70 protein-coding genes and 8 pseudogenes are annotated in these 82,725 nt (G+C 65.5%); 35 read left to right on the top strand and 43 right to left on the bottom strand.

Features of this window, described 5'->3' with window-relative positions; all coding sequences use genetic code 11:
- Positions 1–56 precede the first annotated feature (56 nt).
- The 5 genes and pseudogenes from AWC07_RS08475 to AWC07_RS08445 form a co-directional block, all read right to left on the bottom strand.
- A pseudogene (locus AWC07_RS08475) lies at positions 57–5,282 on the bottom strand (SDR family NAD(P)-dependent oxidoreductase); the annotation flags it as partial.
- Positions 5,275–5,613, bottom strand: a complete 339-nt coding sequence (locus tag AWC07_RS08470; RefSeq protein ID WP_036414605.1) for an SCP2 sterol-binding domain-containing protein — start codon at positions 5,611–5,613, stop codon at positions 5,275–5,277. The pseudogene AWC07_RS08475 and the gene AWC07_RS08470, both read right to left, overlap by 8 nt.
- Entirely contained in the window at positions 5,610–6,776 is a 1,167-nt protein-coding gene (locus AWC07_RS08465) for a Rieske 2Fe-2S domain-containing protein (protein WP_051508043.1), read from the bottom strand. The genes AWC07_RS08470 and AWC07_RS08465 overlap by 4 nt, the downstream gene beginning before the upstream one ends.
- Positions 6,773–11,629, bottom strand: a complete 4,857-nt coding sequence (locus AWC07_RS28560) for a non-ribosomal peptide synthetase (RefSeq protein WP_051508042.1) — start codon at positions 11,627–11,629, stop codon at positions 6,773–6,775. The genes AWC07_RS08465 and AWC07_RS28560 overlap by 4 nt, the downstream gene beginning before the upstream one ends.
- A gap of 18 nt (positions 11,630–11,647) precedes the next feature.
- Positions 11,648–14,325 (bottom strand): annotated as a pseudogene (locus AWC07_RS08445) (type I polyketide synthase); the annotation flags it as partial.
- 877 nt (positions 14,326–15,202) lie between these two features.
- Here AWC07_RS08445 and AWC07_RS08440 point away from each other — a divergent pair.
- The 4 genes and pseudogenes from AWC07_RS08440 to AWC07_RS08430 all read left to right on the top strand — a co-directional run bounded on the left by AWC07_RS08440 (position 15,203) and on the right by AWC07_RS08430 (position 17,693).
- Positions 15,203–15,496: a hypothetical protein gene (locus AWC07_RS08440; RefSeq protein ID WP_036414602.1), complete on the top strand. Its 294-nt coding sequence runs from the start codon at positions 15,203–15,205 to the stop codon at positions 15,494–15,496.
- Between the two features lie 108 nt (positions 15,497–15,604).
- Positions 15,605–15,941 (top strand): annotated as a pseudogene (locus AWC07_RS29730) (hypothetical protein); the annotation flags it as partial.
- A 158-nt stretch (positions 15,942–16,099) separates the two neighbouring features.
- Entirely contained in the window at positions 16,100–16,732 is a 633-nt protein-coding gene (locus AWC07_RS29725; protein WP_425271232.1) for a Tox-REase-5 domain-containing protein, read from the top strand.
- A 16-nt stretch (positions 16,733–16,748) separates the two neighbouring features.
- The gene (locus AWC07_RS08430) at positions 16,749–17,693 is read left to right on the top strand and encodes an Imm52 family immunity protein (RefSeq protein WP_341865244.1); all 945 of its coding nucleotides are present in this window, start codon (positions 16,749–16,751) and stop codon (positions 17,691–17,693) included.
- Between the two features lie 287 nt (positions 17,694–17,980).
- Here AWC07_RS08430 and AWC07_RS08425 read toward each other — a convergent pair whose 3' ends face one another.
- Together AWC07_RS08425 and AWC07_RS08420 are read right to left on the bottom strand one after the other, a co-directional pair.
- On the bottom strand, positions 17,981–20,125 hold the full coding sequence (locus AWC07_RS08425) for a 3-hydroxyacyl-CoA dehydrogenase NAD-binding domain-containing protein (protein WP_036414596.1): 2,145 nt from the start codon (positions 20,123–20,125) through the stop codon (positions 17,981–17,983).
- 5 nt (positions 20,126–20,130) lie between these two features.
- Positions 20,131–21,342: an acetyl-CoA C-acetyltransferase gene (locus AWC07_RS08420; protein ID WP_036414594.1), complete on the bottom strand. Its 1,212-nt coding sequence runs from the start codon at positions 21,340–21,342 to the stop codon at positions 20,131–20,133.
- A 269-nt stretch (positions 21,343–21,611) separates the two neighbouring features.
- On the opposite strand from AWC07_RS08420, the gene AWC07_RS08415 reads away from it, so the two are divergent.
- The gene (locus AWC07_RS08415) at positions 21,612–22,802 is read left to right on the top strand and encodes a pyridoxal phosphate-dependent aminotransferase (RefSeq protein ID WP_085105025.1); all 1,191 of its coding nucleotides are present in this window, start codon (positions 21,612–21,614) and stop codon (positions 22,800–22,802) included.
- Here the strand turns inward: AWC07_RS08415 and AWC07_RS08410 are convergent.
- From AWC07_RS08410 to AWC07_RS08395, 4 genes are all read right to left on the bottom strand, one after another.
- The gene (locus AWC07_RS08410; RefSeq protein ID WP_036412249.1) at positions 22,783–23,223 is read right to left on the bottom strand and encodes an SRPBCC family protein; all 441 of its coding nucleotides are present in this window, start codon (positions 23,221–23,223) and stop codon (positions 22,783–22,785) included. The genes AWC07_RS08415 and AWC07_RS08410 overlap by 20 nt on opposite strands.
- 51 nt (positions 23,224–23,274) lie before the next feature.
- Entirely contained in the window at positions 23,275–23,730 is a 456-nt protein-coding gene (locus AWC07_RS08405; protein ID WP_084293469.1) for an SRPBCC family protein, read from the bottom strand.
- A gap of 66 nt (positions 23,731–23,796) precedes the next feature.
- Positions 23,797–24,876, bottom strand: a complete 1,080-nt coding sequence (locus tag AWC07_RS08400; RefSeq protein ID WP_036412231.1) for a CaiB/BaiF CoA transferase family protein — start codon at positions 24,874–24,876, stop codon at positions 23,797–23,799.
- 5 nt (positions 24,877–24,881) lie between these two features.
- Entirely contained in the window at positions 24,882–25,325 is a 444-nt protein-coding gene (locus AWC07_RS08395; RefSeq protein WP_036412233.1) for an SRPBCC family protein, read from the bottom strand.
- Between the two features lie 35 nt (positions 25,326–25,360).
- Here AWC07_RS08395 and AWC07_RS08390 point away from each other — a divergent pair, with 35 nt between their 5' ends.
- Positions 25,361–27,085, top strand: coding sequence for an alpha-keto acid decarboxylase family protein (locus AWC07_RS08390; protein ID WP_051507927.1), 1,725 nt, complete (start codon positions 25,361–25,363; stop codon positions 27,083–27,085).
- Between the two features lies 1 nt (position 27,086).
- On the opposite strand, the gene AWC07_RS08385 is transcribed toward AWC07_RS08390, so the two are convergent.
- The 7 genes from AWC07_RS08385 to AWC07_RS08355 all read right to left on the bottom strand — a co-directional run bounded on the left by AWC07_RS08385 (position 27,087) and on the right by AWC07_RS08355 (position 32,914).
- Positions 27,087–27,272 (bottom strand): (2Fe-2S)-binding protein, encoded by a 186-nt coding sequence (locus AWC07_RS08385; protein WP_036412236.1) that lies wholly within the window; start codon positions 27,270–27,272, stop codon positions 27,087–27,089.
- A gap of 12 nt (positions 27,273–27,284) precedes the next feature.
- Positions 27,285–27,917 (bottom strand): hypothetical protein, encoded by a 633-nt coding sequence (locus AWC07_RS08380; RefSeq protein ID WP_036412238.1) that lies wholly within the window; start codon positions 27,915–27,917, stop codon positions 27,285–27,287.
- Positions 27,918–27,958: 41 nt separating this feature from the next.
- Positions 27,959–28,558, bottom strand: a complete 600-nt coding sequence (locus AWC07_RS08375; RefSeq protein ID WP_036412240.1) for a hypothetical protein — start codon at positions 28,556–28,558, stop codon at positions 27,959–27,961.
- The gene (locus AWC07_RS08370) at positions 28,555–29,439 is read right to left on the bottom strand and encodes a hypothetical protein (RefSeq protein ID WP_036412243.1); all 885 of its coding nucleotides are present in this window, start codon (positions 29,437–29,439) and stop codon (positions 28,555–28,557) included. Before AWC07_RS08370 ends, AWC07_RS08375 begins: the two co-directional genes overlap by 4 nt.
- A 346-nt stretch (positions 29,440–29,785) precedes the next feature.
- Entirely contained in the window at positions 29,786–31,246 is a 1,461-nt protein-coding gene (locus AWC07_RS08365) for a FadD3 family acyl-CoA ligase (protein WP_036417733.1), read from the bottom strand.
- Positions 31,243–32,424, bottom strand: coding sequence for an amidohydrolase family protein (locus AWC07_RS08360; RefSeq protein WP_036417735.1), 1,182 nt, complete (start codon positions 32,422–32,424; stop codon positions 31,243–31,245). Before AWC07_RS08360 ends, AWC07_RS08365 begins: the two co-directional genes overlap by 4 nt.
- A gap of 82 nt (positions 32,425–32,506) precedes the next feature.
- Positions 32,507–32,914, bottom strand: coding sequence for a lipoprotein LpqH (locus AWC07_RS08355; RefSeq protein WP_244187523.1), 408 nt, complete (start codon positions 32,912–32,914; stop codon positions 32,507–32,509).
- A gap of 128 nt (positions 32,915–33,042) precedes the next feature.
- Between AWC07_RS08355 and AWC07_RS08350 the strand changes: the two genes are divergently transcribed.
- Together AWC07_RS08350 and AWC07_RS08345 are read left to right on the top strand one after the other, a co-directional pair.
- Entirely contained in the window at positions 33,043–33,807 is a 765-nt protein-coding gene (locus AWC07_RS08350) for an enoyl-CoA hydratase/isomerase family protein (protein WP_085105024.1), read from the top strand.
- Between the two features lie 59 nt (positions 33,808–33,866).
- Entirely contained in the window at positions 33,867–34,229 is a 363-nt protein-coding gene (locus AWC07_RS08345; protein ID WP_425271231.1) for a hypothetical protein, read from the top strand.
- Here AWC07_RS08345 and AWC07_RS08340 read toward each other — a convergent pair.
- Positions 34,145–34,844: pseudogene (locus AWC07_RS08340) on the bottom strand (TetR/AcrR family transcriptional regulator). The gene AWC07_RS08345 and the pseudogene AWC07_RS08340 sit on opposite strands and share 85 nt — an antisense overlap.
- 201 nt (positions 34,845–35,045) lie before the next feature.
- On the opposite strand from AWC07_RS08340, the gene AWC07_RS08335 reads away from it, so the two are divergent.
- A complete protein-coding gene (locus AWC07_RS08335; protein ID WP_036414737.1) occupies positions 35,046–36,323 on the top strand; it encodes a cytochrome P450 in 1,278 nt (425 codons plus the stop codon).
- A gap of 126 nt (positions 36,324–36,449) precedes the next feature.
- Here the strand turns inward: AWC07_RS08335 and AWC07_RS08330 are convergent, their stop codons facing one another.
- From AWC07_RS08330 to AWC07_RS08310, 5 genes are all read right to left on the bottom strand, one after another.
- A complete protein-coding gene (locus AWC07_RS08330; RefSeq protein ID WP_036414736.1) occupies positions 36,450–38,879 on the bottom strand; it encodes a PE domain-containing protein in 2,430 nt (809 codons plus the stop codon).
- Positions 38,880–39,921: 1,042 nt separating this feature from the next.
- Positions 39,922–40,203, bottom strand: coding sequence for a cytochrome C oxidase subunit IV family protein (locus tag AWC07_RS08325; RefSeq protein WP_036414733.1), 282 nt, complete (start codon positions 40,201–40,203; stop codon positions 39,922–39,924).
- A 6-nt stretch (positions 40,204–40,209) separates the two neighbouring features.
- Positions 40,210–40,800 carry a cytochrome c oxidase subunit 3 gene (locus AWC07_RS08320; RefSeq protein ID WP_036414731.1) on the bottom strand — a complete coding sequence of 197 codons (591 nt, stop codon included), beginning with the start codon at positions 40,798–40,800 and terminating at the stop codon, positions 40,210–40,212.
- A complete protein-coding gene (locus AWC07_RS08315; protein WP_036414728.1) occupies positions 40,797–41,543 on the bottom strand; it encodes a hypothetical protein in 747 nt (248 codons plus the stop codon). The genes AWC07_RS08320 and AWC07_RS08315 overlap by 4 nt, the downstream gene beginning before the upstream one ends.
- A complete protein-coding gene (locus AWC07_RS08310; RefSeq protein ID WP_036414725.1) occupies positions 41,540–42,289 on the bottom strand; it encodes a hypothetical protein in 750 nt (249 codons plus the stop codon). The genes AWC07_RS08315 and AWC07_RS08310 overlap by 4 nt, the downstream gene beginning before the upstream one ends.
- A 177-nt stretch (positions 42,290–42,466) precedes the next feature.
- Between AWC07_RS08310 and AWC07_RS08305 the strand changes: the two genes are divergently transcribed.
- Positions 42,467–42,979 (top strand): TetR/AcrR family transcriptional regulator, encoded by a 513-nt coding sequence (locus tag AWC07_RS08305; RefSeq protein WP_244187526.1) that lies wholly within the window; start codon positions 42,467–42,469, stop codon positions 42,977–42,979.
- 6 nt (positions 42,980–42,985) lie between these two features.
- On the opposite strand, the gene AWC07_RS08300 is transcribed toward AWC07_RS08305, so the two are convergent.
- Entirely contained in the window at positions 42,986–43,378 is a 393-nt protein-coding gene (locus AWC07_RS08300) for a hypothetical protein (protein WP_099319103.1), read from the bottom strand.
- A 151-nt stretch (positions 43,379–43,529) separates the two neighbouring features.
- On the opposite strand from AWC07_RS08300, the gene AWC07_RS08295 reads away from it, so the two are divergent.
- The 3 genes from AWC07_RS08295 to AWC07_RS08285 all read left to right on the top strand — a co-directional run bounded on the left by AWC07_RS08295 (position 43,530) and on the right by AWC07_RS08285 (position 45,450).
- On the top strand, positions 43,530–44,291 hold the full coding sequence (locus tag AWC07_RS08295; protein ID WP_036414720.1) for a hypothetical protein: 762 nt from the start codon (positions 43,530–43,532) through the stop codon (positions 44,289–44,291).
- 68 nt (positions 44,292–44,359) lie between these two features.
- Positions 44,360–44,839: a twin-arginine translocation pathway signal gene (locus AWC07_RS08290; RefSeq protein WP_084293573.1), complete on the top strand. Its 480-nt coding sequence runs from the start codon at positions 44,360–44,362 to the stop codon at positions 44,837–44,839.
- Between the two features lie 95 nt (positions 44,840–44,934).
- Positions 44,935–45,450 (top strand): Rv2253/PknI dimerization domain-containing protein, encoded by a 516-nt coding sequence (locus AWC07_RS08285; protein ID WP_036414715.1) that lies wholly within the window; start codon positions 44,935–44,937, stop codon positions 45,448–45,450.
- Between the two features lie 14 nt (positions 45,451–45,464).
- On the opposite strand, the gene AWC07_RS08280 is transcribed toward AWC07_RS08285, so the two are convergent.
- The 10 genes from AWC07_RS08280 to AWC07_RS08235 all read right to left on the bottom strand — a co-directional run bounded on the left by AWC07_RS08280 (position 45,465) and on the right by AWC07_RS08235 (position 58,117).
- Complete coding sequence (locus tag AWC07_RS08280) at positions 45,465–47,168, bottom strand: MCE family protein (protein ID WP_036414713.1); 1,704 nt, start codon at positions 47,166–47,168, stop codon at positions 45,465–45,467.
- Positions 47,169–48,533, bottom strand: a complete 1,365-nt coding sequence (locus AWC07_RS08275; RefSeq protein WP_036414711.1) for an MCE family protein — start codon at positions 48,531–48,533, stop codon at positions 47,169–47,171.
- Positions 48,530–49,927: an MCE family protein gene (locus tag AWC07_RS08270; protein WP_084293572.1), complete on the bottom strand. Its 1,398-nt coding sequence runs from the start codon at positions 49,925–49,927 to the stop codon at positions 48,530–48,532. The genes AWC07_RS08275 and AWC07_RS08270 overlap by 4 nt, the downstream gene beginning before the upstream one ends.
- A complete protein-coding gene (locus AWC07_RS08265) occupies positions 49,927–51,048 on the bottom strand; it encodes an MCE family protein (protein ID WP_036414708.1) in 1,122 nt (373 codons plus the stop codon). The genes AWC07_RS08270 and AWC07_RS08265 overlap by 1 nt, the downstream gene beginning before the upstream one ends.
- Complete coding sequence (locus tag AWC07_RS08260; RefSeq protein WP_036414706.1) at positions 51,045–52,085, bottom strand: MCE family protein; 1,041 nt, start codon at positions 52,083–52,085, stop codon at positions 51,045–51,047. Before AWC07_RS08260 ends, AWC07_RS08265 begins: the two co-directional genes overlap by 4 nt.
- On the bottom strand, positions 52,082–53,359 hold the full coding sequence (locus AWC07_RS08255; RefSeq protein WP_084293571.1) for an MCE family protein: 1,278 nt from the start codon (positions 53,357–53,359) through the stop codon (positions 52,082–52,084). The genes AWC07_RS08260 and AWC07_RS08255 overlap by 4 nt, the downstream gene beginning before the upstream one ends.
- A gap of 11 nt (positions 53,360–53,370) precedes the next feature.
- Positions 53,371–54,216: an ABC transporter permease gene (locus tag AWC07_RS08250; protein ID WP_036414703.1), complete on the bottom strand. Its 846-nt coding sequence runs from the start codon at positions 54,214–54,216 to the stop codon at positions 53,371–53,373.
- Between the two features lie 25 nt (positions 54,217–54,241).
- The gene (locus tag AWC07_RS08245) at positions 54,242–55,048 is read right to left on the bottom strand and encodes an MlaE family ABC transporter permease (protein ID WP_036414701.1); all 807 of its coding nucleotides are present in this window, start codon (positions 55,046–55,048) and stop codon (positions 54,242–54,244) included.
- A 325-nt stretch (positions 55,049–55,373) separates the two neighbouring features.
- Positions 55,374–56,579, bottom strand: coding sequence for a CaiB/BaiF CoA transferase family protein (locus tag AWC07_RS08240; RefSeq protein WP_036414699.1), 1,206 nt, complete (start codon positions 56,577–56,579; stop codon positions 55,374–55,376).
- Positions 56,576–58,117: an aldehyde dehydrogenase family protein gene (locus tag AWC07_RS08235; RefSeq protein ID WP_036414697.1), complete on the bottom strand. Its 1,542-nt coding sequence runs from the start codon at positions 58,115–58,117 to the stop codon at positions 56,576–56,578. The genes AWC07_RS08240 and AWC07_RS08235 overlap by 4 nt, the downstream gene beginning before the upstream one ends.
- Before the next feature lie 262 nt (positions 58,118–58,379).
- Between AWC07_RS08235 and AWC07_RS08230 the strand changes: the two genes are divergently transcribed.
- The 3 genes from AWC07_RS08230 to AWC07_RS08220 all read left to right on the top strand — a co-directional run bounded on the left by AWC07_RS08230 (position 58,380) and on the right by AWC07_RS08220 (position 60,655).
- Positions 58,380–59,081, top strand: a complete 702-nt coding sequence (locus tag AWC07_RS08230; RefSeq protein WP_036414695.1) for an SDR family NAD(P)-dependent oxidoreductase — start codon at positions 58,380–58,382, stop codon at positions 59,079–59,081.
- Positions 59,082–59,099: 18 nt separating this feature from the next.
- Positions 59,100–59,297: a ferredoxin gene (locus tag AWC07_RS08225; protein WP_036414692.1), complete on the top strand. Its 198-nt coding sequence runs from the start codon at positions 59,100–59,102 to the stop codon at positions 59,295–59,297.
- Between the two features lie 104 nt (positions 59,298–59,401).
- Positions 59,402–60,655, top strand: a complete 1,254-nt coding sequence (locus AWC07_RS08220; protein ID WP_425271230.1) for a cytochrome P450 — start codon at positions 59,402–59,404, stop codon at positions 60,653–60,655.
- Here the strand turns inward: AWC07_RS08220 and AWC07_RS08215 are convergent.
- Together AWC07_RS08215 and AWC07_RS08210 are read right to left on the bottom strand one after the other, a co-directional pair.
- Entirely contained in the window at positions 60,652–61,827 is a 1,176-nt protein-coding gene (locus AWC07_RS08215) for an acyl-CoA dehydrogenase family protein (RefSeq protein ID WP_036414686.1), read from the bottom strand. The genes AWC07_RS08220 and AWC07_RS08215 overlap by 4 nt on opposite strands.
- Positions 61,811–62,809, bottom strand: coding sequence for an acyl-CoA dehydrogenase family protein (locus AWC07_RS08210; RefSeq protein WP_036414683.1), 999 nt, complete (start codon positions 62,807–62,809; stop codon positions 61,811–61,813). The genes AWC07_RS08215 and AWC07_RS08210 overlap by 17 nt, the downstream gene beginning before the upstream one ends.
- Before the next feature lie 99 nt (positions 62,810–62,908).
- Between AWC07_RS08210 and AWC07_RS08205 the strand changes: the two genes are divergently transcribed.
- The 3 genes from AWC07_RS08205 (at position 62,909) to AWC07_RS08195 (ending at position 66,195) form a co-directional block, all read left to right on the top strand.
- Positions 62,909–63,409, top strand: coding sequence for a nuclear transport factor 2 family protein (locus AWC07_RS08205; RefSeq protein ID WP_036414677.1), 501 nt, complete (start codon positions 62,909–62,911; stop codon positions 63,407–63,409).
- 81 nt (positions 63,410–63,490) lie between these two features.
- The gene (locus AWC07_RS08200) at positions 63,491–64,492 is read left to right on the top strand and encodes an NAD-dependent epimerase/dehydratase family protein (RefSeq protein WP_036414674.1); all 1,002 of its coding nucleotides are present in this window, start codon (positions 63,491–63,493) and stop codon (positions 64,490–64,492) included.
- 149 nt (positions 64,493–64,641) lie between these two features.
- On the top strand, positions 64,642–66,195 hold the full coding sequence (locus AWC07_RS08195) for a phospholipase C (protein WP_036414671.1): 1,554 nt from the start codon (positions 64,642–64,644) through the stop codon (positions 66,193–66,195).
- A 555-nt stretch (positions 66,196–66,750) separates the two neighbouring features.
- On the opposite strand, the gene AWC07_RS28020 is transcribed toward AWC07_RS08195, so the two are convergent.
- The gene (locus AWC07_RS28020) at positions 66,751–67,128 is read right to left on the bottom strand and encodes a hypothetical protein (protein WP_051508047.1); all 378 of its coding nucleotides are present in this window, start codon (positions 67,126–67,128) and stop codon (positions 66,751–66,753) included.
- 968 nt (positions 67,129–68,096) lie between these two features.
- On the opposite strand from AWC07_RS28020, the gene AWC07_RS08185 reads away from it, so the two are divergent.
- From AWC07_RS08185 to AWC07_RS08170, 4 genes are read left to right on the top strand one after another with little or no spacing between them, the layout of a single operon-like run.
- Positions 68,097–69,188, top strand: coding sequence for an amidohydrolase family protein (locus tag AWC07_RS08185; protein ID WP_036417632.1), 1,092 nt, complete (start codon positions 68,097–68,099; stop codon positions 69,186–69,188).
- 33 nt (positions 69,189–69,221) lie between these two features.
- Positions 69,222–70,367, top strand: coding sequence for an amidohydrolase family protein (locus AWC07_RS08180; protein ID WP_036417627.1), 1,146 nt, complete (start codon positions 69,222–69,224; stop codon positions 70,365–70,367).
- A gap of 1 nt (position 70,368) precedes the next feature.
- Entirely contained in the window at positions 70,369–70,779 is a 411-nt protein-coding gene (locus AWC07_RS08175; protein ID WP_036417628.1) for a Rieske (2Fe-2S) protein, read from the top strand.
- Positions 70,776–71,645 carry an alpha/beta fold hydrolase gene (locus AWC07_RS08170; RefSeq protein WP_036417630.1) on the top strand — a complete coding sequence of 290 codons (870 nt, stop codon included), beginning with the start codon at positions 70,776–70,778 and terminating at the stop codon, positions 71,643–71,645. The genes AWC07_RS08175 and AWC07_RS08170 overlap by 4 nt, the downstream gene beginning before the upstream one ends.
- Positions 71,646–71,650: 5 nt before the next feature.
- Here AWC07_RS08170 and AWC07_RS08165 read toward each other — a convergent pair whose 3' ends face one another.
- A complete protein-coding gene (locus AWC07_RS08165; protein ID WP_036417634.1) occupies positions 71,651–72,124 on the bottom strand; it encodes a hypothetical protein in 474 nt (157 codons plus the stop codon).
- A 37-nt stretch (positions 72,125–72,161) separates the two neighbouring features.
- Here AWC07_RS08165 and AWC07_RS08160 point away from each other — a divergent pair, with 37 nt between their 5' ends.
- From AWC07_RS08160 to AWC07_RS08130, 8 genes are all read left to right on the top strand, one after another.
- Positions 72,162–73,460, top strand: a complete 1,299-nt coding sequence (locus AWC07_RS08160) for an NADH-ubiquinone oxidoreductase-F iron-sulfur binding region domain-containing protein (RefSeq protein ID WP_036414203.1) — start codon at positions 72,162–72,164, stop codon at positions 73,458–73,460.
- On the top strand, positions 73,457–73,753 hold the full coding sequence (locus AWC07_RS08155; protein ID WP_036414200.1) for a ferredoxin: 297 nt from the start codon (positions 73,457–73,459) through the stop codon (positions 73,751–73,753). The genes AWC07_RS08160 and AWC07_RS08155 overlap by 4 nt, the downstream gene beginning before the upstream one ends.
- A gap of 172 nt (positions 73,754–73,925) precedes the next feature.
- Positions 73,926–75,581 (top strand): thiolase C-terminal domain-containing protein, encoded by a 1,656-nt coding sequence (locus AWC07_RS08150; RefSeq protein ID WP_036414198.1) that lies wholly within the window; start codon positions 73,926–73,928, stop codon positions 75,579–75,581.
- Positions 75,578–76,480 (top strand): alpha/beta fold hydrolase, encoded by a 903-nt coding sequence (locus AWC07_RS08145; RefSeq protein WP_051508019.1) that lies wholly within the window; start codon positions 75,578–75,580, stop codon positions 76,478–76,480. The genes AWC07_RS08150 and AWC07_RS08145 overlap by 4 nt, the downstream gene beginning before the upstream one ends.
- A 97-nt stretch (positions 76,481–76,577) precedes the next feature.
- On the top strand, positions 76,578–77,783 hold the full coding sequence (locus tag AWC07_RS08140) for a cytochrome P450 (RefSeq protein WP_036414210.1): 1,206 nt from the start codon (positions 76,578–76,580) through the stop codon (positions 77,781–77,783).
- A 10-nt stretch (positions 77,784–77,793) separates the two neighbouring features.
- On the top strand, positions 77,794–77,985 hold the full coding sequence (locus AWC07_RS08135) for a ferredoxin (protein WP_036414195.1): 192 nt from the start codon (positions 77,794–77,796) through the stop codon (positions 77,983–77,985).
- A 75-nt stretch (positions 77,986–78,060) separates the two neighbouring features.
- Positions 78,061–78,282, top strand: coding sequence for a PE family protein (locus tag AWC07_RS29720; protein WP_139829603.1), 222 nt, complete (start codon positions 78,061–78,063; stop codon positions 78,280–78,282).
- The gene (locus AWC07_RS08130; protein ID WP_482805310.1) at positions 78,176–79,771 is read left to right on the top strand and encodes a PE family protein; all 1,596 of its coding nucleotides are present in this window, start codon (positions 78,176–78,178) and stop codon (positions 79,769–79,771) included. Before AWC07_RS29720 ends, AWC07_RS08130 begins: the two co-directional genes overlap by 107 nt.
- A gap of 4 nt (positions 79,772–79,775) precedes the next feature.
- On the opposite strand, the gene AWC07_RS08125 is transcribed toward AWC07_RS08130, so the two are convergent.
- Together AWC07_RS08125 and AWC07_RS08120 are read right to left on the bottom strand one after the other, a co-directional pair.
- The gene (locus AWC07_RS08125) at positions 79,776–79,964 is read right to left on the bottom strand and encodes a ferredoxin (RefSeq protein ID WP_036414193.1); all 189 of its coding nucleotides are present in this window, start codon (positions 79,962–79,964) and stop codon (positions 79,776–79,778) included.
- A pseudogene (locus AWC07_RS08120) lies at positions 79,961–80,260 on the bottom strand (cytochrome P450); the annotation flags it as partial. The pseudogene AWC07_RS08120 and the gene AWC07_RS08125, both read right to left, overlap by 4 nt.
- Here AWC07_RS08120 and AWC07_RS08115 point away from each other — a divergent pair.
- A pseudogene (locus AWC07_RS08115) lies at positions 80,173–80,727 on the top strand (cytochrome P450); the annotation flags it as partial. The pseudogenes AWC07_RS08120 and AWC07_RS08115 sit on opposite strands and share 88 nt — an antisense overlap.
- Positions 80,728–80,774: 47 nt before the next feature.
- Positions 80,775–80,918, top strand: coding sequence for a ferredoxin (locus AWC07_RS08110; protein ID WP_051508018.1), 144 nt, complete (start codon positions 80,775–80,777; stop codon positions 80,916–80,918).
- A gap of 206 nt (positions 80,919–81,124) precedes the next feature.
- On the opposite strand, the pseudogene AWC07_RS08105 reads toward AWC07_RS08110, so the two are convergent.
- Both AWC07_RS08105 and AWC07_RS28555 read right to left on the bottom strand, forming a co-directional pair.
- Positions 81,125–81,289: pseudogene (locus tag AWC07_RS08105) on the bottom strand (ferredoxin); the annotation flags it as partial.
- Positions 81,286–81,504, bottom strand: a pseudogene (locus AWC07_RS28555) (cytochrome P450); the annotation flags it as partial. The pseudogenes AWC07_RS28555 and AWC07_RS08105, both read right to left, overlap by 4 nt.
- 18 nt (positions 81,505–81,522) lie before the next feature.
- Here AWC07_RS28555 and AWC07_RS28550 point away from each other — a divergent pair.
- Positions 81,523–81,720 carry a ferredoxin gene (locus tag AWC07_RS28550; protein ID WP_425271229.1) on the top strand — a complete coding sequence of 66 codons (198 nt, stop codon included), beginning with the start codon at positions 81,523–81,525 and terminating at the stop codon, positions 81,718–81,720.
- A gap of 497 nt (positions 81,721–82,217) precedes the next feature.
- A partial coding sequence (locus tag AWC07_RS08090; RefSeq protein ID WP_085105023.1) for a PE family protein occupies positions 82,218–82,725 on the top strand: 508 nt, incomplete at its 3' end.

Genomic DNA, 82,725 nt, shown 5'->3' with positions numbered 1-82,725 from the left:
ACCCACCAACCCAAAAAACCACCACTGACCAGCACAAACAACGCTGATCAGGCATCAAGGGCGGAAACTCCCGCTAGATCGCAGTCGCCGGTGTGCAGCGCCTGGCACGCCTGATGGATGGCCACCAGCGAGGAGCTACAGGCCGTATCGAGGGATATTGCCGGGCCTTCCAGGCCGAGCGCGAACGCAACCCGGCCCGCGATAACGCTGGTGGCGTTCCCGGTGCCGAACTGAGCTTCGATGTTCTCGAAAGCGCTGGTGGACAACACATGCGCATACTCGTTGGCCCCTACCCCCACATACACCCCGGTCTTGCTGCCGCGCAGCTCCGCAGGCGAATACCCGGCCCGTTCCAGCCCTTCCCACGCGGCTTCGAGCATCAGCCGTTGCTGCGGGTCGATCCGCATCGCCTCGCGCGGGGAAATGCCGAAGAATTCCGCGTCGAATCCCGCGATCTCGTCGAGGAGCCCGCCGCAGCGGGTGTACATCTTGCCCGCCGCATCGGGATCCGGGTCGTAGTATTCGTTGATATCGAACCGGTCGCCCGAGATCTCCCGGATCATGTCCGCGCCGGCGGCAAGCACGTCCCAGAATGCCTCGGGGTCACCCGCACCCGGGAAGCGGCATGCCATACCGACGATCGCGATCGGCTCGTCTATCTCCACCATCGTCACCGGATTCGGCATAGCCCCGGTATCGGCGGATACCTGCGCGCTCAGGCCGAGCACGTCGGCGAGCAAATACTCAGCGGCGTCGGTCAGCCGCGGATGGTCCATTGCGAGGGTCACCGGCAGTTGTCTGCCCACCGCCCGCTCAAGCCGGCGGTGTAGCTCGACAGCCATCAGCGAGTCCATGCCGAGGTCGTAAAACCCTTTGTCGTAGCGTATCTCCGACGCAGCGATCCGCGTCACCTCCGCAACGCTGTTGCGTAGGTACTCCAGGACGAGCGCCTTGCGTTGCCGCACGGGTGCGGCCTTAAGCTCGTCGATCAACGGTGTGGTCCCGGAGGACGTCGATGGCCGAGCGGTTTCGGGTATTCCACGTTCGATTTGCGCCAGCATGGGCCGCTTACGTTGCAGCTGTAGGAACGGCAGGAAGCGTGGCCAGTCGATCCGGGCCAGCATGCCGTGCGGTACTGACGCGGCGATGAGCTCGGCCACCCCCTCCAGCGCCTCGGCAGCCGACATAGTCCGGACCCCAAGCACCTCCAATGTCTCTCGGGATCCCCGGTCACCCATTCCTTCCGACCAGAGGCCGAAGTTGACGCAGGTGGCGGGCACCCCGCGGGCGCGCAACCACCAGGCCAACCCGTCGAGGAACGCGTTTGCCGTCGCGTAGACGATCTGGCCCCTGCTCCCCCACACCGCCGCGAGCGATGAGGTGAGAAGGACGAAGTCCAACTGCATGTCTGCCGCGGCTTGGCTCAAATGCCATCCACCCCAGACCTTTCCCGCGAACGCACGGTCTACGTCGGCCTCATTCATCGTGGACAGCGAGGCGGACGCCCACTCACCCGCGGCGTGCACGATGCCCGCCAACGGGGGCATGCCGGCATCAACGGTGGACAAGACACGCGCAACGTCGTCGGGCTCCGCAACGTTCGCCGCGAGCACCCGAACCTGGCAGCCGTACTCTTCGCGCACCCCGTCGATGCGCTGCCGCGCGGCAGCATTCGGCGCCCGACGCCCGATCAGGGCGAAGTGCCGCGCGCCGCGGGCGGCCAGGTACTCCATGATGTTCAGGCCAACCGAACCCAGTCCTCCGGTCAGCAGATAGGTTGCCCCACCGCGTACTTCGAGCTGCCCGCTGTCCCGCTCTCCTCGCCGAAACAGCCGAGCGCAATAGACGGCGTCTTCCCGGACCGCGATCTGGTCTTCGCCCGCCGGCCCCGCCACCAGCTGCCATATCAAACCCAGCCACTCGTCGGCGTCTCCCCTGGAGAGGTCGGCCAGCCCACCCCAAAGTTCGGGCAGCTCAAAGGACACGGTGCGGCCGAAGCCCCACAGGCACGACTGCGCGGGCGATACCACATCCTGCGCCGTAACACGTTGTGCGCCAACGGTTACCATCCAGATAGGCGCCTTGAGTCCCGCGGCGACTGCGGCCCGCATGATCCGCTGTGCGCTCCACAGGGTTCGCTGCTGTATCCGCTCGAGCGATCGCGTCGACATTGCGGCGTCGCTTTCGAGGGCCGCGAGGTGCAGTATGCGTAAGGCGGGTTCCTGCGCGTCGGTGGTACGCAGGATGGCCTCGAGCTCTTCTTCGTCGGTGCCGGACAGCGGTGGCCGCAATATCCGGTACCGGATACCATGCGCCGTCAGCACATCGACCAGCGGTGCAACGATGCCGTTGTCGTCGGCGATCAGCAGCCAGGTGAATTCCTTGCCGGCGCCGAGATCCGAGGCCACGCGGGCGGTTTTCTCCCACCGTATCTCGTAGCGGCAATCCGCGATCGCCTGCCCGATACGTTCCTGATTGTGTCGAGCGGCGAGGTTCTTCAGTACCGCGACGGCGTTGCCGCCGGGATCACCGACGAGCGCGGCAAGTTCGGAGAACCGGCCCCCCTCGAGGAGCCGCACTGTCTCGCTGCGCACGGCTTCGGTGGGGCCGGCTCGGGCATTGCTTTTCTCGTACCAGTAATCGCGGTGCTGGAACGGGTACGTGGGCAGGTCGATCTTGCGGCCGCTGCCCTGCTCGTATTTCGTGTGGCCGGGACGGTGGCCGGCGACGAATAGCGCGGCGACGGCCTCGCTGATCTGGCGGTGATCGGTGCCGCCGTTGCGGCGCACAGAGGCAATGGCTTGGGGTCTGGTCTCAGGGTCGGGCCAGGCGCGCAGGGCGGCGGCGGTCAGCACCGGTTGCGGGCCGACCTCGAGTAACAGCGCGCAGCCCAGTTCGGACAGCGTGCGCACACTCGTGGCGAAGTCGACGGGCTGGCGGGCGTGGCGGCGCCAGTACTGGCCGTCCAGGCACACGTTCCTGCCCACGGCCGCGCCGGTGCGGTTACACACCAATGTCCGCTGCGGCGAACCGAACTCGAAACGGCTCAGCAACGCCTCGAACTCATCGAGGACGGGATCGAGCAGTACGGAATGAAAGGCATGGCTGGTGTCCAGCCAGTCACACCGGACATCCTCGGCCACAAATCCGGCGACGGCGCGCTGTAGATCCTCGACCGGTCCGGACAGCACCGTATTGGCACCGTTATAGGCTGCCACTGACACCCGCGGGAACTCGTCGGTGCAGCTTTCGACCCGTTCGGCGGCGGCCCGCACGGCGACCATCCGGCCGCCGGCGGGCAGGCTGCCGAACAGCCGGCCGCGCTCAGCCATCAACAACGCTCCGTCTTCAAGACTGAACACATTTGCGACACAGGCCGCCGAATATTGACCGACGCTGTGGCCCAGCACCACATCCGGTTCGAGGCCCCACGACTGCCAGAGTCGGGCCAGTCCGAGTTCCACCGCGAAGAGAGCCGGTTGGGCATACGAGGTGTTTCGCAAGATGTCCTGATCGGTACCGAAAATTACGTCGAGCATCGGCTTTTCGAGAACTTCAGCGACGACGTTCGCACACCGGGTCAGCGTTTCGGCGAAGACGGGTTCGGCGTCGAATAGGCCCTTGGCCATGCCGGCATATTGGCTGCCCTGGCCCGGAAACAGCCACGCTGTCTTCGGCGGGTCACCGCATCCCCCTCGTATCAGACCTGGCGCCGGGCGGTCGTCGGCGAGCGCACCGAGTAACTCACTCGCCGATGCCACCGAATTGACCACCAATGCGGCACGCTGCTCGAAATGGGATCGCCCCGACCCGGCGGTCAGGCACACGTCCGCCAGCGCGGCTTCGGGATGTGCGGCTAACCAAGCTCGGTAGCGCTGAGCCACCTGCATCAACGCGCCCGGCGTGCGCGCCGACAGGGGCAATACGCTGAAGCGCCCGGCTATTGGTGTCGCTGTATCCCGTTTCGCGGGCGGCGGTGCTTCCTCGACGACGACGTGCGCGTTGGTCCCGGTGAACCCGAACGAACTGATGCCCGCGACACGCGGCCGGTCGGTGCGCGCCCATGGGACAGCCTCCGCGACAACCCGCACCGGAAGCCGTTCCCAGGGAATGTGCGGCGACGGGTTCGCGAAATTCAGGTGCTTCGGTAGTTCCTGATGTTCGAGCGACAGGATGACCTTGATCAAGCCGGCGATCCCGGCTCCTGCTTCCAGGTGCCCGATATTCGTCTTGACCGACCCGATCAACAACGGCCGCGTGGGGTCGCGGCCAGCGCCGAAGGCAGCACCAGCGGCTTGGATTTCGATCGGATCGCCCAGCGATGTCCCGGTCCCGTGCGCCTCCAGGTAATCGACGTCAGCGGGTGCGACACCCGCGCGCCGTAGCGCGTCGGCAATGACCCGCTGCTGGGCGATGCCGTTGGGCACCGTCAAGCCACCGGAGGCGCCGTCCTGATTCACCGCGCTGCCCCGTATCACGGCGCGGATCTGATCTCCGTCGCGGATGGCGTCGTCCAGCCGCTTTACCACGACGACACCGCAACCCTCCCCGCGCACATACCCATCCGCGGCCGCGTCGAAAGTCTTGCACCGACCATCCGGCGAAAGCATCCGCGCCCGTGAGAAATTGATCATCGTTGCCGGGCTGATCAGTAGGTTCACGCCGCCGGCTAGCGCGAGGTCGCATTCGGAGAATCGCAGTGCCTGGCACGCCTGGTGGACGGCCACCAGAGACGAGCTGCACGCGGTGTCGACCGAGACGGCGGGACCCACCAACCCCAATCGGTAGCTGATCCGTCCCGCCGCCGCGGCGGGCGACGTACCAATCGCGAGATAGGCTTCGATTTCTTCGAAGGTCATGGCGTTTGTCAGCAGAGTCAGGTAGTCCTGCGTGGAAATGCCCATGAACACGCCGGTCATGCTGCCCGCCAGGCCCATCGGCGCGATGCCGGAATGCTCTACCGCCCGCCATGCCGTCTCCAGCAGCAGGCGATGCTGCGGATCCATGAATATGGCCTCACGCGTCGATATCCCAAAGAAGGGTGCGTCGAAACCCTTGATGTCCTCGATAAGCCCGGCGCGGCGCGTTACGAATCTGCCCGGCGCGTCCGGATCGGGGTCATAGTACTCATCGAGATCCCACCGATCACGGGGTATTTCCGAAACCGTTTCCCGTCCTTGCCGCAGGACATTCCAGAATTCGCCGGCATCGACCGCTCCCGGAAATCGCAAAGCGTAGCCGACGATCGCGAATCCCCCACCCGCCGCCTGGTTGTCAGTCATGTCCGCCGCCCATGACCTTGTTGAGCTTTCGCATTCTCATGGCAAGCCGCCAATCACCGCTGATGCTCAGCCTCCCCTTGAAGAAGAGCGAGCGTGGGCCGGCGCGCCCCTCCACCACATCGATGAAATCGCTTGCCGTCATGCTGATCGTGCATTGCGCCTTGCCATCACCGTCGGTCACCCGGGGGTCATCGGTGAAGTCGACGATGAATGTTCGTCCACCCTCGCCATCCAACGCGAATTTGTAGATGCCACCGAACTTGCGTGCCTGCTCGGGATCCTCCGCAATCATCTTCGCTGCCCGCCGCATCAGATCATCGATGGTGGTCATTGGATAGGCCTTTCTGAAGCTTCGGGGTTTCGGCCATCGAGTCGCGCGAGGGCGGCCGCGTCGGGCGTGGGGAACTTGGTGAGCGGGCGATCGGCCTCGACCGCCGCGAGTTCACGGGCATAGAGTTTGCGCAGCAACACGATTGCCGCGTCCGAGCTGCCGAGCTGATTCAGCGACCGATCCGGCAGCACGCCCTGGCCGAGCAGTACGATGCCGTCCTCGATCAGCACCTGATCCGGCCGGTCTTCGATATCGTCGAAGCGTTGCGTGCCGCTGAGCACCGCGCGCACGATTTCGTCGACGGGCCGCAGCTCGCCCAGATACTTGCGGGCGTCACGCACGCCCGCGGCCACCCGGGCTCCGACATCCGGAGGCAGCTGCGCGGCGATGAAAAGGAAGAACATCATGTGGCTTTCGTCGTCCACCGGTACGTTCCACAAGAAGCTCTTGAACCCGCGCAGCACCCCGGCTCCCGAGTTGAAATAGAGGGTGTTCGGCATCAGTAGCGCCAAGCGCCTGACGAACCCGTTCGTGAATCGACTCGTCTGAGTAAGCCCGAATTCGGCTGGCTCGGCGGTGATTTCGGGGAACTCACCGGCCATGCCGTCGTCCTGATAAATGCCGGTCTTGTGTACCCAGTACTGGTGGACGTCGTCGACGGTGTTCTCAAGATCGTGGAAATAGTTCCACTTCCTCAGTTCGATGACGTGAAATCGGCCGTATGGTTCCAGTTCGGGCCAACGTGGTAGCTCGGGAACGGGCGCCTCACCGAGGTACACCCAGATGAAGCCGAAGTATTCCTCGACGGGGTAGCTCGCGATCCGGACCTTGTCCGCAAAGCTCTTCGGCTCGGCCGGCTGATCCACGCATTGCCCAGTCTCGTCGTATTGCCAGCCGTGGTAGCGGCACCGCACGCAATCGCCCTGCACGATCCCGATCGACAGCAGCACGCCGCGATGGGCACAGCGGCCGGCGACGATGTGCGCGGCACCGTCTTCGCCGCGGTAGAGGGTGAGCTCCTCGTGCAGCACCTTCAGTGGCACCGCGCGGCCAGCGTCGAGCTCCTCGGCGGCGTACACGGGTTGCCAGCGTTGTCGCAGCAGGTAGCCGGCCGGCCGGCCCGGCCCGGTGTGTTCGAAGTCCGCATCCGTGATGCTGCTCACCTGCTTCTCCTCAACTCAGACGCAATTGCCATTCGCCTGGTATTCGACGGGGATAGCACCGCGACGAAGCTGGTGACGATTCGTTCGATTGACCGTGATTCGAAGAGCGCACCGTCATAGGTCACCGTTCCGCTGATCCCGCCGCCCTGGGTGCTCATCGCGACTGTCAGCTCGCGCCGCACGGAAAGCCGTTGCGGCGGAACGTGGCTGAAAGCGAATCCACCCACGGAGAATTCTGCCGGCACCGGCTCGTCCATCAGGAACGCCACCTCACCGATTCCGCGGGCGATCTCCCCGTGCTGGGCCGTGAGCGCCGCAATGACGTAGTGCCATGGGGCATCCTGATTCGACAAGGCGCCCAGCACTTTTGCCTTCACTTCGCGGATCACCGCCGGCAGCTCCGGGTCGGCGTCGAGGTCGACACGCAGAGGCACCGTATTCATGAACGGTCCGATGATCAGCTGCGTGGCTGGATCGCTGCGCCGGGTCACCGGAGCGCCGATCACCAACGCGCGCCGGTCCGCGTAACGGCCGAGGGCCACCGCGAATGCCGCTAGCAGCACCATGTACAGCGACGCCTGCTCGCGAATCGCAAGCGTCCGTGCCGCCTCCGCGATCTCCGGCGAGAACTCGAATGCATACCGCCGGCCTTGCCGAGCCCGGCGGTCGCAACGAGGGTAGTCGGTGGGTAGGCCGGGGGGCAGCTCGCCGAGGGCAAACTGCTCGCGGAAGTAGTCGACCCGTCGTGCCAGCGCTGCACCGGTCAGCCACTGCCGCTCCCAATACGCATAGTCGGCGTACTGCAACTCGCGGCCGGGTAAGGAAACTCCGGAAACCTTGTCGGTGCCCAGCCTATTCGCGATCGCCGCGCCGATTTCGCCCAACAGCACTCGCATCGAATGTCCGTCGACCAGTATGCGATGCGCGCGCAGTCGCAGGATGTGGTTGTCGTCGGCAACCCGGAGCACCTCGGCGCGCAGTGGCGGGCGGATGTCCAGATCGCGCCATTCCCCGTTATGTTCCGCGGTCGTGGTCGGCTGGGCGTCGACAACCGGTACGTCGGGAACGTGCGCATCCAGAATCACCTGTGCCAACGTGGTGGCGGTGGGCCGGAATACGGTGCGCAACAGGTCATGTCGCTGCACGACGTCTTGCACGGCGCGTACCAGCAGCGCGGCCTCGAGTGGTCCGATGATGCGGATCGACACATCGATCCAGTGCGCGGCGGCGCCGGGGTCGTCGCGTTCGGCTTGCCAGATCTGTTCCTGGGCGTAGGAGGCAGGCACCGTACCGCCGCGAGGTGCCGGCCGCAGCTCCGGCGCCTCTCCCGCACTGGTGCCGGACTCCTCGATTCGACGGGCCAGTTCGGCCAGTGTCTGGTGTTCGAATAGCACCTCCAGCGGCAGGTGGACCCCGAGCAGTTGATGGATCCGGGAACGCAACTGGGCAGCCAGTAGCGAATGACCGCCGAGCGCGAAGAAATTGTCGCCGGCCCCGATCTGCTCGACCGGCAAGATGCTGCGCCAGATGCTCGCGAGCGACTCTTCGAGACCGGCGCGCGGCGGGATGTATTCGACCTCGGGGTCGCGGCGGATCGTGACCTCCGGCAGCGCCGCGCGGTCGAGCTTGCCGTTGGGCGTCAGCGGCAGCCGCTCTAGCAGGACGAATGCCGCGGGGACCATGTGCTCGGGCAGTCGGCGCCGCGTGTGGTCGCGCAACTCGCCCACCGAGACCGGTCCCGAAACGTGCTCCGACTCAGCAACGACATAAGCGACAAGCACGCCGGGCTCACCGTCGATGTTCTGCACGATCGTGACGGCGTCACGAACGCCGGGATGGTCGAGCAGCGCTTGGTCGATCTCGCCGGGTTCCACCCGCAGGCCGCGGATCTTGACTTGACCGTCGGTGCGGTTGCGGAACTCGATCGTGCCGTCCCAACCGAGCCGCACCACGTCGCCACTGGCGTACAAGCGTTCACCGGGATCCCACGGTGCGGGCAGGAACTTGCGCGCGGTCAGCGCCGGGTCGCCCACATACTCTCGCGCCAATGCTGTACCGGCGATGAACAATTGGCCGGAGACCCCCGGTGGAACCAGCCGCATTCGTTGGTCAAGGACGTACATGCCAACGTTGCCGCGGGGACGCCCGATCGGCACGATGCTCTGGTCTGAGCCGCGCACCTGCCCGACGCGGTACAGGCTGACGATGCCGGTGGTCTCGGTCTGGCCATACATGTTGATCCATGTGATATTGCCGCCGATCCGATCGCGCCACGCCCGCACGATGCCGGCCCGCAGCGGCTCACTCGCGGTGAGCAACAACCTCAATCGGCTCGGCAAGGGTACGGCCGGCTGCGTTTCGCGGATGCAGCGGACCATGCCGGCGACCATTGTGGGGACGAGATCGGCGACGGTGACTTGGGATTCGTCGATGCGGCGCAGCAGCGCGGCCGGGTCGTGACGTTCCTCGTTCGTCACGATCACCACCTGCGCCCCGATGGCAAGCGGAGCCATCAGCTGGCGAATCGATGAGGAGAACGAGATGGACGCGGTTTCCAGGTAGACATCGTCGGCGGCGAGAGCCAGGTCGCGGCCGAGGGTCTGGACGTACTCGACGACGCCGCGGTGGGTGACTGCCACCCCTTTCGGCCGGCCCGTCGAACCGGACGTGTACATCACATAAGCGAGATCGTCCGGCGCAACGGCAGACGGCAGTCGCTCAGCGGATTCCTGCTGAACGGACGGACTCTCGATCTCGTTCTCGTCAAGCAGCAGCTGCACTCCCGCGTCGTCGAGCATGATCCGGGCGCGGTCCTTCGGATACGACGGATCGACCGGCACGTATACGCCGCCCGCCTTGAGGATTGCGAGCATGCCGACGGCCATTCCGACGGCCCGGCGAGGACTGAAACCCACCACGGTGCCAGCTTTCACGCCAAGACTCCGTAGCCGCCAAGCCAACCTGTTGGCCGCGGCGTCGAGCTCGCGGTAGGTCAGTGAGTGGCCATCCGCTGTCACCGCCACGGCATCCGGGACGTGATCGGCGGTCATCTCGAAGAGCTCCTGAATCGAGCCGGCCGGTGTCTGTGGTGTCTGAAGCCGTGACCGTTCCGTCCGGTAGTGCGCGCGCTCGGATTCGGTCAGCATGGGAAGTCCGGATAATCGCCGGCCGAGGTCGGACACCATCGCGTCAAGGACCTCGCGGAGGTGAGCGATGAGTAGCTCGATGCGGGTGGCGTCGAACAACTCGGTGGCGTACTCCACATGCCCGGTGATCGCGTCGTCGTCGACGAAGGTGAAGGTGAGATCGCGTTTTGCCGTGTGCGTTTCGATCTCGGCGACCTCGAAGCCGAGGCCGCTGCGCTCGGTTGCGCGGGCCGCGGGCTGTAGGACGAATTGCACCCCGAACAGCGGATTGCGGCTGGCGTCTCGGTCTGGAGCGGTCGCGTTGACGATCAGATCGAACGGGAGGCCTTGGTGCGCCAGGACGTCGACCAAACATTGCCGGACTCGAGTGAGTAACTCGGTGACGCCGGGATCGCCGTCGAGACGGATCCGGACCGGGAGCGCGTTGACGAACAGCCCAATCAGGTCTTCGGTCTCCAGCCTCGCCCGGTTGCCGCTCAGGGTGCCGATCACGATGTCGTCCTGACCCGAAAACTGGTGCAGCACCACACTCAATGCCGCGAGGAGCGGCACGGAGGTAGTGACGTTCCGCGCGCGGCACAGCTCGCGCAGTGCGGCGGTGAGCTCCCGCCCGAGGTCGAAATGCATCCGCGCACCCCGAAAGGTTCCGAATGTGGGTCGAGGACGATCGGTGTCGAGCTCCAGCGGCGGCGCGCCAGCGAGATAGTCCTTCCAGAACCCGACTAGTGCGTCGAAGCGCTCGCCGCGCAACCGCTCTCGTTCCCACTGTGCGTAATCCCGATACTGGATCGGCAATTCGCCGAGCGGGCTGGGTTCGCCGCGTTCGAGCGCTTGATAGATTCGAGCCAGATCACGCAGCAGCACCCGGAACGACCAGCCGTCGCTGATGATGTGATGCATCGTCAGCACCAACACGTGCCGCCCGTCGCCGAGTCCGAACAACCGGGCCCGCAGTAACGGGCCGACGCCGATGTCGAACGGAATCGCCGCTTCCGCGGCCGCGGCCGCGGTGATCTCCGCCTCGGTACTCATCTGCTCGAACCGCAGCCCAACCGGCTGGGGCGCGCCGACCACCGCCTGTGGGACACCGCGGGCGCTCCGGAATGTTGTATGGAGCACCTCATGGTGGGCTATCACTGCGTCCAGACTGCGTCGCAGCACGTCGCGATTCACCGGCCCGGGGATGTTCACTCGGGCCGCCACGTTGTACGCACTCGATGACGGCAACAGCTGGTTCAGGAACCACAACTGTTCCTCCGCGTGCGACAGCGGAAGTTCGCCGTCCCGGGGCACCCGGCTGATGGCGATCTGTTCCGGATCCGCGGATCGGTGCTCCCACATCGCCAGCAGCGCTCGGGCCAGCGCGGCCGGTGTCGGGTGGGCGAAGAACAACGACGCGGGAATGTCGGTGCCCAGCATCGCCTGCAGTCGACGGTACAAGTCCATGGCGGTCAGCGAATCCATGCCCAGCGCAACGAATTCTGAGTTCGCTTCAATGTCGGTGTCGGACGTGTGTAGGACTTCCGCGAGCGCGGTGCGGACGAGTTCGGCGATGTGGTCCAGGCGCTGATCCGGTGCCAGGGCGCTGAGGCCGCTCAGCTGGTCGCCGGTCGGAAAATCCTGCGGCTCAGGCCCATCGGTTGACCCAGCCACGCCGGCGCGAGCCTGCCCCGACCATGACGCCCCGGCCCGGGCCCGTTCTGCCATATCGGGGGCGGTGAAGGCCGAGAACCAGTAGGTCCGGTGCTGAAACGGGTAGGTGGGCAGGTCGAGGGGCCGGTGCGGCCAAGACCGCTGTCCCGCGAAGTTCAGCTGGTGCCCGGCGGTGTAGGCCGCGGCCAGCGCCTCGGCCAGGCAGCGCCGGTCGTCGGCGTCGCGCCGCAGTGTCGCGATGGCCCGCGGGGTAGCGACGGTGTCAGGCCAGACGCGGAGAGCCGCCGCGGTGAGGATCGGTTGCGGGCTTACTGTAGCTCCATCAGCACCGTGCAACCGATCTGGGCGAGCGTGCCCACGCTGTCAGCGAATCGGACCGGCTGCCGAGCGTGGCGTCGCCAGTACTGCGCATCCAGGCGGGCCTGCCGGCCCAGCCCCTCGCCGGTACGGTTGCAGACGAGCACCAGCCGCGGTGACGAGTATTCGAAATTGTCTGCAAATCTTTCGAACTCGTCGAGCGCCGGGTCGATCAGCGCGGAATGGAACGCGTGGCTGGTGTCCAACCACTCACAACGGACTGCCGCCTCCAGAGAAGAGGGGGCCGAGGCCACCGACGCGCACCAGGTGACTACCTGTTGCAGTTCATCGGCGGGTCCGGACAGCACGGTGCTGGCGCCGTTGTAGGCGGCCACCGACAAGCCGGGGAACCCGGCGGCGTATTCCTCGACCCGGTCCGCATCGGCGAAGACCGCGAGCATGCGTCCACCGGCGGGCAATTGGCCGAAGAGGCGCCCGCGCTCGGCGATCAACCGGGCACCGTCATCGATGCCGAGTACTCCGGCGACACACGCCGCCGCGTACTGGCCCACACTGTGTCCTAGCACCGCATCCGGCTCGATCCCCCATGACTGCCACAATCGCGCTAGCCCCATCGCCACCGCGAACAGCGCGGGCTGGGCAAAGGCCGTGTCGTTCAACGCCTTTTCGCTACCCGGTCTGGCGTCAAAGAGCACATCGAGCAGCGGCCGCGTCAGCACCCGGTCGAGGACGCCGGCGCATCGGGCAACGGTCTCGCGGAAGACCGGTTCGGTGTCGAACAACGCCTTGGCCATGCCCGGGAACTGGCAGCCCTGTCCACCGAACAGCCATGCGGTCTTTGGCCGGTCGCCGCAGACGCCGCGCACCAGACCGGGTGCGGGACGGTCCTCGCGAAGTGCCCGCAGCAGCCGTCTGGCGCGGCCGCGCGAATCCACCACCAGCGCCGCGCGGTGCTCGAAGTGCGAGCGCGCGGACCCGGCCGTGCCGCAGACGTCGGCGAGCGCGGCGTCGGGATGGGCCTCCAGCCAGTCCCGGTATCGAGACGCTAGTTGCGCCAAGGATTCCGGTGTACGTGCCGACAGTGGCAGTATCCAATGGCCGCCCCCTGCCGGAATTGCGGCCGCGCTGTCGGTGACGGGCGGTTCCTCGAGGATCACATGCGCGTTGGTTCCCGAGAATCCGAATGCGCTCACGCCCGCAACCCGCGGCCGTGCAGTGCGCGCCCACGGCGTCGCCCGATCCAGAACTCGAACCGGTAGCCTGTCCCACGGGATGTGCGGCGAAGGACGCGAAAAGTGTAGGTGCTGGGGCAGCACTTCGTGTTCAAGCGCGAGCGCAACCTTGATCACCCCGGCGATGCCGGCGGCCGCCTCCAGATGTCCGATGTTGGTCTTTACCGAGCCGATCAGCAACGGCCGGTTGTGATCTCGACCATCACCGAATACCGCACCGACAGCGCGTACCTCGATGGGGTCGCCCAGGGAGGTCCCGGTGCCGTGCGCCTCCAGGTAATCGACCTCGCCGGGGGCGACTCCGGCACGGCGCAGCGCCTCGGTGATAACCCGCTGTTGCGCAACACCGTTCGGCACCGTCAAGCCGCCCGACGCACCATCGGAGTTCACGGCGCTGCCCCGGATGATCGCACGGATCCGATCGCCATCGCGCATCGCATCGTCGATGCGTTTGAGCACCACGACCCCGCAGCCTTCGCCACGCACATACCCGTCCGCGGCCGCATCGAATGTCTTGCATCGCCCGTCCGGAGCCAGCATTCGGGCCCGCGAGAAGTTGACCATGGGGATCGGGGTGAGGATCACGTTGACTCCGCCGACCAGCGCCAGGTCGCAATCCCCGGCGTTGAGCGCTTGGCAGGCCTGGTGTATCGCGACCAATGACGAACTGCACGCGGTGTCCACCACTAAGGCCGGTCCCTGCAAGCCCAGCCGGTAACTGATTCTTCCCGCGCCGGCCGCGCCGGAGATACCTGTGCCGGAATAGAAGTCGATGTCCTCCAAGCTGCACAGCCGAATGAGCATGCCCCCGAATTCGTGGGTGGACAGTCCCATGAACACGCCGGTTTGCGTCCCCGCCAACGCCGACGGCGCGATCCCGGCATGCTCCACCGCCGACCAGGTTGTCTCGAGCATCAGCCGATGCTGCGGATCCATGAATTCGGCTTCCCGCGTCGACACGCCGAAGAACGATGCATCGAAGCCCGCGACATCGTCGATGAAGCCCGCCCGGCGGGCCACCATTTTTCCGGGGGCATCGGGATCGGGATCAAAGAACTCGTCGGCATCCCACCGGTCGGCTGGCACTTCCGACACCGCGTCCCGGCCGTCGCGGAGGAGCCTCCAGAACTCGTCAACGTCGGCCGCACCCGGGAAGCGCACCGCGTAACCCAACAACGCATAGCCGGCCGGTGGCCTCACGTCGAACCGCCCAGGTGCGGCAGGAAGACGGGAGACGAACGGTCGCCTACCGCGTGGTCGACGCCATCGGGTGTCCGCAGTCGACGCAGTCGATCGAGGCTTAACGAATCGGCGCGCAGCATCGCAAGGCCCCGCGCTGGCATTCGTGGATCGAACGCCGCCACATTCTGCACGCTACCGTGGTTTGCTAGTGAGCGGTCAGAATTAACCTATGAGCCTTTGCTGGCAGTAGGCGAACCGAGCGCGACGCCCGGCGCTGACTTGACATAGCGGCGATTGCTCGCCGACGATCTGCTCGTGGCAGGTGATGCCGCCGGTGTAGTGGACGACTTGCCGCGAGACGTCCAGCGCTCCATGACCTTATCGACCTTGATGCTCCACACGGTCGGTTTGGCCATGTACGGGAACGACGCCATCACATTGCTGGGCGAGTTGGCGCGGCATGAATTTACTACGCCGGGAAATTGGTGGGCGCGCTTGGCTCTGCGTCAACTCCCGGGAATTGACGACCGGCGGTCGTCACCCTGCCCGAATGGGAGTTTGGTCATACCCAGCGTGTCGACCCGCCACCCGAACATTGGGCGGTCGCACGAGTCGACTCGGCCTCGGCGTTGACGGCGCGAAGTCACGCTACAGCCAGGCATACCTCGCGTCGTGCTCCCAGTCGGGACACACGTTGCAGGAAGGGCGGCAGGACGAAGATTGCTGGGCGGTGGACACGACTGTAGACCAGCGGTGGGGAGCCACGGTGAAAGTCTGCCGAGTAGGCGTGGCGACGCTGCCGGAGCAGAGCTGCGCGCCTCTTAAACAACCTATGACCTGGTGAAGGCGGGAACCGCCCTGCGGGAGCCGTTGACAGCCATTACACTTCCTCAGGATGGAGCCGGGTCTGCTGCGGGTCGATGTCCAACAGCTGCACGGCACGGCCATTCAGTGGACGCAGCGGGGCGCTGAACTTGCCGCCCGGACACCACCCTCACCAGGTGAGCCGTTTCAGCCCACCACGGCGGCGGTGGGCGGTGCCCACGGAGCGGTTGATCTGGCCGCTGCGGCATTGACCGCCCGCACCCAAGCGACGGCGAGCGCGGTGCAGGCCGGTGCTGCGGGGTATGTCAGCAACGAAGCGACCGCGGCAGCCGAGATGGCGGCCGTGGAAGCCAGATTGGTGTAGAGGGTGGCGACCCTTTCCCAGGTCCGGGCGTGGAGCACCGAGCATTTGATCGAGGCGGCCACCTACTGGACTGCGACCGCCGATCAGTGGGAAGACGTGTTTTTGCAGATGCGCAACCAATCCCACACCCTGGTGTGGGACGGTGCTGGCGGTGATGCGCTGCGGGAGCGAACCGGTGCCGACTTCGCGATCGTGAGCGCCAAAGCCGACCAATTACGCCAGGCCAGCAGGATCGCCCGTGACGGCGCGGGAACCATCGGCGCCGCCCAGCGCCGGGTCCTCTATGCTGTCGAGGACGCCCAGAACGCGGGTTTTGCTGTCGGAGAAGACTTCTCGGTTACCGATACCCGAACCAGCCGCACTCCTGCCGAACAAGCGGCTCGTCAGGCCCAAGCCCAAACGTTTGCCGCCGACATCGGCCACCGCGTCACCCAACTGCTCGGGGTCGAACATGACGTGGCCGCCAAAATCAGCGCCGCGACAGCCGGACTGACCCCCACCTTTCCCGACACACCCCACGGCCGCAAACCCCATATCCAGGCCGTCGACAACCACACCTTCAAAGACAGCCCACAGCAACCGCAGCCCGATGATCCGACGCGGATGACAACTGAACAGGCGCGGGCAGCCTATGACCAACTCAAAGGGGAGATCCGCGAGCATAACTCGTGGCGGCCTCCACTCAACGATGTGGGCGCAGTCAACGCCTACGATCGAGAAGCTGAGGCGCTTAACACCAGAAAGGCCGCCCTCGAGGCGAAATTGGGCATCTCAGAGACCGCGCCGGCGCAGCTATCGCGGCTGGTGCCCGACTGGGCACATCCATGGCAACCGCCGCCACACCCACCCACACCCGTCCCGCATGGCCCCGGCACCTGGCAACCCATCACCGAATCGATGTCTGACCGCGCCGCCCAATACCAAATGCAGATCACCGGCCACCCCATCACCGAGGGATACATCATCGACGGTGTGAAATTCGATGGATTCACAAACGGCACGCTAATTGAGGTTAAAAGCTACTACTCGCAGTTCATCGAAAACGGACAGTGGAAGCCGTTCTTTACCGGACAACAGAGTCTCATCGACCAAGCAGTGAATCAAGTACGCGCTGCGCACGGAGCTCCGATAGAATGGGTATTCGCGGAACCCGAAACTAAGGCTGTAGTCGAGAAGATGTTTAGTCGTATTCCTGAACTGAACGGTATGATTAGATATGCGGTCATACCGCCGTAAATATAAGGATGGTTAAATGCCGAAATCATACGTAAGTACGGGGTGGGGACCTCGCGTCGAGTCGGTGGATGAGTCCGCTGACCAAGTGGCGCGATTCTTGTCAGAGTTGGCTGCGCTCGACCCAGCCTTGTCGGGCTGGCGCGACCTTGGCCGGTCCAAACGGGAGGCAATCGCCAAACCCATGGTCACCACCAACCACGCCGACTTGGTACAGCGACTACTGGACGGGCGGCACCGCACCGACATCGGCCGACAAATCATGGAAGACATGGGCTACTCGGTCTACTGGTGGAACGGCGCCGAGGACAACCAGGCGGCGGCTAACTTGAATATCCATATCGCTGCTAGTGCACTGGGAAACCATGTGGTGCTCGATCTTCCCGAATCCAACGCGGTCCCGAGCCTCTACACGCGGGACATCGCGCAAAAAATTCTGCATATTTTCGTGGATATTTTCGAGCCCGATTCAGCGCTTTGGTCTAACGACGAACTTCTCGCTAAGCAAAAAGAGCCAGACCGCCCCACCGAAGACGGCCGCGGATACGTTAGCGGTCAATTGATTGGCCAGCCAGCCGGGTGGGCTATTTATCTTAACGATTCGAATCCGGTGAAATTCGATACCGGGCTGTTACCAAGCGGCGCAACAGTGGAACTCCTCGGTAATGGAATGCTCGTCACACTTGGCAGCGATCCGGCCAATCCGCCGATTTCCGATGTCCTTCAGGTGCGCAGGGCGATGGGTTACCCGGTGCCTACCCGGCAAGCAGAACCGTCTGAAGACGCGGGCTCTGCCTCGGCTGGCCCGACAACAACCGCTGTCGCGCCGGGAGGCTTTGTGAAACCTGCGGGGGGGCAAAGCGATCCTGGACGCGACACCCAAACACGCGGTGTTCGCTACCCGGCAAACAGCGCGGACACGCAGAGCCGCGATGCCCAACAAGGCACCCCGCACAACAAATGATTCTTCGTTAAGAGTTCACGACCGAAACTCATGTCGTGGGGTCAGGATGGGTCGTTGGTTTCCCTCCGAGGGTACACAGACCATGCACACCGTGGCTCCCGCCCGGCCCGCCTGACGGCGATCGGTGGAACCATGAAACGGCACAACCCTCCGAACACGAAAGCGGTACGTCCCGGCGGACTACCTGGGTGCGCGGCACTGAACAGACACAAAATCGCCCATTTGCCAGGCAAAAGGGCGATTTTGTTGGGGGTACCTGCCGCTTGCGGGGGACTGCTCGGCGGTGCCTAGGTGAGCGAGTCCGGCGGCAGGAAACGGTCGCCGTACTTGGCGGCCAACTCCTTGGCCCGGGCCACAAAGGCTTCCTTGCCGATACCGGCCGGCCCCTGGTAGCCGACGATGAACTGCGCGCTACCACCGGTCCACGGCGGGTAGCCGATACCCATGATCGACCCGATGTTGGCGTCAGCCGTCGAGGTCAACACGCTCTCGTCGAGGCACTTCTGGGTCTCCAGCGCCTCGGCGAACAGCATCCGGTCGATCATGTCCTGCAGCGGCGGGTTCGACGAGCCGGACTTGAACGTCTCCCGCAGGCCCGGCCACAAGCCGGACCGCTTACCGTCGGCGTACTCGTAGAAGCCCGCCCCCTTGAGCCGGCCGGATCGCCCGAGTTCGATCATTTTCTCAACGACCGCTTCGGCCGGGTGCGGCTCATACGTGCCACCAGCATCCTCGACACCCTTACGAGTAGCTACCGCAATCTTGTGCATCAGCTCCAGGTTCAGCTCGTCGGACAGCTGCAGTGGCGGGGCCGGGTAGCCGGCCTGTGAGCCGGCCTGCTCGATGCTGGACGGCTCCACGCCCTCGCCCAGCATCGCCAGCGCCTCGTTGACGAAGGTGCCGATGACTCGTGAGGTGAAGAAGCCGCGACTGTCGTTAACGACAATCGGGGTTTTGCCGATAGCCAGCGTGTAGTCGAACACCCGGGCCAGGGTCTCCTCAGAAGTCTTCTCGCCCTTGATAATTTCGACCAGCGGCATCTTGTCGACGGGTGAGAAGAAGTGGATTCCGATGAAGTCTTCCTGCCGCTTGACGCCGGTCGCCAGACCGGTGATCGGCAGCGTCGAGGTGTTAGACCCCAGCACAGCGTTCGGCTCGACGATGTCCTCGATCTCCTGGAACACCTTGTGTTTGAGTTCCTGGTTCTCGAAGACGGCTTCGATGACGAAGTCCACACCGGCAAAGTCGGACGCGTCGCCCGTCGGGGTGATGCGCGCCAGCAGAGCGTCGCTGCGCTCCTGCGTGGTGCGGCCCCGTTCCAACGCCTTGGCTTCCAGTTTCTCGGAGTAGCCTTTGCCCTTTTGCGCCGCCTCTAGGCTGACATCTTTGATGACCACGTCGAAGCCGGCCTTGGCCGAAACGTAGGCGATGCCGGCGCCCATCATGCCCGCACCCAGCACACCGATCTTCTTGATCGGGGTCTTGCCGATACCGTCGGGTCGCGACTTACCGGCATTGATGGCCTGCAGGTCGAAGAAGAACGCCTGGATCATGTTCTTGGCGACCTGGCCGGTGACCAACGAGGCGAAGTACCGGCTCTCGATGCGGCTGGCCGTGTCGAAGTCGACCTGGGCACCTTCCACCGCGGCGGCCAGGATGGCCTTGGGTGCTGGCATCGGCGCACCCTTGAGCTGCTTGCGCAGCAACGCGGGGAATGATGGCAGGATCGACGCCAACCCGGGGGACGACGGGGTGCCGCCGGGCATCTTGTAGCCCTTCTTGTCCCACGGCTGCTCATGGCTGTCGGGGTTGGCCTTGATCCAAGCCTTGGCGGCGGGCACCAATTCCTCGACGGTGGGCAGCAATTCGTCGACCAGTCCGATTTCCTTGGCCTTGGCCGGCTTGAACCGGGTGCCTTGGGACAGGATGTTGACGAACGCGTTCTGGATCCCGAACATCCGCACCGTGCGCGTCACGCCGCCGCCGCCGGGCAGCAGGCCCAGCGTCACCTCGGGCAAGCCGAGCTGGCTGCCCTTGACGTCCGCCGCGATGCGGTGGTGGCAGGCCAGCGCGATCTCGAGTCCGCCGCCAAGCGCGGCGCCGTTGATCGCGGCGACCACGGGCTTGCCCAGCGTCTCCAGGGTGCGCAGTTGTTTCTTGACCGTCTCGACAGTGTCGAACGATTGTCCGGCGTCCTCGGGCCCGGCCTTGATCATGGACGTGAGATCACCGCCGGCGAAAAAAGTCTTCTTCGCGCTGGTGATCACCACGCCAGTGATCGAATCCTTTTCGGCGACAAGGCGATCCACGGCCTTGCCCATCGACTCGATGTAGGCCTCGTTCATCACGTTGGCCGACCCCGACGGGTCGTCCATGGTCAGCGTGACAATGCCGTCGGCGTCCTTGTCCCACTGGATTGTATTGTCGGGCATGACTTTTAAACCCTCTCGATAACCGTCGCGACGCCCATGCCGCCGCCGATACATAGCGTGACGAGCGCCCGTCGGGCATTGCGGCGCTCCAATTCGTCGACCATAGTGCCCAGGATCATCGCGCCGGTAGCGCCCAGCGGGTGGCCCATCGCGATGGCGCCGCCGTTGACGTTGAGCTTCTCGTCGGGGATGTTCAGATCCTTCTGGAATTTCAGCACCACCGCGGCAAACGCCTCATTGAGCTCGAATAGGTCGATGTCGTCGACGGTCAGCCCGGCCCGGTCAAGCACCTTGAGGGTGGCCGGGGTGGGGCCAGTCAGCATGATCACCGGGTCGGCGCCGCTGGTGGCGGTGGCCACGATGCGGGCCCGCGGGGTCAAATTGGCGGCCTCCCCCGCCTTTTCTGAGCCGATCATCACCAGGGCGGCACCGTCAACGATCCCGGAGCTGTTCCCGCCGGTGTGGACGTGGTTGATCTTCTCCACCCAGTGGTACTTCTGCAGCGCGACGTCGTCGAAGCCGCCCATCGCCGCCAGGCCCTCGAAGGCGGGCTTCAGCTTGGCCAGACCTTCCATGGTGGTGTCGGGCCGCATGTGCTCGTCGTGGTCGAGAATCAGCAGGCCGTTCTGGTCGCGGACCGGAACCACCGACTTGGCGAAGTAGCCGCCCGACCATGCGGCGGCGGCCTTCTCCTGGCTGCGCAACGCGTAGCGGTCGACGTCTTCGCGGGAGAAGCCCTCGATGGTGGCGATCAGGTCGGCGCCGATGCCCTGCGGAACGAACATGACGTCGTAGTTGGTCTCCGGGTCGAGGCCCATGGCGCCACCGTCGGAACCCATCGGCACCCGGCTCATGGACTCGACGCCGCCGGCCAGCACCAGGTCGTCCCACCCGGAGCGCACCTTCTGCGCGGCGGTGTTGACGGCCTCGAGGCCCGAAGCGCAGAACCGGTTGAGCTGCACACCGCCGGAGGTGACCGGCATGCCCGACGCCAGCACCGCGGCCCGGGCAATGTCACCACCCTGGTCACCGACGGGTGAGACGCAGCCCAGGATGACGTCGCTGATCAGGTTCTCGTCCAGGTCGGGGTTGCGCTTGCGCAGCTCCTCGATCAGGCCGACGACCAGGCTCAAGGGCTTGACCTCGTGCAACGATCCGTTCTTCTGCTTGCCACGCGGGGTGCGGATGGCCTCGTAGATAAAGGCTTCTTCGGGCATGTCGATTTCCTGTTCGGGGGAAAGGGGGGCTAGATCCGTCTTCAAGACTAGGTCCAGTAGGGGAACACTAACAGGGTCCTCGGCCAACCTGTTGGTTGGCCAAGAGTTTGCAGGTCGGCGCAGTTGTGGAAATTGTGCACCGCAGATGTCGCACCGGCCACATAGGGGTCAATGGGTCCAACAGTGCCTAGGTGGCAGGTGCGATAGAGGCTGCCCGTCAGCGGTCGCACCGCCGTTCGGCATCATCGTCGCGCCTAAGCTCGTCTGCCATGACGGTGTCGCGGCTGCAGCCCTACGCGGCGACGGTGTTCGCCGAGATGTCGGCGCTGGCCGCACGCGTCGGCGCGGTGAATCTCGGGCAGGGGTTTCCCGACGAGAACGGGCCGCCGGCGATGCTCAAGGCCGCCCAAGAGGCCGTCGCCGCCGGCGTCAACCAGTATCCGCCGGGGATAGGCGTCGCGGCCCTGCGGCAGGCTATCGCCGCCCAGCGCCGCCGGCACTTCGGCATCGAGTACAACCCGGACACCGAGGTGCTGGTCACGGTCGGGGCCACCGAAGCCATTGCCGCGTCCGTGCTGGGCCTCGTCGAGCCCGGCTCGGAGGTACTGCTGATCGAGCCGTTCTACGACTCCTACTCGCCGGTCGTGGCGATGGCCGGCGCACATCGAGTTTCCGTACCGCTGGTGGCCGACGGCCGCGGCTTTGCTCTGGACGCCGACGCGCTGCGCCGCGCAGTGACGCCCCGCACCAGGGCGTTGATCATCAACTCCCCGCACAATCCGACCGGCGCGGTGCTGGGCCGGGCCGAGCTGGCGGCCATAGCCGAGATCGCAGTGGCCGCAGATCTATTGGTGATCACCGACGAGGTTTACGAGCACTTGGTGTTTGACGGCCATGATCACTTGCCGCTGGCCGGCTTCGACGGCATGGCCGAGCGGACGGTCACGATCTCGAGTGCGGCCAAGATGTTCAACTGCACCGGCTGGAAGATCGGATGGGCCTGTGGCCCTGCGCAACTCATCGCCGGGGTACGCACGGCCAAACAGTATTTGACCTATGTGGGCGGAGCGCCGTTTCAGCCGGCGGTGGCTCTTGCGCTGGACACCGAGGACGACTGGGTGGCCGCCCTGCGCAGTTCGTTGCAGACCAGACGCGATCGGCTGGCCTCGGGATTGACCGAGATCGGTTTCGAGGTGCACGACAGCTACGGCACCTACTTCTTGTGCGCCGACCCGCGGCCGCTGGGCTATCACGACAGCACGGCATTCTGCGCGACCCTGCCCGAAAAGGCGGGGGTGGCCGCCATCCCGATGTCGGCGTTCTGCGATCCGGCGGCACAGCACGCCGACCTGTGGAATCACTTGGTGCGCTTCACCTTCTGCAAACGCGACGACACCCTGGACGAGGCGATCAGGCGACTGGCCGCACTGCGTGGCGGGACTACTCAGCCTTTCCCATAACGTGATTGCGCAGTCCCTCCAGGGCGGCGTACAGGATTTTCTTGCGCGCCCGCTTAATCCAGAACTCGGGCAGCGGCGCCGACGGCTCCACCGTGAGGGTGAACCGCACCCGGGTCTTGTCTTCCCCCTCGCGGCGCAGGTTGTACTCGCCGTGCTGCCCGTGTTGCTGAGCGGTCTTGTTTGCGTCCCAGACCATCCAGTCCGGCCCCCAGTGGTATTCGAGCAGTTGGGTGTCCACGATGCCGGTCACTTTGACGGTGACCTTCACGTGGTGCGGTCGACCGTCGGGATGGGTGTCGACGACCTCGACCCGCTTGTGCACCGACGACCACGACGGCACCGCGTCCATGTCGGCCAGCGCCTCCATGATCACCTCAGGGGGCGCATCAATGACGATTTCGCTCGACGCTTGGACAGCCACTGCCACCAAGTTAGCAACCATCGGCCGGCATGCGGCGCGGCGGAAACGGAACTATGTCGGATGATCCCGGTCGCTGCGGCCGCTGATCAGTTCGGTCAGTCCCTTCGCCGCGGCATCCAGCACGTGTTCGCTGGCCCGCTTGACGATGAAACCGGGAATCGGGCCGGCCGGTTCGACGGTGATGTCGAACCGCACCCGTGACATGTCGACTCCTTCGGGCTTGACGGTGGTCTCGATGTGCTGCCCATGCTGCTGGAAAGTCTGGTCGGCATCCCAGCACATCCAGTCCGGGCCCCAGTGGTATTCCAGGATCTCCTTGTCGACCAGCCCCAGAATTTTGACCACGGCTTTCACATGATGGGGGCGCCCGTCCGGGTAATAGTCGATCACTTCCACCTGTTTGTGCAGCGGTGACCAGGATGTCAGCACGCTCACATCTGCCAGCGCCTCCATGACCACTTCCGGAGGCGCATCGATGATGATTTCCCGCGATGCTTTGACGGCCACCAAGCTCAAGCTAGCAACGCCGCCATACTCGCGGACGGGTTCGGGACAATTCGAAAGAATAGGTGACTACCAATTTATTTCGTCGATCGGCGTGGTTGCCGCCGGGGGCGGCGCGACCGGTCCGGCCGGTGTTCGCGAGAAGCGCGGCGCGGGCGCGGCCTGGTCGACACCGTGGACGTTGATCACCGTCGACCGGGCTCTCAAGTGGGCGTTGCCGGCCGCTTCGCTCCAAGTCAGCACCGGGGTCACACACGCGTCGGTGCCGGCGAAGACCTCGGTCCACTCGTCGCGGGTTCGGCCGGCGAACCGCTCGGCGAAGATCTCGCGCATCCGCGGGTACGAGCCGACGTCGAGCTGGTTGGGCACGTCGTCGGCCCTCAAGCCGAGCCCCGCCAGCAGCGCCGCGAAGAACTGCGGCTCGATGGCGCCCACCGCCAGGTATTTGCCGTCGGCGGTTTCATAGCAACCGTAGAACGGGGCGCCGCCGTCGAGCAGGAACGCTTCACGTTCGTCGCGCAAACTCCCGACTGCCTTCATGGTCCACATCATCTGGGCCAGCACGCTGACCCCGTCGACCATCGCGGCGTCGATCACCTGCCCCTTGCCCGACCGCTCCCGCTCATACAGCGCGGCCGCGATGCCCAGCAGCACCAGCATGGAGCCGCCGCCGAAGTCGGCGACCAGGTTCAGCGGCGGCAGCGGCGGCCGGTCGCGGTAGCCGATCGCCGAGAGCGCACCGGTCTGCGACAGATAGTTGATGTCATGGCCGGCCGTCGATGCCAGCGGCCCGTCCTGTCCCCAGCCGGTGATGCGCGCGAAGATCAGTCGCGGATTGACCACCGCGCAGTCGTCGGGACCGATGCCTAGCCGCTCGCAGGTGCCGGGCCGAAAGCAGTCCAGCAGCACATCGGCCTTGGCGGCCAGCGCCAGCAACGCACCCGGCTGGGCCTTGACATCCAGGTCCACGATCCGCTTTCCGCGATGCAGCAGATCCCGGTCCTCGGACGGCATGGTCAGCCCGCCGGGGCGGCGCACCCGCACCACGTCGGCACCGAGGTCGGCCAGCACCATACCGGCATGCGGGCCGGGTCCGATACCGCCGAGTTCGATGACCTTCACCCCGGCCAAGGGCCCCCCGCCGGTCACGGTGACTAGCCGCCCTTCTTGACCTTGAGCACCCGCTTGCGCAGCCCCTCGGTATTCAGCTCCATGACCCCTTTCATGACCCGTTTGACCATGAAGCCGGGCAGCGGCACGAGCGGGTCCAGCCCCAGGTCGAACTTCGTCCGGGTCTTCTCGCCCTCCGTGGTCAGCGTGTAGCTCCCTTCCTGGTTGCGCGACGCCTTCCCGCTTTCCTGCGTCCAGGTGACGCCGTCGTCGCGCCAGGTGTAAGCCAGCACGATCTCGTCGGTGACCCCCGCGGTCTTGACTTTCATCCGAGCGCGCCGCGGTCGGCCGTCCTCGTCGCGGTCGAGTACTTCTGCGCTCTGATGAATGTCGGACCACTCGGGCATTGCCTCGACGTCGGCGACCACGTCGAGGATCTCCTTGGGACTTGCTTCGATGACTACTTCGCGGGATTCCTTGACTGCCATGGCGCCGACGATAGCGCGACCGCGTCTTTGCCGGAATGGTTTCGACCGGGCGTACCGTCGTCTTCGTGACCGATCGTGCGGCTGGCCCCAACGAACCCGTGTACACCGTCGGCGACTATCTGCTGGACCGCCTCGCCGAACTCGGCGTCTCCGAAATCTTCGGCGTGCCCGGGGACTACAACCTGGAGTTCCTCGACCATATCGTGGCCCATCCGGCCATCCGCTGGGTGGGCAACGCCAACGAGCTCAACGCCGGCTATGCCGCCGACGGCTACGGGCGCTTGCGCGGAATGTCAGCTGTGGTAACGACATTCGGTGTCGGGGAACTGTCGGCGGCCAATGCCATCGCGGGCAGCTACGCCGAGCATGTGCCGGTGGTCCACATCGTCGGCGGCCCCTCCAAGGACGCCCAGGGCACCCGGCGGGCGCTGCACCATTCGCTCGGCGACGGGGACTTCGAGCACTTCCTTCGAATCAGCCGCGAAATCACCTGCGCCCAAGCAAATCTCATGCCGGCAACGGCATGCCGGGAGATCGACCGGGTACTGTGTGAGGTGCGGGAACAGAAGCGGCCCGGATACCTACTGCTGTCCACCGACGTAGCCCGCTTCCCCACCGAAGCGCCCCGCGCCCCGCTACCCCGCTACGGCGGCGGCACCAGCCCCCGCGCGCTCTCGCTGTTCACCGAAGCCGCCGCCGCACTGATCGGCGAGCACCAACTCACCGTGCTCGCCGACCTGCTGGTCCATCGGTTGCGGGCCGTCGGCGAGCTGGAGGCGTTGCTGGCCGCCGACGTGGTGCCCCATGCCACGCTGATGTGGGGCAAGAGCCTGCTCGACGAGAGCTCTCCCAACTTTCTGGGCATCTATGCCGGAGCCGCCAGCGCGAAGCGGGTACGCGCGGCGATCGAGCAGGCGCCGGTACTGGTGACGGCCGGGGTGGTGTTCACCGACATGGTCAGCGGGTTCTTCAGCCAGCGGATCGACCCGGCGCGCACCATCGACATCGGCCAATACCAAAGCACCGTCGCCGGCCGGGTGTTCGCGCCGCTCGAGATGAGCGCCGCCCTGCGCGCACTGGCCGAGATCCTGACCGGGCGCGGGATAAGCTCACCCCCCGTGCCGGCTCCGGATGACCACCGGCCGGCGCCGACGCCGAGGCGCGACGACCCGCTGACCCAACCGATGCTGTGGGACCGGGTCAACGACGCGCTCACCCCCGGCAACGTGGTGCTGGCCGAGCAGGGCACCTCGTTCTACGGCATGGCAGACCACCGGTTGCCGCACGGCGTCACCTTCATCGGTCAACCCCTTTGGGGCTCAATCGGTTACACGCTACCGGCGGCGCTCGGGGCCGCGGTGGCCCATCGTGACCGCAGGACGGTGCTGTTGATCGGCGACGGGGCCGCCCAACTGACCGTCCAGGAGATCGGCAACTTCTCCCGCGAGGGCCTGTCCCCGGTCATCGTGGTGGTCAACAACGACGGGTACACCATCGAACGGGCGATACACGGCGAGACGGCCCCCTACAACGACATCGTCAACTGGAGTTGGACCGCCATCCCCAGCGCGCTGGGAGTGGCCGATCACCTGGCGTTCCGGGCGCAGACGTATGGCGAACTCGATGACGCGCTCACCGCGGCCGCGGCGCACCGGGACCGCTTGGTGCTCGTCGAGGCGGTGCTGCCGCGGCTCGAAATACCGCACCTACTCAGCGATCTCGTCGCGCCCACGTCGTCGGACGGCACCGCGCGCCGCTGACTCAGGACCGGTGCGGTGACCGCTGCGCAGCCATGGAATCAAGGATGGCGCGAATGGTGCACCGGCAACGTCCGCAATCGGCGCCCGCTCCACAGGCCTGGGCGACATCCTTGGTCGTCGAGGCGCCGGCAGCAACGGCCTCGGCCACCATCTGGCTGGTGACGCCGTTACACAGGCAGACATACATCGAGCGATCCGCTCAATCCGTCTCGATCCGCGTCATCTCCGAAAGCCGGCCGACGAACAGCGGTGGGTAGGCACCGACTCCGGCGCGGCTCATCCATTGGGCCGCGGCATCGGGATGGTCGATCCACTCCAGGGCGCGCTCTTCGTCCGGGAATTCCTGCAGAATCAGGACCTCGTGATCGTCGTCGAAAGCCTGGAAGACCCATGTCTTTCGGATGCCGGCGGCGGTGAACCGCGCCATCGCCAGGCCGACCTCGGCGGTCAGCGTCGACACGTCGTCCACCGACGCGATCCCGGCTACCACGACCCCCGGGGCCCGGCCGGCGGCCCCCGCAGCCGGAGCTTCGGCAATGAACCTGTCCACGATCTCGCCGGCGAAAACCGCCGGGATGTCCTCGACGCCCGCCGCGTCGAACCATTCGAAGAAGACCCGGGAGCGCAACAGCTCCACGATCGGTTCGCGGCTGTGCACTCCGATCATCACCAGGACGCGGCCGTAGTCGTAGGTCGAGGTATAGACCAGCACATGGTGGGCTCCGATAGCGGCCAGCGCCGACTTCTTGCGCTGCAGCAGCGGCCACACCCGGCTCGGATCCGGGACCCGGTAGTCGGAGGCGATCACCATCGAATGGATGTCGTTGGTCATGGTCGTAGTCCCGTCACCCGCAGACCCCCGATCTACCGGACCTACACCGGATCGAACGATGAGATGAGCCAGTTCCCGTCGGCTTTGGTCAGCTTGACCATGACGCTGCTGGACGTCAACGTCGGCTCCGGCCGGTCGGCACTCCGGGTGCTTTGGTTGACGAACACCAGCACGACGGCCGAATCCGGATGCAATTCGGATACGGCGGCGCGAAGCACCACCGCGCTCGTCTTGACCGACTTCTGCTTGGCCGCCGGTGCGACGATCTGTTGGGTGAACTGGTCGTAATACGACAAGAAGTCGCCGGTCAGATGTGACCTCGCAGAAGAGAAATCGCGGTCCAGAGTATCCGGAGAATACGACAGGATGGCGATGGTGCCGTCGGTAGCCGCCGCGACCGCCGACTTGGCGGCCTGGTCATCGACTTCGCGGTCGGGTCGGTAGGAGAAGAAATACAGTCCTGCCAGCAGCGCCACCGAGGCCACCACCAGCAACGCCATCAGGGCAGCGATCACCTTGCCCGACGACAGCTTGCTCAGCCAGCCGGCGCGGCGCTTCGGCCGTGCTGGCCGGTCGTCGTCGCTGGGTAAGGCCGAGTCGGCCTCCGCAGTCTCCTCGACCGACGTTTCCTCTGCGGTCATGGCACGAACTCGACTTTCGACATCTTGAGCTGGCCACCGTCGCGGGTGATGGTCACGATCAGCCGGAACTTGCGAGGATCCTGCTTGGCCCCGGCGGCATTGGTGACTTCGGACGTCGAGGCGACCAGCACCACCGCCGAGTCGTCGGTCATGGTGCCCACGTCGACGGCGACGGCCTGCACGGTGCCCTGCTCGACCACCTTCGACTGTTCGACCACCTTGATGAAATCGTCTGCCACCTTTGCCATATCGTCGCGGAACGTCCCGGTGGAGTTGTCCAGGATGCGCTGCACACCCTGCTTGGCGTTGGTGAAGTCCAGCGATGTCAACGTCACGACGCCCTGTCGCGCCGCTGCGGCGAACTCCGCCACTCGGTCCCGGTGGCGGGTGGCATCGCGATGCTGCACAACCATATACAGACTGCCCGCCACCGCGGCCAGAATGACGACGATGGCTAGCGCAGCGGCAACGGCAGACCGGGTGAGACGCAGCCGGCGCCCTGCCGGCGTCTCGTCGGCATCGGCGGACACATCGACATCGCCGTCCTCAACCTCGACCCCGACGTCCGAATCACGGTCGGCCTCGACGGTTTCGGATACCACGGTGGGCTCGGAATCGTCTGGCTCGCCTTCGGACACCTCCGCGTCGACTTCTTCGGTGACCGGTCCTTCTTCCGCGGCTTCGGCGTCTTCGGCCCGGCGGCGCAACTGAATTGCCCGGGCCCGGGCGCGGGCGGCGGCGGCCAGGGCTTCGGCTTCGGCGGCCTCAGCCTCGGCCTGTTCGGCCAATGCCCGCAATTTCGCTGCGGTGCTTGCGGTTTCGTTGTCGCTCACCAGAACCGATCTCGCGTCAGCGGCGTTTTGGTTGCTGGCGGCGCTCATGATTCACCGGCCCGACGGGACGACTGCTCGGGTAACTCAACGCGGATCTCCTCTACCCCTGGTCCGCCAGTGGCCAGACCTCGCTGTTGCGCAACACTACTAGGCAATGCCGACATCACGCGAGCACCCGGGCCGACGTTGCGGTCACCGATCGGGTGCGGGCGCCGGCTCCTCGGCATCGCCGGGTCTTGGAGAACCAAGTCATCACCTTCCACCCCGAGGTCACGGCGCAGCCACGGCCAAACAATCTTACATTCAGCGGAAATAGCATTCTCAAACTGCGCACATCGCGCCTGCTTGCAGCCCGGTCGAGACCCGCCGACACGTCTCGCCGCCGACACCGGGCTCAACGCAGCCGGTCTTTGACCACCTTGCCGGTGGCATTGAGCGGAAGCGCGTCGACAAACTGCACCCAGCGCGGCACCTTGAACCCCGCCATTCGCTCCCGGCACCAGCTGATCAATTCGTCAGCGCTGACAACACCTTTGCGGACCACGAACGCCTTGCCCACCTGCCCGAGCCGGTCGTCGGATACACCGACCACGGCGGCCTCAGCGACCGCCTCGTGCTCGAGCAGGAAGCCTTCGATCTCAGCGGGATAGGCGTTGAAGCCGCCCACGATGAACATGTCCTTCTTGCGGCCGACGACGCGCAGCCGACCCGCCTCGTCCAGGTTGCCCAGATCCCCGGTGTGCAGCCAGCCCTGGTCGTCGATGGCCTCGGTGGTGGCGACCGGGTCGTCGAGATAGCCCTTCATCACGTTGTACCCGCGCACCAGGATCTCGCCGTCGTCGCCGATGCCGACCTCGATCCCGTCGCACGGAACGCCGGCGGTGGTCGCGATGTCCTCGAACGAATCCTCGGGCCGCGACAGCGTCACCGTGCCCGCCTCGGTCAGGCCGTAACCGGTCATGAGGGTCTGGAAGGGCAGCTCGGTGCGCACCCGCCGGATCAGCTCCACCGCAATGTCGGCAGCGCCGGTCACCCCCGCGCGCAACGACGACAAATCTCGCTCGCCTTGGTGGCCCAACAGCGAGTGGTACAGGGTCGGCGGTCCGGGGAGCATCGTAATCCGTTCCCGTTCAATCAATTCCAGCACCCGGTCAATGTCGAAAACAGGTACCGGAACAATCGTGGCGCCCCGGATCAGCGACGCGATGCAGCCCGCCTTGTACCCGAAGATATGAAAGAACGGGTTGACGATGAGATAGCGGTCGCCGCAGCGCAAGTCGGCACGATCGCACCACTCCGCGTAGTGCCGCAACGTTTGAGCGTGGTCCATCATCACGCCCTTGGGCCGCCCGGTGGTTCCCGAGGTGTAGACGATGTCGGCGACGTCTGAGCCACTGACCGCGCGCTCGAACGGCTTGCCGCTGTCGAGGAATCCGGACTTCACGTCGATCACCGGGATGGCGTTCGGGACAGCGAAATCCAGCCCCAGAAAACCCTGCTCGACGAGCACGGCCTTGGCGCCGCTGCGTCCGATGATGTCGGCCGCCTCGGCTGCCTTGAATCGGGTGTTGACCGGAACCAGCACGCCGCCGGCGGTCAGCAGCCCGAACGCGGCGATGATCCATTCCGCCGAGTTGGGTGCCCAGATCGCAACCCGATCACCTTTGTCGATTCCGGTCGCGGCGAAGGCACCTGCGGCCCGGCGCACCCGATCGGCCAACTCGGTGAATGTGAGCCGCAGCGGCCCGTCGACGACGGCTTCGGCGTCGCCGAACCGGTCCGCTGCGCTGCCGACCATCTCGGGGATGGTTTCCCATGCTGGTTCGTCCCGGCGCCGCCGCGCCGACTGCGTCATACCGACACGAGCCGAGACAGGTTGCCGCCCATGATCTTTGCCTGGTCGTCGACGCTGAGGTACTGCAGCGCATCGGCGTAATGCCGGGGTGCGGCGAGCCCTTCCGGATGCGGGTAGTCCGAGCCGTAGAGGACATGGTCCACACCGATCAGGTCGACGAGGTCCCGGATCCCGTCCTCGTAGAACGGACTGATGTGGATGCGGTTCTTGATCTCGTCGACCGGGTCGCCGCCGGGGAAGCTTTCCGGTGTTTTCTTGTAGACGTCGGCCAGCTGTTCCAGCAGCGGGAACAACCACTTCGACCCGGCTTCGATGATCGCGACCTTGAGTTGCGGCAAGCGGTACAACGCACCGTGAATCACCCAGGACGCCACCGCATCCTGCACCGGACGCCACTCGTTGAGCATGGCGAACGCGTTGGTCTGGAAGGGCAGCATCTCTTTGTCGCCGCCGTCCCACTCCGCGGTATAGCGGGCGTAGCCGCTGTCCGAGGAGTGCATGGCCACCAGCACGTCGTGCTCGACGCAACGCCGCCAGAACGGGTCGAACTCCGGCAGCGCGAACGACCTGGGGCCGCGGTACCCCGGAACCGGGGCCGGCCGCACCAAAACCGCCCGGGCGCCGCGTCGCACCACCCAGTCCAGCTCTTCGATCGCCTTCTCCACGATCGGCAGGCTGATCACCGGCACCGTGAAAATGCGGTTTTGGTAGTTGAAGCCCCACACTTCGTCCAGCCACTGGTTCAGCGCGTGGACGACCACATGGATGAGCAGCGGGTCGTCGCGCATGCGTTCTTCGATGAGGCTGGCCAATGTCGGGAACATCAAACTGCGGTCGACGCCCAATTCGTTCATCAGCTCCAGCCGCGGGCCGGGTTCGCGAAAAGCCGGGATCGACCGCATCGGTTCGCCGAAGATCTCCCGGCGGCTCTTGCCCTCCGGGTTTCCCACCCTGAAGTACTCCTCCATCGCCCCCGGCCTGGCGACCACCTCGAAGGTGGGATTGGGGATGTAGTCGCTGATATGGCCGCGTATCGCGATCTTGGTGCGCCCCTTGACTTGGACGTACTGGATCACGTTTTGGTACTGCTTGGGCAGGTACTTGGTCAGCGATTCCTCGGTCTCGTAGAGATGATTGTCGGCATCGAACAACGGATACGACAGCGCGCCCGACGACATGAAATCCTCCTTCGCGATTTACGAGAATAGTATTCTCTTCATCGGGTTCGCCGCAACGGGCAGCGGGTTTCAGCCGTGGGCGTCAGCAGCGCGCGGCGATCCGGAACTCGGCGGTAGCCGGTTGGTTGGTGGCGGTGTCGAAGCCGTCGGCGGTGCCGCTGACGGTGAACGTGTTGTCGCCGAAACTGGTGTGGGCGTCGCCGCCGTCGCCTTCGGAGAACCCGCCGGTGAAACCGGCGAGATTGCGGATGCGGACCGCCTTGGCGGTAATCGATTCGGCCCATTGATCGATGACCACCGTCGCCCCGGATTCGCCATCGCCGACCTCGATCGTCCGGTACCACTCCAACTGGACGCACCTGACCAGGTGGGGCCGCACCTCGTTGCCGTTGACGCGCACGGTTGCCGTGCTGGAGATACGAGCGGCCGACGGCGCGCCGCAGGCCCCGAGAACGGCTACCGACAGTGCCGCTACGGCCGCTGTGCTCACTGCCCCGATTCGGTGCTGCACTTGGCCACCCCGGATGCTGTGCGATGGAAGTCCCGAGCCCTAGCGATGATGCTATTCTCCAAGCAAGAGAATGCCAATATCGCCGCTCGTCCCGGAAGCACTGACGCATGGTGGACCTCGAGTTCGACAAGTCGGGTAACGGGTTGGCGGTACTCACCATCGACCGCCCGCACGCGCGCAATGCCATCGCGCCGGACACCATGGACCAGCTGGAGGCGGCACTCGAGGCGGCGGCGGGCGCGCGAGCGCTGGTGATCAGGGGCGCCGGGGAGCGGGCCTTCGTGTCCGGCGGTGACCTCAAGGAGCTGAGCTCGCTGCGAACCGAGGAGGACGCCGCGGCGATGGCGAAGCGGATGCGCTCCATCTGCGACCAGCTCGCGGCTTTTCCGGCTCCGGTGATCGCCGTGCTGAACGGCCACGCCTTCGGCGGTGGCGCCGAGGTGGCCGTCGCCGCAGACATCCGGATTGCCGCCGACGACATCAAGATCGCGTTCAATCAGGTGGAGCTGGAGATCATGCCGGCCTGGGGCGGCGCCGAGCGACTGGCCGCGCTGGTCGGAAAGAGCAAGGCGCTGCTGCTGGCGGGCACCGGAACGGCGCTCGACGCCGTCGAGGCCGAACGCATCGGCCTGGTGGATCTGGTGCTGCCCCGCGCCTCGTTCGACACACCGGATCGTGGGTGGCGATCGGTTGCCGCAGCCCTGGCCCGCCACCCGGCCACCGAGATCAAGCGGGTAATCGGCGGCGTTTCGGCTGATGAGGCGATAGCATCCTTTGCACGACTGTGGGTGGCGGAGGCTCATTGGCAGGCCGCGGCTCGGGTGATGAACCGCACGTCGGGTCCCCGCCGGCCAGCTGGAGGCGGGACATGACCACGACAAGACGGCAGCTGGGTTTCGGCTTGGCGGTTTTGGTGGCGGGCACGGGTCTGATGGCAAGCACCGGCCGGTCATACGCCGACGACACACCCATGCACCAGGTCCGGTACACCATCTCGGCGAAGAGCCCGATCTACGCCGACATCTATTACCAGGACCAGGATCCTGCCGTCTTTTCCGACTACAGCCACAACCCCTATCAGTTCACGCCGAACATCCAGGCCGATATCGCTCCGGGCAGGCCGTGGACCATGCAGGTCATGCTGGCCAACCCCGACCAGTGGGCAATGGTCACCGCCAGCACCGGCCCGGAACCGGGCACACCGATGTTTCATTGCGATCTGGCTGTGGACGGCGTCGTCGTCGTCGCCAAGGACGGCCCCCGTGGCGTGCTCTGTTCGCTGCGCAACTGGTGACTCGGCGCAACTGCGTCACCCCTCGACTGGTGGTGGCTCACCCTCCAGACGGCGCAGGTAGCGCTCGACCACTTCCACCGTTTCGGCATGTCCGCCCGACATGCCGAGCCCCTGCTCGATCACCAGAAATCGCGAAATACTGGTCATCAGGACCGTCCACACCACCGGCGGCACGTCCCGGGTGTCGACATGGTAGCGCTGCAGCGCGGCCGTCAACGCCACCCGCTGCCGTTCGCGGAAACGTTCGGCGTAGTAAGCGATTTCCGATCGCATCGCCTTACGATGGTTCGCCAGCGCCATGAATTCCATTGTCATCTTTGCGAATCCGGGCTCGGTGCCGAACCGCCACAGCGCCCACAGCGGCTGCGGCGACTCGAGCGCTCGGTCCTGAACCCGCAGACCGGCTTCGGCGCGGCGGCGAAACACTTCCAGGAACAAGTCATCCATGGTGCGGAAGTAGTAGTGCACCAATTGCGGCTTCAACCCGGCCTTACCCGCCAGACGGCGCGAAGTCACTGCCGCATAGCCCTCTTCGAGCATCAATTGCTCGGCCGCGTCAAGCAGCAGGCCGCGATTCTTCGCGTCCGGCGCTCCGATCCGGCGAGCCGATGTCATGCCCTCACTCCGTATTTTCGATACCTCGACGTCAACCACGCAGATCGTAGCGGCGTCGGCGTAGCGACGGGCGGGCCGCCTTGACCACGACATTACCGCCATGCTAAGCAGGTGCTCAGCACATCGTCGGATTCGGGCGGCCGAAGCTATCGCCGCCGACGGCCCATACGGCAAACGCCAGCTGCGGGAGGCACGCGCGACATGAGCGACTACGATTCGATCGACTTTTTCACCGACCCGTCGCTGGTCCCCGACCCCTACCCGTACTTCGACTACTTGCGCAGTGAAAACCCGGTTCTGCGGCTACCGCACTACGGCGTCGTCGCGGTCACCGGGTACGACGAGGCCACCGCGGTCTACAAGGACACCGACTCCTTCTCCAATTGCGTCGCACTGGGCGGACCTTTCCCGCCGCTGCCGTTTGTTCCCGACGGCGACGACATCAACGCCCAGATCGACCAGAACCGCGAGAAGTTCCCGATGTACGAGCACATGGTCACCATGGATCCGCCGCAGCACACTCGCGCCCGGTCGTTGCTGAGCCGGCTGCTGACGCCGAGCCGCCTGAAGCAGAACGAGGAGTTCATGTGGCGCCTCGCCGACCGTCAGCTCGACGAGTTCCTCAGCAACGGTCACTGTGAGTTCATCACCGAATACTCCAAACCCTTTGCCACCCTGGTGATTGCCGACCTGCTCGGTGTTCCGGAGGACGACCACAAGGAGTTTCGCGTCATGTTGGGTGCCGAGCGTCCCGGCGCGCGGGTGGGCGGGCTCGACCACGAGTCGGTGGGCACCAACCCGCTGCAGTGGCTCGACGAGAAGTTCAGCAACTACATCGAAGACCGGCGCCGCGAACCGCGTGAAGACGTGCTGACCGCGCTTGCGACGGCGAAGTATCCGGACGGACCCACACCCGATGTCATTGACGTAGTCCGTTCGGCCACATTCCTTTTCGCGGCCGGGCAGGAAACGACGGCCAAACTGCTCAGCGCCGCGCTGCAGGTGCTCGTCGACCGGCCCGGCATACAGCAGCGGCTGCGCGAGGACCGCAGCTTGATTCCGGCGTTCATCGAGGAATCACTGCGGCTGGAGAGCCCGGTCAAGAGCGACTCGCGGCTCGCCCGCCGGGCCACCACCGTCGCCGGGGTCCACATCCCGGCCGGCACGGTGGTGATGGTGTTGCCCGGTGCCGTCAACCGCGACCCGCGCAGGTTCGACAATCCGCACGAGTTCCGCCTCGACCGAAAGAATGTCCGCGAACACATGGCTTTTGCCCGCGGAGTTCACTCCTGCCCCGGCGCACCCCTTGCCCGGGTGGAGGGCCGCGTCTCGATCGAGCGCATCCTGGACCGGATGGCCGACATTGCCGCCGACGAGTCCGTGCACGGGCCGGCGGACAATCGCCACTACCGATACGAACCGACCTACATCCTGCGCGGACTCACCGAACTACATCTCACGTTCACCCCGACGGGGTAAGCACTTCGATGTGACGGACGCTGACGCTGCTGTCGGACGAGTCCCGAAGAACCTGCGGCACAACGACTCACGGAGTTTCGCACGTCTTGGGGGCCGCCCGCTCAGCCACCGGCGTCAAAGTGTGGATCAAAGTGTGGAGCTGGCCTCGATCTGCTCGAAGATCTTGGAGAACTCGAACGGGGTTTGCGCCACTCCGCTGCCGTCGACGGCGTCTACTGCGCCCAATGTGCCGGTGGTGTCGCGCGGGAGCTCCCACATGGACAATTCGCCGATATGGTTTTGCACCGCGAACGTGGTCAGCTGTTGCGCGTTGGCAAGGGTGAAGATCTCGCTCGGGTCGTCGTTGATTCCTATCAGGGGCGTCACGCCGACCATCGACCATGCCTGCTCGCTGGACAGCGATGGATACAGCGTCATCAACTGACTGTGGGTTGCCGTCGCCGCGTCGATCGCATACGTGCCCATGCCCGGGTTCCCGGGCTGATCGAAACTAGGACCGTAATCCATGGCCATGATATTCACCCGTGAGACGTTGACACCGTTAGCCGTAGCGATTTGGAGTACGTTCAGCCCACCGCCCTGACCCGTCACCAGCCCGGTCGGCAGCACCGGAAGGGTGTAGGAGACGGTCACTGGCGTGCCGTTCGCCGCCTCCTGCTGCTGCAGCAGGGCAATGGCTTTCGCTTGTGTCGTCAGTGCCTGAGTGTTGCCTTGCAACGCGCCTTCGACGTCGAAGTCGAGTTGATAAATCTTGTAGGTATTCACCACCGACAGGTACTGCTGCTGCAGCGCGGTCGGGGTCTGACCGCTGACGGCGGCAAGATCGGTGCCGGCCGCGCCGCCGAAGGAGATGGTCCCATTGATGCCCGCGCTGCGCATGTTGGCGATCTGGTTATCGATGAATGAGCTCTGCGAGCCGCCGGTGACGTCCAGCGCCGAATATCCACCCCAGGCCGCCTGACCATTCGGGTCGGCGGTGATGAAGGCCAACGTGGCGTTCTTGACTCCCGCCTGGGCGGCGGAGGAAAAATCGTATCCGTTAGGCCCGGGATACAGCGTGATGTCGACGTAGGGCGAGTACTGCCCCGACGTCGAACCCCCGGTGCCGGTGCCGGTGCCGGTGCCGCCGGTGCCAGTGCCGGTCCCACCCGTTCCGGTGCCGCCGGTGCCGGTGCCCGTGCCGGTACCGCCGGTGCCGGTGCCCGTGCCGGTACCGCCGGTGCCGGTGCCGGTCCCGGTGCTGGTGCCGGTCCCACCCGTTCCGGTGCTGCCGGTACCAGTGCCCGTGCCGCCGGTGATTGGTTGCCCGTTGACCAGCAAGTTCGTCGGCGGCGAGTAAGCGCCGGTCTGGGCGGCTTGAAAGCCGACTGTGACCGAACCGCCCGGTGCAATCGTTTGGTTCCACGACGCCGGCGTAATGACGTACTGCGTACCGGACTGGGCAACCTGTCCGTTCCACGCACCGGTAACGGATTCGTTTGCCGGTAAATCGAATTGGACCTGCCAGTTGGTCAGCGATGTCGCGCTCGAATTGGTGATCGTGTAGCTGGCGGTGAAGCCGTTATCCCATTGCGACCCAACGTTGTATGTCGCCTCTATGCCGGTGCCTGTGCCGGTGCCCGTGCCGGTGCCCGTGCCCGTGCCGGTGCCCGTGCCCGTGCCCGTGCCGGTGCCCGTGCCGGTGCCCGTGCCCGTGCCCGTGCCCGTGCCGGTGCCGGTGCCTGTGCCTGTGCCTGTGCCTGTGCCTGTGCCTGTGCCTGTGCCTGTGCCGGTGCCTGTGCCTGTGCCGGTCCCGGTGGTACCACCGCCGGTACCGCTACCGGTGCTCGTGCCGTCGATTCCGTTGGCGCCCGGATAGCCCGACAATGGCCAAGCTTGGCCGCCGGCCCCGCCCGCGCCGCCGATGATGCCGTTACCGCCGTTACCGCCATTGCCACCATTGCCGTACAAGAAGCCGCCGTGGCCGCCTGCGCCGCCGGCCCCGCCGTTGCCGGCCGGCACCCCCGAAGCATCGACCGCGGCGTTCCCGCCGGCGCCGCCCTGACCACCGTTGCCAAACAGCCCGGCGTCCCCGCCCCGGCCGCCCGGTTGTCCGGGAGCGCCGGACCCGCCGTTGCCGCCGTTGCCGAATAACAGCCCACCAGGCCCGCCGTTTTGCCCGGTGCCCGGCGCCCCGTCGGTGCCGTTGCCGATCAGCGGGCGATTCAGCAATGCGAGGGCCGGCGCGTTGATGAGACCCAGCAGGTCCTGCTCAATGGTCTGCACTATCGAGGCATTGACCGCCTCAGCGACCCCATACGAATTCCCAACGCCGCTCAACGCCTGCACAAACTTCTGGTGGAACGTCGCCGCTTGAGCGCTGAGCGACTGATAGTCGCGGGCGTAGCCGGCGAACAGCGACGCGATCGCCGCCGACACCTCGTCACCACCAGCGGCCATCACCGTGGTGGTCGGAACCGCCGCCGCCGTATTGGCTGCGCTCAATGCCGAATCCAAGCCAGCCAGATCCGAGACCGCTGAGGAAATGATCTCTGGTACTGCAAACACGAATGTCACTGGGCCACCTGCTTTTCATAGGTTCTCGGCTATCAGCAGACCTGTCAGATGCTCTCCGCGTGGAGGCAACACCTCCTGGCGGCGCGACGCGAAAGAGATCTGGCCGTTATTAAACTGTGATCTTCGTAGGATCATCATGCACTTCCACGCCCAGCGGGTCAACATCGGTACACCACTCGTGTCTACGTGTTGGCCCGGGACGGCATTTGACGAATTTGCCTTTTTAGAAACACATTCCGATTTGCATGAAGTGACGAGGCGGGGCCGGTCATCCGCACGCCACCGGAGTCGGACAGACCAATGAGGTTGAGCCATCGCCGTCCCGGTGCTGCGAAAACCCAGGCCCGTCGGCGCAAGCGTGCATACCTCCCCGCGCCAGACCCAGGATGGCGCTCGGGTAGTGCCCGAGTTGTAGGACGCAACTGCGACTTTCCCATCAGCCACATCGGTCTCCACGGGTTTGGGGTGTCTCGTTCGCTCGCCTATCCGCGACACATTCGTAGCGCACCTTGGCTTGTCGCTAAAGGCGGTCATGGGGCCGCGCCCCGGTGTGGGGAGATGGAAATCGCGTGCCGGTGCGGTTGGGTCGGCGGCTGACGGCGCCGAGTGTGCGCTGACGGCGCCGACTGTGCGCTGACGGCGCCGAGTGTGCGCTGACGGCGCCGACTGTGCCATCAGGGCGGCCGATCGTGGATGTTCCCGCCCCACAGACACACTCAAAGCCGTCACCGCACACTCGATCCGGCGGCATGACAGCCGATTCGGTGAGCACGTGAGACATCCCCCGAACGCCCTCCATCACAGGGGTTTTGAGCGACGGTGCGGTATCGCCGTGCCGAAAACAAAGCCAAGGTGTGCCGAAAACAGGGCCAGGCAACCAAGGCTGCGCAACAGGACATCGTTGACCAGCAGCATTCGTGGTCACCCTGAATTTCCGAGTGAAGCGGGCAAATACGCATCGGCCCGGACAGAGACCAATGTGAAAGATGTGATTGCCGGGCTCAGGACTCCGCTGAGCGAGCTGACGAGGCCACCAACCGTCCTAGTGGAGCGTAATGCCGACCAGATAGCTGCCGAGCAACGTAGCGCCGACAACCAGCACGCATGCGTCCGTCAGGCGGCGCAGCACGGCGGGAGACTGCCTGACTTCCATGAACTCGCGAAAAATGATGCGCACCTTGATGAGTGCGATCACGATCACGCTAGACGTGACGACGGCGCTGGCCTTCGGAGATCCGTCGACAGAGTAATCAAGCCAGAGGTACGACAGCGTCAATGACGCCAGCGCCACCCAGACGACCAAAAGCCGCTTGTTGAGTCTGATTTCGGATCACCTCACCACGTACAGCAGTGCGAAGATCAGCACCCAGAGGAAGTCAACGGTGTGCCAGTAGGTAGCGCAGGTCTCGACCAGCTGCTGAGATCCCCGAGACCCCTGACATGTTCGTGCCGGACCCCACAGCTGATACACGACGACTCCGATGACGACGAATCCGATCAACAGGTGCACGAAGTGGATACCGGTGAGAAAGAAGTAATAAGTGAAGAAGTCGTTAGCGGCAAAGGAATTGCCCATCCGGATCTGCTTGGCCCACTCCAATACCTTGGCGACAAGGAACAGCAGACCAAAGAACGCGGCGAGAAAGGCGTCGCTGAGCGCTGCCCGGTGTGCGTGGGCGCGGGCCGACTGGACACATCGTGCCATCGACCAGGAACTCAGCAGCAGAACAAGCGTGTTGAACACCCCGATACGCAGATCCAGCTGCGCCTGGGCCCGCAGGAAGAGCTCGGGGCTCTGCGTTCGGTAGAACAGGTAGAAGCTGAAATATGCAGCGAAAACCAGCGTTTCGAACAGCACGAAGGCCCACATGTCCGGTTGGCCGGGGACGAACCTGGGCGGCTTGTTCGCATCGGCGGTCATAGCGCGGCCACCTTCCCGGGCGCAAGCTCGGGCAGCGGGCCGGCACCGAAGTCCTCACGCTGGATCATCCGCCGCAGCAAGACGATGAAAACCCCTGTGTAGATGCCGAATACGACCATGTCGAGCCACCAGGCGATCTGCCCGTTCCAGGCCAAGACACCGCGACGGAAGATCCAGGCCGGTGAGACCACGATCTCGGTGAGCGCGTTGCAGAGGTTGAGGTAGCCGAACCACTTTGGGAAAACCTGGTTCCTGTCGATCAGGATGGCGAGCATCCATACCAGCGAGCCGATCAGGAACACCCCCATGGTCCCGATGAACGACAGGAAGCCGAAGTCGTAGAGCCAACCGAGCAGCTCGGGATCGCGGTCGGGACGCATCGCCCCGGCGGTGAGCACGATGCACATCAGCAACATCCCCGGAATCGCGCTGAGCGAGTACAACACCAGGTACGAATACGCGAATGCGGGGCTGACCGTCATGCGGCGCATGGAATAGGCGATGAGCGCGTTGCTCATCGTCGTCATGCCGGTGATGACGAACATGATGGCAAAGCCGATGAGTATCCCAAAGTGGTTGTCCTGGAACCACCGAACGATTCTCGGTGTGTCCCACGAGGGGTCTGGCGGGGGCTGGGTGCGGGTCAGCACGAAGAACACCAGCGCGAACAAGTTGTAGAAGGCGACGAGCGTCCACCAGGCCAGCCACAACTCGCGCTTGGGGTTTGTCACCACTGCGCTCATGCGCCGGCCGATTCGTCGGCGCGCTCTCGGTAAACCGCCCGGCCGAGGACGACGGCCGACACCACGATCCACACCGCGATGGCGATGTTCTTGAGCCAGAACGACAACGCTCCGTCCCACGCCAGGGGGCCGGACAGGGTCAGGCCGGCGAACGCCGCCGGCGCCAGCACCGCGGCGATGAGCAGATTGAAATGGGCCACCCACCGGCTGAACACCGGATGCGACGGATCGTCGAAGTAGATCGCCAGGGCCAGAATCACGCTCTGCCCGATGAGGAAGGGCACCTGAGTGGTGAAGGTGAGCCAGGCCAGATCGTTGAACATCTGCGTCAGCTCCGGGTTGCGTTCCGGGCGGAAGGCGGCCAGCAGCCAGCAGACGTTGGCGATGAGAAAAAGGGTGGGACCGCCGGCCACGCACCCGAGCATGCAGTAGGAAAAGATCGGTGTGCGGTGAGCCATCCGGCGAATCTGCATCACCAGCAGGATCAGGACCGGGATCAGGCCCACGCAGAACCAGTTGAACAGGATCATGCTGTAGCGGACTCCGGACTGGTTTTCCCGATAGAAGGCGGCCACCCGCTCGGCCGGCATTCTGGGCGACATCGGTGGCGTAAAGCCGGGAAACAACAGGAACGCCGAGACCCAGATGATCGCCACGACGGGCAACGTCCACAACAGGATCAGCTCGCCATCGGTGCGCCGTGACACCGATGGCGGGGGCGTTCGGTGCTCGCCGATGCCGGACATCGGTGACTCCTTCCGGTCCGCGGGTCGTTGGGCGATCGCGGGGTGCGGCTTCTCAGCGAAGCTAGCCGATCGGCTAGCTGTCGTCAATAGTCGGTCGGCTAGGCTCTCGATGTGGTGTCCACGCCGCCGCCCGGCCAGTTCCGCTTCATCACTCGCAGCTCAGCGCAGACCCGCATTCTGGATGCGGCACTGCAGCTGATCGCCGAGCACGGCGTCGGCGGCACGTCGCTGCAGATGATCGCCGACGCCATCGGCGTTACCAAGGCAGCGGTGTACCACCAGTTCAAAACCAAAGAGCAGATCGTCATCGCCCTCACCGAACGTGAGCTCGGCGGTCTGGAAGAGGCACTGGAGGCCGCCGAAACCCAGGCTCACCAGCCGCGAGCGCGTGAGCTGCTGCTGGATCGGGTGATCGACGTGGCGGTCGAACGCCGGGGCGCGGCCAGCACGCTGCAGTTCGATCCGGTCATCGTCCGGCTGCTGGCCGAACACCAACCGTTTCAGCAATTCATTGCGCGGCTCTACGGAGTGCTGGTCGACGACGCCGCCGAGGACGCGCGCGTGTCGGCGGCGATGCTGTCGGGCGCGATAGCCGTCGGCGTGATGCACCCCTTGGTCGCGGATATCGACGACGAGTCACTGCGTTCGCAATTGCGCCGCATCACAAGTCGGCTCATCGGCGCCGAATAACTCTGGCTAGGTGTCGCCCCGCACCCATCTGGCGTGACCGTTCTGCGCCACGCACACCAGGAACAGGCCGTCGGGCGCCTGCGCGACGTAGTACTCCGGATATCGGGTGCAGTCGGAGTTCTCGTCCTTGATCCCGGCCATCGGGGGTGATCGGAACCATCTGGGTTCATATCTGCGCGGCGAACCGCAGAACATCAGCCGTCCCGGCTCGGTGGCGAACGAGACGTAGTAGTCGGCGGTTCCGAAGACGTAGTAGGTGGTGTTGTCGCAAGGTGCCCCGAGGACGACATTCGGGGTGATTCCGGGCGTGCAGGCCGGATAGTCGCAAACCGTCGGACCCGCGTCGGCGGGTGGTGCCGTCCATACCGTCATGCCGAGCAACGCGGCAATCGCTGCCACGAGTAAGCGCACGCTATTACTCTTGCACAATTGAGAAGAAAACTCTCCTGCTCGGAGAAGACAGAAATCAACCCATTCGGGGCGGGGCCAGGACCTTGTGATCGGTGATAGATAATGTTGCTCTCCCTCAGCACGTGGTCAGGAGGTGACGATGCCGTCGCGTGACCGGCTACCTGAGGCCCTCGAAACCGACGGTCGCGACGGCGAATCGCCAACCCAGCCAGCAGAAGCCGTGGCCCTGGCCGAAGCGAGGGCCCTCGCGGCCCGGGAACGCGCGACACGCCTGAGCGAAAAGGCCGACGCGATAGCCGGCGACCGGCAGCCAACGGCTGGCACCGAGGCTGGGGACGCAACCGTCGACGACGCAGTCGCTAAGGCACGGCGCCGATTCCGCGTGCGGCCGCGGCGGCTTCGGCGTCCGGCACGCAAGGGCCTGGCCGCAATAGCCGCGGCGGTCATCAGCTGCGGGTCACTGGGCGCGAGCGGCTATCTGCTATGGCACCACCGCAATGTCGTGCACCAACAGCAGCGTGCCGCCGAGTTCGCGGCCGCGGCGCGGCAGGGCGCCATCATCCTGATGTCGATCGACGCCACCAAGGCCAGACAGGATGTACAACGCATCATTGACAGCACCACCGGCGCGTTCAAAGGCGGGATGCTGATCGCTGCCGACGACCTGGTCCAGTCGGTCGAGCAATCCAGGGTCAGCACCAAGGTGACCGTCCAAGGCGTCGCCGTCCAGTCGATGACCGACGATTCCGCGGTAGTCCTGGTGGCGGCCAAAGCCGAGGTCGCCAATCCCGAGGCCAATCCCGACCAGACCAAACTGCCGCCGCGGTCCTGGCGCATCGTCATGACGGTGCAACGAGACGGCGGACAGCTCAAAGTGGCGAAGGTCGAGGCGCTGCCGTGACCCTCGACGAGGGTCGACCGCCGCGCCGCCGATTCAGGGTGGCAGGCCGCCGGATCCGCCGATTCCTAATGTGGTGGCGTCCAATTCTGTTAGGGCTGTTGGTCATTGCCACGACGGGCTTCGCCGCCGGATTCTTCTACTTCGGCTACCGCCCGGATCAGCAGACCGACGACGCGGCGGCACGCGACGCGATCAGAGCGGCTTCCGAGGGCACGGTGGCACTCCTGTCATACTCGCCCGACAGCCTGAGCCGGGATTTCGACAACGCGAGATCGCGGCTCACCGGCGACTATCAGACCTACTACGAACGCTTCACCGAGCAGATCGTGGCGCCGGCGGCCCAGCGGGGCCAAATCACCACCAACGCCCGCGTCATTCGAGCCGCCGCGGCGGAGTTGCATCCGGATTCAGCTGTCGTACTTGTGTTTATCAGTCTGAAGACCACCAGCAGGGACAAACCCGACCCGGTGAAAACCACCAGTAGCGTTCGGGTAGCGCTGACGAAGGTCAACGGATCCTGGCTCATCGCCAAGCTCGACTCGCTGTGAAGGCCGAGCGCTTCGCGGTAAAGCCCTCGCCCACTCGGCGGCGCCGGTGTTACTGTCTCAAGGGGAAGTGGCGCTAGCGCGTCGAGGAGCACGTGATGCGGTCAATGGGCACTGTCGCAAGCGCAATACTGGTGGCTGCCACGGTGATTGGCGGCTCGAGCACAGCACCGCCGGCCCGGGCCTCCACCGACGGTCTCGCCATCAACGGAACCTACCGCGCCACATCCGTCGGTGAATGGGCCAAGACGAATCAATCTTTTCATGACGAACCCACCATCAGTAGCACGTGGACTGTGTCGTCCAGCTGTACCACCGCCCAGGACTGCACCGGCCACGTCACCAGCGACCAGGGTTGGAGCGCACCGCTTTACCTGCACGACGGGGTGATGTGGACCGTCAAGCACGAGGTGCCGAACTGGGAAACGTGCCCCGACGGCACCTCGTTCACCGGGGTACAAACGTTCACCTTCTATCCGGCAGGGCCGGACGGCACCGTCCAGTCCGGCTCGTCGACATATGCCGGCAAGGACCAGACCGTCGGGCCCAGCGGCGCATGCGGAACCAACAAGTGGCTCGTCGTGCTGATGCCGTTCCGGCTCGACAAGATCTGACCGGGACGCCCGAATCACGCCGCCAAGAGCATGTCCTTCCAGGTTTTGGGTGCGTTGACCAGATCTGAGTGCCGATACAACTGACCATCGGGCCCGACGTAGCGACCGGTGCGGGGGTCGTACTGCGCCACGGCCAAACCCGGGCTCACTCGAGAACCGCTGCGGCCGAAGGCACTTGGTGCGGCTTGCGGCCCGCCGACCGGGGCCGGGGGCCCGCCGTCCGGAACGTCCATCGGTGCGACGGGCGTAAGGTCCACCGGCACCGGCGGTTGCAAGCTGGCCGGCGGCGGTACCGACGATCCCGGCGGTATCGGCGGTTGCCCGAGCGGCACCGGCGAGTTCGGCGGTCCCGGCGGCGTTCCCCGCGGCCCGGGCGATCCCGGTGGCAGCGGGGTGCCCTCCACCGGTCCGAAGATCCGGTCCCGGTAGAAGTTGACCCGGTCATCGGGCGGGATGCCCTGCGCGAGCAGGTTCGGATCCAGCGGGTAGGTGCCGAAGACGTGCTGGCGCATCGCCAGTGGCTCGAAAGGCCGGTCGCTGTCACAGATTTCGACCGTCGGCGCGCGCTTGCCCGGGTGCTCGATGCACGGGTAGTTTCGGGCACCGCGAACCGAGATCGGCGAGTCCTGCGGCAGCTTGCAGTACAGCCCGTTCGGCGTATCGATGGTCGTGGTGTCGGCCGGCGAGCGCCATTGGCTCGGCGGTAGGAACCCGACCGTGCAGCCTGGCGGATCGTCGACCAGAGCCGCGAAGTCGCCCTGGGCGTAGCCCGTCGGGTTCTTGGTGCCGACGAACGATTGAATCGCGGCAACGAACGGCGGCAGCAACACCAGTACCTGCTCGAGTGACGCGTGGTAGGTCACCGCGATCTGGCCGACCGTCGTCAGGTTGGCCAGTAGCACCGGCAGCGTCGGCTTTATCTGCTCGAGCAGTCGAGACGCCTCGTCAAGTGCGCCGGGTCCTTGCTCCAGCAGGGTGCGGACCTGCGGGTCGTTGGTCACCAGTTGACCGGAGACGCCGGCAAGGCTGCGCGCCCACAACCGGATCGCGTCGGTGGTTTGCGCTTGCGAGTCCAGAACCGGCCCGGTGTCCTCGGTGAGGGTCCGGGTCCGGTCGGCGACCCCGTTGAGGTCACCGGAAACCTTTGCCGCCGAGTCGAACAACGATCCGAAATCGTAGCCCGCCCCGTTGAATCCCTTGAATGCCTCGTCAAGCAACGCGACGAGCTTGCCCTTGGGGATGCTGTCGATCAACGCACTGGTCTGATCGAGCACGGGCCCGATCGGCTGCGGAATGGTGGCCTGGCTCATCGGGATCACCGATCCGTTGTGCAGATAGGGCGGCGAGCTGGTGCGCGGCCGCAGATCCACGTACTGTTCGCCGACCGCCGAGATGCTGCGCACATCGGCTTCCAGGTCGGCCGGGATCTTCGGTGAAGAACCAAGCGACAGCGTCGCATTCGTGCACGGACTGCGTTTGGGGTCGCTGCAGTGCGACGTCAGCCCCACCGCGGTCACCTTGCCGACCTGCACCCCGCGGTAGGTCACGTTGCTGAAGCGGTAGAGGCCACCGGCCGCCGGCACTTCGAGGGTGACCGTTATCCGCCCGATGCCGAGCAGCGTCGGCGCCTGGATGTACATCAAGACCATCACGAAAACACCGACGATGCCCACGATCGTGAAAATCGCCAGCTGGATACGGACGAAGCGGGTCAGCATCTACGCGCCCCCATCCGGTGGCTGGGTCGCGGTCGGCGGCGTGCCCGGCACCTGCGGACCGAACTCGGGTGTCGCGGGTCCGAGCTGCGGGCGCGGTGGCGGCAGCACCGGCGGCGGCGCGCCCGGCGGCGGCAGCGGCAGCGGTACGAAGGTTGCGGGCCCCGGCGCCGCCGTCGGCGTCAACGGCGCACCGACCGGCGGCGCCACCGGTCCCGGAGCCGACGGATTCCGCGGGTCGGGCGTGTACTGGTACTGCAGGTACTCGGGGTCTCCCGGCGCCGGTACCAGCTCCGCGCCCAACCGTCCCCAGTGGGTGCCCAGCAACAGCCCCTTGCGCAGCCGGGCGTTGGTCAGGTCGAGGACGAAAAACCCGTTGACGAAGTCACCCCGGATGGCTCGGTCGATGAGGTTCTGGGTGAACGGGTACGTCGGCGCGTAGGCGAGGGCGGCGTCGAGTTCCGGCCCGATATCGGCGAGCGCACTGATGGTCGGCTCAAGGTTTTTCAGGTTGGTGACCAGATCGCTGCCGGCATCGTTGACCAGCCTGGTGGCGGTGTCGCTGAACACCCGAAGCTTGTCCAGTGCGGCCGTGATCCGCGGCCGCTCGCGGATCAGCACGTCCAGCGCGGGCGGCACCTTGTAGAGCGCCTGGGTGATGATGTCGCGCTGGCTGGCGAACGTCCCGGCAAGCCGATTGAGTGCCTGGATCGACGCGACGATGTTGCCACGCTGTTGGTCGAGCGTTCCCACGAACCTGTCGAGGCGATCGATCAGGTCGCGAACATCGGCTGCCCGGCCGGACAAGGCCGCGTTGAAGTTGTGCACGATATCGCCGATTTGGGTGAAGCCGCCCGAGTTGATGACGACCGACAGCGACGACAACGTCTGTTCCGTCGACGGGTACGTCGACGACTTGTCCAGCGGGACGGTGGCGCAGGGCGGCTGGGCGAGGTGCAGCCGGACGCATTCGGCCGCCGGTAGTAACTTGCCTTCGCCCTGCTGTCCTTGCGGCGGATTGAGCTCCAGGTGCATGGATCCCAGCAGACTCGTCTGACCGACGCGGGCAATCACGTTGGCGGGTATCACCACACCGTGCTTCACCGAGATCTCGACGTCGGCGTGCCAGCCGGTCACCCTCATCCTGCCGATGCTGCCGACGACGACGTCGTTGACCATCACCGGCGAATTCGACTCCATGGTGCCGACATTGGCGATCTCGACGTGGTAGATGTCGGCACCCGAGCCACGTCCGACCGCACCGGGCAGCGGCAGCGAGTTGAGGCCGTTGAATGCGCATCCGGTCACACTCAGCATGACGGCCGCGCCCAGGACCAGCAGGCGGCGGGCCAACACCCGGGCGGTCACGGCTGCGTTCCTTCGGCTGGCAGCAGGCCGGGTATCGGCGGCGGTGACTCGCCCGGGCGGGTGGGCGCCGGCGGCTCCGGCATTGCCGCACCCGGTATCCGCGCCGGCGGCCCCGGCGGCGGCGGATAGTCCGGCGTATCGCCGGGCAGTCCGGTATAGGCCGACACCGCCGGCGGCAGCTCGGGCGGTCCGGGCTTGGGGCCCTCACCGCCGGGCGCCAGCCGCGGCTCGGTGTAGACGATGTTCTGCGGGTCCGCCGACGACGCCAGGATCGGGTTGATCGGAATAGGGAGATAGTTCCAGTTGAACAGCAACAGCGGGTTGAACACTCGCAGTGCCGGGCTGAGGTACAGCCCGCACAGCTTGCCGGATTCGACGGAGGTGACGTTCTCGATGGCCCCGAGCTGCGAGCAGTACAGGTTCACCGAATTGGCCGTGTTGTTGACCGTGAACGCCCCGCGGATTGCCCCCATGTCGGGTTCATAGTCGTTGTAGGCGTTGGCGAGTGCGTTCGGGGTTACATGCAGGATGTTCTTCAGAGCCATCTTGTTGTCGACCAGGATCTGGGTCAGGTCGGCCAGTCGCACGATCTGCTCGGAGGTCGGATCACGGGTTTGCGCGATAAACCGTTCCACCTCACCGACGGCGCCCGCCAAATCGGTGAGCGCGGCGTCCAAATCGGATTTGTTGTCGTCAAGCACACTGGTCAGCGTGGCCAGCTGGTTGTTGAACACCACCAGTTGTTGGTTGCTGTCACGAAGCACCTTGATGAAGGTCTGCAGATTCTTGATGATGTCAACGATGTTGCCGCTGCCGTCGGCCAAAATCCGCCCCACCCCGGACAGTTCGGCCAGGGTCTGCCGAAGCTTGTCGCCATTGCCGCCCAGCGCGTTGGCGGCGCTATCGATGAAACGCGCCACCGAGGGTGTCGAGACCTTGCTGTTGGGGCCCAATTCCGTTGCCAGCCGCATTAATTGGTCTTTGACCTCGTCCCACTCGACGGGTATCGCGGTCCGCTCGCGCGGTATCACCGCACCGTCGGGCATGGTGGGACCGCTGGACCGGTATGCCGGGGTGAGTTGGACATAGCGGGCCGCGACCAGATTCTGGGCGACGATCACCGCCTTGGCATCCGCCGGAATGGGGACGTCGTGGTCGACGTGCATGACCATCTTGGCGGTGAGCCCCTCCGGATGGATGGCGGTGATGGTGCCGACCTTGATACCCGAGACCCGCACGTCGTCGCCCGGGTAGATCGCGGTGGTCTTGGTGAAGTAGGCGGTGATCGTCTTCGGGCGGAAGAACGTATTGCGAACGGCCACAGCGGTGCCGACGACGACCAGCGCTACCAGCATGATCGCCAGCCCGGCCCGAAGCATGGTGCGGGTGATCATCACGACCCTCCGGGGAAAGGCGGAAGTCCGGGCACCCGGCAGTCGGGGCACGGTGGAATGGCGTTGGAGGGGAAGGGGATCAGTGCTCGCGGACCGGCGGTGTCCGGCGGCTGGCCGGGCGCTCCGTAGGCTCGGAAGCCGAAGAAGTAGTCGAAAAACGGCTGAAAGATCTCCATTACCAAGAAGTTCGGGACGAACGCGGTGTAGTAGAACCCGTTGGAAATGGCCTCGCCCTGGGTGAGCTGATACTTGGCCAGCCCCGGCAGCGCCTGCGAGAGATTGTCGCGGTTCTTCTCCAGCATGGCGATCACCGAATTCAGCCTCGTCAACGTCGGCGCCAACTCGCTTTCGTTATCGTGCACCAATCCGGTCAGCTGTTTGGCCACCGCGGAGGTATTGGCCAGCAGTTGCACGATCTCCTGGCGGCGGGCCACCAGGACGGACAGCAGGCTGTTGGCGTCAAGGATCAGCGTGTTCACCTGCGCGCTGCGTTGCGAAAGGATCTTGGTGACATCGGCGGCGCCTTGTAAGAGGTCGCGCAGTGACTTGTTGCGGCCGTTGAGGGTTTGCGACAGCCGGGTCACCCCGTCGAAGGCCGGACCCAATTGCGGGGCGATCTGGTCAAGCGTTGTAGACAGCGTGTCCAGCGACTGGTTGAGCGTATCGGTATTGGTGCCGGCGACATCGGTGGCGAGATCGCTGAGGGCTTCGCTGAGCGAGTACGGCGAGGACGTGCGTGAAATCGGTATCACGTCCATGGGATGCAGCTTGCCGCTGCCCGCCGATTCCAGGGTGAGCACCCGCTGGCCCAGCAGCGAACCCGTCCTGATGTGTGCGGTGGTGTCCGACCCGAGGAGCACCGAGCCCTTGATGTTGAACGTCACCACGGCGTCGCCGTTGTGCAAGGCCACATCCGAGACCGAGCCGACCTTCATCCCCGATATCGTCACGTCGTTGCCCTGTGCCAGGCCACCGGCTTCAGAGAACACCGCCTGGTACCTGACGGCGGTGGCCCGCTGAATCAGCTGCTCGGGCGACAGTCCGACCGCGATGACCATGATCACCAGCACGGTGCCGATGAATCCGGCCCGAACCAGACCGGCGCCGCGGTACTTGTTCATCGGTCTCCCTCATCGGGCTCCGCGCACCGCCCGCCTTCTTGGCGGTAGATGGGCGATACCACGGTCCGGTACTGCAGGTCGGAGACCCGAAGGCTCAGCTCGCAGAGGTAGTACGGAATCCAGGCGCCGTAGGAGCCCAGTCGTACCAGCTTGCGGTAGTTGTTGGGCAGCTTCGCCAACGAAACGTCGATCTTGTCCTTGTCCTCGTCAAGCAGCGGCGCCAACCGGTTGAGCTGATCTACCGTGCCGGCCAGCGGTGGCCGGGCCCGGGTGAGCAGATCCGCGATCGATGCGGTTCCCCGGTCCAGGGCGTCGATCGCGGTGCCGATGGTATTGCGATCGTCGGAGAACGCGCTGACGAGCCGCTGCAGTCGATCCAGCGCGGTGGAGAATTTGTCGCCGTCCTTGTCCAACGTGGCGACCACCGTGTTGAGGTTGTCGATCAATTGCTGGACGGTTTCGTTGTTGTCGGCCAACGTATTGGAGAACGACGACGTTTTCGACAGCAACGACTGCAGCGTGCCGCCCTCGCCCTGGAACACCTGTACCAGCGACGCGGTGAGCGCGTTGACGTCTTGCGGATTCAGGCCCTGGATAACCGGTTTCAGGCCACCCAGCAGCAGATCGAGGTCCAGTGCGGGCGCCGTCCGGTCCAGCGGAATCTCACCGCCGGCGGGCAGCACCTTGGTGGATCCGGGACCGTCGACGAGTTCGAGATAGCGGTCGCCGACCAGGTTGAGGTAGCGAACGACGGCCCGGGTGCCGGTGGTGAGCACGACGCTGCGATCGGCGTCGAACTTCACCCGCACCCTTTTGTCAGGCAGTAGCGTGACGCTGTTGACGGTGCCCACCCGGATGCCCGCCACGCGTACCGTCTGTCCGGCCTTGAGTCGCGAGACATCGTTGAAGACGGCGGAATAGCCATTTGTCGAACCGGTGCGGTACTGACCGAAAATGAAGAACAAGAACACCGTCAGCACCGCCATGATCACGGCGAAGATGCCGAACTTGATGATCATCGGGCGTGAGCTGCTCATCCGGGCTGCCCAATCTGCATGGTGTTGCGCGGCGGCCCGTCGAGCGGCCCGTACAGCAGCTGTTTGAGGGCATCCGAATTCAGCAGCAGATGCGGGTTTCCGTACTGCCAGGGGTTGGCGCCGACGTCGGCGACCACGAACGGTGGAGCCACGTCGAAGGGCACCACCGGAAGCTCCCAGCATTGGGGGCCACCGGTCGCGGCCACCTTCGGCAAGTTGGCCGGATAGCGATATCGTTCGGCCCCCCACTCGAAACCGACCAACACCAACACCCCGGGGGTGGGTAGCGGCGGCGCGTGCAGATTCACCAACGACCCGGCCAGACCGCAGTACAGCGCCTGGTGATATTCGTTGGTCAGATTCGTCGTCGGCACCAGCAGGTGCAGGACATCGGTGAGCGCTTGCCGGTTGCCGCCTATCACTTCGTTGCCCATATCGGCCAGACCGATCGAGCTGATCAAGAAGGCGTCCAGGTTTCGTTGCTCGTCGACAATCGTCTTGCTGATCCGGATGGCGTTGTCGGCCGTGGTGACAAGGTCTTGGGAGGCGTCGGCGTAGGCGTTGCTGACCGCGGGCAGGGCCTCGAGGTCGTGTCGGAGCGCGGGAAGACCCGGGTCCTGGGTGGCCAGGAAGTGATCGAGATCGGACAACATCTGCCCGATCTCGTGACCGCGGCCGTTCACCGCCGACGCGATGGCGCCAAGGGTTTCGTTCAGTTTGGCGGGATCGATGGAGTTCAGCACCGAGGTGAGTTGCTGGAATACGGTGTTGATTTCGACGGTGACGTGTTGGCCTTCGAGCACCGCACCGGGGCGCAGCGGCCGCGGCGACGGATCATCGGGCGGCACCAGCTCGACGAACTTCGCGCCGAAGACGGTTGTCGACGCGATGTCAACGAGAACGTTGGACGGAATCAGACGCATCTGCGACGGCTGCATGGCCAGGTGCAGAACCGCTTTCCCGTCCGGCCGGGATTCGATCGAGGCGACCTTGCCGACCTCTACCCCGCGCATCTTCACCTTGGCGTCGGGGTTCATCACCAGGCCGGCTCGCGGCGAAACCACGGTCACCGGCACGCTCTCGGTGAAAGAGCCCCGGAACAAACCCACCGCTACGGCGGCGATGCCGGCGACCACGACGACGGTTGCCAAACCGGCCAAGGGACGCACGTAGGACCGAACCCCGAAGTGCCGACCCGGTGACGCCGCGACCGGCCTTGCGGCGCTGGCGGTTTCCGAGCGGTGAATGGGACCCGGCCCGAGGTTGTGCGTCACTGTCGTATCCCCTAGCCCGACAAGTGGAAGTTGCCGTTGGAGCCGTAGATGGACAGCGACACCAACAGTGTCACCGAGACGACCACGACCAGCGAGGTGCGTACCGCGTTACCGGTCGCGACCCCTACACCGGCCGGTCCGCCCGAGGCGAAATAACCGAAATAGGTATGGATCAACAAGATTGTCAGTGCCATCAGCACCGCCTGCAGGAACGACCACAACAGGTCGATCGGATTGAGGAATGTCGTGAAGTAGTGCTGATAGAGGCCGCCGGATTGGCCGAACAGCACCACGGTGACGAATTGGCTGGCGAGGAAGGACAGGATGACGGCGATGGAATACAGCGGGGTGATCGCCAGCATCCCGGCGACAATCCTGGTGCTGACCAGATATGAAATCGGCCGGATCGCCATCGATTCCAGCGCATCGATCTCTTCGTTGATCCGCATGGCGCCCAGCTGCGCGGTCACGCCCGCGCCGAAGGTGGCGGCCAGCCCAATTCCCGCCACCACCGGTGCCGAAATGCGAACGTTGATGAAAGCGGCCAGGAATCCGGTCAGCGCTTCGATGCCGATGTTGCCCAGCGAGCTGTAGCCCTGGACAGCCAGCGTGCCTCCCGCGGCCAGCGTCAAGAACCCGACGATCACCAGGGTCCCGCCGATCATCGCCAAAGTCCCCGCGCCCATGCTGATTTCGGCGACGAGACGAATGATTTCCCGCCGGTAGTGGGTGGCCGCGAACGGAGCGCCGGCCAGCGCCTTGCCGTAGAACAACGTGTGATCGCCGATGCGGCTCAACGTGCCGACCGGTTTCTGCAGTTGTCGCGTCAGTCGCGGATAGGCTGCTCGCAGTGTCACAGCGTGTGCCTAGGCCTCCCTTGCGTTATTTGGTTGACATGCGGATGCCGATAGCGGTGACAACCACGTTCACGACGAACAACGACATAAACGCGTACACCACGGTCTCGTTGACGGCGTTTCCGACGGCCTTGGCGCCCCCGCCGGATACCGTCAGCCCCCGGTAGCACGCAACCAGACCGGCGATCAGGCCGAAAAGTGCTGCCTTGACACAGGAAATGATCACCTCAGGCACCCCGGTCAACAACGTGATGCCGGCGGCGAACGCACCGGGGTTGACGTCTTGGACGAACACCGAAAAGACGTAGCCGCCCAGGATGCCGATGATGACGACGAGACTGTTCAACAACAAAGCCACCAACCCAGAGGCCAGCATGCGTGGGGTCACCAAGCGCTGCACCGGGTTGATACCCAGTACCTCCATCGCGTCGATCTCCTCACGGATCGTTCGCGAACCAAGGTCGGCGCACATCGCCGTCGCGCCCGCGCCGGCGACGATCAACACGGTCACCAGCGGACCGACTTGGGTGACCGCACCGAAAGCGGCCCCGGCACCGGACAAGTCGGCCGCGCCCAGTTCCCGCAGCAGAATGTTGAGGGTGAAACTGACCAGGACGGTGAACGGGATGGCCACCAGCAACGTCGGCGCCATCGAGACGCGCGCGACGAACCACGACTGCTCCAGGAACTCCCGCCACTGGAAGGGCCGCCGGAACACGAACTTGATGGCATCCGCCGACATCGCGAACAGCCCCCCGACCGCCTGCATGGGTTTGGACCCGCGCCCAAACGTGATGCCCGGCGACCAGCGATCCGCCCCCCTACTCGCCATCGGCCCAACACCCTTCCGGCGCGATGTGGCCGATTATGCTGCGCGCCAAGCCGACTCGGGCAGCGACGATCATCGTTTGCCCCCAGAGGGCGAAGGTTCGTCGTGCAGAGCGGCTACCGCCCCCACGCCAGTCCTCCGTTCCGTCGCGTGAGCTGGCACTTGCAAGCAATGCCGACCCCCACGTCTCGCAGCCTTGGCGATTATGGCTCATGCTGCGCCCGGGTGTAACCGGAAACCCGTAACCGTTATCCGGCGAAGCAGACCGGCTGCGAGGGTTTCGACAACGGGGGCATTGCGCATCACGGGATCGGGTCTCATGTGGGTCTCAGGTGACGGCGCCGGCCGTTTTGAGTTCGATGATGCGATCCCAGTCCAGACCGAGCTCCAACAAGATCTCGTCGGTCTGCTCGGCGAATCCGGGCGCCGGCCCGGTATGGGGTGCGGTGACATCGAACTGCACCGGGTTGGCGACCAGCTCGAGTTGGCCTGCGCGCACCAGATATTCGTTCGCCCGGATTTGCGCGTCGTCGGCCGCTTGCAGGGTGTCCTGCACCGGCGCCCATGGTCCCGCGAGCGTCGCAAAGCGTTCGCTCCACTCGGCAAGCGTGCGTGTTGCGATCACTTTGGTCAAGATCTCGACGGCATCTGCGGTATTGGCGGCGATGCTCTCGACGGTCGCGAAGCGAGGATCGTCGGCCAATTCGGGCCGGTCGATGTGCCGGCACACGTCGGCCCAGAACTTGGTGGGCTGCATCATCACCAACGAGATGTAACGGCCATCGGATGTCGTATACAGCCCCACCAACGGGTTGTTGGGCGCGCCGTGCACACCGGGCGGCGGCGCCTGCATTGGCTGACCCAAATGCCTTGTCAACGCCACGGTGTGGCCCAGCGACCAGAATCCACTGCCCAGCAACGACACGTCCACAACGGACGGTTCCCCGGTGCGCTCCCGCTTGAGCAACGCGGCCGCGATGCCACCGGCGAGGTTGGTGCCCGAGATGGTGTCGCCATAGGCCGGCCCGGGCGGGTTGATCATGCCCGCATAGCCCATCGGAGTGATGGTGGCGGCGGTTCCGGCCCGGCACCAGAATGCGGTCATGTCGTAGCCGCCTTTAGTCGCTTCGTCGCCGCGCGGGCCGAGCGCGCTGCCACGGGCGTAGATGATCGACGGGTTCACCGCCCGGATGTCGTCGACATCGATGCCGAACTTCTGTCGTGCGTCGGGCAGGAAGCTGGTCAGGAATACGTCGGAGCGGCGGGCCAATTCGTAGAGCACTTCTTTGCCCTCGGGCACCGACATGTCCAGGCCGATGCTGCGTTTGCCACGGTTGGCGTGCTCGATGTTGGGGTTGGGGTCGCCCTCCACCCGCAGCATGCCGGTCTGCCGCAGGCCGCGCTGCGGGTCGCCGGTCACCGCGTGCTCGACTTTGACTACGTCGGCTCCCCATTCGGCGAGCACCGCGCCGGCCGACGGGACGAACCCGTACATGGCGACTTCCAGGACGCGGATGCCTTCGAGGGGGTTCATCCGCGGGCCCTCTGCGCCGGTCCGACCGGCACCGCAAAAGCCTTGCGTTCCAAGAACTCTTCCAGGCCGGCAACCCCCATCTCGCGGCCGACCCCGGACTGCTTGAAGCCGCCGAACGGACTGTCCGCGCCGAAGTAGTTGCCGCCGTTGATGGAAAACGATCCGGCGCGGATCCGGCGGGCCACCGCCAAGGCGCGATCCTGGTCGCGGCTGAACACCGCACCGGCCAAGCCGTAGATCGAGTTGTTGGCGATCCGGACGGCGTGATCATCGTCATCGAATCCGATCACGACGAGCACCGGACCGAACACCTCCTCCTGGGCGATCTCGCTGTCCGGGTCGACGTTGGTGAGCAGGGTGGGCGCATAGAAATAACCGGGATCCAGGCGCTTGCCCCCGGTGACCAGGGTCGCGCCGGCGGCGATGGCGCGCTGGACCATGCCGTCGACCTTGTCGCGCTGGCGTTCGCTGATCAGTGGACCCAGGTATGTTTTCGGCTCGGCCGGGTCACCGTGCCGCACCTTGGCGAAGTTCTGCGCGATCAGTTCGACGATCTCGTCATGATGCTGTCGGGGCACCAATAGCCGCGACGTCAAAGCGCACCCCTGCCCCGCGTGGGTGACCATGCTGAACGCGGCGAACATGGCCGCGCCGGCAAAGTCGGCGTCGTCGAGCATGATCACCGCGGACTTGCCGCCCAATTCCAGGAACACCCGCTTGACCGTCCCACTGGCCGCCGCCATGATCCGTCGGCCGACCGCCGTTGACCCGGTGAAGGTGACCACGTCGACATCGGGACTGGTGGTCAACACCTCTCCGACGGCGGCGTCCGAGGAACTCAGCACGTTCACCACGCCGGGCGGGATATCGGTGTGGTTGGCGATCACCTCGCCAAGCGCCAGCGTGACCAGTGGGGTGTCCGGCGCGCCCTTGAGCACGACTGTGCAGCCGGCGGCCAGCGCCGGGGCCAGCTTGGCCAGTGCGAGCTGGTTGGGGTAGTTGTAGGCGATGATCGCCGCAACCACCCCGGCGGCTTCCTTTTCCACCCAGCGGTGATGGCGCATGCCCCGCGATTCGTTGTCGCCGAGGTCTTCGGTGAACTGGTAGCTGCGCAGCAGGTCGGCGTAGTAGCGCACGATGCCGATCGGTTCGTCGAGCTGCGCTCCGTGGGTCAGGGCCCGGGTGGCGCCGACCTCGGCGATCGTGAGTTCGCGCAACTCCTCGGCGTGGTCGAGCAATGCCCGATGGAGTTGGTCGAGACAGCGCGTCCGCAACTCGACGTCGGTCGACCAGGTGGTGGTGTCGAAGGCACGGCGAGCCGCCGCGACTGTCGCCTGGGCTTCCGCAACGCCGGCGTCGGGCGCATATCCGACAACCGCGCCCGTGGCCGGGTTGATGGAGGCAAAGGTGGTGTCGGTGGTGAGCAGCCGGCCGTCGATCAATAGCCGCCGGTCGGCCCGTGACTGACTCGGGGCGCCGGCCAGCCCACCGGCTGTTCGACCCTCCGCGATGGTTCCCGCCGTCTGCTGCGTTGGCATTGCGGCCCCCTCGGTGTGCTGACGGTCACGGTAATTTCATTCTCATCCTTTGCGAATCTTACATTCGCCTCATGAGAGTTCAAGGATGCCCCGTCATCGGACCGACCTGCCGGGTTGCTAAGCAATCGCTCAGCGTTATCCCGATTGCAGCATTCGGCGCAGGCAGTACGCGGTTTCGTCGTCGGCTTGCGGGCCGCTCGACTGCGAGAGTATGGTTCTCATAATTGCAATGGAGATTCTTTATGAATGAGAGGTTGCGGGCATGAAGACCGCCGTCGTCACCGGCGGCGCATCCGGCATCGGGCTGGCGGTCGCCCGTCGGCTGCGATCCGACGGTATCGATGTGGCCACCATCGACCTCAGGCCCAGCGATGCCGAGCTTGCCTACACCGCCGACGTGACGGACCGCCCGCAGGTCGATGCCGCACTGTCGGCGATCCGCGACCGACTCGGGCCGGTCACGATCCTGGTCAACGCCGCCGGCCTGGACGGGTTCAAGCGGTTCACCAACATCACCTTCGAGGACTGGCAGCGGGTGATCGACGTCAACCTCAACGGCGTCTTCCACACCATTCAGGCGGTGCTGCCCGACATGGTCGAGGCCGGGTGGGGACGGATCGTCAACATCTCGTCGTCGAGCACACATTCCGGCACCCCCTATATGGCGCACTACGTCGCGGCCAAATCGGCGGTCAACGGGCTCACCAAGTCCCTGGCACTCGAATACGGGCCCAGCGGCATCACCGTCAACGCCGTGCCACCGGGATTCGTCGATACCCCGATGCTGCGCAAGGCCGCGGAGCAAGGGTTCCTCGGTGACATCGAAGAGAACATCGCCCGCACTCCGGTGCGCCGGATGGGTAGGCCCGAAGACATCGCGGCGGCCTGCGCCTTTCTGGTGTCCGAGGAAGCCGGCTACATCACGGGCCAGATTCTGGGTGTCAACGGCGGCCGGAACACCTGAGCCGGGAGGCAACGCGTCGTGAAGGTCTGGGTTGATCCCGAACGCTGCCAGGGCCACACCTTGTGCTCCATGATCGCCCCGGACTCCTTCCGGCTCAGCGACATCGACGGCACCTCGTCGGCGGTCAGCGAAGTGGTACCGGCCGATCAGCAAGACCGGGTGCGTGAAGCCGCGCAATCGTGCCCCGAGCAGGCCATCGTCATCACCGACGGGTAAGGGGAGACAGCGGGTTGAGCGTCAGTGACCGCAGCAAGCATCGGTACCACTTCGACCGGCACTCCGCGGAGTACCGATCAGGGTTCAAGGCGATCACCGAGGAGATGCACGCCACGTGCCCGATGGCGTGGAGCGACACCTACGGCGGGCACTGGGTCGCCGCCGGCAGCCACGAAGTGTTCGAGCTCGCCCGCTGTCCGGCGGTCTCCAACGATCACGATGTCAACAACGAACGCCGTGGCTACAACGGCATTTCGATTCCAACGGCCAGCCGGATCAACGGCGTGCGGGGCGGCATCCTGGAGATGGACGACCCCGAGCACCGCAGCTACCGCAACGTGCTCAACCCGTATCTGTCACCGGCCGCAGTCCAGCGCTGGAAGCCGTTCGTCGACGACGTGACCCGCGCGTGCCTGGACGAGAAGATCGAGCGCGGCAGCATCGACTTCGTCGACGACCTGGCCAACATCGTGCCCGCCGTTCTGACCTTGGCGCTCATGGGCATTCCGCTGCAGAACTGGAAGATTTACAGCGAGCCCACCCACGCCGCGGTGTACACCCCCGAGCACTCGCCCGACATCCAGCGCGTTACCGAGATGCACCGGCAGATGGGGCTCGACCTGGTCAACAACATGATCGAGATCCGCAACAACCCCCGGCCGGGCGTGGTCAATGCGCTGCTGGAGATGCGGATCGACGGCAAGCCCGCTCCCGATCTGGAAATCCTGGGCAATCTCGGCTTGCTCATCGGCGGTGGCTTCGACACCACGACGGCGTTGACCGCCCATGCGCTGGAATGGCTTTCAGAAAACCCGGACCAGCGCGAGCTGCTCAGCAGCCAACGCGAAACCCTGCTCGACTCCGCGACCGAGGAATTTCTGCGCTACTTCACTCCCGCGCCCGGCGACGGCCGGACATTCGCCGATGACGTCGAACTGGACGGGCTGCATTTCAAAGAGGGTGAGCGGCTGTGGATTTCGTGGGCGATGGCCAACCGCGACCCTGCGGTATTCCCCGACCCGGACAAGGTCATCCTTGACCGCAAAGGTAACCGCCACTTCAGCTTCGGGATCGGCGTGCACCGCTGCATCGGATCCAACGTGGCGCGCACCGTGTTCAAATCCATGCTGACCGCGGTCCTCGACCGGATGCCGGACTACCGTTGCGACCCCGCGGGCACCATCCACTACGAGACCATCGGGGTCATCCAGGGGATGCGCAAGCTACCGGCCACCTTCACGCCCGGCCGCAGGATAGGCGCGGGCCTGGACGAAACTCTCGACAAGCTGCAACGCATCTGCGAGGAGCAGGAACTCGCCAGACCGGTCACCGAACGCAAAGAGGCTGCGGTCATTTAGCTGCGCGGTAAGCCCAGCACTCGCTGGGCGATGATGTTGCGCTGGATTTCCGACGTGCCTCCGGCGATGGTGCCGGAAAAGCTTCGGGCGTAACGCTCGAACCAGCTGGCGAAATAGTGGTCCAGGTTCATCGGCGCATACGGTCCGGTCAGCGCGGGGTGTACCAGCCCGTCGGAGCCGGCGGCTGACAGCGCATGCTCGCACGCTTGCAGTTCCGCCTCCGAACCCAGCAGCTTGAGCACCGAGATGGCGGCGGTGTCGTCCTCGCCGCGGGCGGCGCGGGCCAGCGCCACCGAACCCAGCAGGCGCAGCGCCTGTTTGTCCATCACCATGGTGGCGTACCGGTCGCGTTCGAGTTCCGTGGTCGGATGGAAGTCGGCCAGCAGATTGTCCAGCCGATCGGCGAAACCCAGCCACATCATGGTGCGCTCGTGCCCGAGGGAGCCATTGGCCACCCGCCAGCCCTGGTTGAGCGAACCCACCAGGTTTTCCGCCGGCACCAGCACATCGGTGAAGAACACCTCGTTGAAATCCAGGTCGTCGGCCGAGCAGATGGACGGGAACGGCCGGCGTACCACACCCGCGGTGGCGGTCGGGATGAGTAATGCGCTGATGCCCTTGTGTTTTGGCGCATCCGGGTCGGTGCGCACGAACGTCAACAACACGTCGGCGTCGTGGGCCCCGGAGGTCCACACCTTCTGCCCGTTGACCACGAAGTGGTCGCCGTCTAGCACCGCCCGGGTGCGCAGCGACGCCAGGTCGGACCCGGCGCTGGGCTCGCTCATCCCCAGCGACGCGGTGATCTCGGCGCGCAGGATCGGCACCGCCCAGCGGTGTTTCTGCTCGTCGGTGCCGAACGACAACAGCGACGCAGCAACGATATTCACGCCTTGGGGGTTGAAACTGTGATAGATCCGCCGGCGGCACAGTTCCTCGAGGTGGACGAACTGCTGAACCACCGTCGCGTTGCGCCCGCCGAACTCCGGCGGCTGGCCGGGCAGCAGCCAGCGGTTGTCGAACAGCAACCGCTGCCACCGGCGCGCCCAGGCCGGCATATGTGAGACCGAACGCGGCCGCTCGCCGGTTTCGCTTGCCGGAGGCAGGTTTTCGTCGAGGAAGGCCGCGAACTCCGCCCGGAATGCCTCGACGTCGGGGTCAAAAGTCAGCTGCACGGTACTCCTGCGCGATCTGGGCCCGGTGCTCGGCCGCGCCGCCGAGCATCAGCTCACCGGCCTTGGCCCGCTTGAGCGCGAATTGCAGGTCGTTTTCCCAGGTGAATCCCATTGCCCCGTGCAGCTGTAAGCCGTGCCGGAACACCAGCGACTGGCACTCCCCCGCGCTGGCCTTGGCCATGGCGGCGGCCAGCCGCCGCCGCGGGTCGTCAGCGGCGATGGTCAGCGCCGCGAAGTAGGACAGCGCCCGGGCCCGTTGCACTGCGACGTGCATGTCGGCGGCCTTGTGCTGCACTGCCTGGAACGAGCCGATCGGTACCCCGAATTGGTGACGGCTGCGCACATGCTCGAGCACCAGATCCAGGATGCGCTGGCAGGCGCCGACCATCGTGATGGCCATGCCGGTCAGCGCAACGTGGTGTGCGCGTTCCCGATCGGCGGTTACCCGGACACCGTCGGGTAACCGAACCCGATCGAAGGACAGGTCGGCGACGTGCAGTACCGGGTCGAACACGGATTCGCGGCGGGCCGAGACTTGATGCGCGTCCACGATGAACACCCCGGCGTCGGTGACCACCGCCAAGCGGTCGGCGCGATCGCCGTCGAGAACGTGGCGTGCGGTACCGTCGAGCACCCATCCGTCGGCGTCCCGGCGGGCGGTCACCCCGCTGTATACGGCGGTGCCCGACCGGTGCGGGTCGAAGCGGTCCATGGCCAGCGGCGCGAACTGACTCATCGTCGCCAGGAAGGGCGTGGGGTCGGTGGCATGCCCCAGCTCCTCCAACACGATCGCCAGCTCCACCGCGGCGGCCGGGTCGTTGAGCTCCGTCCAGCCGAGGTCGACATACACCTTCCATAGCGGGCTCGTGTCGACGCCGTCCTCGGCCACGGCACGCACCAGCGACGCCGGGCACTGCTTGGCGACGACATCGCGCACGGTGTCCTGCCACAGGCGCTGCTCAGCATCGAACTCCAACAGCATCCGAGCCGCCTCCCGTCGTCGCTATTGTGCGAGAATAGCATTCTCCAATATGGGAGCAGTAATCTCGGAAACGGGCTATGAGGCGCATGAGGAGCTGCGATGTCCGCCACCGCAACGACACTGTGGGAGATCGAGGCGATCAAGCGACTCAAGGCCCAATACTGCCGATACCTGGACACCAAGCGCTGGGATGACTGGCGGCAGTTGTTCACCGACGACTTTGTCAGTGACACCTCGCAGTCGGGCGGCATGGTGATCCGCGGCGCCGACGAGTTCGTGTCCTACGTGCGCCACGCCCTGGGCAAGCCGTCGCAACCCACGGTGCATCAGGTGCACGCCCCCGAAATCACGCTGACGTCGCCGACGACCGCGACCGGGGTCTGGGCGCTCGAGGACGTGGTGCGGTTGGGCCCGGGCGTCAATCTCAACGGGCGCGGTCACTACCACGAAACCTATGAGAAGCTCGACGGCAGTTGGCTGATCAAGTCCTCGACGCTGACCCGGCTGCGCGAGGATATCTTCAATCCCCTTTTCTCCATGCGTATTTCGCCTCGGCTGCGGGACACGGCGGCTTCGCTGGCGCGGCGGCTCGGCCGGTGAACCCCCCGACCGTTCTCGTCACCGGCGCGTTCGGCCAGTACGGCCGTGACGCGCTGACGCCCGCGACCTTCTGAGGCGGCGATGACCGGAACCACCAAGCTAGTCATCGGGGCCAGCGGTTTCCTGGGCTCACACGTCACCCGCCAACTCGTCGCAGCAGGGCAGGACGTGCGGGTCATGGTGCGGCGCACCAGTGTCACCAAGGGCATCGACGACCTGTTGCAGACTCGGAAGGTCGAATGCTGTTACGGCGACATCTTCGACGACGCCGCGCTGCGGGAAGCCATGGCCGGCTGCGACGTCGTCTACTACTGCGTGGTGGACGCCCGGATGTGGCTGCGCGACCCCACACCGTTGTTCCGCACCAATGTCGAAGGCCTGCGGCAGGTACTCGACGCGGCCGTCGACGCACAGCTACGCAAGTTCGTATTCACCAGCAGCACCGGCACATTGGCAATCAACGACCAGCGGCCCGTCACCGAGGACGATCCGCACAACTGGAGCGACGGCGGCGCCTACATCCAATCCCGGGTGGCCGCGGAGAACCTGGTCACGCAGTACGTGCGCGACAAAGGGTTACCGGCGGTCGCGATGTGTATCTCGACCACTTACGGGCCCGGCGACTGGGCCCCGACCCCTCATGGTTCGCTCATCGCGCGCGTCGCCACCGGGCGGTTCCCGTTCTACCTCGGCTTCTCCGCCGAGGTCGTCGGTATCGAAGACGCGGCGCGTGCAATGCTTCTGGCAGCCGATCGGGGCCGCATCGGCGAGCGTTACATTATTTCCGATCGTTATATGAGCACCCGGGAAATCCATGAGATCGCGGCCCGCGCAGTGGGCATACGCCCGCCGCGCGTCGGGATCCCGATGCCCGTCATGCGTGCCGCGGCGCGGCTCAACGATCTGGCCGCCCGCCTGCTGCGTCGCGACCTGCTGTTCGCCTACGTCGGAGCGCGCATGGCCGAACTGATGTCGCCGCTGGATCACAGCAAAGCCGAGCGCGAACTGGGCTGGACACCGGAGCCGGTGGAAGATTCCATCCGTAAGGCCGCCCGGTTTTTCGTCGCGCACCCAGCCGATTAGGTTTCGGCGGCACGCCGGCTTCTCGCACCCCGGCGAATTTGCGTCTCCAGCGCCCCGGCGCATTCGCCACGACACACCCGTTGACCTGTCACGGCAGATCGGCGCCGCAAAGATACAGTTCGCCCAACTGTGCGGAAGGACCCGTGGTGATGGGCAAAAACCCGGTTGACACAATGTCGCGCCGCGAGTTCTTGGCTAAAGCCGCCGCTGCTACCACTGCCGCCTCTCTCATGTCGTTAGCCGGGCCGGTGATCGAAAAGGCTTACGGGGCCGGGCCGTGCTCGGGTCATTTGAGCGACATCGAGCACATCGTGCTGTTGATGCAAGAAAACCGATCTTTCGATCACTATTTTGGAACGCTTTCTGATACACACGGATTCGGTACCGCCTCGCCGCTGTTTCAGCAAAAGGGCTGGGACCCGCGGACCCAGTCGCTGGACCCCTCCGGTATCACCATGCCGTTTCGTTTCGACAGCACCAGGGCACCTTTGCTCAACGGCGCGTGCATCAACGACCCCGACCATGATTGGATCACGATGCACCAGTCATGGAACGGTGGCGCGAACGACAATTGGCTACCGGCGCAAGCGCGGACGCGCTCGCCGGCCAACACCCCGGCGGCAATGGGCTACCACACTCGTCGAGACATCCCGATTCATTACCTGCTGGCCGACACCTTCACCGTTTGCGATCACTACTTCTGCTCGGTATTGGGTCCGACCTCTCCCAACCGGCTGTATTGGCTCAGCGCTTGGATCGACCCCGCCGGCACCGACGGCGGACCATCGGTGGAGACCGCCAACACCGCGCCGATCGGCGCGTACAGCTGGCGCATCATGCCGCAGAACCTCAGCGATGCCGGCATCAGTTGGAAGGTGTACAGCGACAAGTCATTAGGACCCGCGGTCAACACTTACGTGGGTTACGGCGAGATCGTGCGATGGTTCAAACAGGCCGCAGACCCGCGGTCGGATTTGCCTCGCTTCGGCGCCGCCCCCCGCTATCCGTGGGACTTTGCCGCCGACGTCAGAGCCAACCGGCTGCCACGGGTCTCCTCGCTGGTTCCGAATATTCTCGTATCCGAACATCCCGCGATGCCGGACGCGGGCGGCGCCGTGGTGATCGCGGACACGCTACGGATCTTGTTGTCCAATCCGGCGGTGTGGGAAAAGACCGCGCTGATCGTCAGCTACGACGAAAACGGCGGCTTCTTCGACCACGTCGTGCCGCCGACGGCGCCGCCGGGCACCGCGGGCGAATACCTGACGGTGCCCAACATCGACGGAGTGGCCGGTTCCGGCGGCATCCGCGGACCGATCGGCTTGGGCTTTCGCGTTCCCTGCCTGGTTATTTCACCGTTCAGCCGCGGCGGGCTGATGGTCCACGACGTGTTCGATCACACCTCCCAACTTCGATTGATAGAGAAGCGGTTCGGCGTGCCGGTGCCCAACCTCACCGCTTGGCGCCGAAGCGTGACCGGCGATATGACGTCGAGCTTCAACTTCGCGGTCCCACCCAACCCGTCACCGCCCAAGCTGAACCAACCCCGACGGGTGCTGCCGGAGCTGGCGCAGTGCGGCCTCGGGGTCGGAGCCGTAGCCGGTGCTTTTCGGTTGAACCCGCCCTACCGGGTGCCCTATCCGCAGGCGATGCCCAGCAAGGAAACCACTCCCGCCAGGGGCATTCCCAGCGGTCCGTGCTGAATCTGCCGGCATCGGCGATACGGCTGGGGCCGAAGCGATTCGATGAATAGCACGCTTGAGGACCTGCCGATGTCGAGATTGCCGGCGTACGGCGACGGCCAAACCCCCACATCATGAATTGCCTATGAAGCCCGATTCACGCAAGATGTCGATGCGCCCGGCCCGGGTCGAGGATGTGTGCCGGATTGGCGCACCTCGACGTATTTCCGGCTCCCGCAGCCCGTGCAGGTGCTTTCGTTGGGTTCAGGTCGCACGGTGGCGACCAGTTTGTCTTCATGGCGGGCCGGTCGCTCAGGTGCACCTGGACGCGACGACAGCGAATCGCGGGCTACTCCAAACTACGTTGGCGTGCAACATAACTCAATCTGACCCGGGTTCTGCCCCTGCTGGTCTGTATTGCTCTCTAGTCGCATTGGCAACACTGGCCTCTGCCGGAGGCGATGGTCGCCCTGCCCACCTACGCGCGACAACTCGGTTTTTGCAGGTCAACGCCACCTCCCAACCCCAACGGCCACCGCCAACTTGGGAACACCACCGCAGGTCAGGCGATTGTCGCTAAGAGCCGGGCACATCGGGTGTCGCCCGGTGCAGCGACGCATGTGACTGTTGTGACCGCGCGATGTACCGATTGATGGTGCGCACCAATTTCAACCAAGACATCCCTGGAAGTTGATTGTCAAGCAGCGGCGGTGTGTCGATGGGCCATGCCGTGTTCCGGTCGTATCGGGTTCGGGCGTTGAGGCAGCCGTGGAGGATACCGACGAGCCGGTTGGCGACCTGGCGGAGAGCGGCGTTGTGCTTGGTGCCGCAGGCGCGGAGCTGGTCGTAATAGCTGCGGACTTCGGAGTCGTGCAGAATCGCGCAGGAGGCCTGTCCCTGGAGAGCGTCGACGAGCCGATCGTTGTGAATGTAGCCGGCCGCGACGATCCGCATCCTCCCAGATTGCCGGGTGATCGAACTGGTCCCCGCATAGTTCTTGCGATCCTTGAAGCTGCGGTAACGGCCTGGGGCATCCCCGAATTCTGCAAGCACCCGGGGGTCTCGGCCCGATCCTGGGTGCAACCCATCCGATCCGGAGTTGCCGAACAGTCGCCCGCCGGCGCCGCCGGCGCCGCCCGCAGCGCCGCCGGTCCCATCTCCGCCGTTACCGCCGCTACCGAAATTCCGCGCGTCCCCACGGGTTCCACCAGTGTTACCGGCCCCATCGCTCCCGTTGATTTCACCTACGCCGCCAACCCCGCCTTGCCCGGCATTGCCGCCATCCCCACTCCCGCCGGTACCGCCGCTCCCGCCAGAACCACCGGCATCAGCAGCGTAGCTACTGTAATTTGGGCGGAATCACCGCCGACTCCACCTTGCCCGCCGGCCCCGCCGACACCAGCGGTTGTACTGAATCTGGCATCGGCGTTACGGCTGGGGCCGAAGCGATTTCGATGCATAGCACGCCTGAGGGTACGACGTGCCGATGTTTGAGACTGCCGGCGCACAGGTGACGGCCAACCCACATCATGAATTGCCTATGAAGCCCGGGCCACGCACCCGGACAGCGGCCAACGGCCCGGCCGTGTAGATGGCAATCATTTCGCTCAAATACATATTGCATTTCATACAACATCAGCACCCTCACCCATCGGGGCATCGAGAACAGTGAGGTTGTGGTGGAGGCGAGCTCCTTGTGTTCGGATCGCACTCGGAACGCACTTCAACAAACGAGAGAATGCTATTATCCGTATTGAAGAACTATACTGGCAATATGACCGGCAATATTACCGCGTAGCAGGGCAGATGATTAATCGAAATGCTTACCGGAAAGGCGTTGATCGGCGACCGACCGAAATGTTAGGTTGTCTATCAGATGCCTAGGCCGGGCTCGTCGTCGCCGGAGCCGGAGGGTGGGTTTCGTGATCGAACATGCTGACGGAACGCGCACGCCAGTCATCGATGCCAGCGTGCACATCTTCTTCCCGTCCAACAAAGACCTGCGCAGCTTCCTGCGTGAGCCGTTCAAGAGCCGGGGCTTTCCCGACTACGAGATGGACTGGTACGGCGCGCCCGGCGGTGAGTACGCCCCGTACGCCGAGGGCCCGAACCGGGAATACCCGGGTTCGAACGTGGAACTGGTTGCCGGCGAACTCTTTTCCAGACGCGGTGTCGACGTGGCGATCCTGCATCCGATGGGCCGCGGCATCATGCCCGACCGGCACCTCGGCAGCGCGCTGCACGCCGCCCACAACGAGATGATGGTGTCGCGCTGGCTGGACCACGACGAACTCGGCGAGAAGTTCCGCGGTACCATCCGGGTCAACCCCGACGACATCGCCGGCGCGCTACGAGAAGTCGCGAAGTGGCGTGAGCACCCGCGCGTGGTCCAGATCGGCGTGCCGCTGCAGTCCCGGGAGCTCTACGGCAAGCCGCAGTTCTGGCCGCTGTGGGAGGCCGCGGCCGACGCGAACCTGCCGGTGGCGGTCCACATCGAATCCGGCGAAGGTATCGGATTTCCGCCCACGCCCTCCGGGCACACCCGCACCTATGAGCAATACGTCGGCTTCATGGCGCTGAACTACCTCTATCACCTGATGAACATGATCGCCGAAGGAGTGTTCGAGCGTTTTTCCACGCTGAAGTTCGTCTGGGCCGACGGTGCGGCAGACTTCGTGACGCCGTTCATCTGGCGGATGGACGTGTTCGGCCGGCCGCACCTGGAACAGACGCCGTGGGCGCCGCGGATACCGAGCGACTATCTGCCCGGTCACGTGTACTTCGTGCAGGGCGGTCTCGACGGTCCCGGTGACGCCGACTTCGCCGCGCAGTGGTTGTCGTTCACCGGCAAGGAGAACATGGTGATGTTCGGCTCCAGCTATCCGCACTGGCAGTGCGGTGATGTCAAGAAGCTGCCCAGCGCACTGTCGACCGAACAGCGCGAGAAGTTGTGCTGGCGCAACGCCGCCGACCTCTACGGGATCGAGATTTCCGTCGACCTGGCAACGGGATAGTCGCAGAATGGACAGAGAACAAGGGAGATCACGATGACCCTGACCCACATGCACGAACGTGTTCCCGCCGCTGAGCGCATAGCCGTCCGGTGCGTCGACTCGGATGTCCACCCGGTGCCCAAGCGCGGCGAGATCAGCCAGTACATCCCGGAGCCGTGGCGCAGCAAGTACTTCCTCGAACACCGGGTGGGCGAGCTGATCTACTACGACGCCCCGGACTACGCCCACAGCTTCGCGATGCGCGTCGACACCTTCCCGCCCGACGGCGAGTTTCCCGGCAGCGACCCGGATATGGCCTTTCGTCAGCTGATCATGGAGGCCGGCTCCGACATCGCGATCCTGGAGCCCGGCGGCCGGACGCCACGCTTACCCGAAGCCCACCAGGCCTATTCGACGGCACTCAATCACTGGCAGGCCAATCACTGGCTCGACGGCCACAACAACTGGCATCAGCGCTGGCGCGGTTCGATCTGCGCGGCCGTCGAGGACCCCGAAGGAGCCGCCCGCGAGATCGAGGAATGGGCCGGACACCCGTACATGGCGCAGGTGCTGATCAAGGCCGAGCCGCGGCCGTCATGGGGCCACCCGATGTACAACCCCGTCTGGGCGGCCGCAACCAAGCACGACATCACCGTGAGTTGTCACCTGTCGCGCAGCAACTACGAGATGCTGCCGACGCCGCCGGTGGGGTTTCCCAGCTACAACCACGACTTCATGGTGACCTACTCGCTGCTGGCCGCAAACCAGGTGATGAGCCTGATCTTCGACGGCGTCTTCGACCGGTTCCCCACCCTGCGGATCGTCTTCGTCGAGCATGCGTTCACCTGGATCCTGCCGCTGATGTGGCGCATGGATGCGATCTACGCGGCCCGCAAATCCCGGGTGGACATCAAGCGCAAGCCGTCGGAATACGTCAAGGAACACATCAAGTTCACCACCCAGCCGCTGGACTACCCGGAGGACAAGACCGAGTTGGCTCGCGCGCTGGAATGGATGGAATGCGACAAGATCCTGCTCTACTCCTCGGACTACCCGCACTGGACTTTCGACGACCCGCGCTGGCTGGTCAAGCACTTGCCCAAAGCGGCCCGGGATGCGGTGATGTACAAGAACGGCATCGCGACCTACCACCTGCCGGAGACGGTGCCGGTCCTCGAAGGTCAAACCCGGGTGTTCTGAATTGACCTCTGAAGCTACGGGGCGACCCACCCGGCCCCGGCCTCGCCTCGCCCAGGGCCGCGAGCACGTCGTCGCAACGGTGGACGAGATCCCGCCGGGCACCCACAAACTGGTGCCGATCGGGCGGCACGGCGTCGGTGTCTACAACGTCAACGGCACCTTCTACGCCATCGCGAATTACTGCCCGCACCAAGGCGGTCCGCTGTGCTCGGGACGCGCCCGGGGCCGCACCGTCGTCGACGAAAGCGCACCCGGCGACGCCGTGATGGTGCGGGACTTGGAGTACATCTACTGCCCGTGGCATCAATGGGGTTTCGAGCTGGCGACCGGCACCACCGCGGTCAAGCCGGAATGGAGTATTCGCACCTATCCGGTCCGTGTCGTCGGCAAAGACGTGCTGGTGATGGCGTGACACCCGCTATCGAGGTGAACGGCGGCAGCGTCGTCTACGAAACCCTCGGCCAGTCAGGCGATCTCATTGTTCTGACGCCGGGCGGCCGATTCGGCAAGGACATTCCCGGCCTGCGTCCGCTGGCCGAGGCACTGGTCGAGGGCGGCTATCGGGTCTTGTTGTGGGACCGGCCGAATTGCGGAGCCTCCGATGTGCAGTTCTACGGTCAAACCGAGTCGCACATGCGCGCCGAGACCCTGCGCGGCGTGCTGAGCGCGCTCGGGGTCGATCGGTGCATCATCGCCGGAGGTTCCGGCGGGGCACGGGATTCCATGTTGAGCACGATGCTCTATCCCGAGCTGGTGGAAAAGCTGGTGGTATGGAACATCGTCGGCGGCGTGTACGGCATGTATCAGCTGGGCGCCTACTACGTGCTGCCAAGTATCCAGGCGGTGCGCTGGTCGGGTATCGAGGGGCTGCTGAAGGTACCCGAGTGGCGTGACCGCATCGACCAGAACCCGGCCAACAAGCAGCGGTTCCTCGATCTGGACCCCGAAGAGTTCCTCACGGTGATGTTGCGCTGGCTCAACGCGTTCGTACCCAAGCCGGGACAGACGATCCCCGGCGTCGATGACGAAATGTTTAGCCGCATCAAGGTTCCCACGCTGATCATCCGCGGCGGCGAGAACGACTGGGATCATCCCAAGCGCACCTCGCTGGAGGTCAGCTGCCTGATCAAAGGATCCCAGCTGATCGATCCGCCCTGGCCGGAGGAAGCGTGGGAGCGTGCGGCCGAAGCACGAGCGGCGGGAAAAGTGAAGCACTTCAACATGTTTGACACCTGGGTGCAGGCCGCGCCCGCGATCCTCGAATTCCTGGCCACGTGATGCGTTCACCTGGTGCGGATGCGGACCTCACAGTTCAGCGACGCCTCGAGCGCCGTATGGATCCGGCTTTCCGGGACCCGCTCCAGGTCGGCTTCGCGCAGGGTCACGTAGACGATGTCGAAGCCATCATCATCGTGTTGGCGGACGATCTCGCCGGTGACTCCGAAGGCAGACAGCACACCATAGGCGTCGTCATCGGTTCCCCTGCTGATGAAGGTGACCACGCCGGCCACTGGGGTGGTGTCGAAGGCCTTGGCGCACAAGTCGATTGCCGTTTGTTTTGCCGCTTCGACGCCGTCGCAGGTGATGAGCAGTTCCAGCTCGCGGCGGCCGGACGGCCTGGCCTCGAGGTCGTTGTCGACTATTTCGGCGCCGATGTCGGCGATGAACCCGCGGAGCGCGCCCATGCCCTCGCGTAGCCGCTCAGACGTGAGCACACCGGCCGGGTCGACGTTGACCCGCATCACCACAGTCCGCATACGGGCAAGCGTAACCGGAGCGATAGCAGGGTAATCGATGCAAGCCACCGACACCATGTTCAGGACGGCAACCTGGCCGGGCAGTCCGCCCCGGTTGCTGCGGAACGACCGCGAACCCGAAAACATCGCGGCTTATCGGGAGCAGGGCGGCTACCAACCACTCACCGAAGCGGACACCGTGCTGCACGAAATCGAATCCGCCGGACTGCTCGGCCGCGGCGGGGCAGCGTTTCCGCTGGGGGTGAAGTTGCGTGCGGTACGGCGCAACGGGCGTGCCGCCGGCGGCGCCGTCGTCGTTGCGAACGGCGAAGAGGGAGAACCCACTTCGATCAAGGACCGCTGGCTGCTGCGCTACCGCCCGCACCTGGTGCTGGACGGGCTGCGGTTGGCCGCGGCGATCGTCGGAGCCAGGCGCGCCTACGTCTATGTCTCCGACCCGGCCGCGGCCGGCAGCGTCGAAACCGCACTCGCCGAACTGGACTCCGATGCCCTCGGCGGTGTCGACATCAGCGTGTGGACCGTGCCACCCGGATACATCGCCGGGGAGGAGACCGCGGCCGTCCGCGCGATCAACGGTGGCCCGGCCAAGCCGACCGACAAACCGCCGCGCCCATTCGAGGTCGGCGTCCGCGGCCGGCCCACGCTGGTGAGCAACGTCGAGACCCTGGCCAATCTCCCCTACCTGCAGCGCCGCGGGTCGGCGGCATTTCGGGCACAGGGCACGCTGTCATCGCCGGGGACATTTCTGGCCACCGTCACCGGAGCCAGCCGCCCACCGGTGCTCTACGAACTTCCGCACGGTTTGCGTTTCACCGAATTGCTTGCGCTGCACGGTGTCTCGTCCGAGCAGGTGCGAGGAGCCCTGATGGGCGGTTACTTCGCCGGCTTGCTCAACCGCGGTGTGCTGGACACCACCCTGGACCACGAGACGATGCGGCGCGCCGGCAGCGGTTTGGGCTGCGGCGCGATCTCGGTGATCACCGACGACTGCCCGGTCGCGGTTGCGGCGTCGGTGCTGGCCTACTTCGACCGCGAGAACGCCGGGCAGTGCGGTTCGTGTTTCAACGGCACGGCTGCCATGGCCGCCGTCGCGGCAGCGCTGCGCGACTCCGCCGCGACACAGGAGGATCTCGACCGGCTGCGCCGCTGGTCCGTGGTGTTACGCGGGCGTGGCGCCTGCGCGACGCTGGACGCCGCCACCAACGTTGCCGCGACACTGCTGGACCAGTTTCCCCACGAGGTGGCCCGCCATCTGAGCGGCCGCTGCCAGGAGTGCAGTGCCGGCGCGTTTCACGCCGACCGTCCCTACCAAGCCACAGCGGTGAGGCAGCCATGAGAATCCGTCTGGACCGCACCGTCTGCGACGGCTTCGGCGTGTGCGCCAAGCATGCCCCGGCCTACTTCTCGCTCGACGACTGGGGATACGCGTGCCTGGTCGGCGACGGCACCGTGCGGGAGCAGGACCGCGATGCGGTCATGCGGGCACTGCTGGACTGCCCGGTGCACGCCATCACCGAAATCGGCGACCGCCCACCGGAAGTCGCTCACCCGTATGCCGTCAGCCCGGAAGATCCCGCCGAGAACCTCAAGACCGAGTCCAACGAAGCGCAGTGGGGATTCACGCGTTGACTTCTGCCCGAGCCTGCGGTGGCGGCATCGAGACTGCGCACAGATCACGCTCCGGCGGCGAGATCGCGTGCTGGGCGCAGTTTCGACGGCGCGAAGATGATAACGTAATTCTCGTATTCGCATAACGGGCCTACCAAGTCATCTTTCGGGCCGTCCACTCCGCGGAGGTGAAGTGTCAGCAGCACCGGGACGTCCGCTGCCCCAGATCACCGACGAGAACGAATTCTTTTGGACCTCAGGCGCGGACGGCGAACTGCGGTTCCAGCAGTGCCGGGCCTGCGACGCGCTGATCCATCCGCCCGCACCGGTGTGTCGCTATTGCCGATCCCGCGAGATCGGGGTGCGGGCCGTTTCGGGTACGGCGACGCTCGCCGGGTTCACGGTCAATCATCGGTTCAGCCTGCCCGGCCTGCCGGCGCCGTATGTGGTCGCCCAGGTGGCGATTACCGAGGACTCCCGCGTCCGGCTGACCACCAACATCGTCGAGTGCGAGCCGGATCGGCTGGTGCTCGGTCAGCCCGTCGAGGTGGTCTTCGAGCAGGTCGAGGATGTCTGGCTACCGCTGTTCCGGCCGGCCACCGCCGCAGAGCCGGCCGCCCTGCCGGCCGACGAGATCGAGCCACAGCGGTTCGGCGAACACGTCCGTCCGGTGCTGACCACGACGAAGTTCGAGGACCAGGTCGCCCTCACCGGCATCGGCATGTCGGCCATCGGGCGCCGGCTGATGGTGACACCGCTGTCGCTGACGATCGATGCCTGCGAGGCCGCCATCGCCGATGCCGGGCTGAGTTTCGCCGACATCGACGGCCTGTCGACCTACCCCGGCGGCGGCAATCTCGGCGGGTTCGGCGAAGGCGGGGTGACCGCGCTGGAGGCGGCGCTGGGTATCCGGCCCACCTGGCACAACGGCGGCATCGAAACCTTCGGCCCCGGCGGGTCGGTGATCGCGGCGATGCTCGCCGTGGCCGGTGGCCTGGCTCGACACGTGCTGTGTTTCCGGACGCTGTGGGAAGCCACCTACACCGAGCTGATGAAGCGGGGCCGCATCGCCCCACCCGACGGCCGCACCACCAGCTGGCAGATCCCGTTCGGTGCCACCTCGGCGGCGCACACCCTGGCGATCAACGCGCAGCGGCACTTTCACCGTTACGGCACCACCAAAGAGACGCTGGGCTGGATCGCGCTGAACCAGCGCGCCAACGCCGAACTCAACCCCACCGCGGTCTATCGGTCGCCGATGACGATGGCGGACTACCTCGATGCGCGGCCCATCACCACGCCGTTCGGTCTCTACGACTGCGACGTGCCGTGCGACGGCGCGGTGGCCGTCGTCGTCTCCGCCGTCGACGCCGCCCGCGACCTGGCCAAGCCCCCGGTGCTGGTGGAAGCGGTCGGGACGCAGATCATCGAGCGCATCGACTGGGACCAGAGCACGCTGACCCACGAGCCGCAGGTCCTGGGCCAGGCGGCGCATCTGTGGACGCGGACGTCGCTGCGGCCCGGCGACGTCGACGTCGCCGAACTCTACGACGGGTTCACCATGAATTGCCTGTCCTGGATCGAGGCACTGGGATTCTGCGGAATCGGTGAAGCCAAAGATTTCCTGGACGGCGGCAAGAACATCGCCCGCGACGGTGTGCTGCCGTTGAACACGCACGGCGGCCAGCTCTCGCACGGCCGTACCCACGGAATGGGTCTGCTGCACGAGGCCGTCAGCCAGCTGCGCGGCGAAGCCGGCGCGCGCCAGGTTGCCGGCGCCCGCGTAGGCGTGGTCAGCAGCGGCGGCCTGACGCCCAGCGGTGTGCTCCTGTTGCGGACCGACGCATGAACCGGGCCAGCGTCCGTCCGCGGGTGGTGATGGTCGACGGCGTACCGATGTCGGGGCTGGCCGCCGAGGCCCCAGATCCCCGGGCGGTCGTGGTGGCCCTGCACGGCGGCGGCACCACGTCGACGTATTTCGACTGCCCCGGCCACCCGCAGCTGTCGTTGTTACGGCTCGGCGCGACACTGGGTTTCACCGTCATCGCACTCGACCGCCCCGGCCACGGCAGCTCGGCGCCGTATCCCGAGGCGGTGCAAAGTCCGCAGCAGCGCGTCGCCCTTGCCTTCGGAGCCGTGGAGCGCATCCTCGGGCAGCGCCCACGCGGCGCGGGGCTGTTCCTGATGGGCCATTCCGGCGGCTGCGAGTTGGCGCTGCGGATGGCTGCCACGCCGCGCGGCGCCGAGCTGCTCGGCCTCGAACTGGGCGGCACCGGAAGGCGCTACCACCCCGCCGCCAAGGACGTCATGCGGGCGGCCGCCCAGCAGGACCGTCCACCCGGCGTCCGCGAGCTGTTGTGGGAGCCGATGCGGTTGTATCCGGCCGACATCATCGGTGGAATCACGAACTCGGCGACCGCTCCGCGCTACGAGCGGACCGTGGCGCTGAACTGGCCGCACCGGGACTTCCCCGCGCTGGCGCCTGCGGTCCGGGTCCCGGTGCGGTTCACGCTGGGCTGCCACGACAACGTCTTTCGGTCCGACCCGCAAGCCTTGGCGGAAATCGCCGACATGTTCTCGGCCGCGCCACATTTCGTCAGTGAGGTGGCGACCGATGCCGGGCACAATCTCAGTCTCGGTCACACCGCCGCCGACTATCACCGCAAGGTCTTTGCATTTGTGCAGGAGTGCGTGACTCGGTCAGCCGGGGTGCGCTCCTCGACTAGTGACGATCAGGAGGCCGGTTGATGTTTCCCGCTCGCCCCGAAGCCGCTACCGTTACCGTTACAGTCGAACGCTCAGTCGTAACGATTCCGCCCACGACCCGGTGCTCGAGGAGTGTGCCATGACCACATCGAAGGTCGTCTTCGATCCGTTCTCCGAGGAGTTCTTCAACGGCGCCTGGGACACCTACCGGCGGATGCAGGAAGAAACACCGGTCTACTACAGCGAGGAGTACGACTTCTACGCGCTGACCCGCCACGCCGACGTGGCGGCGGGGCTCAAGGATTTCCAGACCTACTCCTCGGCCTACGGGATCGACCTCGCGATGGTGCGAACCGGGCAGCCACCGCCGCAGAAGGCGATCATCTTCATGGATCCCCCCGAGCATCGCCACATGCGCAGCCTGCTCAACAAGGTCTTCACGCCGCGCGCCATCCAGTCGCAGCGGCAGACGGTCATCGACAAGATCGACAAGTACCTGGGTGCGGTTGATCCCGACGGCTTCGACGCGGTGCAAGAGTTTTCCGCGCCGTTCCCGGTCGAAGTGATCACGACCATGCTGGGCGTACCCGAGGAGTACGCCCAGCAGGTGCGGCATTGGATCGACGAGTCGTTACACCGCGAGCCCGGGCAGGTGGAGGTCGGCGAAAAGGGCATGCAGGCCAACATCAACACGGCAATGCTCTACTACGAGCTGGTCAAGCAACGCCGCGCCGAACCGCGAGATGACCTGTTCACCAAGTTGATCAACGCCGAGATCGAACGCGAAGATGGCCAGCTGACCAAGCTCGACGATCTCGAAATAGCTGGCTTTGCAACACTATTGGGCGGTGCCGGGGCCGAGACGGTGACCAAGCTGGTCGGCAATGCCCCGGTGGTGTTCGCCCGGTTCCCCGACCAGTGGCAAAAGCTACTCGACGATCGCTGTAAGATCCCCGCCGCCGTCGAGGAATTGCTGCGCTATGAGGCGCCGTCGCAGTATCAGGTCCGTCGTTCGATGAGAGATGTCGAGCTGCACGGCGTCACGATTCCGGCCGGCAAGCCGGTGTTCCTCATCAACGGCGCCGCCAACCGCGATCCGCAAGCCTGGACGGATCCCGACAGATTCGACATCGACCGCGACCCGCACGAAGCCACTAATCTGGGCTTCGGGTACGGGATTCACAGCTGTCTGGGCGCGGCGCTGGCGCGGATGGAAAGTGCGATCGCGTTGGAGAAGCTGCTGGACTTCATGCCTCGCTACGAGGTCGGCTGGGCGAATTGCAACCGGGTCCATATGCAAAACGTCGCCGGCTGGCAGAACGTGCCGGTGCGGGTGCTGCGGTGAGGAGGCCGCAATGAGAATCGAAGTCGATTGGGATCTGTGTGAGAGCAACGCGGTGTGCATGGGCATCGCGCCGGAGGTGTTCCGGGTCGGCGACGACGACATGCTGACCGTCTTGCAGCCGGAGGTCACGCCCGAGAACGAGGCGCTGGTGCGCGAGGCGGTGCGGCAGTGCCCACGGCAGGCGATTTCGATCGAGGAGTAGTCGCCCGAAACGGCGATACGTTGACCGGGACGGCGATACGATCGGCTTCTTCCCGGCCGATCGGAGAGTACGACCATGCCATTTGTCATCGCCGCCCCGGACCTGTTAGCCACGACCGCAACGGATTTGGAACGCATTGGGGCGGCGATCAGCGCCGGAAACTACGCCGCCGCGGCCCCAGACCACCAACGTGGCCGTGGCAGCGGCCGACGAGATATCGGCGGCAATCGCGGCGGTGTTCGGTGCGCATGGTCAGAGCTATCAGGCAGTCAGCGCCCAGATGACCGCGTTCCATGAGCAATTCGTCCGCGCCCTGGGCGCCGGGGGCAGTGCCTACGCCAGCGCGGAGGCGGCCAATGTCACACCCCTGCAGACGCTGTTGAACGTGATCAATGCACCCACCCAAGCACTGCTGGGGCGTCCGCTGATCGGCAACGGCACTGACGGTATACCGGGAACCGGCCAAAACGGCGGGCCCGGCGGGCTGTTGATCGGCAACGGCGGTAATGGCGGGTCCGGCGGCGGCGCGCATCTCGCCGGCGGCAACGGCGGCGCTGCCGGATTGTTGGGCAATGGCGGCAGCGGTGGGCTAGGAGCGCCAGGGGCGGCCGGGGGCAAAGGCGGCTCCGGTGGATTCTTCTATGGCAGCGGCGGCGCCGGCGGCAACGGCGGCAACGCCGTCGTCCCGGGTGGCAACGGCGGCGAAGGCGGTGCCGGCGGGCCGGCCATCTTCTGGGGCCAGGGCGGGGCCGGTGGCAACGGCGGCCTGGGCGCATCCGGTGCCCCGGGCGTCAATCCCAGCCCGCTCCCTGCGGGCACGCCGGCGTCTGCCGGCACCCCCGGCGCCGCTAACACGACGGGCAATGGCGGACCCGGTGGGCCCGGCGCCAACGGGGTCAGCACCGCCAGCACCGGGCAACCCGGTGGTACCGGCGGCAACGGCGGCGCGGGCGGGGCTACCGGCTTCGCCAGCCCGGTGATGGGCGGCGCCGGCGGCACGGGAGGTGACGGCGGCGTCGGCGCCGCGGGCGGCATGGGCGGTACGGGCGGCACCGCCTCTTCTAACTTTGTGAATCCGCCTGAGAGGGGCACCATCGGAGGCCCCGGTGGCAACGGCGGCGCCGGGGGCGCGGGAGCCCCGGGCGGCATGGGCGGCACCGGTGGCAACGCCCTCTTTGAAGGCCTCGGGGGTCCCGGCGGCACCGGGGGGGTCGGCGGCACCGGCGCCTCCGGCGGCACGGGCGGCACCGGAGGCCAAGGCAGCACCAGCTCCACCCCCAGCTCCAGCTTCACCGGAATCGGGGGTGCCGGTGGAACCGGCGGGGCTGGCGGTGTCGGAGCTGCAGGGGGGACCGGCGGCAGCGGCGGCGCGGGCGGTACGGGTGGTCGTGGCGGGCTGCTGCTCGGTGATGGCGGCACGGGCGGCATTGGCGGAAACGCCGGCGCCGGCGCCGCCGGCGACGTTGGCGGCCCCGGCGGGACGGGGGGCAACGGCGGATTTGGCTTCAACTCCCTCCAGGGCGTAGGTGGCAACGGGGGCGCCGGCGGAGACGGCGGCAACGGTGGAGACGGTGGCGACGGCGGAAGCGGCGGCGCCGGCGGCGCCGGCGGGCTGTTCGGCAACTCGGGTGCTTCCGGCGCGGGCGGCAGCGCGGGCGCCGGCGGGGCCGGCGGAAACCCCGGGGCGGGCGGCGCCGGCGGATCGGGTACCCCGAACGGCGCCACCGGTGGGCCCGGCCAGTCCGGCGCTGACGGTGTCGCCGGGGTAGCTGGCCTACCCGGCTAGCCGGTCATCGCTCGCTGATCGCCTGCTCCGGACAACATTCGATGGCTTCGCGGGCGGCCGCTTCCAGTTCCGCTGGCACATCAGAAGTTATCGCCACCGAGTAGCCGTCGTCGGTCAGGCTGAACACCTCCGGACACAGCGTCAGGCACATGCCGTGGCCACGGCAGCACTGATCGTCTACCCACACCCTCATGCCGGCGTGAACTCCAGATGCAGCTCGGTCAGGCCACGCAGGATGTAGGTCGGAACATATTGGTAGCGGCGGTCATTCGCCGGGCCATGCTCGCGCTCGTTGATCCTGATGTCCGACGTGCGATCGAGCAACCGCTCGATGGCGACCCGAGTTTCGGCACGCGCCAGCGGCGCCACGGGGCAACTGTGGATCCCGCGCCCGAACGAGAGATGGCGAAAAGACGACGCGTGATGACGTCGAAATAGCAGGATTTGCAACATTATTGGGCGGTGCCGGCGCGGAGACCGTGACAAAGCTGGTCGGCGATGCTCCGGTGGTGTTCGCGCAGTTCGCCGAGCAATGGCAGAAGCTACTCGACGACCGCAGCAAGATCTCCGCAGCCGTCAAAGAGCTACTGCGCTACGAAGCGCCATCCCAATATCACGTTCGTTGTTGGACCAAAGATGTTGAACTGCATGGCGTTACGATTCCGACCATCAAGCCGGTGTTCCTGATCAACGCCGCAGCCAACCGCGACCCCGATGCCTGGACGGACCCCGACAACTTCGACGTCGATCGTGACCGGCACGAAGCCTTGAACCTGAGCCTTGGCTACGGGATTCACGGCTGCCTGGGCGCAGCGCTGGCCCGCATGGAAAGCACGATCGCCCTGGAGAAGCTGCTCGACTGCATGCCCCGCTATCAGGTGGACTGGGAGAATTACAACCGCGTCCACATGCAAAACGTCGCGGGACGGAAGAACGTACCGGTAGCGGCGCTGCGAGGAATGTCGACATCGACTGGGAACTCTGCGAAAGCAACGGGGTGTGCATGGGAATCGTCCCGGAGGCATTTGAGCTCGGCGACGACGACATGCTGACCGTCTTACAGCCACAAGTCGCGCCAGAGAACGAGGAGCTGGTGCGCGGCGCGGTGCGCCAGTGCCACCGGCAGGCGATCTCGATCACCGAGTGATGGCTCGACTGCATCGCCTCCGCCGGGCGAGGCAGGTGGTCCGGCGTTCTCACTTTGCCACCGGAGGAGAGTGGGGCACGGCACGGTGTACTAAAACGCCGCGGCCCTGACGTGGAGGGCGATACTATCGGCGTTACCCACCAAATCGCGTCTACCGGCAATAGTTGCCGTGTCGCAGGAGGGCAGCACCATGGCGCATGTGATCGCGGGCAACTTTCGATGGCTTCGCGGGCGGCGGCCTCCAATTCCGTTGGCACATCGGAAGTTATGGCCACCGAGTAGCCATCGTCGGTCAGGCTGAAGACCTCCGGGCACAGCGTCAGACACATGCCGTGACCTCGACAGCACTGGTCGTCTACCCAGACCTTCATGCCGGCGTGAACTCCAGGTGCAGTTCGGTCAGGCCGCGCAGGATGTGCGTCGGAATATATTGGTAGCGGCGGTCATTCGCCGGACCGTGCTCACGCGCGTTGATCCGGATGTCCGATGTGCGTCGCCCGAACGAAAGATGCTGGCGCGCGTTCTTGCGGCCCGGATCGAATATCGCCGGGTCTTCGAACCGGCGCGGATCACGATTGGGGCTGGAAGAACGTTCCCGGTAAAGGTGCTGCGAGGAAGGTCGGCGTCGGCTAGGACCTGCGTGAAAGCAACGGTGTGCATGGGCGCCGTCCTGGTGGTGTTCGAACTCGGCGATGACGACATGGTGAGCGTCTTACAGCCAAAGGTGGCGCCCGAGAGCGAGGAGCTGGTACGCGACGCGATGCGCCAGTGCCCGCGGCAGGCGATCTCGATCGAGGAGTAGCCACACGCAAACCTCGACGGCGCCAGCATCGCCTCTGCCCGGCAAGGCGGGCAGCCTGTGTAGTCACGCTGCAATCGGAGGGTAAAACCGCGTCGTTTGTCATTGCCACACCGGAGCTGCTCGCCACTGCCACAACCGATTTCATTCGCGCCTGAGTGCCGAAGGCCATCGCGTCGGCCGGCGCGGAGGCCGCCCATCCCGCGCCCTTTCAGGCACTATTGAACCTAATCGACGCGACCGCCCGGGCGCTGTGACGTCCGCTGATCGGCAACCAAACCGATGGGGCGCCGGGACCGGCCAAACGGTGCGCTGCTCACTTAAGGAGGTCGGCTCCGCCAACTGCGATCCCGGGGGATGGACCGACCCCGGCGGGCCACTTCGACACCGCGTGCAGAAATGCGGGTCGGCTGCCGCGGGTTGGCGATAGCATGAACTTTCTCCCGGCAAATCCCGTTCCCTCGGTAATAGTTACCGGCGTGTCAGGGAAGGTCGGCATTGTGTCGTTTGTGATCGCAACACCGGAGATACTCGCCGCGGCGGCGAACGATTTGGCGAGCATTGGTTCGGCGGTCAGCGAGGCCAATGCCGCCGCGGCGGCCCCGACCACGGTGGTGGTGGCCGCGGCCGCAGACGAGGTGTCGGCGGCGATCGCGGCCCTGTTTGGCGCGCACGCGCAGACCTATCAGAAGCTTAGCGCCCAAGCGGCGGGGTTCCATGCCCAGTTTGTGCAGGCCTTGACCGCCGGTGCGGGCTCCTATGCGGCCGCCGAAGCCGCCAACGCCTCGCCCTTGCAGGCCCTCGAGCAGCAGGTACTGGCCGTGGTCAACGCGCCCGCCCAGACGCTGCTGGGGCGCCCGTTGATCGGCAACGGCGCCAACGGCGGGCCGGGACAGGCCGGCGGGGATGGTGGGTTGTTGTTCGGCAACGGCGGGACCGGGGGGACCAGCACCACCGCGGGGGTGGCCGGCGGGGCCGGCGGTGCGGCGGGGTTGATCGGTACTGGCG

The organism is Mycobacterium gastri (assembly GCF_002102175.1).
GTDB classification, from domain to species: domain Bacteria; phylum Actinomycetota; class Actinomycetes; order Mycobacteriales; family Mycobacteriaceae; genus Mycobacterium; species Mycobacterium gastri.
The sequence above is the reverse complement of the archived record's forward strand: the minus strand, read 5'-3'. Positions and strand labels throughout refer to the sequence as shown.

Bases quoted from the DNA above. Each gene is read 5' to 3' on its own strand.
- AWC07_RS08470 (WP_036414605.1), bottom strand. From the start codon at position 5,613: ATGACCACCATCGATGATCTGATGCGGCGGGCAGCGAAGATGATTGCG.
- AWC07_RS28560 (WP_051508042.1), bottom strand. From the start codon at position 11,629: ATGGCAGAACGGGCCCGGGCCGGGGCGTCATGGTCGGGGCAGGCTCGC.
- AWC07_RS08440 (WP_036414602.1), top strand. From the start codon at position 15,203: ATGGAGCCGGGTCTGCTGCGGGTCGATGTCCAACAGCTGCACGGCACG.
- AWC07_RS29725 (WP_425271232.1), top strand. From the start codon at position 16,100: ATGACAACTGAACAGGCGCGGGCAGCCTATGACCAACTCAAAGGGGAG.
- AWC07_RS08430 (WP_341865244.1), top strand. From the start codon at position 16,749: ATGCCGAAATCATACGTAAGTACGGGGTGGGGACCTCGCGTCGAGTCG.
- AWC07_RS08425 (WP_036414596.1), bottom strand. From the start codon at position 20,125: ATGCCCGACAATACAATCCAGTGGGACAAGGACGCCGACGGCATTGTC.
- AWC07_RS08420 (WP_036414594.1), bottom strand. From the start codon at position 21,342: ATGCCCGAAGAAGCCTTTATCTACGAGGCCATCCGCACCCCGCGTGGC.
- AWC07_RS08415 (WP_085105025.1), top strand. From the start codon at position 21,612: ATGACGGTGTCGCGGCTGCAGCCCTACGCGGCGACGGTGTTCGCCGAG.
- AWC07_RS08395 (WP_036412233.1), bottom strand. From the start codon at position 25,325: ATGGCAGTCAAGGAATCCCGCGAAGTAGTCATCGAAGCAAGTCCCAAG.
- AWC07_RS08390 (WP_051507927.1), top strand. From the start codon at position 25,361: ATGGTTTCGACCGGGCGTACCGTCGTCTTCGTGACCGATCGTGCGGCT.
- AWC07_RS08385 (WP_036412236.1), bottom strand. From the start codon at position 27,272: ATGTATGTCTGCCTGTGTAACGGCGTCACCAGCCAGATGGTGGCCGAG.
- AWC07_RS08380 (WP_036412238.1), bottom strand. From the start codon at position 27,917: ATGACCAACGACATCCATTCGATGGTGATCGCCTCCGACTACCGGGTC.
- AWC07_RS08375 (WP_036412240.1), bottom strand. From the start codon at position 28,558: ATGACCGCAGAGGAAACGTCGGTCGAGGAGACTGCGGAGGCCGACTCG.
- AWC07_RS08370 (WP_036412243.1), bottom strand. From the start codon at position 29,439: ATGAGCGCCGCCAGCAACCAAAACGCCGCTGACGCGAGATCGGTTCTG.
- AWC07_RS08365 (WP_036417733.1), bottom strand. From the start codon at position 31,246: ATGACGCAGTCGGCGCGGCGGCGCCGGGACGAACCAGCATGGGAAACC.
- AWC07_RS08360 (WP_036417735.1), bottom strand. From the start codon at position 32,424: ATGTCGTCGGGCGCGCTGTCGTATCCGTTGTTCGATGCCGACAATCAT.
- AWC07_RS08350 (WP_085105024.1), top strand. From the start codon at position 33,043: ATGGTGGACCTCGAGTTCGACAAGTCGGGTAACGGGTTGGCGGTACTC.
- AWC07_RS08345 (WP_425271231.1), top strand. From the start codon at position 33,867: ATGGCAAGCACCGGCCGGTCATACGCCGACGACACACCCATGCACCAG.
- AWC07_RS08335 (WP_036414737.1), top strand. From the start codon at position 35,046: ATGAGCGACTACGATTCGATCGACTTTTTCACCGACCCGTCGCTGGTC.
- AWC07_RS08320 (WP_036414731.1), bottom strand. From the start codon at position 40,800: ATGACCGCCGATGCGAACAAGCCGCCCAGGTTCGTCCCCGGCCAACCG.
- AWC07_RS08315 (WP_036414728.1), bottom strand. From the start codon at position 41,543: ATGAGCGCAGTGGTGACAAACCCCAAGCGCGAGTTGTGGCTGGCCTGG.
- AWC07_RS08310 (WP_036414725.1), bottom strand. From the start codon at position 42,289: ATGTCCGGCATCGGCGAGCACCGAACGCCCCCGCCATCGGTGTCACGG.
- AWC07_RS08295 (WP_036414720.1), top strand. From the start codon at position 43,530: ATGCCGTCGCGTGACCGGCTACCTGAGGCCCTCGAAACCGACGGTCGC.
- AWC07_RS08290 (WP_084293573.1), top strand. From the start codon at position 44,360: ATGTGGTGGCGTCCAATTCTGTTAGGGCTGTTGGTCATTGCCACGACG.
- AWC07_RS08285 (WP_036414715.1), top strand. From the start codon at position 44,935: ATGCGGTCAATGGGCACTGTCGCAAGCGCAATACTGGTGGCTGCCACG.
- AWC07_RS08280 (WP_036414713.1), bottom strand. From the start codon at position 47,168: ATGCTGACCCGCTTCGTCCGTATCCAGCTGGCGATTTTCACGATCGTG.
- AWC07_RS08270 (WP_084293572.1), bottom strand. From the start codon at position 49,927: ATGATCACCCGCACCATGCTTCGGGCCGGGCTGGCGATCATGCTGGTA.
- AWC07_RS08265 (WP_036414708.1), bottom strand. From the start codon at position 51,048: ATGAACAAGTACCGCGGCGCCGGTCTGGTTCGGGCCGGATTCATCGGC.
- AWC07_RS08260 (WP_036414706.1), bottom strand. From the start codon at position 52,085: ATGAGCAGCTCACGCCCGATGATCATCAAGTTCGGCATCTTCGCCGTG.
- AWC07_RS08245 (WP_036414701.1), bottom strand. From the start codon at position 55,048: ATGGCGAGTAGGGGGGCGGATCGCTGGTCGCCGGGCATCACGTTTGGG.
- AWC07_RS08240 (WP_036414699.1), bottom strand. From the start codon at position 56,579: ATGAACCCCCTCGAAGGCATCCGCGTCCTGGAAGTCGCCATGTACGGG.
- AWC07_RS08235 (WP_036414697.1), bottom strand. From the start codon at position 58,117: ATGCCAACGCAGCAGACGGCGGGAACCATCGCGGAGGGTCGAACAGCC.
- AWC07_RS08230 (WP_036414695.1), top strand. From the start codon at position 58,380: ATGAAGACCGCCGTCGTCACCGGCGGCGCATCCGGCATCGGGCTGGCG.
- AWC07_RS08220 (WP_425271230.1), top strand. From the start codon at position 59,402: ATGCACGCCACGTGCCCGATGGCGTGGAGCGACACCTACGGCGGGCAC.
- AWC07_RS08210 (WP_036414683.1), bottom strand. From the start codon at position 62,809: ATGCTGTTGGAGTTCGATGCTGAGCAGCGCCTGTGGCAGGACACCGTG.
- AWC07_RS08205 (WP_036414677.1), top strand. From the start codon at position 62,909: ATGTCCGCCACCGCAACGACACTGTGGGAGATCGAGGCGATCAAGCGA.
- AWC07_RS08200 (WP_036414674.1), top strand. From the start codon at position 63,491: ATGACCGGAACCACCAAGCTAGTCATCGGGGCCAGCGGTTTCCTGGGC.
- AWC07_RS08195 (WP_036414671.1), top strand. From the start codon at position 64,642: ATGGGCAAAAACCCGGTTGACACAATGTCGCGCCGCGAGTTCTTGGCT.
- AWC07_RS28020 (WP_051508047.1), bottom strand. From the start codon at position 67,128: ATGCGGATCGTCGCGGCCGGCTACATTCACAACGATCGGCTCGTCGAC.
- AWC07_RS08180 (WP_036417627.1), top strand. From the start codon at position 69,222: ATGACCCTGACCCACATGCACGAACGTGTTCCCGCCGCTGAGCGCATA.
- AWC07_RS08165 (WP_036417634.1), bottom strand. From the start codon at position 72,124: ATGCGGACTGTGGTGATGCGGGTCAACGTCGACCCGGCCGGTGTGCTC.
- AWC07_RS08160 (WP_036414203.1), top strand. From the start codon at position 72,162: ATGCAAGCCACCGACACCATGTTCAGGACGGCAACCTGGCCGGGCAGT.
- AWC07_RS08155 (WP_036414200.1), top strand. From the start codon at position 73,457: ATGAGAATCCGTCTGGACCGCACCGTCTGCGACGGCTTCGGCGTGTGC.
- AWC07_RS08145 (WP_051508019.1), top strand. From the start codon at position 75,578: ATGAACCGGGCCAGCGTCCGTCCGCGGGTGGTGATGGTCGACGGCGTA.
- AWC07_RS08140 (WP_036414210.1), top strand. From the start codon at position 76,578: ATGACCACATCGAAGGTCGTCTTCGATCCGTTCTCCGAGGAGTTCTTC.
- AWC07_RS08135 (WP_036414195.1), top strand. From the start codon at position 77,794: ATGAGAATCGAAGTCGATTGGGATCTGTGTGAGAGCAACGCGGTGTGC.
- AWC07_RS29720 (WP_139829603.1), top strand. From the start codon at position 78,061: ATGCCATTTGTCATCGCCGCCCCGGACCTGTTAGCCACGACCGCAACG.
- AWC07_RS08125 (WP_036414193.1), bottom strand. From the start codon at position 79,964: ATGAGGGTGTGGGTAGACGATCAGTGCTGCCGTGGCCACGGCATGTGC.
- AWC07_RS08110 (WP_051508018.1), top strand. From the start codon at position 80,775: ATGGGAATCGTCCCGGAGGCATTTGAGCTCGGCGACGACGACATGCTG.